Here is a 115,343-nt window from a genome sequence, read left to right as displayed (position 1 = left end):
TAGAAAGTACTTCATCTGCTTTGGAGAATCCTGCTTTGAAACCTAAGTTTCCGTAAACTTCTCTTAGTTTGTCGTTATTGATTACAATGAGCGAATCTACATGCGAACGTAGTTTTTCCACTCCAATGCGTGCTTGCGTATTACGCATTTTCCCTTCAAAATTGAAAGGAATCGTAACAATACCAACCGTTAATATGTCTTTATCCTTGGCAAGTTTTGCAATCACCGGAGCTGCTCCTGTTCCTGTTCCACCGCCCATTCCAGCCGTGATAAATACCATTTTTGTATTGGTATCTAGCATCGTGCTAATTTCTTCAATACTTTCCAATGCTGCTTTTTCTCCAACTTCCGGATTCGCGCCTGCGCCCAATCCTTCCGTCAGTGAAACTCCTAATTGAATTTTATTAGGCACTGTACTGTTTTGTAAAGCTTGTGAATCTGTATTACAGATGACAAAATCTACTCCTTTTATTCCTTGCTGGAACATGTGGTTGATAGCGTTACTTCCGCCACCGCCTACACCGATCACTTTAATTACATTTGATTGGTTTTTTGGTAAATCAAATGAAATGTTTCCGAATTCTGTGTTGCTACTCATAATTCTTTAACTGTTTTTTTATTCTGCGTTATCTAAAAAATCTTTCAACTTATCGGCCCATTTTTCAAAGATCGATTTTCGTTCTTTTTTGGGTTCCGATTGTATTGGAGCATTGGTATGTTCTGCGTCGTCTTCGAGTGACGTTTCTGCGTCTGAAATTGTTTCTGTAGGTTGTTCCACAACTTCTTCTTCAACGACAACTTTTGATTGGTTTTCTACTGCATTCATTACAAGTCCGACAGCTGTTGCATATAATGGACTCGCCATTTCTGCATCTGAATCGCCTGCCAAATGTTCGTTTGGATAACCGATTCGTGTGTCCATTCCTGTAATGTATTCTACTAATTGTTTCAAGTGATTCAACTGACTTCCGCCACCTGTCAACACAATTCCTGCAATTAGTTTTTTCTTTTGTTCTTCATGTCCGTAGTTCTTAATTTCTAAGTACGCTTGTTCTATGATTTCCACCACACGAGCATGAATGATTTTTGAGAGATTTTTTAATGTAATCTCTTTTGGTTCTCTTCCACGTAATCCAGGAATCGAGACAATTTCGTTGTCTTTATTTTCTCCTGGCCAAGCAGATCCAAATTTTATTTTGAGTAATTCTGCTTGTTTTTCTATAATAGAGCAACCTTCTTTAATATCTTCTGTGATGACATTTCCACCAAATGGAATTACTGCCGTATGGCGAATGATTCCGTCTTTAAAAATTGCCAAATCTGTCGTTCCACCTCCAATATCAATTAAAGCAACTCCTGCTTCTTTTTCTTCTTGACTTAATACTGCATTCGCAGATGCTAAAGGTTCCAAGGTAATTCCGGCTAAGTCTAACCCTGAACTTTTTACACATCTTCCAATGTTTCTAATCGATGATACTTGTCCAACTACGACATGAAAATTTGCTTCCAGTCGTCCGCCGTACATTCCTATGGGTTCTTTTATTTCGGCTTGTCCGTCCACTTTATATTCTTGTGGAAGCACGTGAATAATTTCTTCGCCAGGAAGCATCACTAATTTGTATACTTGATTGATGAGTAAGTCAATATCTTCTTCATCTATTACTTCATCTGCATTGCTACGCGTTATATAATCGCTATGCTGTAAACTACGAATGTGCTGTCCAGCAATTCCAACTACTACTTCTGTTATTTTATTGTCAGCATCACTTTCTGCTTCTTGTACTGCTTGTTGTATGGATTGAATTGTTTGTGTAATATTATTTACCACACCACGATGCACACCCAAACTCTTGGATTTTCCAACTCCAAGAATTTCGAGCTTCCCGTATTCATTTTTTCGCCCAACCATTGCCACGATTTTCGTGGTTCCTATATCTAATCCTACTGCGATATTATTGTTTTCCATGACTTATTTTTTGGTGCAAACTACTTGATTGGTAAATTTTAAATCAACTTTCGCATAATCATTCAACGTTTTGTCTTTTACAGCTTTCTTATAAAACGCTTTCAAATTACTCACCTTCTTTTCAATATTTTCAATGTTACCAAATAGTACTATAAAATCATTCGTTCTTAATTTTAGATTGAATGTTTTATTTTCGTTTTGTACGATGGTGATAACGTTCTTTTTTAGAAAATCATCTTCAGCGATATATTTTGACAATACATATATACTTTCTAACGCTTTTTTATCCACTTTTCCTTCTACAAAAGGAACACGAGCAGCAGAAACTTTAGATAAAGGCATCGCCTTTCCTTCAGAATCTACATAATAAGAGTCTTTAGTTGCAATCCGAGCAATTGGTGTTCGCTGCTTAATTTTTGCACCAAGAGTCCCATTTACAGACAGATACACTTCTGCATCTTGAATCATTTCGTTCGCGCGTAAACGCTCCTCTAGAACATCCAAATCTAACTGATCTTTTCGTATGTTCGTAACACTATCATTATTTTGTATTAACAATTTATTAACCATCGTGCGCGTGATGAAATATTGTGCTCCATCGTGGTATTTCACATCCGGATTTCCAATCACACGCGTGGCGTTTCTGTTCGCCGAAAAAGCATACAGAAAGATCAAAACTGACGCGATTATTATTCCTTTTATGAGATTCCAATTAATTTTCAACGGTAAATAAATTTTTAATTTTTAATACTTCTGCTCCAATATCGCCCGCACCAACAGTGAGTAAAACATCTGTGTTGATGGTGCTGATATGATTGATTAAATTTTCTTTTGTTAGTAACTGTTTTTGATCGTTTTTTATTTTGCTTAATAACCAACTTGATGTAATTCCTTCGATTGGTTTTTCCCTTGCGGGATAAATCTCTAAGAGAATAATTTCATCAAATTTTGCCAAACTTTCTGCAAATTCATCTGCAAAATCTTTTGTTCTACTAAATAGATGCGGCTGAAATATTGCCGTAACTTTTTTATCCGGATACATTTCACGAACTGCTTGATACAACGCATTTATCTCTGTTGGATGATGCGCATAATCATCAATAAACACAAAATCTTCGTTTCGTATTTGATATGAAAATCTTCGTTTCACACCTTTAAATGTTCCCAAAGCTTTGGCGAGGCGGTCGGTTGGGGTTCCTATTTTGTCCGCCATCGCGAAAGCTACTAGACCGTTTAACAAGTTGTGTCGTCCTGGCAAATGAAATTGAATGGCTATTACAATTGCGGTAGGCGTGACTATGTCAAACACATAAGATCCATCTTGAATCTTGATGTTTTTTATGTGATAATCAGATGTTTCTTTGAATCCGTAAGTGATTCCATCTAACTCAATATCTTCTTGTATAAATAGTGTTCCGTTTGGCTTAATGCGCTTTGTAAATTCTAGAAACGAATCGTGCAATGCTTCTTTTTTACCATAGATATCTAAATGATCCGCATCGGTTGATGTAATGCAAGCAATATCTGGCGAAAGCTGTAAAAACGAACGATCAAATTCATCGGCTTCTACAACGGTAATTTCGTTTCCTTTTAGGATTAAATTTGAATTGTAATTTTCAGCTATTCCGCCTAAAAAAGCCGTCACATCAACTTCTGACTCCGCTAATAAATGTCCCAAAATACTTGAAGTGGTGGTTTTTCCGTGCGTTCCTGCAACTGCCAAACAATACGTGTCTTTCGTAATTAAACCTAAAACTTCAGCTCTTTTGTAAATATTAAAATCATTTTCTTTGAAATACGTCAATTCCGAATGTGAGCTTGGAATTGCTGGCGTATAGATAATAATGGTATTTTCTTTGTTGAGATATGCTTCAGGAATCTCCGCTACATTGTCATTCGTTGAAACCTGAATTCCAAGTGCTACTAAAGCATCAGTGATTTCAGTTTTCGTTTTGTCATAACCTGCTACATTTTTTTGGTTGAATTTGAAATAGCGCGCCAACGCAGACATGCCGATTCCGCCAATGCCTACAAAATAAACGTTATGTATACTATTCAAATTCATTACTCAATAATTGAGATTTATTTCTTTAATAATTTTTCTACTTCATCAACAATTCTCGCTGTTGCATCTGGTAATGCTAGTTTTTTGATTTCCTTTCCGAAATCAGCTTGCATTTCTTCTGATGTTACCAATTCCGAAAAACGGGCTTCAAAATGTTCCTCGAGTTCGTTTTCACGAATCAATATTCCTGCGCCTTTTTCTGTGATTGACAACGCATTTTTGGTTTGATGATCTTCTGCAACATTTGGTGACGGAATGAAGATGACAGGTTTCCCTACAATACATAATTCCGAAACCGAACTTGCGCCAGCGCGTGAGATGATAACATCTGCCACAGCATACGCCAAGTCCATTTTGTTTACAAATTGATGCACTTGCACATGCGCCAATTCGTTGTGTTTTTTATATTCTTCGTAATAGAACTTTCCACATTGCCAAACGAGTTGTACGTTTTGTTCTTTGAAGAAATCAAGTTCTTTTTCAATGAGTTGATTGATTCTTCTCGCGCCTAAACTTCCACCAATGATTAAGATCGTTTTTACACCTTCTTGCAATTGAAAGAACGCTTTTGCTTCTGCTCTTTTACTTTTTATTTCTAATAAATCTTGTCGCACAGGGTTTCCTGTTTTTACAATTTTCCCTTTCGGGAAGAACCGTTCCATGTTGTCATACGCGACACATATTTTTTGAACTTGCTTACTTAAGAGTTTGTTCGTAATTCCTGCATACGAATTTTGCTCTTGAATCAACGCAGGTACTTTTCTACCAGAAGCTACTTTTAGTAAGGGTCCGCTGGCAAATCCGCCAGTTCCGATCACCACATCTGGCTTAAATTTTTTGACAATTTTTCGCGATTTCCACAAACTACTGATCAGTTTGAACGGAAACATCATGTTTTTTAATGTTAAACTTCGCTGAAACCCTGAAATCCACAAACCTTCAATTTTATAACCTGCTTGCGGCACTTTTTCCATCTCCATTCGATCTTGCGCGCCTACAAATAGAAACTCCGATTCGGGATAACGTTTTTTTAATTCGTTCGCAATCGCAATCGCAGGATAGATATGTCCTCCTGTTCCGCCACCAGATAGTATGATTTTGTACGCTTTCATTTTTTGCTTCTAGCTTCTAGCTTCTTGCCTCTGTTAATTTGTTTGTTCATCATGCTGAACTTGATTCAGCATCTCTCTATTTTCTATTTTCTAAAATCGTATATCACAATGCTTCACTCAAAACCGCTAACGGATTTTCTTCTTTTTCTTGTTGTTCTACAATTTCTTCTCGTTTCGCGCTTACGCTCAATACAATTCCTATTGCCAAACACGTCATCCATATAGAGGTTCCTCCACTACTGATAAGTGGCAAGGTTTGTCCTGTTACTGGAAATAATTCTACCGCAACCGCCATATTTATTAATGCCTGAAATATGATCGGCAATCCAACGCCAACAGCAAGTAGTTTACCAAATATGGTATCTGCCTTGTGGGCGACAATAACTAGTCGAAATAGCAATAAGAGGTATAGAAAGAGTAATGACAATGCACCTACCAAACCATATTCTTCTACTATAATTGCATAGATAAAATCTGATGAACTTTGCGGTAATAAGTTTTTCATCACGCTTTTTCCTGCGCCAACACCTACTATTCCACCACTAGCAATCGCAATTTTTGCACGTTCCGATTGATAGTTTGCTTCTTTGTTGCTTTTATCATCATTCCAATAGTTCGTAACACGGTTTTCCCATGTTTGTATTTTGACTTGAATTGGTCCCGGAATGGCTCTTCCTATGGCAATGAATAAGATTAATCCTACTATTCCTGAGCCAATGATCATGAGTAAATATTTCCACGGATAACCTCCTAAGAAACATAACATTAATACCATTGAAAAGATGATTGCTGTGGTAGAAAAGTTAGCCGGTAATATTAATCCAACTACTAAAAACACAGGAACCCACAAGGGTAAAATGGTTTCTTTGAAGGTGACTACTTTGTCTTTGATTCGCGATAGATATCGTGCTACATAAATCATTAAAACTACATTTGCCAATGTTGATGTCTGGAATCGAATTCCAACAAAAGGAATTCGCATCCAACGACTTGCATTTGCACCTCCGATAGTCGTTCCTTGCGCTAGCGTGTAGACTAAAAACAGTAATACAATTGGCAACATAATGAGCGATAAGCCTTTGAAATAGTGATACGGCATTTTGTGTACACCGTAAATAATAGCAAATCCGAGGAATAAGTGTGAAGCGTGTTTTATAAGAAATTTTAATGTACTTCCATCTCCGTACATATACGCCAAGTTGCTACTTGCGCTGTATACTGGCAAAAACGAGAACAGCGCTAGTAAGGCAACAACTGCCCAAAGTGCTCTATCTCCTTTTATGTTTTTAAAGATGGTGTTCATTGTTTACTATTCACTTTTTGTTATTCGTTATTTGTTTTTTCGCCATGCTGAACTTGATTCAGCATCTTATTTATTTACTCTTATAGGTTTTTTACTGCTGCTTTGAATTGCTTTCCACGCTCTTCATAGTTTTCAAATAAATCAAAACTTGCACATGCTGGCGACAATAATACGTTATCTCCTTTATCGGCAATTTTGTGTGACATTTTTACCGCCTCATCCATAGAAGTAGTTTCTACCATTAAATCCACAACTCTTCCAAAAGATTCAATGATTTTTGAGTTGTCAACTCCTAAACATATAATTGCTTTTACTTTTTCGTGTACTAGCGGCAATAAGTCTGTGTAGTCATTTCCTTTGTCAACACCTCCAACAATCCAAACCGTTTGTGTTGTCATGCTTTCTAATGCATAATACGTTGCGTTGATGTTTGTTGCTTTGGAATCGTTGATGTATTGTACATTTTGGATTTTTAATACTTTTTCCAAACGATGTTCTACACCTTGAAATCCAGACATACTTTCGCGTATGGTTTGTTTTCGGATGTTTAGTAATTGTGCAACTGCTGATGCAGCCATGGCATTTTTTGTATTGTGTTGTCCTTCTAGTGCTAGCGAATCCGTTGGCATAGTAATTGTCGTATTTTGTATCGTTAGTATTATGTTTTTATCTTCTATGTATGCGCCATTTTCAAGTTTTTTTGTTAATGAAAATGGTATTAATTTTGATTGAACAGGATGCTTTTTTAACCTGTCTGCAATGACTTCATCATCTGCATCATAGATGAGATAGTCTTCTTTTGTTTGATTCATCGCAACTCGAAATTTGGATGCGATATAGTTTTCAAACTTGTAATCATACCGATCTAAATGATCTGGTGTAATGTTTGTAATAATGGCAATATGCGGTTTGAAATCTACAATTCCATCTAATTGAAAACTGCTTAATTCCAACACATAGACATCATAATTTTGTTCCGCAACTTGCTTCGCAAAACTGTCGCCCATATTTCCTGCAACACCCACATTGAGCTCACCTTGCTTTAACACATGATGCGTTAACATTGTGGTGGTTGTTTTTCCGTTACTTCCTGTAATTCCCACAATCGTTGCATCAGTATATTGCACTGCGAATTCAATTTCAGAAATCACTGAAATTCTTTTTTCGATTAATGCTTTTACAAGCGGAATCGTTTCTGGAATCCCTGGGCTTTTCATCACAACATCCGCATTGAATATTTTAGCTTCTGTGTGTTGTTTTTCTTCCCATTCAATTTCAAGCTGATTCAGAACGTTTTTGTAATGCTGTTTGATTGCTCCTTTGTCTGAAACAAATACTTCATAGCCTTTTTGCTTCCCTAAGATTGCCGTTCCGACACCACTTTCTCCGCCTCCTAATATGACTAATCGTTGTTTTTGCACTACTTTATTTTTATGCTTTTAGCTACTGGCTTTTGGCTGTTAGCTTTTTTGTTTATTCTGTTGTTTGTTCTTTGTTTTACATCTCGACTGCGCTCGATGTGGCATTTCTAAAAGTCTAATTATCTAACAAATCCAACTTATCTCAACTTCAACGTTACAATCGTTAGAATTGCTAATAGAATTCCAACAATCCAAAATCGGGTTACAATTTTACTTTCATGATATCCTAATTTTTGATAGTGATGATGCAATGGTGACATTAGAAATATTCTTTTTCCTTCTCCAAATTTCTTTCGTGTGTATTTAAAGTAACTTACTTGCATAATCACCGATAGATTTTCTGCTACGAAAATTCCACAAAGAATTGGGATTAACCATTCTTTACGAATCGCAATTGCAATAACAGCAATGATTCCTCCAATTGTGAGACTTCCTGTATCGCCCATAAATACTTGTGCCGGATAGGTATTATACCAAAGAAATCCAATTAATGCTCCGACAAATGCAGCAATGTATATCGTGATTTCTCCCGCTCTTGGAATGTACATGACATTGAGATATTCGGAAAAGATTAAGTTCCCAGAAATCCACGCAAATATTCCTAAGGTCAAAACGATTATGACCGAAGTTCCTGCGGCGAGTCCGTCAATTCCATCGGTGAGATTTGCTCCATTTGAAACGCCTGTTACAATAACTATCGTAATAAGAATAAAAATCACCCATGCGTATTTTTCTAGATTAGGATTAATCCATGTAATTAAATCTGCATAATCGAACTCATTGTCTTTTACAAAAGGAATCGTGGTTTTCGTTGAACGTTTTTCTTCGCCAAATTTCTTTGTTGGCGCATCATTACTAGCGACCAATTCTTGTTGTTGAGTTACAGGTAATTCCTCACGAATAGTCACATCTTGATGAAAAAACAACGTTGCACCCACAATAATTCCTAATCCTACTTGCCCTAATACTTTGAATTTTCCTTTGAGTCCATCTTTGTCATTTTTAAACTTTTTGATGTAATCATCGATAAACCCAATAATTCCCATCCAAATTGTGGTGACTAAGAGTAGTATGATGTATATATTTTCGAGCTTCGCAAATAATAATACCGGAACTAATGTTGCCAAAATGATGATAACTCCACCCATTGTTGGCGTTCCTGCTTTTTCTTTTTGTCCATCCAATCCTAAATCGCGAACCGTTTCTCCAATTTGTTTTGTACGCAAGTAACTGATGATTCTTTTTCCATAAATCGTAGAGATTAACAACGAAAGAATTACAGCCATCGCAGCTCTAAAACTCAGGTATCCAAATAAGGATGCACCTGGAAACTGGTATTGCTTTTCGAGATATTCAAATAAGTAGTATAACATATTTTCTTTTGTTGTTATGCTTGTTTAAACTTGTTATTCGTTGAGATTGTCTAGTATTTCTTTGGCAATTTTGTAATCATCAAAATCGGTTCTTTTACCTTTTACTTCTTGATAGGTTTCATGCCCTTTTCCCGCAATGAGAATGATGTCATTTTCACTAGCAAGTTGACACGCCGTTTTTATAGCTTGCTTTCGATCCGTGATCGAGAGTGTTTTTTTATAATTCTGTGGTTCTACACCTTTTTCAATCGCTTCAATAATAGTATCAGGATCTTCACTTCGTGGATTGTCTGATGTAAAGATTGCTTTTGTACTGAGCGTTGACGCGATGTTCCCCATTTTTGGGCGTTTTGTTACATCTCTATCGCCGCCACAACCAACAACCGTAATAAGTTGTTCGTTTCCTGTTCGGATACTGTTGATGGTTTCCAGTACATTCTTTAAAGCATCTGGCGTATGCGCATAATCAACAATTGCTGTGATTTTATTTTTTGTGATGAAATATTCAAAGCGACCACTTACACTTTCGAGTTCACTGATCAATCGTAATATTTCTAGCTCTTCTAAGCCTAATAATTCCGCTGTAGCGTAAATTGACAATAGATTGTACGCATTGAAACTTCCAATTAACTTCGTCCAAACTTCATTGTCGTTGATTTTTAATAGTAAACCTGCCAATCTGTTTTCCAAGATTTGCGCTCGATAATCTGCATACGTTTTTAGTGCGTACGTATATTTTTTGGCTTTGGTGTTTTGCAACATGATCAAGCCATTTTTATCGTCCATATTTACCAATGCAAATGCTTCTTTTGGCAATTCATCAAAAAACTGCTTTTTTACATCTCTGTATTCAGCAAACGTATCATGATAGTCTAAATGATCGTGCGATAAGTTTGTAAAGATTCCACCTTGAAACGTGAGTCCTTCAGTTCTTTTTTGATGAATTCCGTGTGACGAAACTTCCATGAAACAATATTCTACACCTTCATGATTCATTTCTTGCAAATACCTGTTAATCGTTAAGGAATCTGGTGTGGTATGTGTTGCATTATATTCAGTTTCATCTACCAAAACTTTTACCGTAGATAGTAAACCAACCTTATACCCTGCTTTTTTAAAGAGTTGATATAATAAGGTTGCAACCGTTGTTTTTCCGTTGGTTCCTGTAACTCCGATCAGTTTCAAGTTTTCTGAAGGATTTTCGTAATAGTTTGATGCCATGATTGCCAACGCACTATTTCCATTCGCAACTTGTATGTATGTAATTCCGTTAACGATATTTTCTGGAATTTCTTCACAAATCACAGCTATTGCACCTGCTTTTATCGCCTTGCTGATGTAACTATGTCCATCTACTTCATATCCTTTGATTGCGATAAAGACATCATTTAGTTGCACTTTTCGAGAATCAAATACGAGTTCGCGTACGGAAATTGCCGTATCGCCCGTAACTGCTTCGAGTGGAACCTTGTATAATATGTCTTTTAATATCTTCACGATAAGTCTAGTACAATCTTTTTTTGTGATCCTATTTTTTTTCCTGCTTCTAGCGATTGCTTGGTTACTTTTCCGCTTCCGCTGATTTCAACATCCAATCCTAAATTTTCGAGTAACGGAATGGCATCCATTGCTGGCATTCCAATTACATCTGGGACGATGGTTTTATATTTTATCGATTTCTCACGATATTTCTCATAATCCGTTGAAACCGTTCCCGACACACTATGAATACTTTCTACTTCATCAAAAATTGGTGTGTCAGTATATATTTTGTGTGCAATTTTCTTAAATACTGGTCCCGAAACATCCGCTCCGTAATACCCAATAGTTCTGTCTGGCTCATGAATGACAACAATACACGAGTATTTTGGATTTTCCACTGGGAAAAAGCCTGAAAATGTTGAGATGTATTCTTTGTTTTCTTTTATGATGTAATTCTTCTGACACGTTCCTGTTTTTCCTGCCATCGAGAAATCTGGAGAATACAAACTGTTTCCAGTTCCGTGTTTTTTCTCCACTACATTTTGCATCATCTTTTTTACTTTCTCCACTGTTTCTTTGGAACAGATTGACGGAATGATGACTTCTTTTTCAAATACTTTTTCGCTTGCATACCAGTTTTCACGCACTGCTTTTACAAATCGTGGACGCACCATTTCACCATCATTCGCAATGGCGTTGTAAAAAGTAAGCGTTTGTAATGGCGTTAAGGAAACTCCGTATCCGAAAGCCATCCATGGTAATGAAATTCCACTCCAACCTTTGTCATTCGGATGTGGAATAATTGGAACTCCTTCTCCAGTAATTGGCAAGTCTAGTTTTTTATTTAAACCCATATTATAGAGTCGATCCACAAATTTTTCAGGATTTTTACCGTAGAAATCTTGAATTATTTTTACGATTCCTGTGTTTGATGATACTTCAAAAGCTTCCGAAGCTGAAATTTTTCCGTAACCTCTATTGTTTGAATCTCGTACCGTTTTCCCGTAATAAGTGAGTTTTCCATCTCCAGTGTCCACAACATAACTGCTATCGATTACTTTGTCTTCCAACGCTGCAACTATTGCCATCAACTTGAAGGTTGAACCTGGCTCGTGCGATTCGCCAACTGCATAGTTTAAGCGTTCGTAATATTTTCCTTTTTTGTTTCTTCCTAAGTTTGAAATGGCTTTGATTTCTCCTGTTGCCACTTCCATCACCACCACACAACCGTGATCGGCTTTGTACTTTTCTAATTGTTCCAACAACGCATGATGCGCAATGTCTTGAATGTTTACGTTTACCGTAGATATGATATCAAAACCATCTTGCGGCTCTAATTCGTTATCGCCCGAAACAGGTTTCCATTGTCCTTTCGCAATTTTTTGCTCAAGTCGTCTTCCTGCTTTTCCACGCAAGTATTCGCCAAAAGCACCTTCGAGTCCAACGCGTGTGTAATATCCTTTATCATCTTTACGTTCGTAACCAACCGTGCGTTCTGCAATTCTACCAATTGGATGTTCGCGAACCGTTTTTACTTTGTCAATAAATCCGCCTTTGTTCGCTCCTAATTTGAATATTGGAAATTTTTTGATTCGAATGTATTCTGAGTAACTAAGCTTACGTGCAATTCGCAAGTATTGATTTTTGTTCTTACGAGCCGTTTTTAACATTTTTTCGTAATGACCAGAAGACTTTCCAAACATTGTGGCTAGTGAGTCAGATAATGATTTTACATTTTTATCTGTAAACACATTCGATTTTACCGTTTTTGTATCGAAGTAGATATCGTATTTAGGCACTGAAGTTGCCAATAAACTTCCATCATCGGCGTATACATTTCCGCGACTTGGAGCAATGGTAGCATTTCTGAATGTTTGCTCTAGCGCCATTTCTTTGTATTTGTCACCTTCTACAAATTGAATGTTAGCCAATTGCACAACAATCGCTATCGCGAAAAGAAACATAGCTCCTGCGATAAAATATAAACGATTTAATATGTTCTTGTCGGTTACTGGCATTAGTGTTTATTGTTGTGACTTTACTCTAATTTTTTTTGGTGGATTTTCAGAAGGTTTGATTCCTCTTTCAGCTACTTTTTCCGTGATATACGACTCTAATTTTAGTTGTTGCAAGCTCGTTCGCGCGTCTACAAATTCACTTTTTAGTTCTTTTACTTGATCGTTTAGTTTTGCTATTTTGTGAACTTTTTCGTCTGCCCAATGTGAACTTGCAATCATAATCAACGCTAGAAACGAAGCAAATACAATGAAACGCCAGTTTTTGATGGCGTCGTCATTAATAAGGAACTTCCCTTTTAGTATGTCATATATGTTTTGCTTCATAGTTACAAACGTTCTGCTATTCTTAGTTTTGCGCTACGCGCTCTGTTGTTTGTTTTTATTTCTTCTTTCGACGGAACAATTAAGCCGCCAACTTTTTTGAATGGCACTTCAAACCTTCCATAGAAATCTTTTTCTGGTTCGCCTTCAAATAATCCGTTTCGGATGAATCGTTTTACCAATCGGTCTTCTAACGAGTGATAACTGATTAAACTAATTCTTCCGCCTGTGTCTAACAATTCAGTAGTCTCTAATAGAAATTCTTTTAAAACTTCTATTTCTTGATTGACTTCAATTCGAATCGCTTGATAGATTTGTGCCAATATTTTATGTTCTTTATAATTTGGCAAAAAGCGCTTCAATGCAACTCGCAACTCTTCTGTTGTTTTGATTGGCTGTTCTTCTCGCACTTCTACAATCTGAGCTGCAATGGCTTTTGCCCCTCGAACTTCTCCATACTGAGATAGAATTGATACTAACTCTTTTTCCGAGTATTCGTTGACAACGTTATACGCCGAAATGTCTCCTTCTTGATCCATTCGCATATCCAAATCCGCTTCAAACCGTAATGAAAAACCGCGTTCTGCCACATCAAATTGATGAGATGAAACACCAAAATCTCCTAAGATTCCGTCCACTTTTTTGATTCCATAAAAACGTAAGAACTTTTTTATATGTCTAAAATTCTGACTGATCAACTTAAATCGCGGATCGTCAATTGCATTGTCTAGCGCATCTTGATCTTGATCAAAGGCAAATAGTTTTCCGTTTTCGCCTAAGCGACTCAAAATTTCTTTTGAGTGTCCGCCACCGCCAAAAGTTACATCTACATACACTCCATCTTCCTTGATATTGAGTCCATCAACCGTTTCTTTGAGCAATACTGGATTATGATATTCCATTTCCGTCTCCATTGCCATTTCCCATTACTTTTTCAGCTAAATCGCCAATATCTACCGTAGCATCATCCGTTGCAGCTTCATATTTTTCCTTGTCCCAGATTTCAATGATATTGATTGCTGACGACAGTACTATTTCTTTTTTTATTCCTGCAAAAACCACTAAGTCTTTCGGAATCAATAATCGTCCTGCAGAATCAATTTCTACGATTCGAACACCTTTGTTAAATCTTCGAATGAAATCGACATTTTCTCTGTCAAAACGACTAAGTTTGTTAAGTGTTTGTGTGACCGTGTTCCATTCACTCATTGGATGCAATTCTAAACACGAACCAAATAAACCTTGTTTTATGATGAAACCATCTTGCAACACTGGAGACAACTGCTTTTTTACAGCAGACGGCACAAGCATTCGCCCTTTCGCGTCTACTTTGCATTCGTATGTTCCAATTAAATTTATCACGTGAGAATATGGTTTACCTATAATAAGATTCAAATATATTGAAAATATTACCACATTTTACCACTTTCTACCACTTTGTTGATAAGTTTTTCACTTTTCGACCTTAAAAACCTATAAATACACTGAAAAACAGAAGTTTGATGCGTGCTAATTCCAAATCAGAATGAAGCATTTTTGCGATATTTATGGTGTGTTTTGATAATTTTTGAGACATTTAAAAAAAAGCATTTTAATAATTTCGAAATGCCTATATTTGTCTCTTGTAAAAAAACTGATAGGCATTAATGAAAGAAAGCTTTAAAAAGGAAGGTAAATTCAATTATCTCGAATTGGGAGAAGGGACACCTATCGTTATTCTGCATGGCTTAATGGGCGGTTTGAGTAATTTCGAAGCCGTTTCCGAAAATTTCTCAGCACAAGGATATAAGATTTTAATCCCTGAGTTGCCTATTTACACGATGCCACTTCTAAAGACAAACGTGAAGAATTTCGCGAAATATGTCCGAGATTTTATACTCCACAAAAAACTTGATAAAGTTATTTTATTAGGAAATTCTTTAGGTGGACATATTGGGCTTTTACATACTAAGTTATATCCTGAATTGGTGAAAGGTTTAGTGATTACGGGAAGTTCTGGTTTGTATGAAAATGCTATGGGTGATGGATATCCTAAACGTGGTGATTACGAGTTTATTAAGAAGAAAAGTGAAGATGTTTTTTACGATCCTGCAGTGGCTACTAAGGAGATTGTCGACGAAGTTTTCGCTACTGTTAATAATCGTAGTAAACTGGTAAAAACACTGTCGATTGCAAAAAGTGCAATTCGTCATAATATGGGAAAAGATTTACCTAAAATGAACATTCCTGTGGGAATTATTTGGGGAAAGAACGATACCGTAACACCTCCAAATGTTGCTGAAGAGTTTCATGATTTATTACCCGATTCAGATTTGTACTGGATTGATAAGTGCGGACACGCGCCAATGATGGAACATCCAAAAGAATTCAATAATCATCTACAAGATTGGTTGACAAAACGTAATTTTTAATCAAATCTATTATGAAAATAAAGTCTGCCGAATTCGTCATGAGCAATTCGGATGTTGCGAAATGTCCAAAAAACCCAATTCCTGAATACGCTTTTATTGGTCGCTCTAATGTTGGGAAGTCTTCATTGATTAATATGTTGACACAACGTAAAAGCTTAGCTAAGACTTCTGGAAGACCTGGAAAAACACAGTTAATTAATCATTTTAAGATTAATGACGAATGGTTTTTAGTCGATTTACCAGGATACGGTTACGCAAAAACGTCTAAGACTACCAAGCGTGTTTTTCAAAAGTTTATTACCGAATATTTCAGCAAGCGCACACAATTAGTTTGTGGTTTTGTGTTGGTTGATATTAGACACGAACCGCAAAAAGTAGATTTGGAATTTATGCAATGGCTTGGCGAAAATCAGATTCCTTTTTGTATTATTTTCACCAAAGCTGATAAATTGCGTCCTTCACAAATAGACAAACATGTGGAAGCGTATCGTGAAAAATTACTGGAAGATGTTTGGGAAGAAATGCCGCAACACTTTATTACTTCTTCATCAAAAGCAATTGGTCGTGATGAAGTGATTAAATTTATCGGACAGATTAATAAAGATTTGAAAAACTCTTAGTTTTCGATTGTATCAACTGAATTAACTCCTGCGTAGTTTCTATTTTTTCTATTTCCCTTTTCGGGATCCATTCCGTTAATTTTTGATGTTCTTCCAAAAAAACTACAGGATATTTTGTGTCTATCGTTGCATATTTTGCTTCAAATTCATCACTGTGTAAAAATTCTAGTGGAAGCGAAAAATTCTTTCTAAATTCTTTCCATTGTTCATTTTCTGAAAATGCATTGTGCGTAACAGAACACAATTTACATTGATAAGTTTTGGGGCTGATGAGTTTGTGAGCCACATCGAGCAAGCCATTTATTTTTCCTGATTTCGCGTTGTAAACGAAGATGATTTTTTTCATTAGTTTTTTTTATTATTAATGTGAGTTTGATACAACTTCAACAAAATAAAAATTAAGTGTTTATTGAAAATTTCGAACTAAGTATTTCATTTTTAATTATTTTACTTTCTTTTACTTTGCTCGCACAAAGAAAAGAAACAAAAGAAAATGCGCTTTTTCCAGAGGTGTTTTTAGCTTTCTCTTCGGAAAGCTAAAACCGCACTCATTTTACTAAATTTTCTCCAAGGCTTCGAAAATTCTTAACGTAAAATGATTGCTACACTGCGGAAAAAGAGTCTGTCGCATATAATTTTATATCGAACTCAGGTTTATTATGTTCGTTTTAGTTCGCGTATTTTCTTCTCTCTTCTCTCTTCTCTCTTCTCTCTTCTCACTTCTCTCTTCTCTATTTTCCATCATCTTAATACTAAGTACTCACTTCTCATAACTCAATACTACTATAAGTCGTAATTGTGCTCGTTTCCTTTTCAACCTTGGAAGATTTTCATACTTTTAGTTGACCAAAACTCAAAAGCATGCAAGCTACAACCATTGACGAAGTGATTTCTTTTTTAGACGCTATTATTGAAGAAAATAAGCAAATTCCAAGTACAATGGGCTATTTCGCGGCGTTGTATCAAAAGGTAACTTGCAAAGTAAAGGAAGGCATTGAGAATCATTTTTTTGATGATAATCCGCGTATGGAACGTTTGGACGTTATTTTTGCCAATAGATATCTACAAGCATATACAGATTTTAAAAATGGCGCTACGCCAAGTAAATCGTGGGTAGCTGCCTTTGACGAAGCTGATAATTATTGGTTTATTGTGTTGCAACATTTATTGTTGGGCATGAACGCGCATATTAATTTGGATTTAGGAATTGCCGCTGCCGAAGTGATGAAAGGAAAAAATATTGAAGACCTGAAAGATGATTTTGATAAGATTAATGTGATTTTGGGCGAATTGGTTCACGATGTAGAAAAAGAATTGTCTATCATTTGGACAACACTTGCGAAAATTATCAAAGTGACAGAAAAATTTGATACGATTTTAATCGATTTTAGCATGAAACTTGCCAGAGATGGCGCTTGGAAATATGCAACATTGTTAGCAAATTCGCCAGAAACAACTTGGCCACAATTAATTACGGAGAGAGACGAAAAAGTTACTAGAAAAGTGCAAATTGTAATCAATCCCGGATTTTTCATTAAGATTCTACTGAAAATTATCCGGCTGGAAGAACGCGGTACTATTAAAACAAGAATTGAGATTTTAGAAAAAGACTAAAATCTCAATTGATATCGTATTAAAAATGCAATCTATAGTTACTTCTGAGTAATCTCTAGTTTTTCTGCAAAATAGTCACAGAAATCTAGCATTGTTGCACTCATTTTTTCATCATTTGTCGCGCGTTGAAATGCTTTTGCCATGGACACTAATGTTTGATGATAAAATACTTTCATTTCATCAACAGGCATGTCTTTTGTCCATAAGTCAATACGTAAGCTTTCTTGCGCTTTGTGATCCCAAACAGACAACATCACTGCTTTTGTAGCTTCATCATTGATTCCGCCATCTTTTGCTGTCCAACTAATTTCTTCTGGAACATTATTTTCATCAACACTTACCGCAATTTTTATTTCCGATTTGAGTTTCTTCGCCATTATTTTTTTGGTTTGTACTTTGAGTTATTAAAAATTTCTTCTGTAGATTTTCCTATTAATTCTTGCAAAGATACATCATTATTTTTCATGTATGCATCCACTATTCGATACCCAATATAGCGCCCAATTCCTCCTGGAGATTCGCTGTCTAATTCTAAGTAAAATTTAGAGAAAGGTGCCAAGTTTAAGAATCTAGCATCTAATTTATTATCAGTACTATACAATAGTTCTTTTTCAATAAAATGCGTCCAGATTTGCGCTTCGTTTTCCGCCGCCCAATTTACTTGTCGTTCCGTATACCCAAATTGCATTGCTGCAGAAGCTTTTGGCACTAATAAGGTTTTTATGTAGTGTGCTTTTCCGTGAAAAATCATTTTGCTTAAAAAAGAACGATCACGTGAAGGACGAATTTGTGCGTATGCAAATTCAGTAGCAATATCTACAGGAATCATTTCTTTTTCAAAATTCTGCACAATGTAGTTTTGAATGCCTTCATAATATCGATGATTTGCGCCTAAATAGGTATTTAAGGCAATTAAAATCATGTCTTGATATAGAATTATTTTTTTACGATAATCTTCGGTCGTTACAGTAACTATCTTTGGCGGATTGTATTCAGGGAAATAAAATTCAAGGTGTTGTAATAGCGATTTGATATCGCGCTGAACAGTTGAAAAATCTGCAAAAGTAATATCTATTTCTTGTTTGAGTTCTTTTTGTAATGGATCACGCATGGTGTACACCCAAGTAGAATCGGGAATTGAACTCGGAAAAAATAGCGGATATACTTCTTTTAGTTTTGGTAAATCTGACGGTGTAGCACTTAAGAATACTTGATCAAATCGAGTGATATTCACATCTATTGGAATGGCAGAAATTTCTTTTTCAAGTGAATTTTCATCAGCACAACCAACAACAATTAACACGCACAGAAAGAATAATTTTTTCATAGTAATTTCAATCTTTATAGTCTTGAAACGAAACATATCTTTATAAATTTTATTACACTACTATATTTGTCTGCAAATTTACTTTTTTTATCTTGTAAAAAAATTGAAACAGATGAAAACTGAAAAGGTAATCGATCATATTGTAGCATGGCTAAAGGAGTATGCAACCAACGCAAAAGTGAATGGTTTTGTAATTGGAGTTTCTGGGGGAATTGATTCCGCAGTGACTTCCACCTTGTGTGCAAAAACAGGATTCCCTGTATTGTGCATAGAAATGCCAATACATCAAGCGGCAAGTCATGTAACACGTGCTCAGGAACACATTAAGCAATTGAAAGAACGTTTTGATAATGTGAGTGATGTTCGCGCTGATTTGACACCAGTTTTTGAAGAATTTAAAACCGAAGTTTCTTTGGAAGGCGCACAAGCTACCGTTGATATGGCTTTAGCAAATACCAGAGCGCGTTTGCGAATGACCACTTTATATTATTATGCGGGTTTATTAGGACGATTGGTTGCTGGAACAGGAAACAAAGTAGAAGATTTTGGTGTAGGTTTTTATACGAAATATGGCGATGGTGGTGTTGATTTAAGTCCAATTGCTGACTTAATGAAAAGCGAAGTTTACCTACTAGGAAAAGCGCTTGAAGTTCCTAAATCTATTATGAATGCAGCACCTTCTGATGGCTTATTTGGTGATGCTCGAAGTGATGAAGACCAGATTGGTGCTAGCTACGATGAACTTGAGTGGGCTATGCGTATGTATGATGAAGGAAAAACCGCAGAAGACTTTACAGGCAGACAACAAGAAGCTTTCAAAATTTACAAACGGTTCAATTCTTCTAACCGACATAAAATGATTCCAATTCCAGTCTGTAAAATACCGCAAAATCTTACATAAAATTTTATGTTTTTTAATCGATATTATAAAAATTTGTTTAAATTTGTTGTTACAGACCCCCTAAACCTGAAATAAAAATTGATTCGTATTTATGTTTGCATGACATAACGAGCCTTTCTTTATGTGATGGTCTGATTTAATAATAACTTTAAAAACTAAATTATGGTTAAAGTATTAATTGCAGACAATCATCCCATTGTTCGAAAAGGAATTAAATCCTTGTTTAAGAACTCTACAGAGATTGATGTAGTAGGTAAAGCTTCTACAACATCAGAGCTTTTTGACTTTATTAGTCAAGAGCAAGTAGACGTTGTTTTACTTGAGATGGATATTCCCGAAGTCAATGGTATTACTGCATTGCGAAGACTTAAAAAAGACTTTGCTGAAGTAAAAGTAATTATGTTTAGCTCTCACTCAGAGGATGTTTACGCAGTAAGCACACTGAGAGCTGGAGCTTCTGGTTACTTATCGAAATCCGTAGCTACAAATGTTATTAAGGACGCTATTGTTAAAGTTGCAAATGGAGGCATCTATATCAGCAACGAATTAGCACAGCGCTTAGCATTTGATGAAAGCACAAACAAACCCCGCAGATTTTTTAGACGTTTGTCTACGAGAGAAGTAGAAGTGTTAAAACTTCTAGCTTCTGGTAAACGTAACAAACATGTCGCTGAAGAGTTAAATCTGAACGAAAAAACTGTGAGCACGTACAAAGCTCGCCTAATGCGAAAGTTGAATGTAGACAACTTAGTTGATCTATTACAACAAGCAAAAGCGTTAGAATTACTGTAATTGCATTGTAAAGAGTTTACTCTTTACTACAGTTAAGATTTTTATGATGATATGTATAGTTCTCTTTAGAATTTGTACGTATCATCATTTTTATTATAACACTCTTTTGAGTTGTTCGGAAAGTGATTTTTTGAGAAATATGTAGTCTTTTATTTCTTCTAATACATTTTGAAGTTCTTCTAGCCCAGTATCTTCTTGCATTCCTTGCTTGAGTTCTTCAATTTTAAGATTGATTAAGTAGCAACGCAAACTAAGTATGGTTTCGCTTGTCAATTGCGCAATCTTTTCTTCTTTTGGCTTTACAAAGATGTTTTGCGCTTCCCAATTGTGCAATTCGTAACGCTCTTCACGCATGAGAATGTCTGTAATTTCATTGGCGATTTCTGGATCGATTTCGTTTACAAATGCATCTAGTTCTAATGTTCCAGTTGTGTTTAATTTTTCAATAGCGCTGTAATAGATGGTTTTGAATTTTTCATTTGCCAAATCAATTTCATCTTGTTGCAAATCGAGATAGAGTTTTTCAAAGACTTTTGCTTCAAAGAGTTCATGCTCCATTTTTAATTCGCCTTCGTCATTTTCTTTTAAAATTAAATCTTCAAACGTCGCTTCCATGTTTCCATATAACAATAGTATTTCTATGATTTTTCGTTCTAAGACATATTGTACATCAACGCGTTCCGCTTTTTCTTGCGGTTTTATGACTTCAAAAGCTTTTTTCTCCTGTCTAATTTGTTTGTTCGCTTCCTTAATATCTTTGTTTTGCAATTGTGCCAACGTAGCAAATAACACTTCTTCCGAAATGTCCATGATGCGAGATGTTTCACGCAAATACAATTCTTGCTTGATACGGTCAGAAACTTTTGAGATGCTTGACATCATGTCGTTGATGACTTCTGCCTTTTTAATCGGATCGTTTTTGGTAACTTCCATCAGTAATGAAGCTTTGTAACTGATGAAATCTTTTACGTTTTTCTCAAAGTATTCCAATACATCTTCCAATGCATTGTTTTTGGCAAAACTATCAGGATCTTCTCCTTCAGGAAATGTACATACGCGCACATTCATTCCTTGTTCAAGAATTAAATCAACTCCACGAAGTGACGCGCGAATTCCCGCAGCATCTCCATCGTAAAGAACCGTAATATTTTTTGTTAAACGATTTATGAGACGTATTTGATCCGCTGTTAAAGCAGTTCCAGAAGAAGAAACCACATTGTGAATTCCTGCTTGATGCATCTGAATGACATCCGTATAACCTTCCACTAAATAACAGTTATCTTCTTTTGCAATGGCTTGTTTTGCGTAGTACAAACCGTATAAAACTTTACTTTTATGGTAAATATCACTTTCGGGCGAATTGAGATATTTGGCAGCTTTTTTATCATTTGTTAAGATTCGTCCACCAAAACCAAGTACGCGTCCGCTCATACTGTGAATTGGAAACATGACTCTACCCTTGAAACGATCGAAGCGTTTTTCTTCTTTTACAATGGTTAAACCCGTTTTGGCAAGATAGTTTAGATTGTAACCTTCTTTGAGCGCACTTTTGGTAAATGCTTCCCATTCATCCAACGCATACCCCAATCCAAATTTTTTGATGATATCCGTTGTAAAACCTCTTTCTTTGAAATATGTCAATCCAATGGCTTTTCCTTGCGGCGATTCCCAAAGAATGTCTTGATGGTATTTTTTAGCGTATTCAGAAACCAAATACATGCTTTCCTTTTCGTCGGCTAGCTCTTTTTCTTCATTGGTTTGCTCCGTTTCTTCAACTTCAATTCCGTATTTATTGGCCAAGTATTTTATAGCTTCCGGATAGGTGAAATGTTCATGTTCCATGAGAAAAGCAACTGCGTTTCCTCCTTTTCCTGAACTGAAATCTTTCCAAATTTGCTTTACAGGAGACACCATAAACGATGGCGTACGCTCTTCCGAGAATGGACTCAATCCTTTGAAGTTACTTCCCGATTTTTTGAGTTGTACAAAATCGCCAATGACTTCCTCTACGCGAGCAGCGTCAAATACAGCATCTATAGTCGATCTTGAAATCAAAGTTTACGAAAGTTTAGGAATGAACTTCAAAAATACTAAGTTTTGATCAATATTTGGTTAAAAATAAAAAGTGTCTTTGTACAGTTCGTTTTTAAAAAATTAAAAATAAATATATGACTCGTCCTAAAAAACCGTTATAATTTTTTAGGACGAGTCAATTTAATCGGTCAATTCAATATTAATAGCGATATTATCTTCTCCGGTGGTTCCTATATTCTTAAATTCTTTTGATCTCTTCCAATCGCCACTAAATCGCAACCAAGTATTTTGTGGATACACTATGGTTTCTTGGGAAATTGACGGTTGTATGATATTTTTTTGATATTCATTACTGTATAAATTATCTTTTATATTGATGCGATCAATTACAACAAACACACCTTCTTTTGGAAATAAAATGGGTGATTTTAAGCGCCAGTTTACTTCTCTAACTCCTCTTTTTACATAAAATAATTGAGGTTCTCCGATCAAGATATTGGTAGGATTTCCTTCATTATCAGCTTTAAGTAAATACATTTTAAAATTGACTTTTTCCCGTTTCGAATTCCACACCAAGGTTTTGATTTCCTTTATATATGGATTTTCCTTGTAGTTTCGTTTGTACGGAAAGTATCTAGCAATAGAATAATGTCCATTTGCATAATACTTTTTTAAATCTTTCTTTTTGAAGGTTGTTATTTTTTTAATGCGTTTATAGGTTACTGGTTGCAATACAACTGTATCTAGTTCAACAACCATCGCATTTAACGAAATTTTGTTATCCGCCTTTGCAATAAAGTATTCTTCTTCATAGCCTACACAAGAGACTTTCAGTGTATCACCTATTTTTGCTTTTTCAAAAATAAATGTACCATCTTCGTTTGTCGTTGTTCCTGATTTTGTATCCTGAATCCAAATGTTTGCATATGCTATTGGATTTTTAGTTTTAGTATCAATCACTTCACCTGTTACTTGACAGATTGCTTGTGAGAATGATATTAACAATAATAGTGTTATGATAAAATGTTTCATTCTGCGGTAAAGAGTTAATTTTTTATTTTAAAATAACACGCTTGGCTCAAACTTGAGAGACAAGCGCATCCAAAGATCTTTCTAATTTTTGTATTGATGATACATCTAAGGGTATTTTTATGTGATTAATTTCTTTTTGTAATTCTTACCCATTCGCGCTAAGTGTTATAAATACACAAAAATATGTAGTAACTTTTTCATTGTTTTAGAAAACATCCAATCGCACTCCTAGCGAAATGTTACGCTGCTTTGCATTTGGACTTTTGAATATTGGTGATAAGTCGTATTTACAATACAAACTCAAATCGTCCCAACCGATATATCCTGCCAAACCATACACAAAAGCATTTGTATTAAAGTTTCTTCTGATTTCTTGATCTACCCGATCACCATCTTGAGAATATTTTAGTTTTTGTTTTACAGCGATATTGAATCCTGCAAAGCCACCAATTCCAATTTTAAATTGTTTTCGTGTGTTATATCGAACATAACTTTCTTTGTCAATTTTATTAGAAGGACCAAATTCAAAATAGATTGGCACGACTAAGTTGGTCATTCTAATTTTTGAACGACGTAAGTCATTTGGAAATTCTTCCAGCGTCGTTTCGTTTCCGTTATCTACAAAAACTCTGTTTCCAGTTGGCTTTAAATTATTGTATTGCAATGACAATCCGTATTTGAAACGCACAAAGTTGTGGTTTTTAAAGACACGTGTTCGCCATGTGATTCCAAATTCGAAAAATCGTGAGCCACCAACTCTGTAATCGGAATCGCTTAATGATTTTCCATCTTGAATGGCATTATTTAAACCAAATGCAAATACAAGATCTGAATACGTACGTTTGTCATATTTTAAAGGTCTTTTTTTGATTCTTCGCGTATCAAATACTTCTCCAAATCGTATAAAACTTCCACCTTCTTGAATGTAGTAATCGGTCAACATTTCTCGTTTGGTTTTTGCCATACGATATTCAATATTCGCAGCAGCTAACATCGCCGCTTTTTTCTTTTGCCTTTCCGCTTCTTCTTTGCTAATCTTTCCTTTCTCTAATTTTTTATTAATTTGCTCTATCTCGTATTTCAAGAGTCTTTTTTCATCGGCTTCAATGATTCGTAATCGCCCTTCTAAATACCGTTTGTTTTGCTCTTTCTTAAGTTGAATTGAGTCTTTTTCTTGCCCTTGCATCGTAAAATTTACGCATAAGAATACCAGGCATAAATACATTGTAATTGTTTTCATGTTCGTTTTTTTTAAATGATGATTGACTTCACCTATCGATATGGTGTGTGATTTTTAATCGCGATCAGCAATAACTGTTCGGTTTTTTTGGATATTATTCTTGATGAGTTCGTATACTTTTCGCTTGAATGACTTGTCTAGTTCGAGCTCTACTTCTTCTAGTAGTTCATCGGCAGTAGCAAACGCAGTAATATCTACGTCTTTTTGTACATCTAGTTTTTTCAGTGATTGTTGTGCTTCTTTGAGTAATTGATCTATTTCTTCATCCGTAATTGTCACTTTTTCAGAAGCTGATAATGCAGCGATAGAAGCTTTTAATGCTGCATTTGAATCAACCACAACTTCTTTTTGCGCAATGAAAGTTTCGATTCCTTTTGGATGTATTTCTCTTTTAACAATCACAACCGCGTTTTGAACTTCTTTGTGCAATTCGGTTTCTAGTTGTTCTTTTTGTTTAGAATGCAACTGATCCTTTACAACTTTGTATTCAATCACTTTTGGAGTTGATTCTTGCGCTGCAATTTCATTATTTTTTGTAATTATTTTTTCTGTTACGGTTGGAATTGTTTCTTGCTTCTGATCAACTTTCGGAATCGTATTGTTTGATTTTATTTCCGTTTTCACGATTGTTTCTGTTCCAACTGTCGTTTCCGTTTTCAGTATCATAAATACAATGAAACTTACCAATAATGCGATACAAGCTGCATACGGATAAAAACGTGTGCGCTTTTTCTTTTGATCGTTCGCGTCTAGCTGACTTGCGAGTGTTTCCCAAGAATTCTCGGACACTTCCATCCTACGCTCTTCTAATATATTTTTCATCTTATGCGATTTCATTCGTTCTGTTTTTTTTTGATCGAAGTTGTGTTTGAAGCACTTTTTTCGCTTTGAATAATTGTGTTTTTGAGGTGCTTACGGAAATATTGAGCATTTCAGCAATTTCTTGATGCTTGTAGCCTTCTATTTCATATAGATTGAATACAATTCTATATCCGTCTGGCAAAGCGTCTATTGCTTTTTGAATGGCTGCTACGCCCGCTTGCACATCCATTTCGCAAGCAACTGCTTCCGTATAGACTTCTATTTCTTCTACAGCTATTAGTGGATTCTTTTTTCTTAGAAAAGAGATTGATTCCCGAATCATGATTCTGCGAATCCAACCTTCAAAACTTCCTTCATTTTTATACGTCTTGATATGTGTAAATACCTTGAAAAATCCGGAAAGCATCGTTGCTTCTGCATCGTGAACATTAGATATATAGTACCTACAAACGCTTAACATTTTCGGAGCATATTGCGCATAAAGTGCTTGCTGCGCTTTACGATCATTTTGCTTCGCTCTTTTTATAAGCTTTGATTCTTGTAGATGTAATTGAATAACTTTCACTATACAGGTTGCTTTCTATTGACATAGACGCAATTTTCATGCAAATGGTTGTCTGCGTTTGAAAAAAAATTATTTTTTTCTATCAATTACGTAGTTGACCATTAATTCTAAGGAGTCTTTATATGGCGATTGCGGATAGGTTTCTAGTAGTGTGAGCGCTTTTTCTTGGTATGATTTCATTTGTTCAACAGCATATTCCAATCCGCCCGTTTTTTTTACAAACGCAATGACTTCGTTGACTCTTTTTTTGTCTTTGTTATGATTTTTCACAGAATTGATCACCCATTTTTTCTCTTCTTTCGTGCAATGGTTTAATGCATAAATTAACGGAAGCGTCATTTTTTGCTCTTTAATATCGATTCCTGTGGGTTTTCCTATTTGTGTGTTTCCATAATCAAACAAGTCATCTTTTATTTGAAATGCCATACCTATATGTTGACCAAATAAACGCATGTTTTCTACTTCTTCATCGGAAGCGTTTACAGATTTTGCGCCCATCGCACAGCAAGCAGCTATTAAAGTTGCCGTTTTTTGTCGAATGATTTCATAGTATATATCTTCTGTGATGTCTAGTCTACGTGCTTTTTCAATCTGTAACAATTCGCCCTCGCTCATTTCGCGCACAGCGACAGAAATAATTTTTAGCAAGTCAAAATCGCCATTATCAATAGAGAGTAACAATCCTTTTGAGAGTAAAAAATCGCCAACTAAGACCGCAATTTTGTTTTTCCATAATGCATTTATGGAGAAAAAGCCACGTCTTCGATTGGAGTCGTCAACAACATCATCATGCACTAAAGTTGCGGTATGAATGAGTTCTATGACCGAAGCACCGCGATAAGTTCGTTCGTTCACAATTCCGTCTGATGTCATTTTGGAAACCAAAAAGATAAACATCGGACGCATTTGCTTTCCTTTACGATTGACGATGTAGTGTGTGATTCTGTTGAGTAGCGCGACTTTGGAAGTCATGGAATTGGAAAACTTCTTTTCAAAAAGTTCCATTTCTTTTTCAATCGGTTGTTTTATCTGCGCAACTACTTTCATTCGATTGCAAAGATATTAACTAATTCAATGACTTGCATCGTTTTTAACAAGATTCAAACAGATCTACGTACAATTCATCGTTTTATTTTCACCATTCTGAATCTGGTTTTAGGAAGTTTAGCATGTATTTGGCAAAAAATAGATTGTTTTTGACTTTTAGGTTTTCTTTAAGGAATTGAGAAAATTCATCATCTTATTTTATATGATTTATAAAAAACACTCTTGTACACAATAAAAATAAAGGCAATATACTAGAGTTCTATATTTTTTTGTAGCTTTAGAGTTACTAATATTAAAACACTCGATATGAAAAAAATTACTTTATTACTTTTTTGTTTTTTAATCTTTACTTACACAGGAGTCGCTCAAGACACATGTGCAGGTGCAACACCAATTACTGCTGGGACACATAATGTAGTCGCTGTAAACGGAACGGAAGGCACTACACTTATTTGCTCTGGAGGTACTACTACCGCTGCTGCCGCTGAATGGTATACATATACACCATTAGCCTCTGGGTCAGCAACTGTATCTTCAAATATTTTACCGGCTAATACAAACGGAGATACAAGAATTCAAATTTATGAAGGAACTTGTGGAGCACTGGTTTGCGTTTCAGGAAACGACGATGTAGATTACCCTGGTGGAAATTATTTATCGGAAGTTACCTTCAACACTGTTGCAAATACGACGTATTATATTGTTTGGGATAACAGATGGAGTTCTTTCGGTTTTGAATTTACGCTAACGGAAGCTGCTGCCGTATGTATAGATCCGTCTGCATTTGTAGGTAATGGCGCTACTTCAACTACTTTTGATTTAGGTTGGACAGATACAAATACGGGTACTCCAACTTGGGAAATAGAATGGGGAGCAGATGCCTTTACACAAGGAACTGGAACATTAGTTTCTAATATTGCAACACCAAATTATGTATTTATGGGATTGACTCCAAATACAAATTATGACTTTTTCATTCGCACCAATTGTGGTGGTTCTAATGGAGATAGTGGCTGGGTTGGTCCTATTGGGTTCAGATCTGAAAGAGATTGTTCTGCTTCTGCAACATTTCCATTTTCTCAAAGTTTTGTGGATGGAACTATCCTAGACTGTTGGGAAACTGAAGATGCAGATATGATGAGTCCTGTATGGTCATATAATACGGATACCAATGATTTAGATGGCGATGGAACAAATGATAGTTTTATGGTTGTTTTTCCACAAGCTGTGACTGAGGTTGCAAAAGATGATTGGATATTTTCAAAAAAGATGGATATGACAACTGCGAATACGTATGGAATAGATGTACTTTACAATGCATTCGATTTGAACACGGTTTCTGATGAAAGCTTTGAACTGTATATCACTGACGGTCAATCATCCACAGCAATATATCAATCCTTATTAGGAACCTATACTGGAATTACACAAGCTGGTGTTTTTGGTGATACTGGCGGGAATGACTTGATTACGCAAGCATATACTGCTTCTGAAACATTTACACCACCTTCAGATGGCACTTATTATGTAGCACTTCGTGCAACTGCTACGAATTCACCGAATCTTTTCATGTTTTTAAATCTAAGTGTTTCTGAAACGTTAGGCGTTGAAGAGTTTAATGCGGATAATTTTAGACACTTCATTAATTATGATACTAAAGTCATGACAATGGAAGCTTCTGAAAATATGTCTAATTTTATATTATTTAATAGTTTAGGACAACAGATTTTGAATTCTAAGTTAACGACACAAACTCACGAAGTTGATCTTACTACGATTAATGCAGGCATATATTTTGCTAAAGTAAGTATTGGAAATAAAACCAAGACTTTTAAGATACTTATGAAGTAGCCTTAGAATAATCTTGAAAGTATAAGAGTATAATTCTGATTTTCACATTAAATTTTACAATGTGTTTCAGAATTATACTTTTTAAAATAGTTACCAAATATAATTATGAAAAAAATTCTAGTAACACTACTCGTGTCATTTTGCATAGTATGTGTGTTCAGCTGTAAAGATGACGACTCCATTGCACCTACTACACCAATTGAACTAAACGATAATATAGTTGTGTATGAGGAAGGTGCCATTTCTGATGCGTACACGCTACTTTCTCCTTTGGGTTCAACCGATACGTTTCTTATCAACAACGAAGGTTTTGTAGTTCATAAATGGGAAGCTGAGACTAGTGCATTGGTTACATATTTAACAAATGAAGGAAACTTAATTAGAACTCTGCGACAGAATGATTCTGAATTTACTGGAGGCGGCGCTACAGGAGCTATAGAAATTTTAAACTTTGAAGGTGATCCAGTTTGGTTTTGGCAATATAACACACCCGATTATATATTGCATCATGATTTAGCTTTACTGCCAAACGGTAATATATTAGCATTAGTCTGGGAATATAAATCTGTAGATGATGCCATTGCAAAAGGAAGAAATCCAACGTTACTTTTTGACAATAAAGTATGGCCGTGTAAAATTATAGAAATCAAACCGCTCGCCAACAATCAAGCGGAAATTGTTTGGGAATGGTCTGTTTGGGATCATTTAATTCAAGAGCACGATGCCACAAAAGAAAATTTTGGAGTCGTTTCTAATCATCCAGAATTAATTAATATTAATTTTTCAGGTGGTGATGCAAATTTTAATCATTTGAATTCTATTGTTTACATTGAAGAATTTGATCAAATTGCAGTGAGTTCAAGAGTTTTTAATGAATTTTGGGTGATAGATCATAGTACTTCTACCGCGGAAGCTGCATCGCATTCAGGAGGAAATAGCAATAAAGGTGGCGATTTATTATACCGCTGGGGAAATCCGCAAGCATACAACTCGGGCACTTCTGATAATCAACGCTTATTTGGTCAACATGATGTAACCTGGATTGGAAACACTCAAAATAACGGTGGAAACTTCTTAGTTTTTAATAATAATAAATTTTCTGATAAATCTTCTGTTGATGAAATTTTGATTCCACAACTTCCAAATGGAAATTACGAATTAGCACCAAACACAATCAATCTTCCAGAAAATTCTATTTGGTCTTATGATAGCGAGCTCATTTTTTCTTCTCGACTTTCCGGAGCCAAACGATTGTCTAATGGCAATACTTTAATTACTGTTGGAAGAGATGGAACACTCGTTGAAATCAATGAATCGGGAACAATTATATGGCAATATCAAAATCCTATAGAAACAAATCCGGCTATTTTTAAAGTAGATAAATACGAAAAAAATCATCCTGCATTTGATGGAAGAACATTGACTCCTTTGTCTATCGACATTGAGTAATTGCCTTTGAATGATTAGCTGTTAGTTTTTTTACTTAAATAACGTGAGTTCGATATAACTTATTTTTTAATATACTGTTTATCATATATTTAACTCCAATGTCAAATCGAGCATTATTGAAATCAAAATGTATTTTGATTGAAGATACCTAGCGTAGCTATCGAGATTCAATAAAATGATAGTACTTTTTAAGCTTCTCGACTGCGCTCGAAGTGACAAAATGCTAATTTTATTGCGTTTGGCAGTTTATATTGACGATTTCTTATGTCGAACTCACGTTAAATATTATTTTATGAAAGATATTTTCAAATTGAAACATCTTCAAATTTTCAAATTAAAACTATTCTTTATTCGCCAATTGTCCGCAAGCTGCATCAATGTCTTTTCCGCGTGAACGTCTTACCGTAACCGTGATTCCATTTTGTTCTAACGAATCTACATATCTGTCGATGGCTTTGTCACTTGCTTGTTGAAATTGCCCATCATCAATAGGATTATATTCAATTAGATTGACTTTACTCGGCACATCTTTACAGAATTTCACCAATGCATTGATATCTTTTTGCTGATCGTTAATTCCGTCCCAAACTACATATTCGTAGGTAATTTGGTTTTTAGTTTTGTCATACCAATACGCCAACGCTTCTTTTAAGTCTTTAAGTGGAAAGTGTTCGTTAAACGGCATAATTTCCGTACGTACTTCGTCAATTGCAGAATGTAGTGACACTGCCAATTTGAATTTGACTTCATCATCCGCCATTTTCTTGATCATTTTCGGAACACCCGATGTCGAAACAATAATTCGTTTCGGTGACATTCCCAAACCTTCTTCAGACGTGATTTTATCAATTGCTTTGATAACATTGTTATAATTCATTAATGGTTCGCCCATTCCCATGAATACAATGTTTGATAATGGTCTGTTGTGATATAATCTGCTTTGGCGATCAATTGCAATTACCTGATCGTAGATTTCATCAGGATTTAGATTTCGCATACGTTTTAATCGTGATGTAGCGCAAAATTTACAATCTAAACTACAACCAACCTGACTCGATACACAAGCCGTAGTTCGTGTGCTTGTTGGAATTAAAACCGATTCCACAGTTAAACCATCATGCAAACGCACCGCATTTTTGATCGTACCATCATTACTACGCTGCATTTTATCCACACGAATGTGATTGATCACAAAGTTTTCTTCGAGCATTTGACGTGTTTCTTTCGAAAGATTTGTCATGTCTTCAAAGTTATGCGCACCTTTTTGCCACAACCATTCATACACTTGATTTCCACGAAATGTTTTGTCGCCTTCGCTTTCGAAGAAATCACGAAGTTGTTCTTTGCTTAACGCTCGAATGTCTTTTTTAACTGCTTGCATGGTGCAAAAATAGGTAGAATTTGTGAGTTTATAGTTGTTAGCTGACCTGTAAAATTTAAGATTCTGGCTACCAAAAACGATCTCGCAGCTACATATTACCTACTTTTGATTTCAATCTCTAATTCAAAATCACCTTCCGTCAAACCTTCTGCACCTACAACACCAATGACTATTTTATATGGACGATTTATAGCGTTCACTCTAACTTTTCGAGTATGGTCTTGTGTTTTTCCACGCCATTTCCGATCCCATTTAAAGTCAGCTTCACAGGTAATACAACTATTCAGATTTGGTGGGAGTTCCTCATTCGTTAAACCAACTTGATACGCATACAAGCTAAAATTATCCTTTTTATTCTTTGGAATAACTTTGATAAACATTTCAGAATACTTCGGAATCGTTGTTGCATATAAAACGTGATTTCCAGAGAATTTCTGATTTCGAATCGATGGAAAACAAGCTACACTACTATCCGCAGCCCATGATAAATCTGTAATTAAACCGCCTGTTTCAAGGTTTCCATTCGTTGTCGTAACTGAACCTTTTGTCTCTATTTTAGTAACTTCAACTTTGGTCATCATTTGAGGTATTTCTTCACCTCCGATTAGTTTTATTTCTAGGGTAAAATCACTTTCTGTCAAACCTTCTGCACCTACAACACCAATCACTACTTTATAAGGATTATTAATGGCATTCAATCGAACGTTTCGAGTGTGGTCTTGGGTTTTTCCGCGCCATTTACGATCCCATTTATAGTCAGCTTCACAAGTGACACAACTACTCAGATTTGGCGGCAGTTGCTCATTGGTTAAACCAACTTCATACGCATACAAGCTAAGGTTGTGCTTTTTATTCTTTGGAATCACTTTGATAAACATTTCAGAACGTTTCGGAATCGTTGTTGCATATAAAACATGATTCCCAGTGAATTTTTGATTTTGAGTAGCAGGAAAACACGCAACACTACTATTGGCAGCCCATGATAAGTCAGAAATTTTTTCTCCATCAGCTAAATTTCCTTGATAAGAAACGGTACTATTCGCTTTGACTGTTACTACTGAAATCTTTTTATTTCCATCTTGTGCAATGCTATAGTTTACCATCGGCAAACAAAAGCATAAGAATAGCAGCTGTTTTTTCATTTTTATCCTATTTATGATTCGATATTATGATTATGATTGATTTTTAAGAATGCACACAACATCATGTATCATATCGAGTTGCAAACTTAAGGTCTCAATTTAGCAAAAAACAATCCTAATAGAAATTTACATGTGTTCTTGGTTAGTAATCCTGTATACATAACCAATTATAGATGTGACAAGTCGCGAAAAAAAGTGATAATCGATTCATATACTACCAAAAAAAATCCTGCCAAAGACAGGATTTTTGATACTACTATATTTTTTTCTTTCTTAGATAATCAACATGGCATCTCCGTAGGTATAGAATTGGTATCCTTCTTTGATTGCTTCTTCATAAGCTTTAAAGAGAAAATCATGACCTGCAAACGCTGAAACCATCATTAATAATGTTGATTTTGGCGTATGGAAATTCGTAATCATGCAGTTTGCGATGCTAAATTCATACGGAGGAAAGATAAATTTGTTTGTCCAACCTTCATATTCGTTTAGTGTAAGATCAGAAGAAACTGAACTTTCCAATCCGCGCATTACGGTTGTTCCAACGGCGCATACTCGTTTTTTCTTAACTTTTGCAGCATTGACTACTTCTACCGCTTTTGGTAAAATTTTTAATTCTTCTGAATCCATTTTATGCTTCGATAAATCTTCTACTTCCACAGGATTGAACGTTCCTAAACCTACGTGCAACGTGATTTCAGAGAAATCGATTCCTTTAATTTCTAAACGCTTTAATAAGTGTTTTGAGAAGTGCAAACCAGCTGTTGGTGCTGCCACAGCGCCTTCTTCTTTTGCATAAATTGTTTGGTAACGCTCTTCATCTTCTGGCTCCACATCTCTTTTGATGTATTTTGGAAGTGGCGTTTGCCCAAGTTCACTTAGTTTCGTTCTGAATTCTTCGTACGAACCATCATATAAGAAACGTAATGTACGACCTCTTGAAGTTGTATTGTCAATAACCTCAGCAACTAAGCTTTCGTCTTCTCCAAAGTATAATTTATTTCCAATTCTAATTTTTCGTGCTGGATCTACTAAAACATCCCAAAGACGTTGCTCCTCATTTAATTCTCTTAATAAAAAGACTTCGATTCTTGCGCCTGTTTTTTCTTTGTTTCCAAATAATCTTGCAGGAAATACTTTCGTATTGTTTAACACCATTACATCGCCTTCATCAAAATAGTCTACTATATCTTTGAATTGCTTGTGTTCAATCGTTTTCTTTTCACGATTCAACACCATTAAGCGTGCTTCATCTCTGTTTTCTGAAGGATATTCAGCTAATAATTCTTCGGGAAGATCAAAACTGAAATGCGATAGCTTTTTTGCCATAAGTCTTTTGAGTTATTTTTAAGAACGGCAAATATACAATCTCAAGATAGGCGTTGTCAAGTATTTAAGGAGTTTTTTTAGATATACTTTTAATTAAGCTGTATTTCTGCTATCCATTTTGGATTCTTTAGCTACATAACATTTCAATTGTGCCCAATTTTACACGGTTTTTATACCAATATTTTGTAAATCTTTCCAAAAGTCTGGGAAGGATTTAGAAACGACATCTGCTTTTTCAATTTCCAATGGAACACGCAATGCTAATGGTGCAAAAGCCATTGCCATTCGGTGATCTTTATAGGTTTCGATGATGATATTTTCATTAATTTGAGTCGCTTCATGCAAGTGTAATGATGCGTCCGTGATATCAACGGAAGCGCCCAATTTTTCCAGTTCAGTTTTTAAAGCAACCAAACGATCTGTTTCTTTTATTTTTAGCGTGTGCAATCCGATCATGTTGCAAGATAATTTCAATCCGAATGCTGTAACAGCAATTGTTTGCGCAATATCTGGTGCATTTTTCAAGTCGAGCTTGATGGCTTCCTGGGTTGCTTCCCATTTTTTGGAAAGTGTAATTGTATTTTCAGCAAAAACAGTTTCCACTCCAAATTCCTTATAGATTTCTGCCAAACATGAATCGCCTTGCAAACTGTTTTCTTTGTAAGATGAAAGTTCAATGGTGGTTCCGATTTCGCTTAGCGCGATTAAACTATAAAAATACGAAGCCGAACTCCAATCAGATTCTACCGTGAATGCTTTTACATTTTCAGTGGCTTCAAATCGTTGTACAGTGATTGTATTTCCTTCAAAATGGGTTTTCACACCAAGGTCATTCAACAAAGAAAGTGTCATGTTGATATACGGAACTGACGTTATTTTTCCATTCAACGAAAGCGTTAAACCATTTTCCAAGGTTGGTGCAATAAGTAGTAACGCAGAAATGTATTGACTGCTGATATTCGCGTCAAGCGTAACTTTATTTCCTTGTAATTTTTGTCCTTTTATCTGTAATGGCGGATACCCTTCATTGTTTGTGTACTGAATGTCTGCGCCTAATTGTCGTAACGCTTCTACTAATATTTTTATGGGACGTTCTTGCATTCTCGCAGAACCTGTTAAGGTGATTTCTTGTCTGTTTTGTGTTGCGTAATAGGCTGTTAAAAAGCGCATTGCTGTTCCTGCGTGATGAATGTCTTTTATAGTATCTGAAGATTTTAGTGCTTTTTGCATTAATACCGCATCATCCGAATTGGAGATGTTTGCAATGGTAATGTTTGGATATAAAGCTTGCAATAGCAACAACCGATTCGATTCACTTTTGGAACCTGTTATCGCAATGTTTGATTGTTTGTGAAGTGTTGATTTTTGAAGCTTTATGTTCATAGCGTGATTTCTAGGTAATCTATGTTTTCAGTTGCATCTCGACTGCGCTCGATGTGACAAAGTAAGATTAAAAGATATTTTTTAGATTATTTTAACTTTTCATTATTGTGATGACGATCGTGATCGCGTTTGGTTTTCTTGTCCATTTTTTTGTCAAACGCTTCTTGCAAGTTAATACCTGTCTGATTTGCCAAACAGAGTACAACAAAAACCACATCGGCTAATTCTTCGCCTAAGTCTTTGTCTTTGTCACTTTCTTTTTCGCTTTGTTCTCCGTAGCGTCTTGCAATGATGCGCGCTACTTCGCCAACTTCTTCTGTGAGTTGCGCCATGTTTGTCAATTCATTGAAATAGCGAACACCGTGTTCTTTAATCCATGTATCTACGTTGAGTTGTGCTGCTTTTATGTCCATGAGACTGCGTTTTTTAAGCGAAAGCTTGTTTGTAAAAAGTATTCAAAAGTGAGATCCCGCAATTCTGCGGGATTAGTTCAACTTACAATTTTAAATGCGTCTTTCAGGCTTTTTAAAATTGAGTTTCACTAAAAAAAGTGACTTTATAAACGTGTTATAAAGTCACTTGTAAAAATATAGTTTTTTGGTGAATTATTTTGTGTGATTGTACAAAAACCGCTGAACTTTTTGCAGTACTTATATTTTCTTCAATACTACTTTTTCTTTTTCTTTTTCCACCAACATTTTATAGAATTCACGTAATGCAGCGTATTTGTCTGGTGTAATGACAGACGAATTGATTTCTTTTGACATGACTACGCTGATTCCATTTGGTGTTTTAGAGATATTGAATGAATACGCTCCTAAGTTATCTGGCAATCGAACTGCTGCAGCTTCTGGCAATGATTCTACTTCATAACCTGCTGGCAATTGAATGTTCATCATAATTTTTCGTTTCCACGGATATCCAAAATCAACTGGATAGACTCTTTCTTCGGTCTTGAAAACATTTTCTGAAGTGGCCAAAAAGAATAATGGCGAAAAGTAGAGTTTATCTCCAATAACTTCCGCTTGTGATTCTTTTGTGAATGCGTATGATTCTAATACAGGCTTTCCAATTTTCTTCAAGTTTTTTACAGCATGTTCGTCAATTTCGATGTCTCCAATTGCATTTTCAAGTTTTTCAAGATAGTCGTCTTTGTCAGCTTTTGTATAGATTTCTCTAAATTCTAACGCATTGTGTGATGTGAATTGTGTACGTTGCTTTCCTGCTAAATCTCCGTTTTCATCTAATGTTACACTTAAACTTGTTGCACGCAATGCAGCTTGGTTCGGCATTAAACTGATTTGACTCCAACTTCCATCTTTACGAATGAGTCTTCCTGACCAGTTTAGCGCACGCAACGGCAATACATTTGGCTCACCATAGTAGTTTGTGGCATCTAATAGGATTACAGCATCTTCTACTTCTATCGCAGCAATTACATAGTTGAATCCATTTAAGGTTGGAAACATTTTGATTCCATGTCGTCGTGTGCTTAAGATTACAGGGTTTGCATTGATGCCTGCATAACGTAACATTGCTGTTAGCATTAGGTTCATGTCTGATACGTTTCCTAAGTTTTCTTTGTATGCTTTACGAACACCTACATCGGTATATTTTCCGTAGTTTCCATTCCACTTTACTTTGTTTCGAACGTAGTTATAGATTAGCGACGCTTTTTTCATATCGCCCGCAACACCTTCTATTAATCCGTCGATATCATCTTTGAAGTATGATTTTTTTTCTAATTCTCCTCCAAAGGCTTGACTTCTATAAATCGTTTTTACGACATCATCCCATGATTTTGATAAGTATTTTGGGATATCGTTCGGATATTGTATTTGTGATAATTCAAATTTTACAGCACTGCGATAGTTTTCAATGTTGCTCACAAAACTTTCATCTTTTAATGCTGGCACATCTTTTAGGTTGAATTTTGTGATGTTGTAGTTGAATTCAACATCATCTCTACTAAAAGTTGTTTTCGTAGTTGCGAAAGTACTATTTCCACCACTTCTTGAACTTCCAGTTAGCGTTATTGTACCTGGACGATTTGCTTCAATAGGTTTTAGTAAAAAGTATCCTTTGTAATGCTTTTTGTACGTGAAGTATTCAGGTGCTTCAAATACGACTTCGATATGATTTACAGGAATATTATATTGAAGATCTATTTCGTTGATGTTTCCATAATACGGGGAAGTTATTTTGTATTTATATTCTACAACCGAACCTTCTTTTACATTAGGCATGGTTAGTTTTTCTACTTCAACATATTCTGACCGTTTTTCTTTGAAGATTCCGTCATTTCGGAGTTTGGTATCTTCTATTTTTCCGTTTTCTAAGTTGTAGGTATAGGCTTTTAAACCTAAAACTTTTTCACGTTCGCCACTTCCTTTGTAGAGCGGAATGTAATGGTTCGCCATTTCAAAACCATCTTTTTTGTATATTTTGATCCGTTTGTGAACGTTCGTTTCTACGTAAAAACCTTGTCCTTGTATGTACCGAAATGTAACGTACAATTTTTCATAAAGTATGGCTGCCGAAGCTTCTGGATCTTTTGGATGTTCTTTTTCTTCTAGTTCTGCTTTGGAAATTTTTCCAAATTTAACTTCTTGTGCATTTAATGCTGCAAAACATACAAACGCAAAAGTTAGTAAGATGTATTTTTTCATCTGTGTATATTTGTTAATATTGAATAGGGTGTTTATTTTTTGATAAGTACAATTTTAGAACCATCGTATTTGACAATTTTTTTCATGAAATTTCGATAGTTTTTATACTCTTCTTTTGGGTATAAACCATCATTTATTTTGATCTCTCTTTTGTATTGTAGTGTTTGATCGTCTTTTTTTGTAATTGTAAAAGAGTAACTTCCAAATTTGGTTTCGTACGTTACATTGTCGGGAATCGCTTCTATTTCGTAATCGCTTGGCAATTTGATTTCATAATCGTCCGTATCGTAATAACCTCTTTGAATTTCTAATGGAAATTTACGATTTCGATAGCGATCAGGAATGTTGGTTTGTCTGTTTAGAGCATTTGGTGCAAATAACATCCGATTGCCCGTAACGACTCCATACGCATCCGCATTGAATTTTACTTTTTCAGAGAACGCAATGGTTTCTTTGTCATTTTCAAGCGCAATTCCATCAACATTGATATTATTTATCGTTCTAAAGTATTTTTTGTAGTGTTTGTCTTTTTCAATGTCAGACCAATCTTTTAGGTAATACCGGTTATCATACTGAATTCCTTCTGTTTTTATCGAAACATCCGCCGTTAAGTTTCCTTCATTGTTTAGCGTGTATGAACCTGTTGTTTCTTGTAAACTTTCTTCCGCAGTGTATTTTTTGGTGCGTTTTATTTTTCCACCTTCAGGAGTAATCACCAATACATTTCTGTTATCGGTAAAGTCGCCAATGTGTCCAAAAGGCACTTTTTGACTTGTACATTCAAGCCAAATATCATCGCCGCCATTTGGAATGTTTAGGATAACATGGTTTCCTTGTGCTAGCGACGCAAAGTCATCATAGAAACCTACTATTTCATTCCCAGCTTCTACATGTGTGTAATGAGATTCTACATCTACAATTTTTAATAAAGCCATCATGTAGTTCGTCAATCCTTTACAATCGCCATAACCAACTTTGTCTACTTCTTCTGCTGGAATCGGTTGAAAACCTCCAATACCAACTTGCACACTGATGTAGCGTGTTTTGTTTTGCATGAATTCGTAAATGATTTTTGCTTTTTCGCGATCGGAAGTTACGCCAGCCACTAATTTTTGAATGGTTGCTTTTGTTTCTGCATCGACAGTTGTACGACCAAGGAGTAGACTTTGATGCATCCATGAACCAAATTCTTCCCAATTGTTGATTTCGGCGGTAACGCCATCATAGCTAAATTTATTCAACGCAAAGAATACTTTGGGTTCTATTTCAGATTCTGATGGACTTAATGATTCAGGTTTTATGCTTGATATATTTTCGATGATGTAGACAAGTTTCCCTTCTTTTTCTTCTTTTATGACACCAAATTCCTCTAAGTTGAGTTCTTTTTTGTGTAGTGTAAATGATGGTGGATAGGTTATTTTGTAACGACTTTTTTGAATTCCGACATAGTATCCAAGCGGATTGAAACTTGGAATGTTTGCCGTATTTTTTGTTTGTACAACACAGGTAAATACTGCCGTAAACGGATATGCAATTGGCATGTAATCTATGTATTTTACACGCGAATCAGAATACATGGTGCCGCCATCTACCGCACTTACATCTACAAAATCGCGTTGACGAAATTTCTTGATTTGTTTCCCTAATTTGTCATAGATTCTAACTTCTGCCTCTTTTACTTTGATGTCATTGTCATAACCGACAACTGCTCCAATTTTGTAAATTCCGCTTTCGTTTAAAACAGTAACAATTCGTTTTTGCGAAATTTCTAAATCATTGATTGCTTTTACCGCAACAATTGTTTCATCGAGACGGACGACAGCATTCGCATTGTCTTTTAATTCTTGAGGAAGTGTTAAATAACTTTTGAGATCGTCCTGTGAGAATACTAAATTTACATTTAATAATAAAAAGACAATCCATACTAACTTAATGCGCATACATATTATGTTTTATTCGATATCGTGGGGAAACATTCTACGAATATAAGAAAAGAAATGGTTTCTAACGTTGAAATTTCGCAAGTGTAAGAAAAAGTTACTAAACGTAGTTATTCTTTGTTTTTAGAATCTATGATGATTGTTACAGGACCATCATTTAGCAAAGCAACTTTCATATCGGCACCAAAAATGCCAGTTTGCACTTTTTTTTGAAGATCTTGCTCTAATTGTCCTACAAATGCTTCGTATAGCGGAACAGAAGTTTCTGGTTTTGCTGCTTTGATATAACTCGGACGATTTCCTTTTTTAGTACTTGCATGCAATGTAAATTGACTTACTACAATTGCGTCGCCGTTGGTGTCAATTAGTGAAGTATTCATCACGTCGTTTTCATCATTGAAGATTCTGAGTTTGGCTATTTTGGCAGAAAGCCAAGCAATATCTTCTGGTGTGTCTTCGTGTTCAATTCCAAGGAGAATGAGCATTCCATGACCGATTTCAGCTATCTTTTTAGCTTCTACGGTTACGCTTGCTTCTGAAACTCTTTGGATTACGGCTTTCATTTATAATTAATATAGTTTTATTCTTTTGATCAAAATTATAATTTTCTAAATAACTTATTATTCAAGCAAGTATATTTTTCGTTTTTCATTTTCATTTTCTTTGCTCGCACAAAGAATACTGAATCAAGTTCAGCACTGGCATCAACAAAAGAAAGTGCGCTTTTTAGTTCATGCGTTTCTATTTCAAACTAAAGTATTCATGAATCTTCGATTTCCAGAGGTGTTTTTGACTGAAAAAGTCAAAACCGTATCCATTTTTCTAAATTTTCTCCAAGGCTTCAAAAATTCTTAACGAAAAATGTATACTACACTGCGGAAAAAGAATTGTATTGTCTATAAATTATTCATCTTTGAATTCGTCAACACGGTAATTGTTGTCATCGCCTTCTATGATTTGCACGTAGCTTTTGTAGCGCGACCACGCAATTTCACCTTCATCTACAGCGTCTTTGATGGCGCATTTTGGCTCTTCAATGTGAATGCAGTTGTTGAATTTACATTTGTTTTTTAGTGCTAGAAATTCTGGGAAATAGTTGTCTATTTCTTCTTTTTCCATGTCTACAATTCCGAATCCTTTGATTCCTGGTGTATCAATTATTTTTGCGCCAAATTCTAAATCGAACATTTCAGCAAAGGTTGTTGTATGTTGTCCTTGCTTGTGTTGTTCCGAAATTTCTTTTGTTTTTAGGTTTAATGTTGGATCAATTGCATTGACTAAAGTAGATTTCCCAACTCCTGAATGTCCTGCAAACATACTTACCGTTCCTTTCATTCGCGCTTTGATAGCATCAATGTTTTTGTTTTCCTTGGCGGAAATCTCTATACATTCATATCCAATATTCTCGTAGATATCTCTGAGATACATCACTTCCGCACGTTTTTCAATTTCTGTGTAGGTATCCATTTTGTTGAATGTTAATACACATGGAATTTGATACGCTTCTGCGGTAACTAATAAACGATCTATGAAACTTGGAAATGTTGGTGGATTGTCAATCGTAATTAATAGAAATACCTGATCAATGTTGGAAGCAATGATATGCGTTTGCTTGGATAGGTTGACCGATTTACGAATGATATAGTTTTTTCGCTCAAAAATTTCATCAATAATTCCTGTTTCGGTATTATTTTTTGCTTCTAGCGTAAAGTTCACTTTGTCACCAACCGCAATCGGATTGGTACTTTTGATTCCTTTGAGTCTAAATTTCCCTTTAATTCTACATTCATACGCTGTTCCATCTTCAGTTTTCACCAAATACCAACTTCCCGTAGATTTATAAACAGTTCCTATCATTACTGCAAAGATCAAGATTATTCTTATAACTAACAAAAGGTTTGTACTTTCATACAAACCTTTTTATTTATGTGTGTTTTAAATTAGTTTTGAATTTGCATTCTCCCTAATTTGTCTTTCGATCTTCTTGATGCGTAAATGATGTAATCATTGGCTCCTTTTCTGTAATAGACTCCTGGTCTGATGACTAATTGTCCGTCTTGATATTCTTCTGGATCAATTCTGGTAATTTCTCCTTTATCATCAAATACAAATGCAGTTGGAATTGCTTTGTTATAGTTTCCTAATCTTTTAATTTTTTCAATATCAGTAACACCAATATTTTTTTTATTATCATTAAAAACAACCGTTAATTGTCCGTTTTCATAGATAGGAATGGCGCTTAAGTATTCTGGACCTCTACCTGCAACTGCAATTGGAATTGCGATTCCAACACCAACCGAAAAGTTATTTCCACTTGCAAAACCAAAGATTCCCAATGAGAATACAGTAAAAGCAGCCTTCTGCTCTTTTGGAATTACATTTGTCCAAGCTACAGTTCCATCAGCATTTAAAGAGGTTACTATAATTTCGTTATTGATGTATATAATTGGTTGTACTGCTACAGGACCAATTCCTTGTGCTCTCCCTACAACTATTTGCTGATATTCAGATAGTAAAAATAATCCGCCGTCTTCTTTTTCTATCAAACTATGCGTTCTGTATAAAGGCTTGATGTCTTTGTCTTTTTTAGCTCTTCGTTCTCCAATGAGTTTTACTTTTGTTTCATAATCAAACTTATTGAATTTCAGATTGGTTACTTCATTCGTCTTTGCATTAATAGTTGCAGCATATACACCTCTTAATTTTTTGTTTGCTTTTCCATTTTTACGCACACTTGAGTAGAATCCCACTAAATGCAACACATCATTATTTGTTGCTAGTAATTCACAGTTGATAACTTCTCTGTTTATAAAATCGATATTAATGATTTCTTTTGCGTAACCACTTTCTTTTTTGAATGCGTGTACTTCAAATTTTTCAATGTTTTTTTTCGCTTTACGATCTCTGTAACTTTCGTTGATGACAATGAAAATATCATCGTATACATTTACATCAAAATCAGCAATGTTGAATTCTAAGTCTCTTCTGTCTTCAAAAGGAACAGTTTCTAAGTTTGTCATTACAGCTTGAAGATTTTCATCAAATAATTTTACTTCGTACTGTACTTCTTCTTTTTTATCAAAGAATGCTGCGTGCATAATTAGCAAACGATCGCCTGTTGGTGATTCTTTGAAGTAGAAAGCACCTCTTTCTCGCTTCTTGGTTACCTTTGTATTGAATAGTATTTGTCCATTTTTTGACAATTTTCCATCTGCCGAAATAGGAAATCCTACTAAATGGTTTTCTTTTGCTTTCCGATCGTACAAGCTTCCAAATGCATATAGGTTGTTTCCAATGACAATGATTTCTTCAAACGTGAGATCTTTTCCTTTGTATTCTGTAAATTCAATTTGCTGCGTACCGAGTATTTCCATTTTGTCTGCACCAAACATTTTTAGGAAATATTTCTTTTTCCCTTTGCGTGCTAACGTGTAGATTTTTCCATTGAGTTCTCCGGCAATTCGAACAATTTTTTCTTTGTCTTCTTTGATTTCTTCTCCATAAGAAATTGTAATAGGACCTAATTTTCCTTGCGCATTTACGTTCAATACAAAAAGAAATAGCAATACGTGTACAATGTGTTTCATCTGTGTTTTTAAAGTTTTAGGGTGATTTTTGTTTGCAATAATTTGTGGGAGTTGGCAAATGTATAGATAAATTTTAGTTATCAAAATAAAATTGATAAGTGCTTCGTTTTTGACAAAAATTTAGTGTTGCGTTTTCATAAACCATCAACAATCTACTTATCACGTTTACAACGCTTTATTGCGAATTTATAAACCGTCAATAGTGTTTCTTTTTTTGATGAAAAATTATTTCTTCTTTTGATTCATATTAATTTAAAACTAAAAATTATGAAAAAACGAAATTTAAAAAGTCTAGCATTAAACAAAACATCTGTGTCAAATCTTACAGGAGGTGGAGAAACTGTAGACACTGGAACCCTTACGGGACCAACTGTGACTGTTCCAAACTCAAATTTTATTGGTTGTTGGTCAGATGGTGTAAATTCTTGCCTAAGTGAGTATCGTACAGCTTGCGAACAAACTATGGAAGAAACATGCGGTATTGAATGTGAAAGTATTCAGAATCCATTTTAATCATCATTTTTAAAATCTTGAAGTTATGAAAAAACGAAATTTAAAAAATTTAGTATTAAATAAAACATCCGTATCTAATCTTAATGGAGGTGGAGAAACTTTAGACACTGGCACCTTTACAGGACCAACTGATACTGCGCCAAACTCAAATTTTATTGGTTGCTGGTCAGATGGTGTAAATTCATGTCCAACTGAAGCACCTACCTGCGGACAGGAATCAGTACTATTTGAAACATGTGGTATTGAGTGTGAAAGTATTCAGAATCCATTTTAATCATCATTTTTAAAATCTTAAAATTATGAAAAAACAAAATTTGAAGAGTTTAGCACTTCATAAGAAGTCAATTGCTAGTTTTAGTATTAAAGGTGGTGATAATCCAATTGATACTTCTGGCGGAAGTGAAGAAAATCCGAATTCAATGGATATTTTAAAGTGTTCGCCAGAAACGCTCATTGCAAATACAGATTGTACGTGTGCATAGTTTTTTGTAGCATTGCTGAACATAAAAAGCGAGCCAATTGGCTCGCTTTTCTGTATTTATCTTATTAGTTATTCACTATTTTCTCTTGATGATTGATCGATTCTTGGTGAATGGCTTTGAAGATTTTAAGGATAAATTCTTCACTTAGTTTATTCTCTTCACCTTCTAAGATCATCTTCCCTAAGATTTCATTCCAACGTTTGGCTTGTAAGATGGCAACGTTTTTCTCTTTTTTCAACGCACCAATTTTATCTGCAACTTTCATACGTTTTCCTAACATTTCAATGATTTGATGGTCAATAACATCAATTTGTGTACGGAACGTGTTTAATGCATTTCGGTATTCAGCTTCGGTATCAGTAGCCTTTCTGATTTTTAAATCTTCCATGACTTCTACTAGTCTGGTTGGCGTGATTTGTTGTTTGGCATCACTCCAAGCATTGTCTGGATCAAAATGTGTTTCTACCATTAAACCATCAAAGTTTAAGTCTAAACCTGTTTGGCAAATGTCAAAAATGATATCTCTTCTTCCTGCAATGTGCGATGGATCTAAGATTAATGGTAAATCTGGAAAACGGTTTTGCAATTCAATCGGAATTTGCCATTCAGGATTGTTTCTGTAACGCGTTTTTTCATAGGTTGAAAATCCTCTGTGAATGACACCTAATTTTTTAATATCTGCCGAATATAAACGTTCCACAGCACCAAGCCATAATGGTAAATCAGGATTTACTGGATTTTTGACTAATACAATTTTGTCTGTTCCATTTAATGCATCTGCAATTTCTTGTACAATGAATGGGCTTACCGTTGAACGTGCACCAATCCATAATACATCAACATCATGTTCTAATGCTAAACGCACGTGTGTTGCGTTGGCTACTTCCGTAGCTATCATCATTCCGGTTTCTTGTTTGGCTTTTTGCAACCATTTGAGTCCGAGTGCGCCCACACCTTCAAAGTTTCCTGGACGCGTACGCGGCTTCCAAATTCCTGCGCGCAATACAGTTGCGTCCGTATCTTTGAGCTCATGTGCTATTTTTAATACTTGTTCTTCTGTTTCTGCACTGCATGGTCCTGCGATTACTAATGGATGTTCTAATCCGAAAGCATCTAACCAGTTTCTAAGTTCTTTTTTGTTTTCCATGGTTTTTCTTTTTTTTACTTTTTGCGTTATCCTTCGATCAGCTCAAGACACGCATATTATTCATTATTATATTGGTTCTTTGGGATTTCCACTTTCGTGGGAACTTCCGCGTTAGGGATAGCAGCGGCATCCTCCCGATTTTCTCGGGAGATACAGCGGATAGCCCGACCAAGAGGCACACTGAGGTTTTCTCGAAGTGTGCTTCTTGGAAACGCCCTAATTATTGTTATTTGATTCCGTTTAATATTTTTTTAATGTGATTCGTATTTTCCATTTCTTTATAGATTCCCTCAAAATTATCTTGTACCATCAATGCTTTGAATTCTTGCAAATTGGCAATGTATTCGTCTAATGTTTCAATGACGTTTGTTTTGTTTTGCTCAAATATTGGTGTCCACATCGCTGGCGAACTTTTTGCCAAACGCACTGTGGAAGCAAATCCACTGCCTGCCAAATCGAAAATATCACGTTCGTTTTTTTCTTTTTCAATGACTGTTTTTCCTAACATAAATGCACTTATGTGCGATAGATGTGATACGTATGCAATGTGTTTGTCATGCGATTTCGGATCCATATATCGAATGCGCATGCCTAAGTGTTTGAATAGTTCTAATGCTTTTTCTTGCAGTGTAAATGCTGTTTTTTCAACTTCGCATATAATATTCGTTTTGCCTGCAAATAAACCATTGATCGCTGCTTTGGGTCCAGAAAATTCAGTTCCTGCAATTGGATGCGCTGCCAAAAAGTTTCTTCGCTTTGGATGCGTTTCTATGCTTTTACATATTTTTTCTTTGGTTGAACCAGCATCAATAACCAACGTATCGTCACTAATTGTATTTAAAACTTCCGTAATAATATCAATTGATACGTGTACCGGAATCGTGATGATGACAATATCAGCATTTTGCATGCTCGAAACGGTTGCTTTTTTATGAATGAGCTGTCTTTGCAGTGCTTCTTCTAAATGTGCATCGTTTGTGTCAATTCCGTACATCACAGCTGCTGGATATTTTTCTTGAATATCTAACGACATGCTTCCGCCAATGAGTCCGATTCCTATGATGTATACGTTCATGTTAACTAATATCTATGATTTTACTTATTTTTTGATCTTTAAAAGAGAAGACACTTTTACCATTCAATGTAATTTCCGCTCCTTTTTTTATTTCTTCAGACAGGTCTACTGCTACTATGCCTTGATAGTTAATAGCAACAACAACTTCTTTTTCATTTTTTGAAATATCAACAATTCGCTGCATTCTGGATTCAAATAGTAATGCTGCTTTTTTAGCTTGCGCTTCAAATTCTTCAATTCCTTGGGTTGCGAGTGTCAATGTTTCTGATGCATAGTTTTCAAAAACAATATCTGCATGCAAATCTTTCAACATTCCTGAAATATCAAATGCATTGTACGCATTAATGTACGCGTGTATGATTTCTATTTTTTGCTTCATATTACATTCTATTGATGACTTCTTTTATTTTTGCTTCGGTTACACATAATGAAAAACGTACATAACCTTCTCCTTGTGTCCCAAATATGCTTCCTGGCGTGATGAATACATCTTTTTCATAGAGTAATTTGTCTATGAATTCTTCTGAGGTTAGTTCATTGGTTGCAGGTAGTTTTGCCCACACAAACATTCCTGCCGTTTCCTCATCATATACACAATTCAATTTTGTCGCCAATTCCCAAACAAGTTTACGGCGTTTTTCATATATTTTATTGAGCGTTGCAAACCATTCTTTGGAACTTGCCAATGCTTGGATTGCGCCTTTTTGGATTCCGTAAAACATGCCCGAATCCATATTACTTTTTACTTTTAATACGTGTTGAATGTGTTCCGCTTTTCCCATCACCATTCCTGTACGCCAACCTGCCATATTGAACGATTTACTGAGTGAATTTAATTCTAAAGCCACATCTTTTGCACCATCAATTGCTAGAATACTCAACGGTTCCTCGTTGAGAATGAAACTGTATGGATTGTCATTGATAATCAGGATTTGATGCTTTTTTGCAAAAACAATCAAGTTTTCAAAGAACGCTTTCGTTGCTTTTGCGCCTGTTGGCATGTGCGGATAGTTGACCCACATCAGTTTTACTTTGCTTAAGTCTTGCTGTTCTAATTGTGCCAAATCGGGCAACCAATTGTTCGCTGCTTTTAGGTTGTAATATTTTGGAATTGCGCCTAATAGTTTCGTTACCGAAGTGTAGGTTGGATAACTCGGATTTGCAATTAATACCTCATCGCCTTCATCTAAATATACCATGGAAATGTGCATGATTCCTTCTTTGCTTCCCATTAATGGTAAGACTTCATCATTCGCGTTTAACGCAACATTGTAATTTTTCTGATAGAAATCTGCAATGGCATTTCTCAGCTCAGGAATTCCCTGGTAGCTTTGGTATTTGTGTGCTGTATCGTCGTGTAAACTTGCTTCTAAAGCGTCTACTACAACTGTTGGCGGTTGCAAATCGGGGCTTCCGATTCCGAGATTGATGATCGGTTTTCCAGCCGCTATTAATCCGCGTACTTCTCGTAATTTTTTAGAGAAATAGTATTCTTCAACCGTATGTATGCGTTTTGCAGGAATCATGAGTTTCGTTGGTTTTTGTAGGTTCCTAACACTTTTAAACTTGTCGTCATTATTTCCAATATGGAGATTGCTTTGGTATAGTTTTCATACGATTCAAACGTAACATCTACGAAAAAGGCATATTTCCAAGGTGTTTCTATAATTGGTAAGGATTGTATTTTGGTTAGGTTGAGTTTGCAATCGCTCATAACATTGAGTATGGTTGCTAAACTTCCTCTTTTGTGATCTAATTCAAATCGTAAGGATGCTTTGTCTATTTGATCAATTCCGTTCGTTGGCTTTTCTTTTTGTAGAATTACAAAACGTGTCGCATTGGTTTTGATCGTTTGAATTTCTCCTGAAAGAATTTCTAAATTGAAGAGTTCCGCTGCAGTTTTTGTAGCAATTGCCGCAATTCCTTTTAGTTGTTGTTGTTCTATTTTTTGTGCAACTGCTGCCGTATCTACATCTTCTACCAATTTGATTTGTGGATATTGCTTAAAGAATTCTTTACACTGCAACAACGCCATCGGATGCGAACAAACTTCCGTAATATCTTGAATGGTTTGATTTGGCAACGCCATTAAATGATGATGAATGTTTAGGTAATATTCACCATTGATGTGAATGTTATTTGCATCAATTAATGCATAGTTTGGAATGATAGAACCTGCAATGGTATTTTCCAATGCCATGATTGCGTAGTTGCATTTTCCATGCATCAAGCTATGTACTAACGCATCAAAAGATAGACATTCGTCCAATTGTACTTCGTCTCCGAAATACGCTTGTGCTACTTTGTGATGGTTGGAACCTTGAATTCCTTGTATGGCAATTGTTTTTTTCATTCGTCTATATACTTCACCTTAAAAGGTTTATTTGATATAATTTTTAATCAAAATACTTCTCAAAAAGTATTCAATTTTAGTTTTTTATTTTAGTTCGTGTCATTTCTATTTTAAAATTAAGGAACTTATGAATCTTCAATTTCGTTTTCTTTGCTCGCCCAAAGAAAAGAAACAAAAGAAAAGGCGCTTTTTCCAGAGGTGTTTCTAGTTTTTTCTCTGAAAAACTAGAACCGCAATTATTTTCTAAATTTTTTCCAAGGTTTCAAAAATTCTTAACGAAAAGAATTACTACACTGCGGAAAAAGAAAAACCGTTTAGTTTTTATATAAAATTCACATTACCCTAATTACATATAACATCTCTTTTTTTAATTTTTATCCAAAAAAAAAGTTCCGAATATATTTCGGAACTTACTTTGATATGTTTTGAGTTTGTTTACACTAAACTATATAACAAGGAGTTCCAACTTTTTTCTGTAGAAAAAGTAAAAATAACCTTGCCAAAAATAGTTTGCTTTAAACATCGTTGTTTCCATTTATGTTTAGCTAATGTATAGATTAATTTTTGTAATCAAAATCGTTTTCCAATATTTTTTGAAGAAAAACGTTTTTATCAGTAAACCATCGTATTTTTTGTTTTTATTTGATTTAATGATGCAAAATACTGATGAAAATTTATGTAATTTTGAATCTCTAATTCCTGAACATGTCTATTGTAGTAGAAAATATCACTAAAATTTATGGCGAACAAAAAGCATTGAATGCAGTTTCTTTTCGTGTTGCTAAAGGAGAAATTGTTGGTTTTTTAGGCCCAAATGGTGCTGGAAAGTCTACCATGATGAAAATATTGACGACCTATTTGAAGGCGACTTCGGGAAATGCCGTTGTGAACGAGTTTGATACGATTGCTAATGCACGAAATGTACAAAAGAGTGTTGGGTATCTTCCTGAGCACAATCCGTTGTATTTGGATATGCATGTGCGTGAATATTTAGCGTTTAGCGCGAATGTACACAAAGTAGCAAAGTCACGTATTGATGAAGTAATCAAAATGACAGGGCTTTCGCCAGAAGCTCATAAAAAGATTAGTGAATTGTCAAAAGGATATCGTCAGCGTGTTGGTTTGGCAAATGCCTTATTGCACGATCCGGAAGTGTTGATTTTGGATGAACCCACAACAGGTTTAGATCCGAATCAATTGACAGAGATTCGAAATTTGATTACTTCGATTGGAAAAGAGAAAACTATTTTTCTTTCCACACATATTATGCAAGAAGTAGAAGCTATTTGCGATCGCGTGATTATTATTAATAAAGGAGAAATTGTTGCTGATACTACATTAGCAAAACTTCAGAAAGATCAACAACAGGTAATTGAAGTTGAGTTCGATTACCGTATTGAAGATGTTTTACTTGAACAGATTCCGCATGTGACACAAGTTGTGAATACACATGGTTTGGTCTATGAACTTACGTTTGACACGACAAAAGATATGCGTTCGACTGTATTTGATTTTGCGCATGATAATGAATTGAAAGCATTGCAAATTAATCCTAAGAATAAAAATTTAGAGAGTTTGTTTAGAGAGTTGACGGCTTCTTAGATTCGCTATGCTTTTAGACTGCTTTGCTTTTCGATCGCTTCGCTCTTAGATTGTTGGATTACTACTTTTTTGTTGATTTGTTTTTCTGTTTTTTCGTTTTTCTGCTTGTTTGGTTTGTTACGAATTCTCGAATTATTTTCAGAATATCTATACTTTATTGAGTTTTCAACACACGCTATTTAATTGAAGTATTTTTACTATATTTAAAGTGCTATAAAACTTCTTTTAATGGAAAAATATACTTTAATAAACTCAACGAGATCATTTCGTTATGCACAGATTAATGTGGCATTAGTTTGTATTTCCATTCTTTTAATTTTACTTAAACCTGAAGGAGCAAATAGAACTTTTTCATTTTTGTTTGGAGCAATTTTTTGCGCATTCAGTACACTTGGTTTTTCAGGCATGTATTTTTATCACAGAGGAACAACTGAGTTTACGTTTTGGAAAAGGAGATTTTCTTTTTTAGTACATATTTGTATTTGCTTATTGATCCTTTTTTGGTTTTTAACAGCTTGCGCCTATGTTCTAAATGTTATTAAATAACGTGAGTTCGACATAAGAAATCGTCAATATAAACTGCCAAACGCAATAAAATTAGCATTTTGTCACTTCGAGCGCAGTCGAGAAGCTTAAAAAGTACTATAATTTTATTGAATCTCGACTGCGCTCGATTTGACATTGGAGTTAAATATATGATAAACAGTATATTAAAAAATAAGTTATATCGAACTCACGTTAAATAGTAGGTTTCTTTTGGAAATTTATTTTTCTCTCCACGAATTCACGTATGTTTGACTGTATAGAATTGACATTTGAAAGTTCTCACATCTTAATATTCCTTCAAAATATCACATAAAAAAGCGAACCGAAGTTCGCTCTTGTTATTCCTAATTAATAGACATTATTTTTATCCAATACAAAGGCAAAATGTTTCCTCAAGTGAAGTTTGTTTTGTTGTTGGCAATTTTCCTCCATTAATTTTTACGCTATTTACAATGCTTATTGTTTTTTTTCTAAGCAATAAATTTTTTACTTTTTTTTCTCTCATGACATTAAAATTTTAAATTAATAATAGCATGAAAGTAGTATGTTAAAACACCTAAAACAATAAACTTAACCTTTGGTTCTTAAACTGAAGGTAGTAAAAATTAAATTTTACAATCCTTAATAAAACAATTTTCAAAAAGAGATATAATGCTAATAATGAGTCGATTATTCGAAAATAAGCTGCCCTGTGTAATGCGCCGTAAGTGCTATGATTGGCGGACGATTTACCGCAATTACATCACCAGTTCCAAAGATGTCTCCCGAAAGTTCCAACTGTGGATTGATAATGATATCATTACTTCCACGAGAGAAGATAGAAACTGCATTTGCTGCAAAATTTTGGGCTTCTACGCGTGAATTTCCACCAGGAAAATTGATGTCAAAAATATCAGTACTTCCTGAAATGAATAGATTCGATAAGTTATTGAACAAAATATTTAGTTCCTGATTTTGTACTTGTAATGTAAAGTTTCCAGAAGCTGCACTTTCGTTGGTGAAATTTTCAGAAATCAAAGTGAGATTTGGATAGGTTAAAATTCCGTCCGAACGCACTTCAAACTGAGTTTTACTTATAATTTCCGTAATGTTCGGCGAAGTCACATAAATTGTGGTGATTCCGTAATCGCGAACATAATTGCAGTTATTATTGTCAAATAAGAATAGCTTGTCTCCAATAACAGTTGCTTCTACTTCATTGATCAGATTTGCGCCCGATTCTATGATTATTTCTTGACTTGCGCCATCTTTTATCACTAGATTAATTCCTTCATTGACTTCTATTTTAGAGAAATCATTCACGCGAACTTCTTCCGTGATGATACTTCCCGACGCTTGAAAACAATCGTTCGCATCTTCTTTGTCACAAGAAATGAACGTTAGAATTAGTAGTATGAAGTATAGTTTTTTCATTTATTCAGTATTCAGTATTCAGTATTCAGTATTCAGTATTCAGTATTCAGTATTCAGTATTCAGTATTCAAAGTTATTTTTTCAAAATTGGCAAAACCTACTATTCTGTCAAATAAAACATTCAATCTTACAAGCCAAGGAAACCTATTTTTCTCTTTACATCATTTGCTTTCTTATTAAAATTTAGAAAACAGATTGCGGACACCATATACTTACTTACATTCGGCATGTCTTTATTGGTGATTGCCATATTTGCAGCAAACGTCAATTTCCAACTTCCTGAACCAACTCCTATTTCTGGTCGTACGCGCAAGCTATTATTTTTTTCCATATCAAAATACCAAGGCGTACTGATTCCTACATTTAGATATAATAAATTTGCCCAAATAGCTGCTTTTGGCGCAATGATATAATTATGATTTATATAGTGTTCTGTCGAGATTGAATATCCTGCTCCGCCAATGGCAGGTATTTTACCCGTAGTTATTTCTGTCCAATCATAATAAAAATAACCGATTTCAAACATGGTTTCTCTAGCGCCATGAACACCTAAAAGCATCCCTTTTAATTTAGGATGATCTTTTTGTGCTATTTTATTTTTCTTCTCAATATTTTCTTCTGGTGCTATTTGCGCAATTCCTAATTGACAAATAAGCAATACTGCTACTAAACTGTACAAAACTCTTTTTTTCATCTTTTTACATTTTTGATTGCTATTGTAAAGAGTCTGTATTTTTTCGATTGTTACATTTTTTGTTCCTTATAAGCTCAATACACATAACTCAATTCTAACAACTATCAAACTACAATCGAATTCCGACACCAAATTCCGTAGCTTCTGCTTTGGCTCCATGTGATTTGAGCGTCATGACTGCATACCACTTTTTGCCAAAATATCGCTTCATTCCCGCACGAATATACGTTCTACCTTCAAAATCCACAGGATAATACGCGTAATATCCTAGCTGTGTAATAATTGAAAATCTACTGATAAATAATTCGTGTCCCACAAATATACCAACGCGCTTAAAATCTTCATCGCCTTTGACTGCTCCATTAGGAAATGCAATCGATCTGTATCGAATCCATTCATCTAAAAAGTTAGAGAAAAACACTTCTGTTCCGAGTTGTATGGCGCTTCTTCTTCCCAATCGTTTGTCAGCATACGCAGACAGAATTGTAAAACCATACTGCCCACTTCCAATAGCATCACTTTCGTTGATTCCTGCTCGCAAAACAAAGTTAAACTTGATGGGTTCTGAAAACTTCTGAATGCTATCATTCTTTGTAAATTCAATCAGTGAAGTATCGTCTAAGTTATAGTTGACACCAACATTGACAGCCAAAGTATTGATACTTGTGTTTGGTGCTTTTACATTGGCATTGGAATAGTGAACGAACGACAATCCGGCTTGCACACCAAATCGGTCAAATAGATTTTCCTTTTTGTAATTGAGCATTAAATATGTACTGCTCATAAAGCGTGAACCAAAAGCAATATTGCGAAAGTTATCTTTTTTGTCATACGGATTGCTTGTGTAAGCCAATCCTTGACCGATACGAAACATTAAATTTCGTTTTAAAAAGTAAAAATTATAATGTCCATACACGGCAACATTTTCCCCTAAGTATTCATTTTTTAAATTTTGATAGCTGAATGAAACTCCATAATCAGGATAGTTATAAAATTCAGACCAATCGTCATACCCAAATGTTTTTTCGTTGTAACTGATAATAAAACCTTCTGGATGTCCTGTAATCAGGTGCAGAATATCATTATTATGTCGCACAATACTTCCGCCAAAGTAATTGACTTCAATACTTGCCGCTTTCTGCGATTTTTCTTGTGCAAAAGCAATTGTCACACAAAAGAATAAGAGGAAAACTATTTTTTTCATTGCGTTGACAAATGTAGTTTTTATTTTAAAAAAATAGTTTTTTCAGTCGTATTTATTGGTAAAAAGCTGATTCATGAGGTAAAAAGACATTTCTAATCTCCTTATATATGTTAACTACTGCATCCACTTACTACTTGTAATGCAAAACCTCAGCGCATAACTATTTCATTTGTATATATTTAGACTTAACCAAAAAACTTAATATTATGAAAAAAAAATCAATTGGAAAGTTGAAGTTAAAGAAAGCTTCTATTTCTGCGCTGAATGCTAATGCCGTAAGTGGAGGAACTATTGGAGGCACCTTATTTTGTCAATCCGTAAATATCTGTGAAACGATCGATTTTACACGTTGTAACGGTGAGCTAAATTGTCAATTTTATGATCGGAATGCCAATTAATCAATAGAATTAAATTTTAAAAAACTTAAAACCATGAAAAAAAAATCAATTCAAAAATTAAGATTAAAGAAAACAGCAGTTTCTAAGCTAAATGCAAATGCAATCTCTGGAGGAACCTTTGGAAATACAGAAATTTGTTTGTCTGTAAACTTCTGTGAAACGATCGATTATACTGCGTGTATCGTAGCAGGCGGTCTTTGTGAAATTTATACTAGCCCGCAAAGATAATTTCGAATGTCATTTTACAACAAGTAAGGGTTTACTTATTATAAATCAAACACTTACAGCAATCACGTAGTGAAAGTAGTGTAAAACCCGCACGAATATCTATTGCTTTGCTATAGATTTGACCTAACCAAATTACTTTAACCGTGAATTATAAGTTGATGACCATATACTGAAAGGGGAAAGCAAATAGAATGTGTCAATTCGTTTGTGATTCAGTATACTTTTTGTTTCACTTTATATCACGGAAAATAAGTTGTCAATGTATTGACAACACCCACAAAACTGATTTTTAAAAATAATCAATTTGATGTTTAGTTAAAAGAGGAATCTAAGGCATTCCTCTTTTTTTATGCCCTATTGTGAATTATGTTAAATATAGCGAACACGTAATTCTAGTAATGCAAAACCACTGCGCATACCTATTTTGTTATCATATATTTAAGCTTAACTAAAAACTTAAATTATGAAAAAAAAATCAATTAAAAGGTTGAAACTTCAGAAAGCTTCTATTTCTAAGTTAAACCAAAATGAGCTGACAGGAGGAAATTACACGAATACATTATTGTGTGAAACGGTCTTCTGTGAAACTATTGATTACACTAGATGTAAAGGAGAATATCAATGTCAAATTTATCCATATCCTGTAAATCAAACTTTTTAGTCAACTTTCATTTTAATCTAAAAAAACTTATATCATGAAGAAAAAATCAATTCAAAAGTTAAAACTTAAAAAAGATTCCATTTCAACACTGAATGCGCAAAGTATCACAGGTGGATTTGGAGATTCTGTATACATCTGTGAATCCATAGATGTTTGCCGAACAGTTGATGTAACTAGATGTTACGGAAATCTTAATTGCGGTTTGTTTGACGCAAACACGCTTGGATGTTAAACTACTAATTTTAGTAGTATCTAAAAAGGTCATTTGGAGAAGTATTCTTTTCAAATGACCTTTTTTTAGTTAAAATATCTTTTTTGCAATGGCTTCAATATTGCTCGATCTTCCCATAGAGTAGTAATGCAAAATCGGCACACCTGCTTCAATAAGTTCTTTACTTTGTTGCGTACACCATTCAACTCCTACTTGCCGAACGGCTTTGTTATCTTTACAACGAACAATTGCCATAATGAGATCATCCGGTAAATCTACATTGAAACGATGCGGAATTAAGTTCAACTGCTTTCGTGTTGCAATCGGTTTCAATCCCGGAATGATAGGAACCGTAATGCCTTCTTTGCGACACTTTTTTTCAAACTCGAAGAATTTTTGATTATCAAAAAACATCTGCGTTACAATGTATTCCGCGCCCGCTTTTATCTTTTTCTTTAAAAAATGAATATCCGAATCCAAACTTGGCGCTTCCATGTGTTTTTCAGGGTACCCCGCAACACCCACACAAAAATCAGTTTTGGAAGAGTTTTGCAATTCTTCATCTAAATATTTTCCGTTGTTTAAGTCTTGTATCTGACTTACCAATTCGGAAGCGTATGTATGTCCGTCACTTTCAGGTTTAAAATAGGTTTCACTTTTCACCGCATCACCACGTAAGGCAACCACATTGTCAATTCCTAAGAAATCTAAATCGATCAAGAAGTTTTCTGTGTCTTCCTTCGTAAATCCACCACATAAAATATGCGGAATAGCATCTACTTGATATTTATTCTGAATCGCGGCACAAATTCCAACCGTTCCTGGACGTTTTTTTACCACTTGTTTTTTCAACAATCCATTCCCCAATTCTTTAAACGTATACTCTTCTCTGTGATACGTTACGTCAATAAATGGTGGTTTGTATTCCATTAACGGATCAATATTATCGAATATCGATTTAATATCTTGTCCCTTTAATGGCGGTAATATTTCAAAGGTAAACAATGTTTTTCCCTCGGCATTTGTGATATGTTCTGTTACTTTCATCTGTTATTTTTTTCATTCCCGTGTAGACGGGAATCTCATTCTTTTTCTCTCAATCTTTTTTTTGGGCGTTCCCACAAAAGCTTATTTCTCATTTCCGCTCCGCTCAATGTTCAAAAACCTTTTATGGTCGTGCTATCCGCTGTATCTCCCGAGAAAATCGGGAGGATGCCGCTCCTATCACTAACGCGGGTTAATCCGCCAAGTTTGGGTGCAACCATTTTTGTGCTTTTTCTATGCTAATTCCTTTTCTATTCGCAAAATCTTCAACCTGATCGTTTGTAATTTTCCCCAACCCAAAATACTTTGCTTCTTGGTTTCCGAAATAATATCCAGAAACGGCTGCAGCTGGCCACATGGCTAAACTTTCCGTAAGTGTAACACCTATGACTTCTTCAACGCCAAGCAATTCCCAGATGGTTTCTTTTTCCAAATGATCGGGGCATGCCGGATATCCTGGCGCTGGACGAATTCCTTTGTAACTTTCCTTAATTAAATCTTCATTGGTTAAATTTTCACTCACATCGTAGCCCCAATGTTTGGTTCGGACTTGTTTGTGTAAGTATTCAGCAAATGCTTCTGCAAATCTATCTGCAATGGCTTGCGCCATAATTGCGTTGTAATCGTCTTGCTTTTCTTTGTAACTATCTGCCAATTCTTGCACACCAAATATCGCTACACAAAATGTTCCCATATAATCTTGCTTGCCTGTTTCTTTTGGTGCTATAAAGTCTGACAAAGCAATGTTTGGAACTTCGGCACGTTTTTCCAATTGTTGACGCAGTGTTCTAAAAACAGCAACTTCTTTTCCGTTTTTCTGAATGGAAATATCATCATGATTAATTGTGTTTGCTTCAAACAATCCAAAAATTCCTTTTGCTTTTAGCGATTGATTCGCAATGATTTCTTTGATCATTTCTTGTGCATCCGCAAATAATTGTGTTGCTTGTTCACCAACCACGTTATCCGTTAAAATCGCTGGATAATGTCCGTGTAAATCCCACGATCTAAAGAATGGACTCCAATCGATAAACGGAACTAATTCTTTCAAACTTAATTGTGTAAGTTTCTGGATTCCGAGTTCATTTGGTTTTACGATGTTGCTCGTTTCCCAATCGATTTTATATTTTTTTCGTCGCGCTGCTGATAATGGAATGTATTTTTTTGTTTTTCTACGTTTTAAGAACTTTTCGCGGAATATATCATAGTCTTCCTTTAGCTTTTTGCGATAGATTTTTGATTTTTTCTTATTTAACAAATCACCCACAACCGTCACTGCTCTTGATGCATCATTGACATGTACGACCGCATTTTTGTATTCTGGATCAATTTTTACAGCTGTATGTGCTTTGGAAGTCGTTGCGCCACCAATCAATAAAGGAATGCTAAAGTTTTGACGTTCCATTTCTTTGGCTAAATACACCATTTCGTCTAGCGAAGGCGTAATTAAACCAGATAATCCTATGACATCTACATTTTCCGCTTTGGCTGCTGCAATGATTTTTTCGGGTGCAACCATCACACCCAAATCTACAATTTCGTAATTGTTACAACCGAGTACGACACTTACAATGTTTTTTCCAATATCGTGCACATCACCTTTTACGGTTGCCATTAATATTTTTCCTACTGCCCCGCTTTCATCTTTCGATGATTTGGTAGCATTTTTCTTTTTTTCTTCTTCAATATAAGGGTTTAGATAAGCAACCGCTTTTTTCATTACACGTGCCGATTTTACCACTTGCGGTAAGAACATTTTTCCTGAACCGAATAAATCGCCCACGACATTCATACCAATCATGAGGTTTCCTTCGATGACTTCTAACGGTTTTTCTGCTTTTTGGCGTGCTTCTTCTATGTCCTCTAAAATATATTTATCAATTCCTTTTACGAGTGAATGTGTGATACGTTCTTGCAATTCGAAACCGCGCCATTCTTGAATGGTTTCTGCACTTGCTTTTTTTGTTCCTTTGAAAGCTTCCGCCAGATCCAATAAACGTTCCGTTGCATCTTCTCTCCTATCAAACATTACATCTTCTACATGTTCTAACAAGTCTTTTGGAATGTCATCATATATTTCTAACATTGCAGGGTTTACGATTCCCATGTTCATTCCAGCTTGAATGGCATGATATAAGAATACTGAGTGCATCGCTTCACGCACAACATTGTTTCCTCTAAACGAAAACGATACATTACTCACACCGCCACTGACACTTACATTCGGATAGGTTTGACGCGTCCAACGTGTTGCTTCAATGAAATCAATAGCATTTTTGCGGTGTTCGTCCATTCCGGTTGCTACGGGAAATATGTTTAAATCAAAGATGATATCTTCTTCAGGAAACCCTACTTTGTTGACTAATACATCGTACGAACGCGCCACAATTTCTAAACGTCTTTCGTAGTTGTCTGCTTGTCCAACTTCATCGAAAGCCATGACAATGACTGCCGCTCCGTACCGTTTGATTTGTGTTGCTTCCCAGATAAATTTTTCTTCACCTTCTTTTAGTGAGATAGAGTTTACCACCGACTTCCCTTGTACCACTTGCAATCCGGCTTCTATGATTTCCCACTTGGAGCTGTCAATCATGATGGGCACGCGACAGATATCTGGTTCGGCAGCAATGAGGTTTAGAAACTTTACCATGGCTTCTTTTCCGTCAATTAAACCATCGTCCATGTTGATATCGATGATTTGCGCGCCACCATCTACTTGATGTCTGGCAATTGCCAACGCTTCATCAAATTTTTCGTCTTTGATGAGTCGCAAGAATTTACGCGAGCCTGCTACATTGGTTCGTTCTCCTACATTTATAAAGTTGCTATTTTCGTTTAGAACTAGTGGTTCTAAACCTGAAAGTCGCATATATTTAGTTTGCTTTATTTTCATAATTTGTAATACTCGTATTAACTATTATCTTTTATTGATTTACAGAGATTTCAATTGTATCTCGACTGCGCTCGATATGACATTCATCAATAAAAGTTATTCTGCGTAAAAGGCTGAAATTCGTATTCATTTTAAATTTTATTTACCAACAACAAATAACTAACAACTAACAACTACCTGACGTGGTTTGTATTTCGCAGCTACCTCAGCGATTGCGGTGATATGATCGGGCGTTGTTCCGCAACATCCACCGATAATATTTATTAGATTTTTTTTGAGGTATTCTTCTATTTGAGCAGCCATTTCTTCTGGTGATTCTTCGTATTCCCCAAAAGCGTTTGGCAATCCTGCGTTTGGATGCGCTGAGATTGCAAAGTCCGTTTTGTTCGCAATGGCTTCTAAATGTGGTTGTAATAGGTTTGCGCCTAACGCACAGTTAAATCCGACGGATAGTAACGGAATGTGTGATACGGAGATTAGAAATGCTTCTGCGGTTTGCCCAGATAGTGTACGTCCGCTTGCATCAGTAATGGTTCCGCTCAACATGATTGGAATTGTAATATCGCGTTCTGTTTTTACTTCTTCGATGGCAAATAGTGCCGCTTTTGCATTGAGCGTGTCAAATACTGTTTCGACTAATAATACATCAACGCCACCATCTAGTAAAGCTTCTACTTGTTGTTTGTACGCTATACGCAATTCGTCAAATGTTACGGCGCGATAACCTGGATCATTTACGTCGGGTGACATGCTTGCTGTTCGGTTTGTTGGACCAATGGAACCTGCTACAAAACGTGGTTTGTGCGGTTCTTTGGCTGTGAATTCGTCAGCCACTTCTTTGGCAATTTTTGCCGATTCGAAGTTGAGTTCGTATACCAAGTCTTCCATTTGATAATCAGCCATCGCGATGGTAGTTCCGGAGAATGTATTGGTTTCTACAATGTCTGCACCCGCTGCAAAGTATTTTGCATGTACTTCTTTGATGGCGTGTGGTTGTGTGATGGATAGCAAGTCATTGTTTCCTTGCAATGGTGTTGGGTAATCCTTGAAGCGTTCGCCACGGAAATCAGCTTCCACAAATTTGTAGGCTTGCAACATGGTTCCCATAGCGCCATCGAGGACAAGGATTCGTTTTTCTATTTCGTTCCAGATGTTTTTCATTTTTTTTTGTTCTTCGTTCTTTCGTTAATTCGTTCTTTCGTTCTTTCGTTTCATAGTCGCTTCGACTCCGCTCAGCGTCCTTTGTTTTGTTTTCATGACAACCTTAGTGCTTTGTTTAGCACAGGCTTTCCTTGGCTTTTCTATCTGCGTTAAGGATAGTAGCATTGTCGGAGCTCTTTTTGTGCTGTGATTTCTGCGAAAGCAGGAATGACAGTACAAAAAAGCGACTGCGAATAGCCTGACCCGCTAGGGTAACGCCCTAATTATAAGTTGTATCAAAAAAGTGTGAGGAAATGAAGTGAATTTCTCTTTTGTTATCTATCCGCTTGCGCAGTAGAATGTAGCACCTTCTTTATGTGTAAAGGGTTGCTAAGGCTTCAACGGGTCTAATCCCTCGGCCTTTCTTGATAACGACAGTATGTATATGAACTATTTATTTACACAAATTAACGGCTTCCAAAAGGAAGATGCAAATATTTTTTAGTGATTTTTATACGATAACGTTTTCGCTTGCTACTTATAGCTTAGTTTTAGCTCTACGGACGGTTTGAGTTGATAGAAAAAGTAGACTTCGCTGAATGTTAGCGGATATTCAATTTCCATTTCGAGTGGAATGCTGAGTGATGATTCGTTTCGGGCAAGCCAAATATCGTCGTAGATATGTACTTGTGTGTCTACAATCATGGATTGATAGTTACTGTCTTTTGGGATGTTTATGGTAGCTGTTGGAAGTCTTTCGGGTAATGGTGAATTTCCTTTGTTTGCTTTAACAACTTCACGTACATTTATGATGATTCCGCCTTCGTCTTCTTTCCGAACCGTTTCTTCTTCTTGTAGTGGAATGGTCAGTCCTGCTTTTACAATGACATTGTTTGGAATGACCGCGCAGTTTTCCGAGAGTTGTGGCAACATGTTCCATAGAATTGGCATGTATGATTCGCGGTATAGTAAAGCATCTAGGGTTTCACTGAATAGGATATGGTATTTTTTAGCATCTGGAATTTGAAAGGTGACAGCATCTGCCGTATGATATTCCGTTACGTAGTCGGCAAGTTGTAATTCTGCGATGAGTTTTTCTGCCATTTTGATGGAAGCCGCGTTGATTTCTAAGAGTGTGAATTGCACTTCTTTTGGATCGAATAATGGTGCTACTATGGTTACAAATGGTGCATACGGACCGCAGCCTGCATAGAATATATTGATGGTTTCGTTTGGATGTTGTTGTTGCTTTGCGCGAATGAGTTCAACCATTCCTTTTAAAAATTTGGTTGTTCTTCTGTAATCTATTAAACACGCTGCTGCATGATTGAGTGATAATGCCATTCCGCTTGCCGTTGGCACTGCTGCTATGTTTTGCAATTCTTTCCCTAAGTCCAGAATTTCTGTGATTTCTAGAAAATGCTTATGAATTTCATCAATGGCATTTTTAGATACAGTAATGTCTGATTGATTGTTGAGTATTGTTGTTGAAAGTTCTTTGATCGTATTGCTAAGCATGTGTGTTCAGATTTTGCATAAAAATAAGTGAACATTTTTGATTTAGCAACCCGTATTTCTATGTGTTTTGTTTTTGTGGTATTTGCTGACAATGTTCTGTTTTACTGCTTCGTCTCTGTTGGGAAGCTTGTCGCACGCTTGCGAGAAGCTTTTGTTTGTGTTTGAAAGCCTCTCGCAGCTCTGCAGGAAGCTTTCGTTGGTGTCGGAAAGCATCTCGCAGCTCTGCAGGAAGCTTTTGTTGGCGTTTGAAAACGTCTCGCAGGTCTGCGGGAAGCTTTTGTTTGCGTTGGAAACCTTGTCGCATTGCTGCGAGAGGGTTTCGGGCGTGTTTTTATTGCGAATTTTTTAACGAAATTATCAAAATTTAATGATTTGTTACGAATACCTCAATATCAACGCTTTTTCCTACTTTTAGTACGTTTGTGATATTACGGCTTTCCCGTAAACCGCATGTAATTCAATTGTTTATCTTGGTGTTTATTAACTTTTTAAAAAAAATAGTATGAAAAAAAGAAATTTAAAATCGTTGAGACTGAACAAGAAACTTATCTCAGATTTACGTGAAGAAGTGATTAAAGGAGGAATTTCTTCTCCTCGAGGATGTAGTGGTTCTCAGAATGATTCACAGTGTGGATTATCATGTGGTATTTGTCCACCACCTAAACAATAAATCTTGGACCTGAATTATTAGTTACAATATTAATTGTATTGAAACGTAAAAGCACGCTATATAAAATGATATACAGCGTGCTTTTTATTGTTGATCGTTTTCTTTTTTATTTTCTTCAGTAGAAACGCATCAATCTTCGGTTTCTCCAAGGTTTGGTTCAAATTCCTTTATAGACATTCGTTCTAAATGTAAACATCTAATTTTCTGTAGTATCACTTTTTAGCAAGCTAAGAATAAAACCTTGTTAAAAGGGTGAAAATCAGCCAGTAAAAGGTGTTTTACCTATTTTAAAACGCAGCCATACACTTTACTTTTGTTGTAATTATTTCTAAGGTTGCTGCATTATAATCCTAAGAAATAAGATTGGAATTACAAGAAATACGAATCAACTAAAAAGTAAAAAAGATGAAAAAATTTACTCACGTATCTAAAGGATTAAAATATTGTTTAGTATTTATGATTGCTTTCACAGCAATTAATATCGCAAAAGCGCAAACGATATCTTCTGTTATGTCTTCTTATAGCGGATACGATATGGACTCTGATGGCATCAATGAGATCAATCAACTAAGTTATTTGCCATTTGAGCAAAGGTATGAGACCGTTAATTCCAACAGTAAGTTAGTGTTGGTATTGGTTGAAGACAGGATTTTGAATACAATAGCAGGAAGTTCTTATTCAACAAATGATTTGTTAAATAGACTCCAACAGTTTAAAGATGATTTGAAAGCAGAAGGATATACCACAAAATTTATAAAGGCTGATATTTATGACGGTCTACAACATCAAGATGGACAAACCCTTTTGGCACTAAGATCATTTTTAAAAGAAGTTAAGCGAACCAAAAATTTACAAGGCGTTGTTTTAGTAGGTTCATTCCCAGAAGCTATGTTACTCAGAAGATGGCTTTGGAAGAAAAAGACTGGGAATATGACCATTGGTGGCACAAACTACACATATAGTAATAAAACGGATTTTTTGAGAATCGTGCCCGAAATTGTTGCGCATAGAGCAGATATTGTATTGGCAGATTTAGATGGAAAATGGGAAGATATTTATAGGAAAGGGCCAACCAACGTAGCATCTATTGAAGCCATACCAACGACTGGCACTGCAAGTAATTGGCCAGTTGATAATATGACATTTGTTTCTACAAAGTATAATGATAATCAAGTTTCTTTTCAGGATTTTTTCTGGATAAGAGATGATAATTTCCAGCGACTTACTTCGTCAAGTGGAACTTTAAGATTGAGACTTCGTACTGCGCAAAGGCATCCAGAAATTAGCACTGCAGATCGTAGCAAGTCAAACCCAATTTCGAGACCTGAGATATTGGTTTCGAGAATTAATGCAAGAAATATAGCTGTTACTCCTGATCCAAATTTTTTAGATTCAAACAATAGAGGTTTGTTAGATAGAAGCGGTCGCCCTCGCACACTAGAAACCACTCGAAATGCTGACCCAAGAACCTTTTTAAGGAAAGATCCAGCGACAGAGCGTGAACTGCTTATAAATTATTTTGACAGGAATCATAGCTTCCGATCTGGAGGCAATCCATTGGGTAGCCATAGAACTGGAGCTGCAAACTTTGGAAGTGGCTTAATTAATGCTTCAAACCTTAATAATTATTTAAAAAAAGCATCCCCAAGCTTTAGCAATTCCGTTGCTTATAATGATGCAAGTTTACTTAATTATGTGAATTTTTTAAAAACTCCTGCTACCTTAAAAGGTATGTCATCACATTCTGATCCTTGGGGAAGTATTTATGGTGATTCTTATAATTTGAATACCTTAGAAAACTTAGTTGGAGGCCGTCCTTGGCGTTGGAAAAAGGAACAAATTGGAAGTCTGTTTCGCTACACACCTTCTTTATTTGGGCAAAATGGTAAAGCTGATGCGTACGTACATAGAACAATTTATGAAAATAATATTCTATCCGGAACCGGAGGAAACCTTTTTATCCATAATGGATGCGAGGTGAATAGTCCAGGAGGCGCATCTAGTGTTCCTTACAATCATAATAGCTATGGCACATCAACTGGATTGCAAAATGCAGAAAGCATATTGTTTTTCCTTAATGGAGTCGCACTCGCTTCAAGAGCAAAAGTATTTTATGATAAACCCGAAGGCTTTACCGAAGAAATAGGAAAGAGTGAAAAAAAACATTTTGGTGATGGTTGGCGCGCTTATTTTACAAAAGAATCAAATGACTCACAGTTGTCTAAAGATGTTGCTGGTAATAAACGAACGTATACCTGGAGTATTATTGGCGATTGGACCGTTAGAATGAAGTATGAGAATGGACTTAGTATATTAAAACTTAATGGAAGTAATTTAAACAACTATGCAATACATGCGAATAAAGCTTGGTTTGAAGGATGGAATTTTGATTCAAATCTTAATAAAATTTTAGGTAAAGGTGATTTTAATGGAGACGGAATTGATGATATTTTAATAAGCAGTTCGTGGGGAATTGGCGTTTTATCTCGCATAAATAATCAATGGAAAAGTATTGTTGTGAAACCAAAAGATACTTGGTTTGGACAATGGAGATATAATCCAAATGATAAGATTGAGGCAATTGCAGATTTTGACAATGATGGAAAAGATGAAATTTTAATTACAAGTCCCTGGGGAATAGGAATGTTGGAACTTCAAGGGAATACATTCAAATCCGTCATCACAAAACCAAATGGTACTCGTTTTGGAGTATGGACCTATAATACCAACACAGTCAGAGATAATAAAATTGAAGGAGTTGGTGATTTTAATGGCGATGGAAAAGCAGATATTTTGGTGTCTAAACCGTATGGAATTGCGCTGTTGACATTATCTGGCAATACATTAAGTAGTATAGTTGTGAAACGCAAAGATACTTGGTTTGGACAATGGAGATATAATGCTTCTGTAAATAGCGGAAGTGACAAGATTGAGGCAATTGCAGATTTTAATGGAGATGGAAAAGATGATATTTTAATTACAAGCCGTTGGGGCATCGGAATTTTGAAACTTCAAGGCAATACATTCAATTCCGTACTCACAAAACCAAACGGCACTCGTTTCGGAATATGGACCTATAATACTAGCACCGTTCGTGATAATAAAATTGAAGGAGTTGGCGATTTTAATGGAGATGGAAAAGCAGATATTTTAGTGTCTAAACCATATGGAATTGCACTGTTAACTTTATCGGGCAATACTTTAAATAGCATTGTTGTAAAGCCTGTGGGCACTCGTTTTGGAAGATGGACTTATAATACTAGGACGGTTAGAGATAATAAGATTTTAAAAATTGGAGATTTTAATGCGGATGGCAAAGCAGATATTTTGGTATCTAAACCTTACGGGATTGGACTGTTAACGCTTTCTGGAAATACATTTAATAGTTTGTACATTAAACGCAATAATACAAAAATTGGAAACTGGCATTTAAAGACCGCTAATCGCTTTCCTGTGATTGGAAATTTTGATGGAATCCTTGGAGAAGAAATCATTATTTATAATTAGATAAAAAGGCAAACAACTATGGTAAAGATTTCTGGGTAATTATTCTGTTTTATTTAAAAGATAGATATTCATGGATGGATGTATTTTTTTATATCTAAATCAGATTAATTACGGTTTTCCCATAAAAATTATGCAATTTATTTACTTAACTTGTTTGCTTATTAATTTAAAAAAAATAGCATGAAAAAAAGAAATTTAAAATCGTTGAGATTAAACAAAAAACTTATCTCAGATTTACGTGAAGAAGTGATTAAAGGAGGAATTTCTTCTCCTCAAGGATGTAGTGGTTCTCAGAATGATTCACAGTGTGGATTATCATGTGGTATTTGTCCACCTCCTAAAAAGGATGAAGCTTAATCAATATTTACAACAATATTAGTTATATTGAAACATAAAAGCACGCTATATAAAATGATATACAGCGTGCTTTTTTGTTGTTGAATTTTTTCTTGTTTAGTAAATGACCTTTTGTATTTTTTGCTTACCGTTTCGCAAGGTAACTTTTATGATAAGCGCACTGTTTGTTTGACGTAAGTTTGTGATATCATATATATCTTGATTGATATTTTTACGATCAATTAAACGTTTTCCAAGGATATTATATACTATTATGTCTTCAATTTGACTGTTGTATGAATGTACTTTTATTTGATTGTTGTTTGTAGAGATGACAACTCCTGTATTTGATTCAAATTCGTTCGTATCTAAAGTGCTGTTCGGTGCATATTTTAATATAAAACGATCGTTAAAGATTCCATCATCTGAATAAAAACTGTATGGCATTGCACGTAAATCATGCTCAGTATTTGTATATAAATCTTCTAGGTAGATTGCCTGATTTGTAGTATCAAATAGTCCGTCAACTGCATTAATAGCAACGGTATAAGTTCCACTTTGTCCAACTTTTACACCTAATGGTACAATATCTGTGTCTTGAAATGGTAATGCTCTTCCTTGAATTGCCATTTTTTCGTCACCAATAAGTGAGTATAAATGTGTAGCTGCGTCGCTTAAGTTATCTCCATCGTAAAGTCTGTCTTTATTGTTAGAAGCTCCTGTGAGATATCCAACAAGTATAGATGCCGCCGTATTGTCTGAAGCGATAATGTCTAACCAAATTCTGTGTCTTTCAATCGGATTGTTGGTTGTATTGTTTTCATTGTTTTCAATTTGACCAATATCATCTTCATTCGATCTGTAAAATTGATTGTTCCCGTATGAAGCATCTCGCATTGAGTTATTGAATTCTATGGTAGTGGTTGCTGGTGCTGCATCATCCATTAGTACAAAGAATGCTTGCCCAGCTGCGATGTTCCCATTAAATCCAATAGGATTTGATCCAGTACTATTGTATTGAATGTAATCATCCGCATTGTAATTGTACGCAAAGTTACTATAAAACTGATCTACATACGCATCACTAGGTGCGCTCAGATGTCTCCAAAGATATACGGTTCCTGTGATGGTTCCCGGATTGGTATCATCTGTAATAACAGAAGCATTTGTCGTAATAAATGCATCCGCTGATATTGCTGACGGATATGGATTTCCTACTAAGTTCCAGTTATCATCTAACTCCGTTGCATTGGTACTTCCAGCGCCCGGATAGTCTACACCTGTATACGTTCCTCTAGTAACCGTAGTGTTTATGATTCCATTATTTGGTCGTCCCACAAAGTCTGCGGTATTGGCTGCACTTGTTCCCGAAATTCCACGGATAATATATCCATTTCCAACTGCCATTGTTCCCGAAGCTGCTTGCCATTCTCCATAGTCTCCCACTCCATTTCCACTTACCGTTGGTGCCCATTGATAGATATACCATGGTTGTGTTCCTGGTGATATGTTTGCCACATCAAAACCTTCTACTGCTGTAGACCAAAATATATAGTCAGTTCCCGTGACTCCTGAAACCGTACGATGCATATTGATGTCTCCTGTATTGTTATTGGAGGTAACATCCGTTACTTGAACTAAGTTTGCACTATCATTTATGTTGATGGTTCCACCAGATTCTACTGTAATCCAATCCGTAACTGTTAGTGAAGATAACGATGCCATTTCTAGATGCGCTCCATTTTTCACGGTTAGGTTTTTAGCCAATGCTGTTCCCGATACTTTGGTATCAAAAGTGAGTCCGTTGTCTTTTATGATAACACAATCATCCGACGTAGGCACAATGTTTTGTGACCAATTGGAAGCTACGCCCCAAGCATCTACACTACTATCAAATATTCGTGTTCTGTTGGTGATATTAAAATCGAAACTCGCTGCGCCACATCCGTTGGCAAGGTTTGCATCAATGGTAAATGAATAGGTAGCTTCTTCTAATTGTGCTAATGTTGGCATTGCATATACCGTTTCTGCGCTACTTCCTGAAGTGTATGGTGTGTCGCCTATTCCATCACTATCAGTATCAATATATAAATCTACAATCCCATAAGGTGTTGTTGTCCAATCGACCGCTGTAATATCTTTGTCTCCAAATAGTTTTATATTGTCTACCGCAACACCATCTACCCATACTCCATAATAGCGAATACGAACACTCAACGTTGGTTCGTTAATGTACGTAGTTAGATCATACGAAAGGGTTTCAAACCTTGTTCCAATTCCAACATCTGCTACAATATTTGGTGTAATGGCTGTCCAGTTGGTACCATCCGTAGAAGCTTCTATTGCTATATAATCGGTTGTAGCATCAACACCATCTGCTAAATAATGTGAGTAGTAACAATCTAGACTTAGTGTAAGGTTTACATAGTTAGTTGTATCATACGAAGTGGTTGATTGTAACGCATTGTCCGTTATATATGAGGTTCCTGATCCATCTGCACCAACATCTGAATTACTGATCACAAATTGATCACTTCCAAACCCTGATGAAATTGCTGGAAACCATACTTGTTCGGCAGGAATGAAGGTACTTGTTTGGTTTTGCCATGCAGTAAGACCATTTATAGTAGCACCGTTGTCATTGAGAATCACATTTGTGAATGCCCCTAGAGTCCCTGATTCAAAATCTTCATCTATTAAGAATACATCATCAACATCACCTGCAGCTGATATTTCTAACATATCATTTTCCCCACATACTACTCTATCAGGAACATCAGGAGTTACTACAAGTACTGGTACAGGATTAAATTGTGCGACTATTGCCTCACGCTCCCATGATTCACAAGTTCCATTAAACGCAGTTACATAATAGGTGGTGGTAGTTGAAATGGATGGTGTTGTCCAGTTACCATTATTTGTTTCTGCTAACATCGTACCTCCTGTTTCTGCATCATACCATCTATATTTAGTAAGACCTACAATATTAGAGGCAACTGATAAATCTACAGTACCTGTCCCACAGGTTTCTCCATCAGTTACGCTTGTAATTAGGGAATCACAATAAGGTTCTACGGTAAATAAATAATCTTCAGCTTCTCCAATTTGGTCTGAAGGAAGTCCATCTACAAAGTTTTCACAAGGCGTAAAATCATAGTTATGATTATCACTTACAGTGTTATATATTCGAACTCGAATTTTGTAATCTCCTACGGCAGTTCCTAATGGAATCACAAAGCCAAAGGTCACGGTTGTCGTTGCTACGCCTCCAGAGTCATAGACTTCTTCTGTTGTAACGTCAAAAATATTGTCCGTATTCCAATCGACCCAAGCTTTGATTCGTCCTCTAGCGTTAGCTTCTACATAGACATTCACTCCTTCTCCTTCTACTTGTCTGGAAAGTGTGGTAAGTCCTGTGAAATCTTGATAACCAGTACTAAAACCTGTTCCTGCATTTGTAACATCCTCCAAAGTACCTATAAAACTTATGGTATCAATATAGCGTCCGCCTGGAGAATCTGTTGTAGGCATGCAATTGACTAATGATGGCGTAGTGACACAAATATCAAATGTACCTTCATCTGATGCTGCATCATAACTGTATACTCTTATATAGTATGTAGTTCCTATCGATAAACTCGTTGCATTGATTACTTCAGCTGAACTTCCTGTTGTTGTATCAGCACAGTCTATATTGCTTCCATCACAGGCTCCAGATCGTAAATCTACGACTGCATCTATAAGTGTTCCTGGTGTTACTGTAATATCATGCTCTGTAGAAGTTGCTGTAAAACTATACCAAACATCATCATCGGCAGCTCCTGTAAAGCTATTACAACTGATAGCGCCAATAGTTTGTGTTGCTCCACTGGTTGTTCCTGAAGTACTCGTTGTACATGTAGATCCTGAATTTACGGTTAATGAAATCGCAGTAGTACAATCATCATTAGCAGGTACAGCACCAGGAATTGCTACTAGCGTAACTACAATATCTCCGTTTAAATTATTTGTTGTGGCACAATTGTATCTGTTGAGATGTATTCTGTAATCGCCTGTAGTTGCTGGCACAAAATCAATAGAAGCAGCAGTTCCTGCACATGCAGGGCCATTGTCATCGTTGAATGCTACAGCAGTTCCACCAGCATCTCTGATAGTCATTTGTGTATCAAAACCAGAACCACAATTGGAAACTCTGTACGTGTAACCAGCAATCATGTTGGTCACATTAAAATTCCGTCGTCCACCTTGATTTGCAGGTGGTGTACACGTGATACTATTACTAATTACTGTCGGTGCAGCTGTAGAACATGCATTGGTACTTATTCCGGCACATTGACCAAAAGTTTCTGTACTGAAAAAACATATCAACATAAAAGGTAGCAATGTGGATATTCGCATAGTTTGGGGATTAGGTAGTTCATGCTATATTAGACCCTAAAAGTAGTTAATATATCTTTTCAATCAACCTTAGATAACTGCATTTCAACCCTTTTATTCAACACTTCATCGAAAATGAAATCGTTTTTCCTGATGAACACACATACATGCACACTACTAATTTAAAGATGTTTACGGTTTTCCGTAAAAAATAGGCGCGCTTTTTAAGTTTTCTCGACAAACGCTTATTTCTATGGCTTTTCAGCAATACTTCACACCTTATAAAACAACGAATAAAATCGTAGTTTTAATTAGTTTATTGTACAAAAAAAGCGAACCGAAGTTCGCTTGCCTTTATACATTATAATGTTGATTTTACACACAATTTCTACATGTTAGAAATTCTGTTGGTGGGAGACACGTGATCAGAACACTTGCACAACCTTTTTGCGTTTGAAGACATTCAACTGATTGAAGACAGGTATTTACACCATCTGGGTTAGGCACTGTAAATACACAGAGTACTGTTCCACCAGCTCCACCTCTATTACTTGACGCGTCAAAATTAGAGATCGTTTTTCTGTTAAGCGATAAGCTTTTTAGATTCTTTTTTTTCATGATTTTACTATTTTTGATTCTTAGTTACAATCTCTACATGTAGGGAATTCCGTTTGTGTAATACATGTTTGAAAAATACTGACACAACCGTCTGTCTGAAGACATTTAACCGACCGAAGACAGATATTTCCGCCATTAATATCATCTATTGTTAATATACATAGTACTGTTGGAGCGACTCCACCTTTGCTGTTTGTTGCATCAAGATTGGAGATTGTTTTTCTGTTAAGCGCTAAGCTTTTTAGGTTCTTTTTTTTCATATTTACAATATTTTAAGTTAATACATGAAAAGATACTAAATATTTTAAAGGATGAATTACGGGAATACCGTACTTAGCAATTCGCTTCGATTCTGCTCAATGTGAACGCTTTGGATCTGTTAGACTTATTGGATTGTTGGAAAGAAATACTTTTACGATTAGTAGTTACAAAGATTTCTCGACCGCGCTCAAAATGACATTTTCATATGTAAAAGAAAAAGGTCTCAATTGAATCTTTATAATTACAATCAAAACCTTTTCTGTCATATACATGAAAAAAAAGAATTTTATATTAGGTTGCAAGTGCTTGTTGTACATCTTGCATAATGTCGTTTACATTTTCCAATCCTACGGAAATACGAATGAGTCCATCTGTAATACTCGTTTCCAAACGATCTTCCACAGAAAGCTTACTATGTGTGGTTGATGCTGGATGCGTTACAATACTTCGCGTGTCACCTAAGTTTGCAGACAACGAACACATTTTTATAGTATTCAAAAATTTTCGCCCAGCTTCAATCCCGCCTTTCACTTCAAAAGCAACTACGTTTCCGCCTAGTTTCATTTGTTTTTTGGCAATTTCGTATTGCGGATGCGATTTTAGAAACGGATATTTTACCCAATTTACCTCTGGATGATTCTCTAAAAATTCTGCAATCTTCAATGCATTTTCGCAATGTCGATCGACATGCACCACCAAGGTTTCTAAACTTTTAGATAAAATCCACGCATTAAAAGGCGACAATGCAGGACCTGTATTTCTTGAAAATAGGTAGATTTCCCGAATTAAATCTTCTCGCCCAACAGTAACGCCACCCAATACACGACCTTGTCCGTCAATCAATTTTGTTGCAGAATGAATGACTAAATCTGCGCCAAATTTAATAGGTTGCTGCAAATACGGCGTTGCAAAGCAATTGTCAATAATTAAGATAAGATTGTGCTTTTTGGCAATTTTACCTAAAACTTCTAAATCTAAAATGTCAACGGCTGGATTTGTTGGCGATTCTGCATAAAGGACTTTAGTATTTGGTTTGATTAATGATTCAATTTTATCTATCTCGTTTACTTTGAAATAACTGGTTTCTATATTCCATTTTGGTAAAAACTTCGTAAATAAACTATGCGTTGAGCCAAATATTGAACGTGATGATACAATATGATCGCCGCTATTTAACAATGCTGCAAAGGTTGAAAATACCGCAGACATTCCTGTAGCAAATGCATGACCGTCAGTTGCGCCTTCCATTTTACAGATTTTAGATACGAATTCAGACGTGTTCGGATTGGTAAATCGACTGTAAATGTTTCGTTTTTTTTCTTCCGCAAAGGAAGCGCGCATATCTTCCGCATCTTCAAAAACAAAACTTGATGTTAGATATAACGGATTGGAATGTTCTAAGAAAGACGAGCGTTCTAGTTGTGTCCGAATGGCTTGTGTTTCTATATAATTTGAATTCATTGTTCGTTGAGACTTTATTAGACTTGTTAGTTTTTTGGATTGTTAGACTTTTTTTAGTCGCTTTGCTCCTTTGTCGATTTGTTTTTCTGTTAATTCGTTTTTTATAAACTAGTAAACTTATCAACTCATAAACTTTTATTTTTGTTGATTTGTTGATTTGTTGATTGTTTTTCTTTCGATTCGCTTCTTTTATAGTCTAAACTTATAAACCTCTAAATTTCAAACGTAGACTGAACGGAGTCGAAGTCTACAATTTCTCCGTTAAACGTAATATATCTCCAAAAACACCTCTTGCCGTAACCGCCGCGCCAGCTCCGGCACCTTGAATGACTAATGGTTGTGCTGCGTACGCTTCTGTGTAAATCTCGAAAATAGAATCCGAGCCTTTTATTTGTCCCAAGGCACTATTGCTCGGCACAGAAATTAACTTTACTTCCAAAATTCCTGTTTCTGTAGATAAATCGCCAACATACCGTAATACATGATGTTCCTTTTGATTTGCTTTGATGAGTGTATATGTTTGATCTAAATCTGTGATACTTTTTTTGAATAGTTGCAGATTGATTGCTTGTAAATGTGCTGGTAATAAATTTTGAATCGTGATGTCTGATAATTCATGTTTTAAGTCCAATTCTCTGGCAAGAATTAATAACTTTCGAGCCACATCATTTCCCGATAAATCTTCACGTGCATCCGGTTCGGTAAACCCTTTTTCTTCGGCTTGTTTCAATACCATACTAAACGGAATATCTTCCACTGAATACGTATTAAACAGATAACTTAATGAACCCGAAAATACACCGCGAATTTTTTTAATTTTTTCACCCGATTTATGCAATAATTTAATCGTGTCTATCAATGGCAATCCAGCCCCAACATTGGTTTCGTACAAATAATTTTTTTGATACTTTTGAAGCTGCGTTCTCAATTCTTGATAGAACGAATATTCAACTGTATTTGCAATTTTATTTGCCGAAACCAAATCAAAGCCATTTTTAACTAAACTTATATAATCATGAATAAAATCTTTACTCGCCGTTGTGTCAACCGCAATGAGGTTTTCTAAATGGTGCGCTTTCGCGTAATCTATAATTTGTTGTAATGTATATGCCGTTTTTTGTTGTTGAAATTCAAATTTCCAATCGTCTGCAATGCCGTTTTTGTCTAAATACACATGTTGTGAATCTGCAATAGCGAATACATTTAGCTTGATGTTATTTTTATCTAAAATAGCTGTTTTACTGTGTACAATTTGATCGAGCAATGTGCCACCGACCAATCCTTTTCCAAAAACAGCAATGTTTATTTTTTTAGAAATTCCGAAGATTTGGCCGTGAATCACGTTGATAGCTTTGTGTAATTGTGACTTCTTCACGACCAAACTCACGTTTTTACCTGAAACCGTATTATTAAACAAAATCGGAACAATTTGATTCTTTATCAATGCGTTATACGGCTTGTGAAATTCGCTCAAATCTTGACCAACAATCGAAATGACAGCAACATCATCTATAACTGATATTTTATTGACATCTTTTGTATAGAAATCATTTTCAAACTCTTTTTCTAAACTAACAATAGCTTTGGAAGCTTTGTCTGCATCAATTACCAAACCAATACCACGTTCCGATGAACCTTGCGAAATAATACTCACATTGATCTCATTTTCGCCTAAGGTTCTAAAAATTCGTGCATCCACACCAACTCTACCGAGCAAACCTCTACCTTCTAAATTGATCAACGCAACAGTGTCTAATACCGAAATCGATTTGATGCCTTTTGTGTTTGTTTTTTGCGTAATCACCGTTCCATTATCGGAACTATTGAACGTATTCAAAATTCGCAATGGAATGTTTTTTTCAATCAACGGAACAATCGTTTTTGCATGTAAAATGTGCGCGCCAAACGTTGCCAATTCATTTGCTTCATTAAAAGATAATTCAGCAATTTTTCTGGCGTCAGCCACTAAATCAGGATTTGCGGTGAAAATTCCATCGACATGTGTATAATTTTGTAATTCTTCAGCATCTAAAAAATTCGCTAACAAAGCTGCTGTATAATTACTTCCGTTTCTCCCCAATGTTGTCGTTTCATTGTTTTGATTCGATCCTATAAAACCTGTCACAATATTAACCGTTGTTCCGTTGTACGATTTAAAATGATTGATCACATTTCTTCTCGAAATTACATCCAAAGGTCTCGCATTTCCGAAAACATCATCCGTTTTTATCAGCTTTCGGGTATCTGTATAATGTGCATTTACACCTTCTTTCTTTAATAAATTAGTGACCAATTTCGCTGAGATAATTTCGCCTTGCGATGCAACTTGATCTTTTATTTTTTCAGAATAATCGCCCAATAAAGAAACTCCTTGAAATAGATTTTCCAAGGTTGTAAACTCTTCCGAAAAATCGAGCGATCTATCTGTTTGACTTTGATATGCTTTAAACGCCGTCAATTGTTCATGGTACGTTTCTTTGCGAGCAGCTTTTTCCAGCATTTCCAACAATTCATCCGTAGCATTTCCGCGCGCCGATAGTACAACTGCAATATTTCCTTCCTGCTGCGCTTTATCTTTTATAATCTGAATTGCCGTTTTAATTCCTTTTCCGTTCGCAAGTGATTTTCCACCAAATTTCAATATCTTCATAGCTTATTTTTTTTATATCAAATTGATGATTTTTGTACTTGAAATATGTTTCTGAGCAAATGACTTAATTGTCTGTATTCCATTAAAAAAGCGTCGTGCCCATGAATGGATTGTATTTCATCATGATACACATTTGCCTTCACGCGCTTGAGTCTTCTGTAGGTTTCTATATCTTCGTCAGGCGAAAAAAAGATGTCACTATTAATACTAATAATGTGAATGTTTCCCGCAATCGGCGCTGCAACTTTTTCCAACGATTCGCGACCTCTGGTAATGTCAATTGTTTTTAAGAGTTGATTCATCAGTTTGTATGCGGATAATTGAAAACGCTGTTGTAATTTTTCTCCGTGATGGAGCAACCAACTTTCCGTATTAAAAATATTTTTTTCTTTATGTAGCGTCCGCTGAAATTTTACTTTGAGTGAAAATGGCGTTCGGTAACACAACATGGCATGAATGCGTGCATCTTCAATCGGATTGCTCGAATTTTCTAGAATGCGTTCTTGCAAGAAGCAATTCGCAATCAACCAATCGGTCGATTTCCAATCGGAAGCAATCGGGATTAAATTTTGAATCAAATTTGGTTCTAAAACCGCCATTTCCCAAACAATTCCACCGCCTAACGATCCGCCAATAGCCGCAAATAATGTATTGATTTTTAAATGTTCCAATCCTCTGATAAAAATCTTCGCAATATCTCTCGCAACAAAATCTTTATACTGTTTGATGAGTGCTGCTTCGCGCAAAAAACCATTGCCTGGAATGTCAAAACTTAAAACTTTAAAATGATTTGTATCAATACATTTTCCATCGCCAATGAGTGATTTCCACCAACCATTTTCGCCTGTGACTTCGGAGTTCCCCGTTAAAGCATGATTGACCAACACAATCGGCGCATCTGCGTTATCCGAACCCGCAAGCTGATAACTCAACTTTAGGTTCGGATAATACGCGCCACTTTCTGTGAAAAAATCGGTAATAGATATATGTGCTATTTTCTCTCTCAAAATATATGGTTTAGGATGCTGGAATTCCTGCGGTTATCTTTTCGAATACAGTTTGTAAATCTGCTTTCAAATCTTCTACATCTTCCAAACCAACCGATAAACGAATTAAATCTTGTGTCACACCAGTAGAAGCTTGTTGTTCCGTGTTTAATTGTTGGTGTGTGGTACTTGCTGGATGAATGATGAGTGATTTTGTATCGCCAATATTTGCTAAGAGCGAGAACACTTGTGTTTCGTCTGCAATGCGTTTTGCTGCTTCAAATCCTGCTTTGATTCCAAACGTTACAATTCCGCTTTGTCCTTCTGGCAAGTATTTTTTGGCTAAAGCCAGATAGTTGCTCGTTTCCAACCCTGGATAGTTTACCCAAGCAACGGCTTCTTGCGTTTGCAACCAGGTTGCCAATTCGAGTGCGTTTTGACTGTGCTGCTTGATGCGAATTGGTAAGGTTTCCAATCCTTGTATAATTTGAAACGCGTTGAATGGACTTAATGCTGAACCAAAATCTCGCAATCCTTCAATACGAACTTTCGCGATAAATGCCGCTTCTTTTAGTGCTTCGCTGTATACTAAACCGTGATAACCCGCAGAAGGTTCTGTGAATTCTGGGAATTTTCCGTTCGTCCAATCAAAGGTTCCTGCGTCAATAATGGCACCACCTAAGGCAGTTCCGTTTCCGTTGATGTATTTGGTAAGTGAGTGAATGACAATGTTTGCGCCGTATTTGATAGGATTCAGTAAGTATGGAGTGGCAATCGTATTGTCGACGATTAAAGGAATTTTGTTTGCTTTGGCTTGCGCCGAAATTTTCTCAAGGTCTAAAACATCTAGTTTCGGATTCCCTAAAGATTCAATGAAAACAGCTCTTGTATTTTCTTGAACTGCGTCGCTGAAACTGTTTTCATCATCTGGATCTACAAAAGTTGTCGTAATTCCCAATCGCGGAAGCGTCACATTGAGTAGATTATAGGTTCCGCCATATAAACTGTTGGAAGCTACAATGTGATCGCCTGCTCTGAGTAATGTGAGTAATGTTGTGGCAATCGCCGCCGTTCCTGAAGCTGTCACTACTGCTGCAATTCCACCTTCTAAAGCGGCTAATCGTTGTTCGAGAATATCATTCGTTGGATTGTTTATTCTGGTGTAAATGTTTCCAGGTTCTGCTAACGCGAATAAGTTAGATGCATGATCCGAATTGTTGAATACATACGCTGTTGACTGGTAAATTGGAACGGCTCGTGTTCCTCCATTTTTTGTAGTGTCGTGTCCTGAATGTAATGCTTTTGTTGCGAATTTTTGTGTGCTCATGTTTTCTTGTTTTTGTATGTGTGTATTTGTTCGTTTATTCGTTTTTCTGTTTGTTCGTTTGTTTTTTTGTTCTTTGTTTTTCTGTGTATTTGTGTGTTTGTTTGTTTTTCTAATGCATCTCAACTGTGCTCGATGTGACACTTAGCGTGTTTGAATTTTAACCAAAAAAAAGTCCTTTTGGAAGTATATTACCAAAAGGACCTTTTTTATAGATGCGATAAACTTGTTAGAGCTTATCAGGAACTTTTCGATAATAGCGGAGTTGGTTACAGCATACCATGCACATAACCATCATACAACAACACATCATTGCTGTGCTTGTAATTGTAAATTCTGCTAGTTGAAAAATTGTCATCATTGGTTTTTGAAAAAAAATTAACTTAAAATATAATCATGAAAAAAGCCTCTGCGTTTGCAGAGGCTTATATTATTGATGGATGCTTTTTTAAAGTTATCGTACAATGGTGTCCTCCGCGGCATTTCTGCTACACATCATACAACACATTGTATTTGAAACTTTATTTTGCATTTTTCGTCTTTGTTTGCTACAAAGGTAAAGTCATTATTTTTTAATATCCAAATATTTTTTCAAAAAAAAGTGTTTTTAACAGTTTTTAAGTGAAATCTAAATTTATATTTTTTTGTTGTTTGTATGTAACTAGATTTTCATACATTTGCACCTGATTTTGAGGAAAAATTTGAACTGATTGCAACCTCTTGTGCTGAACTTGTTTCAGTACCTAGTTTATGATTTATAGACTAGATCCTGAAATAAATTCAGGATAACAAAAAATGCTAAAGCAGTAATTTCTACTTCTTTAGCCGACTAAGCAATCACTTTTAGTTTTTCCATATTAATATAATTTTTTAAAGAAAGATTTATTATGTCATATTTTTTTACCTCTGAATCAGTTTCAGAAGGACATCCAGACAAAGTAGCAGATCAAATTTCTGATGCTTTAATTGATAATTTTTTAGCATTCGATCCAGAATCAAAAGTAGCTTGTGAAACGTTGGTAACAACAGGACAAGTTTTTCTTGCTGGAGAAGTAAAGTCGAACACGTATTTAGATGTACAAAAGATTGCTAGAGAAGTCGTTAACAAGATTGGATATACCAAAAGTGAATACATGTTTGATGGAAATTCTTGTGGAGTTTTATCTGCAATTCATGAGCAATCTGATGATATTAACAGAGGTGTTGATAGAGCAACAAAAGAAGAGCAAGGTGCTGGAGATCAAGGAATGATGTTTGGATATGCGACGAAAGAAACTTCTAATTTAATGCCTTTAGCATTGGATTTATCACATTTAATGTTGATCGAATTGGCGGCTTTGCGTAGAGAGCATAAAGACATCACCTATTTACGTCCTGATGCGAAAAGTCAGGTAACGATTGAGTATGATGATAACAATGTGCCTTCACGCGTGGAAGCAATTGTAGTTTCTACACAACACGATGATTTTGATGAAGATGAAGTAATGTTAGCGAAAATCCGTAAGGATATTAAGGAGATTTTAATTCCAAGAGTGAAGTCAAAATTAACTCCTGAGATTCAAGCATTGTTTGGGAATGATATTAAGTATCATATCAACCCAACTGGAAAATTCGTAATCGGTGGACCACACGGAGACACAGGTTTGACAGGAAGAAAAATTATTGTTGATACTTACGGTGGAAAAGGTGCGCACGGTGGTGGAGCTTTTTCAGGAAAAGATCCAAGTAAAGTAGATAGAAGTGCGGCGTATGCAACACGTCACGCAGCGAAAAATTTAGTAGCAGCTGGTGTTGCTGACGAGATTTTAGTACAAGTTTCGTATGCAATTGGTGTTGTTGAACCAATGGGAATTTTTGTTGATACGTATGGAACTTCAAAAGTAAACATGACTGATGGAGAGATTGCAAAAATCGTTACCAACGTATTTGATTTCCGTCCTGCATCAATTGAAAGTCGTTTAAAGTTACGTACACCAATGTACAGCGAAACTGCAGCTTACGGACACATGGGACGTAAAAACGAAACGGTTTCTAAAACATTCACAACTCCGTACGGAGAAAGTAAAACCATGGATGTTGAGTTATTTACTTGGGAAAAATTAGATTACGTAGACAACGTAAAAACAGCTTTTGGATTGTAAGAAATTCTTAGCTTAACTATATATTTTAGAAAACCGCTTTCATAAACTGAAAGCGGTTTTTTTGTGGGTAATCTAGAAGTTTTACCCATCAAAACCAGAGTAAATTTCAATTGAAAACTTAGATACGTTTTGGGGATATCTTTAATTATAACAATGTCTTTTAAAAAAATTCTAAAGTTTCGTTAATAACAAAAAACATCCTAATCATCTATATTAATTAAAACTTAGTAGTCATTTATAATGAGAAAAAAAGCGTCATTAATTGGTATCTTTTTCTAAAAAACATTGTCGTTATTTCAGAATAAAAAACTTGTGTTAGATAATAGTAAAATCTAAATACATTCTGACTTGATATTAAAATGTAGACTTTAAAAATAAAACTTTATGAAACAAGCTAAATTTATAAATGAAAACCCACTTGCAAAAGTTGAGCATTTGATACATATGTTGTGTCAAGAAACTCTTTTAAAAAATAAAATAGACGAAATTTATAAACTTTTACAAAATGAAATTCCTTTGTCTGATAAAAAATTACTTGAAATAGAGGTGGCTCGTTTTGATTACCAATATCCTTTTTACTGTGAAATTGATTCTAATAAAGATATAAAGGAATCGACTCTAATTAAAAAAGATACTCTAATTAATCATATCAAAAGAGAAGTTAGATTTAATAATCTAAAAGATCATTATCTTACAATACAGAATTATTCTTTTCATGAAGAACATCTTAATTCAAAAAAAGATAATTTTCATGGATTAGGAAACTTAGCTTTTAATGGTTGCGGCTACGTCCTACTACCCTATGGAGCTATAGCAATTATGATAATTATATTCTTAGATGGTCTTTTTATTAAAGATGGAAATAGTTTAATTTGGACAATAATATTTATATTGATCGGTATATTTTTAATTTCTATAATATTTTATATTGCTGAATCTAAAGTTGAAACAAAACTAGATAAATTAAAAGAATTAAGACAAAAAGAAATAGAGCTTTTAAAGTTTAAAATTAATGGGCATCATAAAAATAGATAGAATATTATTATCTAAAACAATGGATGTTGAGTTATTTACTTGGGAAAAATTAGATTACGTAGACAACGTAAAAACAGCTTTTGGATTGTAAGAGATTCTTAGCTTCGTTATATATTTTAGAAAACCGCTTTCAGTTATGGAAGCGGTTTTTTTGTGGGTTACTGACAACAATAATTCAAGTGTAAGATTCGTTTATAATTCCCTAAATTTGAACATATTCAACACAAAACAACATGCACAAAAAAATACATTGGGGAATTATCGGTTTGGGGAATATTGCCCACAAATTCGCTGCCGATTTACAACTTTCTGACAATGTAATGCTGCAAGGAGTTGCTTCTCGGAATCTAGAAAAAGCAACCGAATTCGCTTCAACATATAATGCGGTTACTGCGTATGATTCTTATGAAAAACTCGCGAATGATCCAAAAATTGATGTCATTTATATTGCAACACCACATACGTTTCATTTTGAAAATACGATGTTATGTTTGCAAAACGGAAAAGCTGTTTTGTGTGAAAAACCAATGGGAATCAATTCCACGCAAGTGAAAACCATGATTCAAGAAGCAAAATCACGGAAATTGTTTTTGATGGAAGCCGTTTGGACACGATTTATGCCTGCAATTGAAAAAATGATCTCATTACTTGACGAAGAAACCATTGGCGATATTATACAGATTCGTGCTGATTTTGGCTTTAAAGCTGAACTCAATTTAGAAAGCAGATTGTTCAATAAAAAATTGGGCGGCGGTTCTTTGTTAGATATTGGCATTTATCCTATTTTCCTGAGTTTGTTAGTTTCGGGAATTCCCACAGATATTAAAACAATGGCAAGAATGACCGAAACAGACGTAGATAGTTTTTGCGCGCTATTGTTCGATTATTCAACGAATGCAAAAGCGGTTTTAGAGTCTACTTTTGAAGCAAATACGCCAACAGAAGCGTATATTCACGGAACGAAAGGTGCTATAAAATTACACCGCAGATTTCATCAACCAACTACAATTACACTTTTTAAAGATGATTCCGAAACTGTTTTTGAACTTCCATATACAGGAAACGGATATATTCATGAGATTGAAGAAGTGAATTCGTGTTTGCGAAATGGTCAAACGGAAAGTTCAAAATTACCGTTAGAATTCAGTCAAAATTTAATCACAATTATCGATACCATAAAAACTCAGATTGGTTTGAATTATATAGCTGACGCAGAATAAGCGCTAATTTTGAAACAAATCATACATTCGTTCGTCTTGTTAGTACCAACTAATTTTATTTTCACTTTTAATGAAGACCAATCAGCTTGCTAACATTTTTCTCGTGATACTGCTTATCGCGATCAGCATTGCAACGTTCACGTCCTATTCGTTGGAAAATGATAAACGAGTGTTCAAAGCGGACGTTATTGAACTTTCGGATATTAAGTACGGAATGTTTAATGTAGATGCTTGGGAAGATCAATTTGCGACCATTATTACCAAAAAATTAGAAGAATTAAAACTTACAGGAAACGATCGAAAAGAAGCTCGAAATAAAATTCAAACGTTTTTATACGAATCAATTGATAAGTTTGAAACGACCTATAAAGCAGAAAACAATCGAAAAGCAAACTATGGTTTTTCACTCCGAAATTTTGGCGCCGATTATTTTAAAATCTTTGGCGAATTAAAAGAGCATGTTCCAACAATTACGGAAGATATTCTCGATTTTCTTGAAAATGAAGAAAATAGAAACAACATTAAAAAGTATATTCTAGCGCAAATAAACGCGTATACAGATGGCACTTTCCAAAAGATTGATTATACGACATATAGCAACATTATCGCAAAATACAATGCTGAAACTGGCATAGATTGCAAAGAGATTATCACTGCAAAACTGGAAACCATCAACGGAAAACAAAACATCGTAAACTCCATATTACTTTTTACTTTTATTTGTGTTTTATTGATCATTGTGATAGAAAAAAATCATTCCAAGTTTAAAATTATACTGTACATTTTGGCTGCGTTGCATTTGTTAGTATTGGGCGTTTTTCTTCCGATGATTGCGATTGATGCGCGCATTTCTTCGATGGATTTACAACTCATGGGCGAATCGATTACGTTTACAGATCAAGTGTTGTATTATAAAAGTAAAAGCATCATGGAAGTTTCGAGCGTGATGTTGTCACAAGGAAAAATGAAAGTACTATTCGTGGGAATATTGATTGTTTTGTTTAGCGTAATTTTTCCCGTATCGAAATTGATTTCAAGTGTATTGTTAGTTTTTAAACAATCGTTAAAAGACAATAAAATCATTCGGTTTTTAGTATTTAAAAGTGGAAAATGGTCAATGGCAGATGTAATGGTTGTCGCAATTTTTATGGCGTATATTGGTTTTACAGGAATCATTTCGAGTCAACTCGGACAATTAGAAAATAGCTTTCAAGACCTCGAAATTTTAACCACGAATAAGTCTGAATTGCAAAACGGATTCTTCTTTTTTATGGGATTTGTGATTTTGAGTATTTTTATTTCGCAAACGATTTTGAAGTTGGTGGAGAAGTCTAAAACTACCTGAGTTCAATATAAAATTCAATAGCGGTTTTTCTTCTTTTCCGCAGTATAGCAGGGATTTTTCGTTAAGAATTTTTGAAACCTTGGAGAAAATTTAGAAAAATTCATGCGGTTTTAATTTTTCCCTAAAAGAAAAATTAAAAATACCTCTGGAAATGTTTACATTCATGAATACCTTAATTTAAAATAGAAATGAATGAACTAAAAGCGCACTTTCTTTTGTTGAAGCCTATGCTGAACTTGATTCAGTATTCTTTGTGCGAGCAAAGAAAACGAAAGTAAGTACCTAATTTCCATAACTTTAAATCTTATAAGGTAAATGTTCGCGAAATTTTATTTGAATGAAACTTATATCGAACTCACGTTAAATCACAATCAACTTTTCTTTGATAGCTTTTATCAACAATCCTGCGGTATTTTTCACGCCGAGTTTGCTAATTAAGTTTTTGCGATGACCTTCAATTGTTCGGACACTTAGAAATAGTTTTTCTGCCATTTCAGCAGTTGTAAATTCTTTTGCGATGAGTTCTAATACTTCTATTTCGCGTGAAGTTAAATGGTAATCTTTCCCGATAGTTAACGGTTTTCCCGATTTGTTTTTTAATCCTTTCAGTAATGCTTGCGATACAAATTCGTTGAAGTAAAATCCTTTTTTATACACAGTTTTGATGGCTTCTTCCAATTCTTCGCGTGTGGTATCTTTTAGTAAATAACCATTCGCGCCAATTTCCATCAAATACGAAATCATGCGCTCTTCTTTGTGCATGGTTAGGATTAAAATTTTCACTTCTGGATATGCTTCTTGGAGTTTCAAAGTAGCATCAACTCCGTTCATTTCTTCCATTTCTAAATCTAACAAAATCACGTCGGGAACTTCGTTTTTCAACTTTGTAAATAGGTCTTTTCCGTTGACCGCTTCCAACACCAAATTGACATCCGTAATTTTATCCAATAATGATTTGATGCCTTCACGGAACAAATTGTGATCGTCTACTAAGCCTAATTGTATGATTTCGTTGCTCATATTAGATAGGTATTTTAAGCGTTGCTTTCATTCCCGATTTTTGGGCATTGAAATGAATTGTTCCAGATACTACAGACAATCTACTTTCTATATTTCTGAGTCCAATTCCTTTTTGGTTTAAGTATTCTTGCTGCAAGCCAATGCCATCATCTTCATATATAATTTCTAGTGCGTTTCCTTCATTGTTAAACGTGATCGTTATGTTGGATGCCATCGCATGTTTCAAGGTATTATTGATCAATTCTTGAATGATTCTATATACATTTAATTCATCTGCTTTCGCGATAGAACGTGTGCTGTTATTCACAAAAACAGCTTTCAGTTTACTAGAATCGTTTACCGTTTGCACTAAATTTTCTATGGCTTCAATCAATCCTAATTTTTCTAAAATGACAGGTCGCAAATCTTGTGAAATATTCCGTACACTTTGAATCATGGTGTCAAATAGTGAGCGCATTTTTTCGGAAGTAGCTGTCAATTCTTCCGCAGAAAGTTCTGGTGAAATTTGACTTAGATATAATTTCGTTGTCGTCAATAAAGCGCCCACATCATCGTGCAATTCTTTTCCAATGCGCGTGCGTTCTTTTTCCTGACTTTCAATAGCAACGCCCAACAGTTCTCTTTGATAATCGGCGGCAACTTGTTGATGCTTTTTCTGTTGCGCCAACAATCGCTTTTGATAGATAATAAAAAATAAAATCACCGCCAACGCCAATACAAATATCATGACCATTCCGATAATGATAATTTTTAAGTTTACTGCTGTTTCGGATTCAAGCATATAGAAATCGTGTAAAAAAAGGTTAGTACTATATTGACAATGGCGTGTAATCCCCAAACTAAACGACTGGATTCATCTGCTGTTGCAAACATACTGTTGTTGATAAAAAACAGGATTAAGTTACTCGAAAAATAAATTAAAAACCCTGCATTTATCCAAAACATCGGATTTTGTTCTAAGGAACTGTATTTCACTTCTTTCAACAAGGCATAAAAGTAACTGAGTGAGAGAAAAATGACCAAAAACCCTAATAATGTTGTTACATTGGAATTGAACGTCGTCAGATTCTGGAAGTAACACATGTTTACAATTGAAAATATAGTAAATACCGCAATTAATAGGTAAAAAAAACGCTTTGGAAATAGTTTTTTCAATTCATCTTTATAGATATTTACGATCAAAATAAATTCAATGATCGAATAAAAATGATAGACTGGCAGATTGTTTATTTTCTGATACCACAATACATTCGAAATTGATTCTACCACTAAAATCGTGATCAAAAGATAGACTAATTTGCGTTGCACTTTATCCAAACGATGATACTTCCACACTGCAATTAGCAACGGAAGTATCACCGCAAAAGATGAAATTAATCGTAAAATCCCAAAGAGTTCTTTACTCATTATTTTTTATTTAACATGTTGGTGGACATGGGCTTGAATATTCAACAAATGCTTCTTTCCCATCCAGAAACTCTAATACACCTTTAAGTCCTAATGTTTCTTTATTTTCATTTCTTTCTTTATACTTAAAACCTAAAACCGGCGTGAAAGAAATGAGTTCTTTATTTGGGAATTTGTTCATGTCAACTCCAGAATATAAGGTAATTCCATGAATTCCTTTAAGTTTTTGTATAACAGTTTCTATCATTGTATCATTTACTTTATAGTGTAAAACTCTCACTGTAGATTCTACTTTTTTACCATTTACTTCTTCTTTTTTCCGAGCTGTAAATAAATCGTCTATCAAATGAACATCTATTTCGTCCCAATTTTTACAAATCATTTCTTTGAACACATCTGGGACTTCTGCTGTAGACCTATCTCTTTCTTCAAGATTTTCAATAGGATCTAGTTTAAAATAGTCTTCACGACCTTCTTTACCTATTACCTTTAAGATTGGGAAAAAGGTTTGTTTCTTCTTATCTCTCTTTTTCAATCCTAAATGAATTTCAATATGAGCGATATTATTTTTCATTTTATCAAATTTTTCTACACCATCTTTACTCATTCTAAATTCGCTCGTTCTTGTATATTGTTCGCCGCTAGTCGTTATTTTATGAAAATGATGCGATAGTTGTAAGATATCTTCTCGTTGCCATCTTCTTCTATGTTTCGAATAATCTTCTTGTTTTTCTTTCTTTTTTTGATTTTTCATTGGTGAATAGTTTATGTGATTATTAATAATTGGCAGGCTTTTCTTTTTTTAATCTGATATAAAACTAATCAAAAAACTGCTCCTATTTAACTTACAAACCGATAACCGCGTATAAACCACCACAAATCACGGGAATCTACGGAAGCGTATTTACAGTACTTACAGTCTATTTTTTCTTACTCATAATGATGAATTTTGAAATATCAAATTAGTTAAACACAGGACGAAGCCGAAAATCCTTTTATAGAGTAGGCATTTTTAAAGATTATATATCATGGAAAAAGCAACAAAACATCAAACGGCAGAAAAAACGTACACATGGAAATTGACCACTTTTGAAAAACGCGGAACATTATGGATAGAATGGAGTACAAATGCGCCTTTTAGAGCTCAGAAAGATAAAATTGAAGTCTATGAAAAAGGATGGCCTTCAAATCCAGATTCAAATGCGAAAAAATGGACATGGGCAGACGCAAAAAATAGTCCATGGGATACAGGATTATTATACGGAGCAGATTGGTATTGTGCGCGTATTGCTCAGTCAGCTCCAGATGGACCGTATGTTTATGTAGAACAAATTATCACGAAAGGATAATTCTAATTCTTTTAAAAAAATATTGCTTAAAAACACCGAATGAAACAAAAACTGTTTTGCTCGGTGTTTTTTAGTACTCATCAAATAACGACTTAGAAAAGAAATTTTCTCAAGTATTGACGCAACCTTTTTGAGGTTTTGTTATCTAATTAAAAGAATCGAAAACATTTTGCTACGTTGTAGCGTACTTATAAAAATATTGCGGTTTTTTAATTATTTTCTTAAAAAGGAAGCCTTTCTGAGTAACATCAGAAAGGCTTTTGATTTTTAAATATCGTTTTTTTGGTTCCTGCCTTCGCAGGAATGAAAACAATGTCTATTACAAATTATACTTCAAACTCAATATAACATACCGCGGCTGAATGAAATATTCGCTGGTACTTGTTAAGAAGTCATTTGAATTGTCTTGATTCAACGATTTTGTATTTAATAAGTTGGTTCCACTTACGGTATATTCCCATTTGCTATCTTTCTTTTGATATGATAATTCCGCTTTTAAGAAACTATAACTGTTAATGGTTCGTTCTTCGCTTTTATAGTTATTATACGAATAATCTGCTGTAAAGATGAAACTCTTCAAGAAATATGCATCTACATTTACAAACGGACTGTTGGTAATGAATCGGTTTGTATTATTTCCCTGATCGTACTCGTTGATCGTTAAATTGTAACCAACTTCAATGTTTGGTGCGTCTCTAAAGTTTGTGCTAAATCGGGTTCGATATGATTGTGTAAAGGATTCATTCACACTTTTATTTCCGTTAATTTCTTGTGTAAATTTCGATACCGCGAAGTTTCCACCAATGGAAGCTTTTAGTTTTCCAAACGTACGTTCAAATCGTCCGTTTGCCGAGAAGGTTTCATCTGCAAAGTTAGAGTTGAAAGGTGACGAAACACTGTTTGTACTCAACACATCTGGATCACCTGGATTTGCGCCTGGAATCGTTAAGAATTGTGAACGATTTCGGATTGGATCTACACGTTTGTTGTAATTTAAGAAGGCAAATATGTTTGTATAATTAAACAAATTAAAACTAAAATAACTCAAGTTTAAGTTGTGCGACAGTGCGTTTTCAAGTGTTCTGTTTCCCGCGAATAAGGAATTATAGTTATTAAAAACAACACCTTCTGCCAGTCGATTTACATCTGTAAAATCTGTTTGCATTTGATAATTAAAGTTGATATTTTCAGAATTTTTCAATTGTAGCCGAACGTTTAAATCTGGTAAGAAACGCGTGAATGTTTCTTGAAATTCTGAACCAAATTGTACATTCTTGGTACTGTATGCATGCGCTGTAATTCCGGGTGTAAAGGTGAATTTTCCAGATTTTAATTTATAGTGTACTCCTAAATAGGTATCGCTAAAATTATATTTTACATCATTGATCACGTCTCCTTGCGGATTGATCAATGGCAACTTGCTTCCACTATCTAAAAATTGATAGATTTCAGAATCAAACTGCTGTGTACTTAAGGTCGTTCCAGCAGTAATGTTGATGTTACTTTTTTGATTCAACACGTACCAATAATCCAATCGTGCATCAAACTTATAGGTTTTTACACGTTTGTCTTGTGCAATGTCTAAAAACGATTGTGATGTGTTTAATCCTAAAACATCTGTAAAGCGAAATTGATCACTTTGCGTCAATTTTGCATTGTAAAAAGGATCTTCATCTTGTAATAAATGTTGTGCTTCAAAAGCAAAAATATTGTTATCGTTTAAGGTATAATAATAGTTGAAATTCTGATTGATACTATACGGATTCTGAGACTGATTTTCGTCAATATCACCTAATAAGGAAGAAAAGAAATCTTGTCGTTCGCTTTGTTTCGATATTTTAGCGAAGAAATCATAATCCATTTGATTGTTGGAATTTGGCTTGTAACTTGTGCTTAGTTTGAACAATCCTAAATCGCTTTTCTGCTTTGTATTTGTCTCCGTGATTTCATCAGGTGTGCTTTCATCAATATAATTATTAATGTTATTTTGCTGTAATTCTGTTCGTGAACCTGAATAGATTGCAAAACCGCTAATGTCCCATGTTTTCTTTGGTGAATAACTGAAGTTTGCGGCTCCAAATTTAGAATCGATTGATTTTGCTCTGTTGTTTTGCAAGGTTAAAAATCCTATATCACTGGAAGCTACATTGAAGTTTGTTCCTGTATTTCTGGATGTATTTCTGAATCCGCCCGAAAATTTAAAATAATCACGTCGTGTAAACGGAATTGCGCCAATATTGTTAAAATCTGTAATGATATTGATGCTGTATTCTGGACTGTAATAGAATAATCGTGGATTGGCAATGTAACGTTCATCTGGACCTAATCCGGCGGTAATTTCTCCAAACCAAAAGTTTTTCTTTCCTTCTTTCAGTTTAATGTTAATCATCACATTATCCTGATCGTTTCCAAGTCCTCTGAGTTGTCCTACTTCGTTGCTGTTTTTTAAGACTTCAACTTTATCAACGGCATCAGCGGGAATATTTTTAGTGGCTAATTTACTATCGCCATCAAAAAATTCTTTTCCTTCCACCATTACTTTGGTCACGTTCTTTCCTTCTACCGTTATTTCTCCTTCATCATCGACTTCTACACCGGGCAATTTTTTTAAAACATCACCCAACTTTTTTTCGGAACCATTTTTAAAGGAATCCGCATTGTAGATAATTGTATCGCCTTTTATGGTTACGGGCATTTCGTATGTAAGTTGTACAGCATCTAGTTTATTGTCCGCTTTCATTGCAAAGTTTTTTGTAATGTCAGCTTCTTTTGTTGTCAATGAATCATTAATCGTTGCCAATCCGATGTAACTTACTTTTAATAAATAGGTCGTGTTTTTTTTGAGCGAAAGCCTAAAACGTCCTTCATTATTGGTAATCCCGTAAGATTCTAATGTATTGGTTGCTTTGTTCAATGCAATCACATTGGCAAGTTCCAAAGGCTTTCCGAGTGTATCTTTTACAACACCTTCCAGTTTAATTTGGGCAGTAGTTGCCTGTGCTATGAAACATAGCAGCACAAATAGTATATTTTTCATTGGTTTTTTTTCTTCTGATTAGTTGCTGGTGAGGCGAAGATTTATCCTCTTCCGCCTCGTCCTCCACGACCGCCGCGTCCACGATACATGTCGCGCATTTCTTGCATTTTCGTTTTTACAATTTCGTTGTATTCTTTACGTGTAACTTCTTGTCCTTTTGTTGGTTCCTCAATTGGGTCCTTTTCTTCTGGATTCATTACAATTTTAGAACATAAAATCGTTGTTTTATATGCGTTTACTTCTAAAATTAATCCTGGCAATCCCCAATATTCTCCTGGACCTTGATTTACAGGAATGTCTAAAGTATACCAAGCTGTTACTAAGATTTCCTTTGGAATTTCAACTTGACTAAACGGATCTTTTGCAGCTTTTATAGAATCTTGTTTTTTCTCTTCAGCCGTTTTGTCTTCATCTTTTTTACGATCTCTTCGACGCATACTCGTGAAATCTAGTTCGTCTACTTTTTTTAGTGCCGTTGCTTTAAAACAAAGGTATTTTCCAATTTGCTTGGTTTCGCCTTCCATTTTCCACTCTAGTTTTGGCAAACTGTCTTTGATTAAGAATTTTTTTCCAAAGAATTCTTTCGATTCCATGAGCACACCTTTTTGAACATCTTTGTATTGTCGTCCTTGTGTAAAGCTTCCCATCATCATTCTACCAAATCCACCGCCTCCGCCTTGTCCTGGCGCTGAAATTTTTTCTTCTTCTTTATATACAGAAGCAGTTCTTCCAAAATCTAATATGTATACTTTTTCTAAGAAGCCTTTCATGCGTTCTTTAATTCGCTTTTTCTGTTCTTCTGATAGTTCTCTACCGCCCCAATTCGTCTCCATGGTCGTTTTAGATTGGTAGTAAGCTTTTCCTTGAAAATTTTGAGCGAATACATTAACTGTACATAAAAGTAAGCTCCAAAGTAAAATACGTTTCATTTATTAGGTCTTTATGTGTTTTTATAATTCTTGTCATGTTAGTACATAACAGGGTAAAAAGTTACACTTTTAACTTTATTTAGACCTTTGTTTTCTCTTTAAGTTTAACTCTATTTTGTTAAGGTTTTCTTAAAATGACAGCTAAATGAGTCGTTTCAAGAAAATTATGACGGTTTTCACTTCGCCTTTTTCATCTTTTAGTTTGAGTTTCACACTTGTATCTTTCTGCTTTAACAATTCACGACACTTGCGTGTATCATTCACTACAACTTCATCAATTTCAAGCAATTGATCGCCTTCTCGAATTCCTTTTTGGTATGCTTCAGATACTTTTACGACATTTGAAATTTTGATTTTATCCGCTTCTTTTTCTATCGAAATGCCACTTCGTGGAAACTCAAATTCGTTTGCGTAACTTTTGTTGGGTTTTAGATAGATTTTTTGATTTTTATAATCTAAAATAATATGAAATCGTTGAATGATTTTTACACCCAAAATTCCTGCGTACGCTTCCGAAGCCATCACACCCGATGTACTGTTTGATAAATCGATTGGCATTTCACCAAATTTAAAATCTCCCAATTGTACATTTGTTACGTTTCCAATTTTAAAACTTGAAGAAGTCGTTAAGCTTTCCGCTTTATTTTCAATTGTTTTTCCAATGAGCGTTTCTATATTGTTCGCTTTTACAAAAGGCGTATTGAGTAAAAAGGTCATATTTGCGCCAGAATCGAATAGAAAACTTCCTTTAAATTTTTTGTTATTTTTTAGTGTAAATTCAAGTTCAACTTGCGGAATAGACGCATAACCTAATGATACAGGCAACATTTTATATGCATCCACAGCTGCGATATCATCCACATTTTTATACAGTTTTATTTCTTGCTGATCATAATCAATGTGAGTTACATAGTGTTGCATAATGTTATAGCCAATGATTCCATCAATTCTTTGATTGCCGCGTTTCGACAATCGATCTAAATCGACTAATACTACATGCGCATCTGCTAACGTAATATCTTGAATGTGCAATTTTTGAGACAAAGCAATGTTATACATTTCGGTTCCTGCGGCGCCTGCTGCTGGTTGTTGATAGTCAGCAGTTATGCCAATTTCCTTCGCTACTTTTTCATCCAATACGGCTGTAGACGCGCCAGTATCAAAAACGAAATTCAGTGGTTCTGCATGATCATTCACTTTTACTTTGATGTACATTAATCCATCACTCTCAAAAGGAATCGTAGCTACTTGTGCTTGTAGTGCTGCTGTAAATCCTAACAAATAGCTTACAAATAGTACGCAATGATATTTTAGGTGAATTTTCATATTTTTATCCTCTAATTTCAATTCTCATACCATCTTCACCATCTCTGCGATTGCCACGGTAACGTTCCATCATTTCTTTTGACTTTTTCTCCATGATTTTTTCAAACGCAGCCTGATTCACTTTTTTACCTTTTGTTGGTTCTTTGATCGTGATTTTATCTTTCGGGTTTAATACAATTTTACTGCAAACAATTGTTTCTGTTCCATCGTTTACTTCCAGTATCAATCCTGGCAATCCCCAATACATTCCTGGACCTGTATTCACTGGAATGTCAAGTGTATACCAGGCTGTAATGGTAATGGTCTCTTTGGTTCTTTTTGGTTCGTCATCAACAGTATCATTGATAGAAGTTGATGTCATTCTTTCAATTTCCGTCGTACGCGTTGCCTTGTAACATGTGTATTGCCCAATAAATTTTGTTTCGCTTTCTAGTTTCCAATCTTTCTTCTCTAAAGAATCTTGAATTAAAAATACCTTTCCCATGATATCTTCTTTGTTCGCATAGCGCTTTTCCTTGGTGTTTTTGTATAACGCTTTCGATTCACTATCGCCCATTACCATAATCATCATTCCGTCATTTCCAGGTGCTGGCGCCGCCAATTTCCCTTCTTGTTTATAAATAGATTCTGAAGCATTGAATGTAAGTTTGTATTCTTTTTGAAATTGCTTTTGCAACATTGCATTTAGCTTTTTTTGCATGTCTTCATTAATTCCTTGACTTTGCGCCATGCTATCAATTTTAATGTCCATTTTACGACTTGTTTTATAGGTTGCAACACCTTGAAAATCTTGTGCGTTGAGAAAAGCATTTACAAGCATAAAAACGAATAAAATGACCGTTTGTAAATAGTTGTTTTTCATAATTTTTGTTTTCTAATTTGATGATACAAATATGATCTAGAAAAATTTAGCTAATAGTTAATGAACGTTAACGAGTGTTAAACACAAAAAAAAGTCTTCACAAATAACTGTAAAGACTTTATAAATGTATGTGTTTATTTTTTATTCTAAAAGATTCTGAATAACATTTCGGGTATTTGTTAGCACAATTTTTTTATCAGTTTCCATATCGCCCAAGTAGCGAATCGTATCATTTTTTATGATTAATAAATGTGGAAAACCATTGATTCCTAAACTATCGCGAATCATTTCAAACTTTTCAGCAAATAGGGTTTCGTAATCATAATTCAATCGCTTGATCGTTGCCAATGTTTTTTCGCGTGTATCATTTTTTAACGGCACATTTGCGCTATAAAATTGGATTTTGTCATTTCCTTCAAACTCTTGTTTGAGTTTTTCAAATTCAGGAAATTTACGAAAACAAACTGCACAAGATGTTGACCATAAGTCTATAATCGTTACTTCATTAGTAAAATTTACTTTTTCTTCGTTTAATGTATAGAATGATATTTTTGGCAACTTTGTATTAAGGTCTGCATAAAAGTTTCTTAAATAGTGTCCTGTATTTGGCTTAATTAGAAAAGTTAGAAAGAATAAACTTATTGCTAGATATAAGAATTGTATTTTTTGTTTTCGAGCCCAACTTCCCATAAAAACAAATAGTGGCATGAAAATTAAATAAAAAATGATAGATGTTACTTTTGCGTTTTCAATACCTAAAATTAAAACTGAAAGTAAGCATAACTCCATCAAAAATATAAAGCTAATATTTCTAACTGTTGATTGATTTTTTTTAGCAAATACAAAACCCAAAATAAACAATGATATACTAAATAAAGGAAATGTATAGCTGAATCTACCATTACACAAAGTAGCAATCAAGATATATATAGTTAATCCTAAAATAGAATTCAGAAAGTATTTTAGATATTTTTTCTTTTTATTTGTCATTATTTTTTTATCCTAAATCTGGTCTACAAAGGCTGACACATTCATAAAAAAATAGAAAACCACAACCCGTTTCTGTTTTATCACAAGCACCATCTCTCCCATCACAAGGTCCATCTAAACAACCTAATCCCCAATCACAGTCACAATCTGGTTTTGGATCGGGATCTGTAAAAACTGGATCACCATCACCATCTCTTGCAACGATGATTCCACTTCGGTCAATGTTTTCTAAATAACCAAATGCGCTTACAACAAAGCGTTGTGTCCAACCGAATTTTTGTATTCCTGTTTCACGCAAACTATTCAGATAACCTGTTTCCTTATGTGTGATAGGGCTTGAAAAATCTTTTTTGTTCACAAATTCTTGAAACTTATTCATCAATGCACGCTCACCATCACTCAAATCTAAGGAATTTATTTGCACGAATTTATCTTGCCAAATTTCTTTTTTCTTGTCAGCCGATAAAGCTCTGTATATTCCACGCTGTTTTTCTTTAGAATAGTTAATAATGTCTGCACGATTCATCAGTTGAATCGCTTTTAAATTTTCTTTTACGAAAGCATCGACGCTTTCATCGCAACTGTAACAAACTTCTTCTTGGTTGCAACCAATTAAGAAAAATTGCGCTACTAAAATCAGTAAAATTGTTCTTTTCATTCTTAATTATTTTTAATAATATTATTTTTTCCAGCATCAATATATAAAAATAAACATATTTTTCCTACTTTACTAAATTATTTTTCTGTCATAAAATCGTCATTTCTAAAAAATAGTTTTTTTGTTAACGAGTGTTAAGCGATTGTTGTAATTATAAATAACTCCTTACTTTTGAATTGTAATTACAATAGTATGCAGCAAAAACAATCTTCTTGGGTTTTATACGGAATCATCGCTACGATAGCGATTACGATTGCTGTACAAGTATATTGGAATTACAAAAATTATCAAGTCAACAAACAACAGTTTATCAATCAGGTTCAGATTAGCCTGGATAATGCTGTAGAAGCGTATTATGCAGATTTTGCCAAGAATGAAAAAGTGATGATTTTCAGTAGTGGTGATTCTATGGAACATTCTGAAGTGATTCGTAATATAAAGTTTGATTCGATATTTAAACGTTTTGGACTTGATATTGAGAATTATCGCGATTCTGCAACTATTATTATTGATGATAGAATGCAAAGGCACAATGGAGGTTTTGATGGAGATTCACTGGTTGTTTCTGGAAAAGCCAAGATTATCAATAGATTTCCACGTTCATTTGGATCACAAAAAAGAGATAGCATTCGTTTGTTTGATGAAATTTCATCCTTATATATTTCTATTACTGCAGATTCATTAGATTTTAAAAAACTACAATCTTTTTTAGCGACTGAGTTTGATCGAAAACAAATTACGGTTCCATATCGCTTGAATCAATATGTTGCCAAAACGGTTATTCATACCGTTAGTAATGAGCAACTTCCGAAAAAATTCTTAAAAACAAATGCGAAATCAGCATACTTGAGACCTGGCGAAAAGCTAGAGTTGCAATACGCTAATATTTCTAATACAGTATGGAAAAAAAGCATGTTTGGAATTTTACTTTCAACCTTACTTTCATTGGCAATTATTACGTCTTTGCTGTATTTATTGCGCGTGATTCGACGACAAAAGCAATTGGCGGAAATAAAGAATGATTTGATAAGCAATATTACACACGAATTTAAAACGCCAATTACCACAATTTCAACTGCTTTGGAAGCTATTCAACATTTTGACGCTTTAAAAAACCCTGAAAAGGCACAAAAATATTTAGCGATTTCGGACAAGCAATTGAAAAAATTACACCTTATGGTGGAAAAGTTATTGGAAACTGCCACATTGGATAGTGAAAACTTATTATTACAAAAAGAAACGGTAGATATTGTTGATTTTGTTCAAAAAATTACTGAAAAACAACAAGCACTAACCACAGAAAAAACGATTCGTTTTAGCAGCAATACAGAACATTTTTCCACAGATGTAGATCTTTTTCACTTTGAGAATGCTATTAACAATTTAATCGATAATGCGCTGAAATATGGCGGCGATCAAATTGAAGTGAATGTTACCAAAATACTTGAAACTGTTGAAATTACCATTACAGACAATGGCGAAACGATTGACAAATCACAGCGCGAAAAGATTTTTGATCAATTTTATCGAATTCCAAAAGGAAACACACACGATGTAAAAGGGTTTGGAATTGGACTCTATTACACAAAAAAGATTGTAGATAAACACAACGGAACCATTCAGTTAGTGCCAGCTACAAAACATACTATTTTTAAAATTACACTGCTCGGATGAAAACAGCTAAGATAAAACTGCTCTTGGCAGAAGACGAACCCGCGTTGGGACAGATTGTAAAAGAAAGCTTAGAATCGCGCGATTTTGAAGTGTTTTTGTGTGAAAATGGCGAAATAGCGTATGAAATCTATCAAAAGGAACAACCCGAAATTTTAGTATTAGATGTGATGATGCCCAAGAAAGATGGTTTCACGCTTGCGCAAGAAATTCGACAGGAAAATCCAACGATTCCGATTATTTTTTTAACTGCAAAATCACAAGTAAAAGATGTGGTTGAAGGTTTTCAACACGGTGGAAATGATTATTTGAAGAAACCATTTAGCATGGAAGAATTAATCGTTCGGATTCATGCGTTGTTGGATAGAATTCACATAAAACAAGATCATACGCAAATTCCGATTGGAAAGTACATTTTCAATCATACGCAACAACAATTAATTTGGGATGAAACGTCTGTACAATTGACACATCGCGAAGCAGAATTATTATTTTATTTATCCGAAAAACGAAATGATGTCTTGGACAGAACCTTCATTTTAAACAAACTTTGGGGCGATGATGACTTTTTCAACGCACGAAGTATGGACGTTTTTATTTCAAAACTTCGCAAGAAACTGAAAAGCGATCCTGAAATTCAGATTGTAAATGTGCGCGGTTTTGGGTATAAGTTGATTTGTTGAATGTGAAATTAAATGATTCAACAATTGAAAACGAACTACATTTTCGAATTACCAAATTAATTTTAGTTCATCATTTTTTTGTTGTAATAATGATGACACCATTTATTGCTCTAATTCCATATATTGTATAAGCAGCTTGTTTTTTCAGTATGCTTATGCTTTTAATTTCACTTTTTTTAACCTGATTTATTTTTGAGGAAATTTCATTTCCACGAAGTGGAATTCCATCTAAAACAAGTATTGGATTTGCATTAACTTGTCCAGATTTTAATAAAGAGTTAATCGTGTTAGTGATTAATTCATTATTAATATTAGCGTAATGTTTTAAACCGAGTGATTCATCTTTAAAAGGAATAAGTTGTATAACCTTTTGATTGATATTAGAATTTATATTTTTTTTTGCTGCTAACTTATTTAGTACTTTAATTGATGTAAAATCTTTAGTATCAACGATATTTAGAAATGTTAAATCTTCCATTGAAATTTTTAGAGTATCAAGATAAATTGGTGTTTTATGACTCGCATTTCCAGATTTAATTTCTTTGTTAATAATACTTACTAAAGATCCTTCACCATTAAAGTTTGGAATTAATTTTCTTGAACAAGAGATCAATAATAATGTCGTAAAAAAAATAAACAGGTTCTTTTTCATAATATATTTTAAAATTTCTTTTTTGAATTATAAAGGTCTTTAGGTGGTTTAGATTTTATGACGACTCCCACTTTTTTATCAATGATTCCATATTTTCGACTAAGTTTAGTACTATCAATAATCTTTATGCTTTTTAATAATGTTTCATCAATAAAAGATAATGTTCCTTCAAAATCTTCTTTTAGAATCTTTTTGTTCAAAATATATTGAATTTCACTGTCTTTATACATATCAATCATTTCATTATATTCGTCTGAAAGAGCCTTAAATGTAGATTGAAACTTATTTATGGCATACGTTTTTGTTTGAACCGTAATTACGCCGTCTTTGCCGTTTTCATTGAATAAATCAGTTGCTTCTTTACCATAAATAATTGATAAGGTTGATATGTCAGCTTTATTCAGTGATACAAAAGTCTTTTGATCGACAGGTTCTCCATTGACAACAAAATATGGATTTGGACCAAGTTCTTTAACGGCTTGATTAGTAGTTTCTTTTAATGATAGCGTCTGTGATTTACAGCCAACTATTAATAACAAAAGAATACATGAAAAAAAATTACGAATAGAGTTCGGCATATTTATATTAAGATCAGGGTTTTTTACTTGTTTTTTTGATAATAACCGAAACTACTTGTTTTTTAACGAACTTCAAAGCCATTGTGAGAATTTTTAAATTATTATGTTGAGACATTGATAAGCTTTTCTAAACTATTCTCGATACAATTTTTTTATCTATCTCGACTGCGCTCGATATGACAAAAAAATCACTCGAATTGACGTTTGGGCATTACATTTTCAAATCAGCGCATTTTCAAATTATCACATTGCGTAATTTTCAAATTGACACATTAAAAAATTGTTACACCAACTATGGCGCATTTTTTGTAATTTGTCAACCATGAAAAGTTTCATCCTTTATATTTTCTTGTGTTGTTCTACGATACTGTTCGCACAGAAAACAATTACGGCAACTTTGCAACAGCAAGATAGTTTGTTAGTTGACCGATTTATTGAAGTGGATAATTTTGGTGCTTCGTATGTAATTAAAGATAATATCTTAATCAAGCGAAAAGACACAAAATCATGGCAATACAATAACTTTCAGTTAGGCGATATTACTTCCGTAGATATTTTAAATCCGCTGAAAATCACATTGTTTTATGAAGATTTTAATACCGTAATTGTACTCGACAATACACTGAATGAAATTAGACGCATAGATTTTAATGTAATTGGCGAATTCAAAAACCTGGCAGCAGCCACTACCGCAAACGATCGAAATTTGTGGATTTTTGACACGAATACGCAACAATTGGAAGTGTTTAATTACGTTCAACAGAAAACGCATGTTAAAAATCTTCCGATCTCAGAGAAAATGATCACGCTGAAAAGCAATTATAATTTTTGCAGAGTACTAACAGAAACTACCTTATACACCTATAATATTTATGGAAGTTTGTTATCGCAACAAGAATTGACAGGCGTCACAGATTTTTCCATGACCAACACAGAAGTTATTTTTTTAAAGGATGAACAGCTTTATTTTACCAATAGTGAAGACGTTTATCTTATAAATGTACCGTCTGACAGAATTGCTATAAAACAGTTTTCGCTTCACGATGATATCTTGTATATTTACGACGGAATTGTATTGTATCAGTTTCAACTAAAAAAACCAACAAAAGAATAGATAGAACGAATATTTTTAGAATATAGCTCAAAATCCAGTAGTTGTATTGTAAAGCGAACACCTAATCACAGAATCACATGCACGTTGCAATTGCAGGAAACATTGGCGCAGGAAAAACAACTTTAACAAAACTATTAGCAAAACATTACCGTTGGGAACCACATTTTGAAGATGTCGTAGACAATCCGTATTTGGATGATTTTTACACACAGATGGAACGTTGGAGTTTTAATCTTCAAATTTATTTCTTAAACAGTCGTTTTAGACAAGTATTGCAAATTCGCGAAAGCGGAAAAAAAATCATTCAAGATCGTACGATTTATGAAGATGCAAATATTTTTGCACCAAATCTTCACGCCATGGGTTTGATGACGAATCGCGATTATGAAAATTATCAATCCCTTTTTGAATTGATGCAAAAATTGGTAGATCCGCCCGATTTATTGATTTATTTACGTGCCGATATTTCTACGTTGGTTGCGCAAATTCACAAACGTGGACGCGATTATGAGAATTCAATTAGTATTGATTATTTGAGCAGATTGAACGAACGTTATGAAGCTTGGATTTCAAAATATGATCAAGGAAAATTATTAGTTGTTGACGTTGATAATTTGGATTTTGTAGATAATCCGGAAGATTTAGGAAGCGTAATCAACAAAATTGATGCAGAAATACACGGATTGTTTTAGCACAATTTCAACATAAAACACAAAAGCCATTCTGTACAGAATGGCTTTTTTTTTACTTTCCTAGCAAGCATCATGACAGGTTCTGCAATGAATTGGATCACTCACAGGATGATTATTTGTGATGCAATATCCGCAGGTTTGTCCACTACAATTATTGGTATACGTTCCACCGCCGCCGCTTCCGCCGCCGCCATCATCAGTTGTATCATCGTATGGAGGTATATATCCTCCATTTACTTTTGATAAGTCCGAAACTTTGTTTTTCCCTAAAGCTAACTTCGCGATTAATTTCTTTTTTTTCATGATTAAATTGTTTTGTTTGTTAATAATTGACTTCAAGTTACAATCTTATCAGCCTGACAATAAGCATTTAACCATACCATTTATACGCGTATACACGAAAAAACAGCAGTTCTGCTAAAAATTGTTTATTTTTCTATTCTCAAAAGTTATTTCTGTAGATATATGCTCAACTTTTTTAAAGGTTCAAAAGATAAAGACGAAAAAACCATTGCTAAACTGTATGTTTCCGATGGTTTTTCGGTTCACGATTTAAAAATTCCTTTGGTTACTTTTTTTGAAACAACATCAAAAACGGAGCTAGCTGTTAAGAAAATTACGAATGGTTTTACAGTTGACACAGATGTTACTACGGATGAAAAAAAAGGCATTATTGCAACTACACGATTGCAATGCATCCAGAATTCAACCATTATTTATGTCATTGCGGAACAGGTAGAAATTGACCTTTCTTCTTATAAAGAAACAAAGAAAGCGGCAGATTTCGATTTGAAGAAACAAGCGTTTTTTATACACTTACAAACCTTTTTACTGAAGCTGCAAGATGATCATTTGTATGCGCTCAAAAACGAAGAAGTCATTTCATATGTACAAGTACTCGATTTAGAAACGCAGAATTTTATTTTTCATCAGTTGCAACTGAAAGAATATGTTTTGAGTATTTTGGGAATTAGCGAAGTAACGCTTCAAGATGCAGAAAAGGAACTTCCAAAACATACTTCTTGGCATTTTGTACTGACTTCCAAACGAACGTTTCTCCTTGGAAAAATACCAGATTATAATATGCTATTGCTTGACATTTCTAGCGAAAGTTTTACACTTGAAGATAAAACAGGGAAAGATTTAATTACAACAGATTCACTGTCTTTTTACACCGAATTCATGAACGATACGTTGTATCATGAAATTTTACCTGTGCTTGAAAATACAGGAAATCGCTTGGGGATTTTTGGAGATATTTTAGTTAAAAAATACAATAAGAAAGAAGCACATTTACAGCTAGCTTCACGCTTGTTTCAACTGCAAAGTACAACGACAGATTTGTTGTTGAATGAATTGAAAGCAGATTTAATTCCGCTGTTAAAGCGATTAAAAGTAGATGCAGAAAAGCCAGAAAAACTATTGGAAGTTTTTACAAAACACGCAAATGCACATGAAACTTTTGGCGAGAATTTAATTATGATTGTGAACGATTGGAAACTTTCATACTACGAACAAAAGAAAGTATTAGCGATTTTACAACCACTTCAAAAAAAGACAACTGCCAAACATACGATTGCTTTTCATGAGCATTTTTACCAATTGTTTATTGAGAAAGAAAAGAAAGCTGAAATTGTGTTTGAGTTCAATCTGAATTATGCAAAACACTTGAATAATTCAGAACGATTTACAGCAGCTATTTCTTTATATAGAACAATTTACGAATCGCTTCCGGATGATAGTATTGTAGATTTGTTACCGACAAACACGACCAATCTTTTGGAAGGCGAAGGTGGGCAACAGTTGAAAATTACGATTTTGGAAGCTATGTTGAATATTCAAAAAGAACTCAATGAAGATGTTTCTGAAACCATTCACAAACTTGCGGTATTACAACCATTATTACATGCGCGAATTGACGCATTAGCCTTACATGAAAAACATCAACAGAAAGCAAAAACAATCCAAGAAATATTAAGCGCGAAAGATTTAGTAACGCATAAAACGGAAGTTACAAACGATTATCAACGGCTGGAAAAGAAAGAAGTACTGAAAGAAGTTGTGCCAAGTTGTTTTCAAAATGCCAAAGGTTTTTTTGACTCGTTGAACAATTTTATTGCCGCGTTGAATCCGCCAGATTATGAAGCGGTGATTTCTTTTTCAGATCGATTAAACGCTCATAATCACCCAGAAATTATAGAACGCATTACGGCAATTTGTTTCGCGTTGCAGATAAACGTTCCTGAATGTTATATTGGTCGCGGAACATATTCTACTTCTGTAATTGGTGTAGAAGGAAAACCATCTTTTTTGATGATTGGAATTGACTTTTTAGACCCAAAAAGCCTTCGACATTTAGAAGTGAATGCCTTGACGTTTTTAGTCGCAATTGAATTGGCGCATATTTATTTTGAACATTCAAAAATTACCTCAACAGATGTTTGGCGTGGTGCTGCCAATAAAGGATTTACCGTTGTAAATATGTTGTTAACCGTATTGCCTTTTGTGGGGAATATTGGCGCTATTTTTGGAAACATTGCGAATATTGAAAAGTATGGGAAAATCATCAATCGTGTGGAACAAGTTGCCAATGTTGCTGAGAAAGGACAAGGAATTATGGAAGTAACTGAAAAGTTTAATTTGAATCCTTTTAGCAAAGACAAATCGCAAGCAAATGATTCACAAAATTTACTGATTACTTCGAGATTGATGGAAATTGTGGCAGATAAAGTTGCGCTGCTCTTCGCTGATGACTTAAAAGCTGCTGTTAAAGGTTTGTTGGCAGGAATGACTACTTTTGAACAAGATCATCCTATTATTTCACAATATGGCGTAGAAGCCTTTTTAGCACGCACCAACGAAACAGGCGAGTTTGTACATCAAGAATTAATTATCCGATTGAAAAGCATGTGCGCTTTTTACTTGTCGGATACATTCGAAACCTTAAAAAAACAATTATATACTAGTTAAATTTATATGAGTTCACCAACCATTTTTACGTCATTAGGCGAACCTTACGAGCTAACGCCAGACGAAGTAGTGTTAGAAAAATTACGTCTTTTAGATTTGAAAGATGGAGAACTCCTTTTTGATTTAGGTTGCGGCGACGCTCGAAGTTTGATTGCAGCTTCAAAAATGGCAAAGGTAACCTGTGTTGGTTATGAAATTTTGCCTGTTGCATTGAAAGCTGCTGCTGAAAATTTAAAAAAAGAAGGAAATTTAGATTCCATAGAAATTAGAGCGGAAGATTTTTTCAACGCCGATATTTCAAAAGTGGATGCACTTATTTTATACTTAACCCGAAATATGTTAGGAAAAATTTCATTGAAGTTGGAAAACGAATTGCCTGTTGGTGCACGTATTGTGACACATGATTTTGATATTCCTGCTTGGGAAGCGGAGAAAGTGGTTAATTTTATATCGCGTAAAGCAACGCCTTTTACATTGTATTTGTATCGGAAAAAGTGATGAGATCTCGCTTTTCAGCGAGATTATTTCAATACACTTTTTAATAGTGTATTGAAAAACAAAAAGGCTGTAATTTTTCAATTACAGCCTTTTGAATATATACGTTTGAATTTTTTATAAATTCTCTTCTTTCATTGTAATCACGTTCAATGCGACATCAGTTTTTGCAGCTTCTTCAACATTTACTTGAATTACGTTTTTGTTTACTTCTTCTGCTGTTTGCGTTTCTTCAGCGTGCCCTCCTAAGATTGGTGCAATTACCAATCCAATTAAACATGTTAATTTGATTAAGATGTTCATTGATGGACCAGACGTATCTTTGAAAGGATCTCCAACAGTATCTCCAGTTACAGCTGCTTTGTGTGCCTCAGAACCTTTGTATGTCATTTCTCCGTTGATTTCAACACCAGCTTCAAATGATTTCTTAGCGTTGTCCCAAGCTCCACCAGCGTTGTTTTGGAAGATTGCCCAAAGTACACCACTTACGGTAACTCCTGCCATATATCCACCTAACATTTCCGCGATTGCTAAATTGTCCATTCCAAAAATCATTGGAATAAAAGCAATTGCTAATGGGAAACCGATTGTTAATAATCCTGGTAACATCATTTCTTTTAAAGATGCTTTCGTAGAGATTGCTACACATTTGTCGTATTCTGGTTTTCCAGTTCCTTCCATAATTCCTGGAATTTCTTTGAACTGACGACGTACTTCTTCTACCATTTCCATCGCTGCTTTTCCTACTGCATTCATTGCTAATGCAGAGAATACTACTGGAATCATTCCTCCAACAAATAACATTGCTAGTACTGGCGCTTTGAAAATGTTGATTCCGTCAATTCCAGTAAAGGTTACATACGCTGCAAATAAGGCTAATGATGTTAAAGCTGCAGAAGCAATAGCGAAACCTTTTCCTGTGGCTGCTGTTGTATTTCCTACTGCATCTAAGATATCAGTACGTTCACGTACGATTGGTTCTTGTTCACTCATTTCAGCAATTCCACCCGCGTTATCCGCAATAGGTCCGAAAGCATCAATTGCTAACTGCATTGCTGTTGTTGCCATCATTGCTGAAGCTGCTAAAGCAACTCCGTAGAATCCTGCTAATGCGTATGACGACCAAATTGCACCTGCAAATAATAATACTGATGGGAATGTAGAAATCATACCTGTTGCTAAACCTGCAATAATATTTGTTCCTGCTCCGGTAGATGATTGTTGTACAATTTTTAAGATTGGGCTTTTACCTAATCCTGTATAATATTCTGTGATTGATGATATAACTCCACCAACAAATAAACCAACTAAGGTTGCATAGAATACACGCATAGAGTCTATAACTACTGGTACAGCCTTTCCTGCATCATCTAAGTTTTCACCGAAGAATTTCATTGAGATTGTATCTGGTAACATATATTTTATTAATCCGAAACAAGCTAATGCTACAAGTGCAATAGATACCCAGTTTCCAATATTTAATGCGCCCATTACTTGTTTTTCTTTGGCATCATTACTTTTTATTTTCACCAACATGGTTCCGATCAAAGAAATAATAATTCCAACACCAGCAATTGACATTGGTAATAATACAGGTCCAATTCCGTCAAAACCTTTGTCAACAATATTTCCGCCCATATCACGAATGATATAGTTTCCTAATACCATTGCTGCTAATACAGTGGCTACATACGAACCAAATAAATCGGCTCCCATTCCTGCTACATCTCCTACATTGTCTCCAACATTATCAGCAATTGTTGCTGGGTTTCTTGGATCATCTTCAGGAATTCCTGCTTCTACTTTTCCAACTAAATCAGCTCCTACATCGGCAGCTTTTGTATAGATTCCACCACCAACACGTGCAAATAATGCAATTGATTCCGCTCCAAGAGAGAATCCTGCTAGTGTTTCTAGTACAATTGTCATGTCGCCAGTTGACGTCCATATTCCTCCCATAAAGTATTGGTAGAATATGATAAAGAATCCTGTGAGTCCTAAAACTGCTAAACCAGCAACTCCAAGTCCCATAACTGTTCCACCACCAAATGATACTTTTAAAGCATTTGGTAAGCTTGTACGTGCTGCTTGCGTAGTTCGCACATTAGTTTTGGTTGCTATTTTCATTCCGATGTTTCCTGCATACGCAGAGAATACAGCTCCAAATATAAATGCGATTACTATTAACCAGTGTGTTGTTTCCACAAAGACAGATACAGCAAATAAAGCGATACTTACTATTACTACAAATATTGCTAGTAAACGATATTCTGCATTTAGGAAAGCCAACGCTCCTTCATATATATAATCAGATATCTCTTTCATTTTTCCGTCGCCGGCATCTTGCTTCATTACCCAAGATTTTTTGATAAGCATGTAGACTAAGCCTAATGCAGCCAATGCTATTGGCATGTAAATCATCATTGATTCCATATTTTTGTTTGATTTGTTATTTAGCGGCGTAAATGTAACAAAATCAAGCATAAAAAAAAACCTTCTAAATAGCTTTAGAAGGTTTTTTTTTAATTTACGGTGTAATCTTTTTTTTATATTGAGAAGTCTCCCTTTATTTTGTGCTCGCTAGACTCGTATCGTTCAATGCATTTATCAACGATATCATAGGCTTCATGGGCATTTCCCCATCCGCCAACATCTACTTTCTTTTTTTCTAAATCTTTATATACTTGAAAGAAGTGTGTAATTTCTTTTATTCTGTGCGGATTCAAATCATCAATATCATTGTAGCTATTCCAAATTGGATCACTTACAGGTACACATACTATTTTTTCATCGGGTCCTTTTTCGTCAGCCATGTGGAAAACTCCAATTGGTTTTACTTCCATCACACACATTGGAAATGTAGGTTCTGTTCCTAATACTAATACATCTAATGGATCACCGTCAAGTGCTAGTGTTTCAGGAATAAAGCCATAATCGCCAGGATACATCATTGATGAGAATAACATTCTGTCGAATCGAATTTTCTTTAATTCAAAGTCATATTCATATTTGTTTCTACTTCCTTTTGGAATTTCAATCAGTGCATCAAATGTTCTTTTCTCTTTCGCTGTCATATCTTCAATTTTTACGCTTCTTTTCAAATCGGGTGCAAATTTATGTAAAACACTTTGACTGACCAATGTGTACGGATTATATTTTTATTAGATTTGTATGATTCTTAGCTGAATTTATAACTTTTTCTATTGTTAGTAGCACTTAGTACCTTCAATCGAATATTCATACTTTATATTTTTACTTTTTATGCGCTTTATAATTCCTCCAACTTATTTAAGGCTATTGCTGCTTTTTTGCATATATACCTCAACTCAAACATTTTATGCCCAAGAACAAGAAGTTGATTCCTTGGCGAAGTATTCATACAAAGAACTTAATAAGTTTTATTTAAAATATTTATATAACGAGTCTAACAAAGCAAAGATATATGCAGATAAGCTTTTTGAAAATGCACAGAAGAAAAATGATTCATTAAAATTATTTTACGCCTACAGGCGCTATGCAGTTTTAGAGAATAACAAAGGAAACCATGATCAGGCAGTTGAATATATTGAAACAGCAAGAGACATTGCCACAACACAATTAAAAGACCGCAACCTAGAAGTTCTGTCCATATTCCTAAAAGGAAAAATTTTATATGATTACGGCAAATATGAAGAAGCTTTTGAAAACTATAGTATTGCTTATAGTTTTTATAAAGATTCGAATCCTCGTATGACATATATGGTTTCTCATAATATCGCATTAGTAGAAAATATTTTAGGAGATCAGGAGGCTGCTTTAAAAATTCTGCTGAAAAATTACAACTATTACAATTCATTCTCCGAAGAAGAACGAAAATCTAATTCTTATTCCTATTCGTACTTAAGTACATTAATAGCACTAACAGACACTTATGTAAAATATGCTGCAAATGAAGAAGATTTAAAAAAAAGTTTATTAGACTCTGCTGAAATCTACAATGAAATAGGCTTAAAAGAATCACTACGTGTTGATAATGTTTCTCGATATATTTATTTTTTAACCGAATATGGAATTATAAATCATGAAAAAGGGGAGTATCAAAAAGCTATTTCTGAATTAAATATTGCAGAAAGAAAAGCAATTCAACAAGGTGAAAAAGTCTTACTTACAAGTATATATTATTACATTGGAGTCAGTTATAAAAAACTTGGACAAGAAGAAAAAGCAATTGACTTTTTAAGAAAAACTGATTCTGTATCCCAAAAAAATGTTGCCAATTATATACTTCTAGACAGAACATATTATACACTAACAGATTTTTATAGTAAAAAGGGTGACGGAAAAAACACTCTTAAATATTGGGAATTATATAAAGAGAACAGGAAAATTAATGAGCACGTTAGCAAAAGTGTAAAAAGCGCTATTCGAGATCATGACATGGAAAAATTAGAGGATCAAATAAAAAGATTAATAGCAGATCAAGAAGAAAAAGAAAATAACTATACTGTAGCTCTGATCATAATTATCGTTCTTATTTTCCTTTTCTTACTATTTCTAGTATACAGTAAAGGTAAACAACGTCAAAATGAAGCTAAGTTTCAGAATCTCTTAAAGGAGTTGAAGACAAAGAAAGAAATTGTTCCTGTAAAAAAAGAAAAGTCAAAACCTACCTTAACTATTGACGAAGAAAAAATACAACAAATTCTTACTGCTTTAGACAAGTTTGAACAAAAGAAACTTTTTCTAGATGTGAATTGCGATTTAGCATTTGTCGCAAAAAAAGTAAAAACAAACAAAGCGTATTTATCAAAAGTAATTCATTCGGAAAAACAACAGAAATTTATCCAATACATTACAAATTTGCGAATTACTTTTGCCTTAGAAAAATTAAAAGAAGACAAGCTTTTTCGTTCGTATGATATTAAGTCTATTGCTTCAGAATTAGGTTTTAAATCACCAGATTCGTTCTCTAGAGCTTTCAAGAGTAAAACAGGCATATATCCTTCTTATTATATTAAAAACATCAATAAAATCAACACCTCAGAAGACATTCAAGAACCTTTAATTCGATAATTACAGGGTGTTTTGTTTTGTTTTTACACTTAACACAACTACTTTCGAGCTCACTAAAACATATTGTCATGAAGAAACAAAAAAAATTAAATTTAGGAAAGATTAAAATTGCAGGAGTTAACATTATTAACTCTTTAGTTGGTGGAGTCACTACGCATTGTCCAACAGGTGATCAACCTCATGAACCTACCTGTACATGCGCTAACTCATTTGAATGTGATACTTATAAATATTGCCCTACTACAATTAAAACAGTATCAGAAAGCGATGTTTGTGGTGGAGACGGAGAAACTCGAGACCATGCAATATGCTAAAGTATTTTAACTCCTAGTATTGTAAAAACAAAAATGCATCAAATATATGTTGCATTTTTGGTCTAGTTTTTGACACGGTATAGCTTACTAATTAATTTCAAAACAAAATGAAAACAAAACACTAAATTTAAAAAAAATAGAGTTTCTAATTTTCAAATATTGAAAATAGTTGGAGGGACTTTACAAACAATAGCAGAAACGGATCGTTGCACTGACACAAGAGGTCCAAATCAAAAATTAAGTTTTCCCTTAAATAAAACACACAAAAGCGCATGAAGAAATTTATGCGCTTTTTTTATTACCAAAATGAATTCCGAAGTGAAACTGAAAAACATAGATTGTTGTACTAAATATTAATAAGATAAGACCGCTTTTAGTTGCTTGCATTTTTAGTATTTTAGCTTTCTGACTTTATTCTATACTTTTTATAATTATGTATAGAATGCCATTCTCTTGTTTCATGATAAAAAACATATTTTTTCTACTCTTTTCACTATTTATCTTTCAAACAATTGCAGCACAACAAACAGATGATTCTTTAATAGATGTATCATACGATTCTTTAAAGAGTTTATATAAACAATATCGTTTTTCAGATTTAGAGAAAGCTAAAAAAGTAACTATTGCATATTATAAGAAAGCTGTTTTAGAAAAAAATGATCATGAAACATCACGCGGAAGTTTTTTAAACGCCATTGTTTATGACGCTTTAGGTCAGCAAGATAGTGCTCATTATTTTATAGATATTTATATTTCAAGATCCACTGACGCTAATAGTTATGTAAACGGAATTTATAAAAAAGGTGTTATTTATCATAATGCCAAAGCGTATAAAGAAGCCATAGAATACTACTCAAAAGCGTATGATTTGCTTAAGAATACAGACGAAAAAGTCAAATTAGCAAAAATATCAAACAGTGTTGCTATTTTAAAAAGCGATCTTGGTTATAGAAAACAAGCGTTGGAATATTTTAAAGAGAATTTAACTTTTTATGAAACGTCCTCGGAAAGCAATCCATATAAGTTATCATATTTCAATACGCTTTTAGGACTTAGTGATACGTACGCGAAGCTTTCCGAAGATTTTCCAGCACTTCGCAATGTGTATTTAGATTCGGCAGAAATTGCAAATACTAGAGGTTTAAAAGAAAGCTTGGAGGCAAATGATCTTGAAGTTTACAATTTATTTTTAACGCTCAAAGGAATTATTCATCAAAAGCGAGGAAATTTGATTGACGCTCTTACACATCTAGATAGTGCAGAGCAATATGCCAAAAAATTATCATTCCATAAACAATTGCCTGTTTTATACTTGTATAAAGGGAAAAACTTCTTTTTAAAAGAGCATTACAAAAATGCAGTAACGTATTTATTGAAAGCGGATAGCACTTATCAAAAAGAAGCAAAAATTTCTCCTTTTTTTGAAGAAACCTATATTCTTCTGGCAAAATCTTATGACGCTCTGAATGATCAAAAAAATGCAGTAAAGTATTATCGTCGTTTTGAGGAAAAAGACAAAGAAAATGACCAAAGAGTTCGGGAAGCATCTGAAAATGTTTATACGCAATATGATATTCCATCTTTTAAGAATAAAATTAATCAACTTGAAAATCAATCAAATAAACAAGAACAATTATCACAAACATTGATATATATAAGTTTGGGATTGCTGGCATTACTCGCCTTAGGTTTTGTGTTTTATAGAAATAAAGTACAGAAATATAAAAAGAGTTTCAACGCTATTTTGGCAACACTCAACACAACAGAAAAGACTGCTCCCGAAGAAGATAGTTCACAATCTTATACGATAAAAGATGAAAATATTGCCAAGATTTTACAAGGTTTGGCAAAGTTTGAAGAGAAGAAATTGTTTCTGCATAAAAATTGCACTATTAATTTTGTAGCAAAGAAAATTCACACGAATAAAACGTATTTATCTAGAACATTACAATCGCACAAGCAAAAAAAGTTTGTACAGTATATTACCGATTTACGGATTGATTATGCATTGTCTCAATTAAAAAATGACGCAACTTTTAGAAAGTATGATATTAAATCCATTGCAGCTGAATTAGGTTTTAACACGTCTGAATCCTTCTCGAAAGCCTTTAAAAAACGCACTGGAATTTATCCTTCTTTTTATATCAAAAACTTAAATAAATTAAAGGAATAATTACTTGCTTAACAAGTCGTATTTGCGCAAATACGATAGCTTCTTCTTTGCGTTTACGCTATTTTACCTTTAGTTTAGAACGCATTAATCATTCATACAAAATCTCATGAAGAAGTATAAAAAACTAGCACTTAAAAAATTTAAAATTGCCAAATTAGCACACACACTAAACATAAAAGGTGGCGCTTTAACAAATACTAATTGCGGAGAAATTTCAGGCGAAACCATTGGAGTCACGTCTTGTCTCAACGATGTTTGTAATAATGAAACACACGAATTTGACACTTGTCATACTCAAGGTACTATAAATACGCGTACGAGTGATTCATTAGGAGATTATTCTATCAATATTATGTAAAATAAAGAAACTGAATCTGAGTTGAAGAAATACATTTCAAGCATTAGATTCAGTCTCTTTTATCTTCTTATTTAGTTCCTATTGACAAAATACACATGTTTCCCCACAAGTAATTTTCTGAGATTCTCCACATTGTCCATTCGGGTCAGAAGGACATATATTACTTGCGCCTCCACATTCTACATCACAGGATTGTGAACCACCATCACAGTTAGTATCATTGGTTCCTGGACAGAAATACGAAAACCAACCACCAGTTACTTCATTAGAGTTTAAGTTAGAAACCATTTTTTTGTTTAAGGCTAATACATTCACTTTTCTTTTTTTCATGATATAAGTTTTATACGATTAATAATGATTCAAATGTATTGTTCAGCTTGAAGGTTTCCAACAAGAGAATGTCGTGTTTGCGCAAATTCGACTTCTATTTTAACAATTAAAGTATTGATATTCAATTAATTAAAAATTTATCGCTTCATTTATAAAGGAAAACAGCTCTTCGTTTTATTTTTTTTGAAAAATTATTTTAGTTGAAGTAATAACAAACAAAAACGGTCATAATTTTACAATTATGACCGTTTATTTATTTTATAAGAAGTGTCTTTTAGAAGTGAAATCCAAATGCGCCTGTGACTCCAAATTGTCGTGCGTCAATATTGTTTTTGTAGTTTCCTCTAAAGTTAAAATCGATTCTAAAGACTTTAAAGATGTTTCCAATTCCGAGTGAATATTCCCAATAGATTTCTTTATTCGGCGCAATACCTTCGGGTGTAATGCTACTAAACGGCAAGCTTTGAAATGCTGGAACATTCATGGCTACGTTTTCATCTGAAATTTGTCCCCAAACTCCACGAATTCCTATGATTTCTCTTAAATTTAATTTTCGTAAAAACGGAATTCTTGAAAAAATTCGTCCATTAAAGTTGTGTTCTATGTGTAAAGAAGCATACGTATCGGTTACAAATTCATAAAAATTCAATTGTGAGAATGTGTTATGAATAGAGAAGTACGCTTGATTTCCTGGTACTACGTTTAGTAAACTTAACGGAACAGTTCCAAACGTTTTCCCTGCTTCTAATGTAGTGAATGTACGTCCAAAACCTCCTAATTGAAATGGTTGTCTGTAAAATAATTGAACTCTTGAATAGTTAAAATCACTATTAAATAATCCTTCCACACCTCTACTATAATTTAGATAAATTCGTGGAAAATTATCATTCACTACTTTTCGTTCTACACCATGACGAATGGTTCTTCTTCCAGGTGTCATGTCGATAGAAAAGTTTACTTCCGATTGTACCAATCGATCATTAATTCCATTTGGTGCTTGTGGATCAAGGTAAGACAGACTAAATGTTGTTGGCGATGCAGAACGCATCGTTTTGTATGAACTTCCCAAACGCATGGTAATATTTTTCCATGGCTCCATTTGTACAGCAAACGTTGATAAATTAATATTTGTCAATCGGTCACTATTTCCACTTGCAAATAATGCAGATGAAGCAAAACTTCTTCCTAAAACATTATCATTTACGGTTAAACTCACACCTGTTTGTTCCACATCTCGACGATTTCCTGCTGAAATAATCAATCTGTTTCTTGGGTTTAATAACCATTTTCCTGAGATTCCATATTTGAATCTGTTGTCTTTAAAACCATACGCGCCATATCCTTCAACTCTCCACTTGTCGTTTGGTCCAAAATAGGTTCTTCCTCCTGCACGCAACCTAATTCCTTCTACATCATTGAATCCGAACGTTGAG

The 115,343-nt window shown here is 34.7% G+C and carries 101 protein-coding genes and 1 riboswitch (2 of these 102 running past the window's edge); of the genes, 32 read left to right on the top strand and 69 right to left on the bottom strand.

Annotated elements, in window-relative coordinates:
* The 13 genes from ftsZ to H2O64_RS01480 all read right to left on the bottom strand — a co-directional run.
* Window positions 1-598 carry the 5' end (the start) of a cell division protein FtsZ gene (gene ftsZ, locus H2O64_RS01540; protein ID WP_187560372.1) on the bottom strand. Its footprint begins 1,343 nt before the window's first position, so 598 of the gene's 1,941 nt are visible here — the first part of the coding sequence; the start codon lies at window positions 596-598; its stop codon lies off the left edge, out of view.
* An 18-nt stretch (window positions 599-616) separates the two neighbouring features.
* On the bottom strand, window positions 617-1,966 hold the full coding sequence (gene ftsA / locus H2O64_RS01535; RefSeq protein WP_187560371.1) for a cell division protein FtsA: 1,350 nt from the start codon (window positions 1,964-1,966) through the stop codon (window positions 617-619).
* Between the two features lie 3 nt (window positions 1,967-1,969).
* On the bottom strand, window positions 1,970-2,689 hold the full coding sequence (locus H2O64_RS01530; protein ID WP_187560370.1) for a cell division protein FtsQ/DivIB: 720 nt from the start codon (window positions 2,687-2,689) through the stop codon (window positions 1,970-1,972).
* Window positions 2,679-4,031: a UDP-N-acetylmuramate--L-alanine ligase gene (gene murC / locus H2O64_RS01525; protein ID WP_187560369.1), complete on the bottom strand. Its 1,353-nt coding sequence runs from the start codon at window positions 4,029-4,031 to the stop codon at window positions 2,679-2,681. The genes H2O64_RS01530 and murC overlap by 11 nt, the downstream gene beginning before the upstream one ends.
* Window positions 4,032-4,048: 17 nt before the next feature.
* The gene (gene murG, locus H2O64_RS01520; RefSeq protein ID WP_187560368.1) at window positions 4,049-5,143 is read right to left on the bottom strand and encodes an undecaprenyldiphospho-muramoylpentapeptide beta-N-acetylglucosaminyltransferase; all 1,095 of its coding nucleotides are present in this window, start codon (window positions 5,141-5,143) and stop codon (window positions 4,049-4,051) included.
* Window positions 5,144-5,246: 103 nt separating this feature from the next.
* Window positions 5,247-6,446 carry an FtsW/RodA/SpoVE family cell cycle protein gene (locus H2O64_RS01515; protein WP_187560367.1) on the bottom strand — a complete coding sequence of 400 codons (1,200 nt, stop codon included), beginning with the start codon at window positions 6,444-6,446 and terminating at the stop codon, window positions 5,247-5,249.
* An 80-nt stretch (window positions 6,447-6,526) separates the two neighbouring features.
* Window positions 6,527-7,867: a UDP-N-acetylmuramoyl-L-alanine--D-glutamate ligase gene (gene murD / locus H2O64_RS01510; protein ID WP_187560366.1), complete on the bottom strand. Its 1,341-nt coding sequence runs from the start codon at window positions 7,865-7,867 to the stop codon at window positions 6,527-6,529.
* A gap of 137 nt (window positions 7,868-8,004) precedes the next feature.
* Complete coding sequence (gene mraY, locus H2O64_RS01505) at window positions 8,005-9,240, bottom strand: phospho-N-acetylmuramoyl-pentapeptide-transferase (RefSeq protein WP_187560365.1); 1,236 nt, start codon at window positions 9,238-9,240, stop codon at window positions 8,005-8,007.
* A gap of 33 nt (window positions 9,241-9,273) precedes the next feature.
* Window positions 9,274-10,737 (bottom strand): UDP-N-acetylmuramoyl-L-alanyl-D-glutamate--2,6-diaminopimelate ligase, encoded by a 1,464-nt coding sequence (locus H2O64_RS01500; RefSeq protein ID WP_187560364.1) that lies wholly within the window; start codon window positions 10,735-10,737, stop codon window positions 9,274-9,276.
* Window positions 10,734-12,740 (bottom strand): penicillin-binding protein, encoded by a 2,007-nt coding sequence (locus tag H2O64_RS01495; protein ID WP_187560363.1) that lies wholly within the window; start codon window positions 12,738-12,740, stop codon window positions 10,734-10,736. The genes H2O64_RS01500 and H2O64_RS01495 overlap by 4 nt, the downstream gene beginning before the upstream one ends.
* A gap of 6 nt (window positions 12,741-12,746) precedes the next feature.
* On the bottom strand, window positions 12,747-13,064 hold the full coding sequence (locus tag H2O64_RS01490) for an FtsL-like putative cell division protein (protein WP_187560362.1): 318 nt from the start codon (window positions 13,062-13,064) through the stop codon (window positions 12,747-12,749).
* A 2-nt stretch (window positions 13,065-13,066) separates the two neighbouring features.
* Complete coding sequence (rsmH, locus tag H2O64_RS01485) at window positions 13,067-13,963, bottom strand: 16S rRNA (cytosine(1402)-N(4))-methyltransferase RsmH (protein WP_187560702.1); 897 nt, start codon at window positions 13,961-13,963, stop codon at window positions 13,067-13,069.
* A complete protein-coding gene (locus tag H2O64_RS01480) occupies window positions 13,950-14,423 on the bottom strand; it encodes a division/cell wall cluster transcriptional repressor MraZ (protein ID WP_187560361.1) in 474 nt (157 codons plus the stop codon). The genes rsmH and H2O64_RS01480 overlap by 14 nt, the downstream gene beginning before the upstream one ends.
* Window positions 14,424-14,707: 284 nt before the next feature.
* Between H2O64_RS01480 and H2O64_RS01475 the strand changes: the two genes are divergently transcribed.
* Both H2O64_RS01475 and yihA read left to right on the top strand, forming a co-directional pair.
* Window positions 14,708-15,472, top strand: coding sequence for an alpha/beta fold hydrolase (locus H2O64_RS01475; protein ID WP_187560360.1), 765 nt, complete (start codon window positions 14,708-14,710; stop codon window positions 15,470-15,472).
* A gap of 11 nt (window positions 15,473-15,483) precedes the next feature.
* Entirely contained in the window at window positions 15,484-16,092 is a 609-nt protein-coding gene (gene yihA, locus H2O64_RS01470) for a ribosome biogenesis GTP-binding protein YihA/YsxC (protein ID WP_187560359.1), read from the top strand.
* On the opposite strand, the gene H2O64_RS01465 is transcribed toward yihA, so the two are convergent.
* A complete protein-coding gene (locus tag H2O64_RS01465) occupies window positions 16,067-16,438 on the bottom strand; it encodes a GTPase (protein WP_187560358.1) in 372 nt (123 codons plus the stop codon). The genes yihA and H2O64_RS01465 overlap by 26 nt on opposite strands.
* Window positions 16,439-16,953: 515 nt before the next feature.
* On the opposite strand from H2O64_RS01465, the gene H2O64_RS01460 reads away from it, so the two are divergent.
* Window positions 16,954-17,706: a DUF5995 family protein gene (locus tag H2O64_RS01460; protein ID WP_187560357.1), complete on the top strand. Its 753-nt coding sequence runs from the start codon at window positions 16,954-16,956 to the stop codon at window positions 17,704-17,706.
* A 38-nt stretch (window positions 17,707-17,744) separates the two neighbouring features.
* Here H2O64_RS01460 and gldC read toward each other — a convergent pair whose 3' ends face one another.
* Together gldC and gldB are read right to left on the bottom strand one after the other, a co-directional pair.
* Entirely contained in the window at window positions 17,745-18,083 is a 339-nt protein-coding gene (gldC, locus tag H2O64_RS01455; RefSeq protein ID WP_187560356.1) for a gliding motility protein GldC, read from the bottom strand.
* Window positions 18,083-19,033 (bottom strand): gliding motility lipoprotein GldB, encoded by a 951-nt coding sequence (gldB, locus tag H2O64_RS01450; RefSeq protein ID WP_187560355.1) that lies wholly within the window; start codon window positions 19,031-19,033, stop codon window positions 18,083-18,085. Before gldB ends, gldC begins: the two co-directional genes overlap by 1 nt.
* A gap of 112 nt (window positions 19,034-19,145) precedes the next feature.
* Between gldB and nadE the strand changes: the two genes are divergently transcribed.
* Both nadE and H2O64_RS01440 read left to right on the top strand, forming a co-directional pair.
* Window positions 19,146-19,934, top strand: coding sequence for an NAD(+) synthase (gene nadE / locus H2O64_RS01445; RefSeq protein ID WP_187560354.1), 789 nt, complete (start codon window positions 19,146-19,148; stop codon window positions 19,932-19,934).
* A 162-nt stretch (window positions 19,935-20,096) separates the two neighbouring features.
* The gene (locus tag H2O64_RS01440) at window positions 20,097-20,726 is read left to right on the top strand and encodes a response regulator (RefSeq protein WP_187560353.1); all 630 of its coding nucleotides are present in this window, start codon (window positions 20,097-20,099) and stop codon (window positions 20,724-20,726) included.
* Between the two features lie 93 nt (window positions 20,727-20,819).
* Here H2O64_RS01440 and dnaG read toward each other — a convergent pair whose 3' ends face one another.
* From dnaG to H2O64_RS01410, 6 genes are all read right to left on the bottom strand, one after another.
* A complete protein-coding gene (dnaG, locus tag H2O64_RS01435) occupies window positions 20,820-22,781 on the bottom strand; it encodes a DNA primase (protein ID WP_187560352.1) in 1,962 nt (653 codons plus the stop codon).
* Window positions 22,782-22,940: 159 nt separating this feature from the next.
* Window positions 22,941-23,792: a carboxypeptidase-like regulatory domain-containing protein gene (locus H2O64_RS01430; protein ID WP_187560351.1), complete on the bottom strand. Its 852-nt coding sequence runs from the start codon at window positions 23,790-23,792 to the stop codon at window positions 22,941-22,943.
* Between the two features lie 205 nt (window positions 23,793-23,997).
* Window positions 23,998-25,032: a porin family protein gene (locus H2O64_RS01425; protein ID WP_187560350.1), complete on the bottom strand. Its 1,035-nt coding sequence runs from the start codon at window positions 25,030-25,032 to the stop codon at window positions 23,998-24,000.
* 54 nt (window positions 25,033-25,086) lie between these two features.
* Complete coding sequence (locus tag H2O64_RS01420) at window positions 25,087-25,854, bottom strand: hypothetical protein (protein ID WP_187560349.1); 768 nt, start codon at window positions 25,852-25,854, stop codon at window positions 25,087-25,089.
* Window position 25,855: 1 nt separating this feature from the next.
* The gene (locus H2O64_RS01415) at window positions 25,856-26,419 is read right to left on the bottom strand and encodes an RNA polymerase sigma factor (RefSeq protein ID WP_187560348.1); all 564 of its coding nucleotides are present in this window, start codon (window positions 26,417-26,419) and stop codon (window positions 25,856-25,858) included.
* A 69-nt stretch (window positions 26,420-26,488) separates the two neighbouring features.
* Window positions 26,489-27,466 (bottom strand): polyprenyl synthetase family protein, encoded by a 978-nt coding sequence (locus H2O64_RS01410; RefSeq protein ID WP_187560347.1) that lies wholly within the window; start codon window positions 27,464-27,466, stop codon window positions 26,489-26,491.
* A gap of 306 nt (window positions 27,467-27,772) precedes the next feature.
* Here H2O64_RS01410 and H2O64_RS01405 point away from each other — a divergent pair, with 306 nt between their 5' ends.
* Window positions 27,773-29,317: a T9SS type A sorting domain-containing protein gene (locus H2O64_RS01405; RefSeq protein ID WP_187560346.1), complete on the top strand. Its 1,545-nt coding sequence runs from the start codon at window positions 27,773-27,775 to the stop codon at window positions 29,315-29,317.
* 105 nt (window positions 29,318-29,422) lie between these two features.
* Window positions 29,423-30,766, top strand: a complete 1,344-nt coding sequence (locus H2O64_RS01400) for an aryl-sulfate sulfotransferase (RefSeq protein ID WP_187560345.1) — start codon at window positions 29,423-29,425, stop codon at window positions 30,764-30,766.
* Window positions 30,767-31,106: 340 nt separating this feature from the next.
* Here the strand turns inward: H2O64_RS01400 and rlmN are convergent, their stop codons facing one another.
* The 10 genes from rlmN to H2O64_RS01350 all read right to left on the bottom strand — a co-directional run bounded on the left by rlmN (window position 31,107) and on the right by H2O64_RS01350 (window position 44,197).
* On the bottom strand, window positions 31,107-32,147 hold the full coding sequence (rlmN, locus tag H2O64_RS01395; protein ID WP_187560344.1) for a 23S rRNA (adenine(2503)-C(2))-methyltransferase RlmN: 1,041 nt from the start codon (window positions 32,145-32,147) through the stop codon (window positions 31,107-31,109).
* 95 nt (window positions 32,148-32,242) lie between these two features.
* Complete coding sequence (locus H2O64_RS01390; protein WP_187560343.1) at window positions 32,243-33,289, bottom strand: hypothetical protein; 1,047 nt, start codon at window positions 33,287-33,289, stop codon at window positions 32,243-32,245.
* Window positions 33,290-33,562: 273 nt separating this feature from the next.
* The gene (gene queA / locus H2O64_RS01385) at window positions 33,563-34,618 is read right to left on the bottom strand and encodes a tRNA preQ1(34) S-adenosylmethionine ribosyltransferase-isomerase QueA (RefSeq protein ID WP_187560342.1); all 1,056 of its coding nucleotides are present in this window, start codon (window positions 34,616-34,618) and stop codon (window positions 33,563-33,565) included.
* 159 nt (window positions 34,619-34,777) lie between these two features.
* Window positions 34,778-36,001 (bottom strand): 3-phosphoshikimate 1-carboxyvinyltransferase, encoded by a 1,224-nt coding sequence (locus tag H2O64_RS01380; protein ID WP_187560341.1) that lies wholly within the window; start codon window positions 35,999-36,001, stop codon window positions 34,778-34,780.
* Window positions 36,002-36,087: 86 nt separating this feature from the next.
* Window positions 36,088-36,414, bottom strand: coding sequence for a nucleotide pyrophosphohydrolase (locus H2O64_RS01375; RefSeq protein ID WP_187560340.1), 327 nt, complete (start codon window positions 36,412-36,414; stop codon window positions 36,088-36,090).
* Window positions 36,415-36,651: 237 nt separating this feature from the next.
* The gene (locus H2O64_RS01370; protein ID WP_187560339.1) at window positions 36,652-38,670 is read right to left on the bottom strand and encodes a DUF3857 domain-containing protein; all 2,019 of its coding nucleotides are present in this window, start codon (window positions 38,668-38,670) and stop codon (window positions 36,652-36,654) included.
* Between the two features lie 32 nt (window positions 38,671-38,702).
* Window positions 38,703-40,610, bottom strand: a complete 1,908-nt coding sequence (locus tag H2O64_RS01365) for a DUF3857 domain-containing protein (RefSeq protein WP_187560338.1) — start codon at window positions 40,608-40,610, stop codon at window positions 38,703-38,705.
* Between the two features lie 110 nt (window positions 40,611-40,720).
* Entirely contained in the window at window positions 40,721-41,173 is a 453-nt protein-coding gene (dtd, locus tag H2O64_RS01360; RefSeq protein ID WP_187560337.1) for a D-aminoacyl-tRNA deacylase, read from the bottom strand.
* A gap of 340 nt (window positions 41,174-41,513) precedes the next feature.
* Window positions 41,514-42,467, bottom strand: a complete 954-nt coding sequence (gene rsgA / locus H2O64_RS01355; RefSeq protein ID WP_187560336.1) for a ribosome small subunit-dependent GTPase A — start codon at window positions 42,465-42,467, stop codon at window positions 41,514-41,516.
* 83 nt (window positions 42,468-42,550) lie between these two features.
* Entirely contained in the window at window positions 42,551-44,197 is a 1,647-nt protein-coding gene (locus tag H2O64_RS01350) for a hypothetical protein (RefSeq protein ID WP_187560335.1), read from the bottom strand.
* Window positions 44,198-44,464: 267 nt separating this feature from the next.
* Here H2O64_RS01350 and H2O64_RS01345 point away from each other — a divergent pair, with 267 nt between their 5' ends.
* The 3 genes from H2O64_RS01345 to H2O64_RS01335 are packed head-to-tail and all read left to right on the top strand — an operon-like array spanning window position 44,465 to window position 45,192.
* Window positions 44,465-44,710, top strand: coding sequence for a hypothetical protein (locus H2O64_RS01345; protein ID WP_187560334.1), 246 nt, complete (start codon window positions 44,465-44,467; stop codon window positions 44,708-44,710).
* Window positions 44,711-44,735: 25 nt separating this feature from the next.
* Window positions 44,736-44,984, top strand: coding sequence for a hypothetical protein (locus tag H2O64_RS01340; RefSeq protein WP_187560333.1), 249 nt, complete (start codon window positions 44,736-44,738; stop codon window positions 44,982-44,984).
* 25 nt (window positions 44,985-45,009) lie between these two features.
* Window positions 45,010-45,192 carry a hypothetical protein gene (locus H2O64_RS01335; RefSeq protein ID WP_187560332.1) on the top strand — a complete coding sequence of 61 codons (183 nt, stop codon included), beginning with the start codon at window positions 45,010-45,012 and terminating at the stop codon, window positions 45,190-45,192.
* A 64-nt stretch (window positions 45,193-45,256) separates the two neighbouring features.
* On the opposite strand, the gene H2O64_RS01330 is transcribed toward H2O64_RS01335, so the two are convergent.
* The 5 genes from H2O64_RS01330 to H2O64_RS01310 form a co-directional block, all read right to left on the bottom strand.
* The gene (locus H2O64_RS01330; RefSeq protein ID WP_187560331.1) at window positions 45,257-46,339 is read right to left on the bottom strand and encodes a bifunctional 3-deoxy-7-phosphoheptulonate synthase/chorismate mutase type II; all 1,083 of its coding nucleotides are present in this window, start codon (window positions 46,337-46,339) and stop codon (window positions 45,257-45,259) included.
* 226 nt (window positions 46,340-46,565) lie between these two features.
* On the bottom strand, window positions 46,566-47,414 hold the full coding sequence (locus H2O64_RS01325; protein ID WP_187560330.1) for a prephenate dehydrogenase: 849 nt from the start codon (window positions 47,412-47,414) through the stop codon (window positions 46,566-46,568).
* A 1-nt stretch (window position 47,415) separates the two neighbouring features.
* Complete coding sequence (locus H2O64_RS01320; RefSeq protein ID WP_187560329.1) at window positions 47,416-47,793, bottom strand: nuclear transport factor 2 family protein; 378 nt, start codon at window positions 47,791-47,793, stop codon at window positions 47,416-47,418.
* Between the two features lies 1 nt (window position 47,794).
* A complete protein-coding gene (locus H2O64_RS01315; RefSeq protein ID WP_187560328.1) occupies window positions 47,795-48,940 on the bottom strand; it encodes a pyridoxal phosphate-dependent aminotransferase in 1,146 nt (381 codons plus the stop codon).
* Window positions 48,937-49,767: a prephenate dehydratase gene (locus tag H2O64_RS01310; protein ID WP_187560327.1), complete on the bottom strand. Its 831-nt coding sequence runs from the start codon at window positions 49,765-49,767 to the stop codon at window positions 48,937-48,939. The genes H2O64_RS01315 and H2O64_RS01310 overlap by 4 nt, the downstream gene beginning before the upstream one ends.
* Before the next feature lie 705 nt (window positions 49,768-50,472).
* Here H2O64_RS01310 and gldA point away from each other — a divergent pair.
* On the top strand, window positions 50,473-51,369 hold the full coding sequence (gldA, locus tag H2O64_RS01305; RefSeq protein WP_187560326.1) for a gliding motility-associated ABC transporter ATP-binding subunit GldA: 897 nt from the start codon (window positions 50,473-50,475) through the stop codon (window positions 51,367-51,369).
* A gap of 269 nt (window positions 51,370-51,638) precedes the next feature.
* On the opposite strand, the gene H2O64_RS01300 is transcribed toward gldA, so the two are convergent.
* The 5 genes from H2O64_RS01300 to H2O64_RS01280 form a co-directional block, all read right to left on the bottom strand.
* Window positions 51,639-51,776 carry a hypothetical protein gene (locus H2O64_RS01300; RefSeq protein WP_187560325.1) on the bottom strand — a complete coding sequence of 46 codons (138 nt, stop codon included), beginning with the start codon at window positions 51,774-51,776 and terminating at the stop codon, window positions 51,639-51,641.
* A gap of 503 nt (window positions 51,777-52,279) precedes the next feature.
* A complete protein-coding gene (locus tag H2O64_RS01295; protein WP_187560324.1) occupies window positions 52,280-52,420 on the bottom strand; it encodes a hypothetical protein in 141 nt (46 codons plus the stop codon).
* A gap of 164 nt (window positions 52,421-52,584) precedes the next feature.
* On the bottom strand, window positions 52,585-53,328 hold the full coding sequence (locus tag H2O64_RS01290) for a head GIN domain-containing protein (protein ID WP_187560323.1): 744 nt from the start codon (window positions 53,326-53,328) through the stop codon (window positions 52,585-52,587).
* 127 nt (window positions 53,329-53,455) lie between these two features.
* The gene (locus H2O64_RS01285; protein WP_187560322.1) at window positions 53,456-54,022 is read right to left on the bottom strand and encodes a hypothetical protein; all 567 of its coding nucleotides are present in this window, start codon (window positions 54,020-54,022) and stop codon (window positions 53,456-53,458) included.
* Window positions 54,023-54,131: 109 nt separating this feature from the next.
* Complete coding sequence (locus H2O64_RS01280) at window positions 54,132-55,226, bottom strand: acyloxyacyl hydrolase (RefSeq protein ID WP_187560321.1); 1,095 nt, start codon at window positions 55,224-55,226, stop codon at window positions 54,132-54,134.
* 206 nt (window positions 55,227-55,432) lie between these two features.
* Here H2O64_RS01280 and H2O64_RS01275 point away from each other — a divergent pair, with 206 nt between their 5' ends.
* From H2O64_RS01275 to H2O64_RS01265, 3 genes are all read left to right on the top strand, one after another.
* Window positions 55,433-55,624: a class I lanthipeptide gene (locus H2O64_RS01275; protein WP_187560320.1), complete on the top strand. Its 192-nt coding sequence runs from the start codon at window positions 55,433-55,435 to the stop codon at window positions 55,622-55,624.
* Between the two features lie 33 nt (window positions 55,625-55,657).
* Window positions 55,658-55,852, top strand: coding sequence for a hypothetical protein (locus H2O64_RS01270; RefSeq protein ID WP_187560319.1), 195 nt, complete (start codon window positions 55,658-55,660; stop codon window positions 55,850-55,852).
* A 695-nt stretch (window positions 55,853-56,547) separates the two neighbouring features.
* Window positions 56,548-56,745, top strand: coding sequence for a hypothetical protein (locus H2O64_RS01265; RefSeq protein WP_187560318.1), 198 nt, complete (start codon window positions 56,548-56,550; stop codon window positions 56,743-56,745).
* A 69-nt stretch (window positions 56,746-56,814) separates the two neighbouring features.
* On the opposite strand, the gene metF is transcribed toward H2O64_RS01265, so the two are convergent.
* The 4 genes from metF to H2O64_RS01245 all read right to left on the bottom strand — a co-directional run bounded on the left by metF (window position 56,815) and on the right by H2O64_RS01245 (window position 63,319).
* Window positions 56,815-57,771 (bottom strand): methylenetetrahydrofolate reductase [NAD(P)H], encoded by a 957-nt coding sequence (metF, locus tag H2O64_RS01260; protein WP_187560317.1) that lies wholly within the window; start codon window positions 57,769-57,771, stop codon window positions 56,815-56,817.
* 190 nt (window positions 57,772-57,961) lie between these two features.
* Window positions 57,962-60,661, bottom strand: a complete 2,700-nt coding sequence (gene metH, locus H2O64_RS01255; RefSeq protein ID WP_187560316.1) for a methionine synthase — start codon at window positions 60,659-60,661, stop codon at window positions 57,962-57,964.
* A gap of 159 nt (window positions 60,662-60,820) precedes the next feature.
* Window positions 60,821-61,822, bottom strand: a complete 1,002-nt coding sequence (locus H2O64_RS01250; RefSeq protein ID WP_187560315.1) for a homocysteine S-methyltransferase family protein — start codon at window positions 61,820-61,822, stop codon at window positions 60,821-60,823.
* Window positions 61,823-62,133: 311 nt separating this feature from the next.
* A riboswitch (SAM riboswitch) is annotated at window positions 62,134-62,236 on the bottom strand.
* A gap of 99 nt (window positions 62,237-62,335) precedes the next feature.
* Window positions 62,336-63,319 carry an SAM-dependent methyltransferase gene (locus H2O64_RS01245; protein ID WP_187560314.1) on the bottom strand — a complete coding sequence of 328 codons (984 nt, stop codon included), beginning with the start codon at window positions 63,317-63,319 and terminating at the stop codon, window positions 62,336-62,338.
* Window positions 63,320-63,821: 502 nt separating this feature from the next.
* Here H2O64_RS01245 and H2O64_RS01240 point away from each other — a divergent pair.
* The 3 genes from H2O64_RS01240 (at window position 63,822) to H2O64_RS01230 (ending at window position 67,853) form a co-directional block, all read left to right on the top strand.
* The gene (locus H2O64_RS01240; protein WP_187560313.1) at window positions 63,822-63,989 is read left to right on the top strand and encodes a hypothetical protein; all 168 of its coding nucleotides are present in this window, start codon (window positions 63,822-63,824) and stop codon (window positions 63,987-63,989) included.
* A gap of 405 nt (window positions 63,990-64,394) precedes the next feature.
* The gene (locus H2O64_RS01235; RefSeq protein ID WP_187560312.1) at window positions 64,395-67,496 is read left to right on the top strand and encodes an FG-GAP repeat domain-containing protein; all 3,102 of its coding nucleotides are present in this window, start codon (window positions 64,395-64,397) and stop codon (window positions 67,494-67,496) included.
* A gap of 180 nt (window positions 67,497-67,676) precedes the next feature.
* Complete coding sequence (locus H2O64_RS01230; protein ID WP_187560311.1) at window positions 67,677-67,853, top strand: hypothetical protein; 177 nt, start codon at window positions 67,677-67,679, stop codon at window positions 67,851-67,853.
* Window positions 67,854-67,949: 96 nt separating this feature from the next.
* Here the strand turns inward: H2O64_RS01230 and H2O64_RS01225 are convergent, their stop codons facing one another.
* The 6 genes from H2O64_RS01225 to H2O64_RS01200 form a co-directional block, all read right to left on the bottom strand.
* Window positions 67,950-72,230, bottom strand: coding sequence for a GEVED domain-containing protein (locus H2O64_RS01225; protein WP_187560310.1), 4,281 nt, complete (start codon window positions 72,228-72,230; stop codon window positions 67,950-67,952).
* 354 nt (window positions 72,231-72,584) lie between these two features.
* A complete protein-coding gene (locus H2O64_RS01220) occupies window positions 72,585-72,827 on the bottom strand; it encodes a hypothetical protein (RefSeq protein ID WP_187560309.1) in 243 nt (80 codons plus the stop codon).
* Between the two features lie 552 nt (window positions 72,828-73,379).
* Entirely contained in the window at window positions 73,380-74,549 is a 1,170-nt protein-coding gene (locus H2O64_RS01215; RefSeq protein WP_187560308.1) for a trans-sulfuration enzyme family protein, read from the bottom strand.
* A 247-nt stretch (window positions 74,550-74,796) separates the two neighbouring features.
* Window positions 74,797-77,199: a bifunctional aspartate kinase/homoserine dehydrogenase I gene (gene thrA, locus H2O64_RS01210; RefSeq protein WP_187560307.1), complete on the bottom strand. Its 2,403-nt coding sequence runs from the start codon at window positions 77,197-77,199 to the stop codon at window positions 74,797-74,799.
* A 17-nt stretch (window positions 77,200-77,216) separates the two neighbouring features.
* Window positions 77,217-78,206: an alpha/beta fold hydrolase gene (locus H2O64_RS01205; protein WP_187560306.1), complete on the bottom strand. Its 990-nt coding sequence runs from the start codon at window positions 78,204-78,206 to the stop codon at window positions 77,217-77,219.
* Window positions 78,207-78,216: 10 nt separating this feature from the next.
* Window positions 78,217-79,512 carry an O-acetylhomoserine aminocarboxypropyltransferase/cysteine synthase family protein gene (locus H2O64_RS01200; protein ID WP_187560305.1) on the bottom strand — a complete coding sequence of 432 codons (1,296 nt, stop codon included), beginning with the start codon at window positions 79,510-79,512 and terminating at the stop codon, window positions 78,217-78,219.
* Window positions 79,513-80,396: 884 nt separating this feature from the next.
* Here H2O64_RS01200 and metK point away from each other — a divergent pair.
* From metK to H2O64_RS01180, 4 genes are all read left to right on the top strand, one after another.
* Window positions 80,397-81,650 (top strand): methionine adenosyltransferase, encoded by a 1,254-nt coding sequence (gene metK, locus H2O64_RS01195; protein WP_187560304.1) that lies wholly within the window; start codon window positions 80,397-80,399, stop codon window positions 81,648-81,650.
* Window positions 81,651-82,034: 384 nt separating this feature from the next.
* The gene (locus tag H2O64_RS01190) at window positions 82,035-82,685 is read left to right on the top strand and encodes a hypothetical protein (protein ID WP_187560303.1); all 651 of its coding nucleotides are present in this window, start codon (window positions 82,035-82,037) and stop codon (window positions 82,683-82,685) included.
* 233 nt (window positions 82,686-82,918) lie between these two features.
* Window positions 82,919-83,905, top strand: coding sequence for a Gfo/Idh/MocA family protein (locus H2O64_RS01185; protein ID WP_187560302.1), 987 nt, complete (start codon window positions 82,919-82,921; stop codon window positions 83,903-83,905).
* A 103-nt stretch (window positions 83,906-84,008) separates the two neighbouring features.
* Window positions 84,009-85,250, top strand: a complete 1,242-nt coding sequence (locus tag H2O64_RS01180; RefSeq protein ID WP_187560301.1) for a paraquat-inducible protein A — start codon at window positions 84,009-84,011, stop codon at window positions 85,248-85,250.
* A gap of 360 nt (window positions 85,251-85,610) precedes the next feature.
* On the opposite strand, the gene H2O64_RS01175 is transcribed toward H2O64_RS01180, so the two are convergent.
* From H2O64_RS01175 to H2O64_RS01160, 4 genes are read right to left on the bottom strand one after another with little or no spacing between them, the layout of a single operon-like run.
* Window positions 85,611-86,270, bottom strand: a complete 660-nt coding sequence (locus tag H2O64_RS01175) for a response regulator transcription factor (protein ID WP_187560300.1) — start codon at window positions 86,268-86,270, stop codon at window positions 85,611-85,613.
* Window position 86,271: 1 nt separating this feature from the next.
* A complete protein-coding gene (locus H2O64_RS01170; RefSeq protein ID WP_187560299.1) occupies window positions 86,272-87,051 on the bottom strand; it encodes a sensor histidine kinase in 780 nt (259 codons plus the stop codon).
* Entirely contained in the window at window positions 87,027-87,677 is a 651-nt protein-coding gene (locus H2O64_RS01165) for a hypothetical protein (protein WP_187560298.1), read from the bottom strand. The genes H2O64_RS01170 and H2O64_RS01165 overlap by 25 nt, the downstream gene beginning before the upstream one ends.
* A gap of 10 nt (window positions 87,678-87,687) precedes the next feature.
* The gene (locus H2O64_RS01160; RefSeq protein ID WP_187560297.1) at window positions 87,688-88,431 is read right to left on the bottom strand and encodes a hypothetical protein; all 744 of its coding nucleotides are present in this window, start codon (window positions 88,429-88,431) and stop codon (window positions 87,688-87,690) included.
* Window positions 88,432-88,705: 274 nt separating this feature from the next.
* On the opposite strand from H2O64_RS01160, the gene H2O64_RS01155 reads away from it, so the two are divergent.
* Window positions 88,706-89,026 carry a hypothetical protein gene (locus H2O64_RS01155; RefSeq protein ID WP_187560296.1) on the top strand — a complete coding sequence of 107 codons (321 nt, stop codon included), beginning with the start codon at window positions 88,706-88,708 and terminating at the stop codon, window positions 89,024-89,026.
* Window positions 89,027-89,345: 319 nt separating this feature from the next.
* Here the strand turns inward: H2O64_RS01155 and H2O64_RS01150 are convergent, their stop codons facing one another.
* The 6 genes from H2O64_RS01150 to H2O64_RS01125 all read right to left on the bottom strand — a co-directional run bounded on the left by H2O64_RS01150 (window position 89,346) and on the right by H2O64_RS01125 (window position 96,828).
* On the bottom strand, window positions 89,346-92,063 hold the full coding sequence (locus H2O64_RS01150; protein ID WP_187560295.1) for a carboxypeptidase-like regulatory domain-containing protein: 2,718 nt from the start codon (window positions 92,061-92,063) through the stop codon (window positions 89,346-89,348).
* A 41-nt stretch (window positions 92,064-92,104) separates the two neighbouring features.
* Window positions 92,105-92,992 (bottom strand): GLPGLI family protein, encoded by an 888-nt coding sequence (locus H2O64_RS01145; RefSeq protein ID WP_187560294.1) that lies wholly within the window; start codon window positions 92,990-92,992, stop codon window positions 92,105-92,107.
* A 141-nt stretch (window positions 92,993-93,133) separates the two neighbouring features.
* On the bottom strand, window positions 93,134-94,318 hold the full coding sequence (locus H2O64_RS01140; RefSeq protein WP_187560293.1) for an aspartyl protease family protein: 1,185 nt from the start codon (window positions 94,316-94,318) through the stop codon (window positions 93,134-93,136).
* Window positions 94,319-94,322: 4 nt separating this feature from the next.
* A complete protein-coding gene (locus H2O64_RS01135) occupies window positions 94,323-95,180 on the bottom strand; it encodes a GLPGLI family protein (protein WP_187560292.1) in 858 nt (285 codons plus the stop codon).
* Between the two features lie 141 nt (window positions 95,181-95,321).
* Window positions 95,322-95,888 carry a TlpA family protein disulfide reductase gene (locus tag H2O64_RS01130; RefSeq protein ID WP_187560291.1) on the bottom strand — a complete coding sequence of 189 codons (567 nt, stop codon included), beginning with the start codon at window positions 95,886-95,888 and terminating at the stop codon, window positions 95,322-95,324.
* 289 nt (window positions 95,889-96,177) lie between these two features.
* Window positions 96,178-96,828, bottom strand: coding sequence for a bacteriocin fulvocin C-related protein (locus H2O64_RS01125; protein ID WP_187560290.1), 651 nt, complete (start codon window positions 96,826-96,828; stop codon window positions 96,178-96,180).
* A 192-nt stretch (window positions 96,829-97,020) separates the two neighbouring features.
* On the opposite strand from H2O64_RS01125, the gene H2O64_RS01120 reads away from it, so the two are divergent.
* A complete protein-coding gene (locus H2O64_RS01120; RefSeq protein WP_187560289.1) occupies window positions 97,021-98,502 on the top strand; it encodes a sensor histidine kinase in 1,482 nt (493 codons plus the stop codon).
* Window positions 98,499-99,182: a response regulator transcription factor gene (locus H2O64_RS01115; RefSeq protein ID WP_187560288.1), complete on the top strand. Its 684-nt coding sequence runs from the start codon at window positions 98,499-98,501 to the stop codon at window positions 99,180-99,182. The genes H2O64_RS01120 and H2O64_RS01115 overlap by 4 nt, the downstream gene beginning before the upstream one ends.
* Window positions 99,183-99,252: 70 nt before the next feature.
* On the opposite strand, the gene H2O64_RS01110 is transcribed toward H2O64_RS01115, so the two are convergent.
* Both H2O64_RS01110 and H2O64_RS01105 read right to left on the bottom strand, forming a co-directional pair.
* On the bottom strand, window positions 99,253-99,834 hold the full coding sequence (locus H2O64_RS01110) for a hypothetical protein (protein ID WP_187560287.1): 582 nt from the start codon (window positions 99,832-99,834) through the stop codon (window positions 99,253-99,255).
* 8 nt (window positions 99,835-99,842) lie between these two features.
* Window positions 99,843-100,412: a hypothetical protein gene (locus H2O64_RS01105; RefSeq protein ID WP_187560286.1), complete on the bottom strand. Its 570-nt coding sequence runs from the start codon at window positions 100,410-100,412 to the stop codon at window positions 99,843-99,845.
* 322 nt (window positions 100,413-100,734) lie between these two features.
* Here H2O64_RS01105 and H2O64_RS01100 point away from each other — a divergent pair, with 322 nt between their 5' ends.
* Window positions 100,735-101,526, top strand: a complete 792-nt coding sequence (locus tag H2O64_RS01100; RefSeq protein WP_187560285.1) for a hypothetical protein — start codon at window positions 100,735-100,737, stop codon at window positions 101,524-101,526.
* A gap of 77 nt (window positions 101,527-101,603) precedes the next feature.
* Entirely contained in the window at window positions 101,604-102,218 is a 615-nt protein-coding gene (locus H2O64_RS01095) for a deoxynucleoside kinase (RefSeq protein WP_187560284.1), read from the top strand.
* 60 nt (window positions 102,219-102,278) lie between these two features.
* On the opposite strand, the gene H2O64_RS01090 is transcribed toward H2O64_RS01095, so the two are convergent.
* The gene (locus tag H2O64_RS01090) at window positions 102,279-102,521 is read right to left on the bottom strand and encodes a hypothetical protein (RefSeq protein ID WP_187560283.1); all 243 of its coding nucleotides are present in this window, start codon (window positions 102,519-102,521) and stop codon (window positions 102,279-102,281) included.
* A gap of 162 nt (window positions 102,522-102,683) precedes the next feature.
* On the opposite strand from H2O64_RS01090, the gene H2O64_RS01085 reads away from it, so the two are divergent.
* Entirely contained in the window at window positions 102,684-105,188 is a 2,505-nt protein-coding gene (locus H2O64_RS01085; RefSeq protein ID WP_187560282.1) for a M48 family metalloprotease, read from the top strand.
* A 6-nt stretch (window positions 105,189-105,194) separates the two neighbouring features.
* A complete protein-coding gene (locus H2O64_RS01080) occupies window positions 105,195-105,686 on the top strand; it encodes an SAM-dependent methyltransferase (RefSeq protein ID WP_187560281.1) in 492 nt (163 codons plus the stop codon).
* 114 nt (window positions 105,687-105,800) lie between these two features.
* Here the strand turns inward: H2O64_RS01080 and H2O64_RS01075 are convergent, their stop codons facing one another.
* Window positions 105,801-108,116, bottom strand: coding sequence for a sodium-translocating pyrophosphatase (locus H2O64_RS01075; protein ID WP_187560701.1), 2,316 nt, complete (start codon window positions 108,114-108,116; stop codon window positions 105,801-105,803).
* Between the two features lie 113 nt (window positions 108,117-108,229).
* A complete protein-coding gene (locus H2O64_RS01070) occupies window positions 108,230-108,757 on the bottom strand; it encodes an inorganic diphosphatase (protein ID WP_187560280.1) in 528 nt (175 codons plus the stop codon).
* Between the two features lie 289 nt (window positions 108,758-109,046).
* Here H2O64_RS01070 and H2O64_RS01065 point away from each other — a divergent pair, with 289 nt between their 5' ends.
* The 4 genes from H2O64_RS01065 to H2O64_RS01050 all read left to right on the top strand — a co-directional run bounded on the left by H2O64_RS01065 (window position 109,047) and on the right by H2O64_RS01050 (window position 113,580).
* Complete coding sequence (locus tag H2O64_RS01065) at window positions 109,047-110,735, top strand: helix-turn-helix domain-containing protein (RefSeq protein ID WP_187560279.1); 1,689 nt, start codon at window positions 109,047-109,049, stop codon at window positions 110,733-110,735.
* 68 nt (window positions 110,736-110,803) lie between these two features.
* The gene (locus tag H2O64_RS01060) at window positions 110,804-111,049 is read left to right on the top strand and encodes a hypothetical protein (protein WP_187560278.1); all 246 of its coding nucleotides are present in this window, start codon (window positions 110,804-110,806) and stop codon (window positions 111,047-111,049) included.
* Between the two features lie 460 nt (window positions 111,050-111,509).
* Window positions 111,510-113,222: a response regulator transcription factor gene (locus H2O64_RS01055; protein ID WP_187560277.1), complete on the top strand. Its 1,713-nt coding sequence runs from the start codon at window positions 111,510-111,512 to the stop codon at window positions 113,220-113,222.
* Between the two features lie 106 nt (window positions 113,223-113,328).
* On the top strand, window positions 113,329-113,580 hold the full coding sequence (locus tag H2O64_RS01050) for a hypothetical protein (RefSeq protein ID WP_187560276.1): 252 nt from the start codon (window positions 113,329-113,331) through the stop codon (window positions 113,578-113,580).
* Window positions 113,581-113,658: 78 nt separating this feature from the next.
* Here the strand turns inward: H2O64_RS01050 and H2O64_RS01045 are convergent, their stop codons facing one another.
* Entirely contained in the window at window positions 113,659-113,910 is a 252-nt protein-coding gene (locus H2O64_RS01045) for a hypothetical protein (RefSeq protein ID WP_187560275.1), read from the bottom strand.
* A 274-nt stretch (window positions 113,911-114,184) separates the two neighbouring features.
* Window positions 114,185-115,343, bottom strand: the 3' end of a protein-coding gene (locus tag H2O64_RS01040; protein ID WP_187560274.1) for a DUF5686 family protein. 1,364 nt of this gene lie beyond the right edge of the window; only the last 1,159 of its 2,523 coding nucleotides appear in the window; the start codon falls outside the window, past its right edge; the stop codon is at window positions 114,185-114,187.

The organism is Kordia aestuariivivens (assembly GCF_014397005.1).
Classification (GTDB): Bacteria; Bacteroidota; Bacteroidia; order Flavobacteriales; family Flavobacteriaceae; genus Kordia; species Kordia aestuariivivens.
Note: the sequence above shows the minus strand (reverse complement) of the source record. Positions and strands in the feature narration are given on the sequence as shown.

Bases quoted from the DNA above. Each gene is read 5' to 3' on its own strand.
- ftsA (WP_187560371.1), bottom strand. From the start codon at position 1,966: ATGGAAAACAATAATATCGCAGTAGGATTAGATATAGGAACCACGAAA.
- murC (WP_187560369.1), bottom strand. From the start codon at position 4,031: ATGAATTTGAATAGTATACATAACGTTTATTTTGTAGGCATTGGCGGA.
- murG (WP_187560368.1), bottom strand. From the start codon at position 5,143: ATGAAAGCGTACAAAATCATACTATCTGGTGGCGGAACAGGAGGACAT.
- H2O64_RS01515 (WP_187560367.1), bottom strand. From the start codon at position 6,446: ATGAACACCATCTTTAAAAACATAAAAGGAGATAGAGCACTTTGGGCA.
- mraY (WP_187560365.1), bottom strand. From the start codon at position 9,240: ATGTTATACTACTTATTTGAATATCTCGAAAAGCAATACCAGTTTCCA.
- H2O64_RS01495 (WP_187560363.1), bottom strand. From the start codon at position 12,740: ATGCCAGTAACCGACAAGAACATATTAAATCGTTTATATTTTATCGCA.
- H2O64_RS01490 (WP_187560362.1), bottom strand. From the start codon at position 13,064: ATGAAGCAAAACATATATGACATACTAAAAGGGAAGTTCCTTATTAAT.
- rsmH (WP_187560702.1), bottom strand. From the start codon at position 13,963: ATGGAATATCATAATCCAGTATTGCTCAAAGAAACGGTTGATGGACTC.
- H2O64_RS01475 (WP_187560360.1), top strand. From the start codon at position 14,708: ATGAAAGAAAGCTTTAAAAAGGAAGGTAAATTCAATTATCTCGAATTG.
- yihA (WP_187560359.1), top strand. From the start codon at position 15,484: ATGAAAATAAAGTCTGCCGAATTCGTCATGAGCAATTCGGATGTTGCG.
- H2O64_RS01465 (WP_187560358.1), bottom strand. From the start codon at position 16,438: ATGAAAAAAATCATCTTCGTTTACAACGCGAAATCAGGAAAAATAAAT.
- H2O64_RS01460 (WP_187560357.1), top strand. From the start codon at position 16,954: ATGCAAGCTACAACCATTGACGAAGTGATTTCTTTTTTAGACGCTATT.
- gldC (WP_187560356.1), bottom strand. From the start codon at position 18,083: ATGGCGAAGAAACTCAAATCGGAAATAAAAATTGCGGTAAGTGTTGAT.
- gldB (WP_187560355.1), bottom strand. From the start codon at position 19,033: ATGAAAAAATTATTCTTTCTGTGCGTGTTAATTGTTGTTGGTTGTGCT.
- nadE (WP_187560354.1), top strand. From the start codon at position 19,146: ATGAAAACTGAAAAGGTAATCGATCATATTGTAGCATGGCTAAAGGAG.
- H2O64_RS01440 (WP_187560353.1), top strand. From the start codon at position 20,097: ATGGTTAAAGTATTAATTGCAGACAATCATCCCATTGTTCGAAAAGGA.
- H2O64_RS01430 (WP_187560351.1), bottom strand. From the start codon at position 23,792: ATGAAACATTTTATCATAACACTATTATTGTTAATATCATTCTCACAA.
- H2O64_RS01425 (WP_187560350.1), bottom strand. From the start codon at position 25,032: ATGAAAACAATTACAATGTATTTATGCCTGGTATTCTTATGCGTAAAT.
- H2O64_RS01420 (WP_187560349.1), bottom strand. From the start codon at position 25,854: ATGAAAAATATATTAGAAGAGCGTAGGATGGAAGTGTCCGAGAATTCT.
- H2O64_RS01410 (WP_187560347.1), bottom strand. From the start codon at position 27,466: ATGAAAGTAGTTGCGCAGATAAAACAACCGATTGAAAAAGAAATGGAA.
- H2O64_RS01405 (WP_187560346.1), top strand. From the start codon at position 27,773: ATGAAAAAAATTACTTTATTACTTTTTTGTTTTTTAATCTTTACTTAC.
- H2O64_RS01400 (WP_187560345.1), top strand. From the start codon at position 29,423: ATGAAAAAAATTCTAGTAACACTACTCGTGTCATTTTGCATAGTATGT.
- rlmN (WP_187560344.1), bottom strand. From the start codon at position 32,147: ATGCAAGCAGTTAAAAAAGACATTCGAGCGTTAAGCAAAGAACAACTT.
- H2O64_RS01390 (WP_187560343.1), bottom strand. From the start codon at position 33,289: ATGAAAAAACAGCTGCTATTCTTATGCTTTTGTTTGCCGATGGTAAAC.
- queA (WP_187560342.1), bottom strand. From the start codon at position 34,618: ATGGCAAAAAAGCTATCGCATTTCAGTTTTGATCTTCCCGAAGAATTA.
- H2O64_RS01380 (WP_187560341.1), bottom strand. From the start codon at position 36,001: ATGAACATAAAGCTTCAAAAATCAACACTTCACAAACAATCAAACATT.
- H2O64_RS01375 (WP_187560340.1), bottom strand. From the start codon at position 36,414: ATGGACATAAAAGCAGCACAACTCAACGTAGATACATGGATTAAAGAA.
- H2O64_RS01370 (WP_187560339.1), bottom strand. From the start codon at position 38,670: ATGAAAAAATACATCTTACTAACTTTTGCGTTTGTATGTTTTGCAGCA.
- H2O64_RS01365 (WP_187560338.1), bottom strand. From the start codon at position 40,610: ATGCGCATTAAGTTAGTATGGATTGTCTTTTTATTATTAAATGTAAAT.
- dtd (WP_187560337.1), bottom strand. From the start codon at position 41,173: ATGAAAGCCGTAATCCAAAGAGTTTCAGAAGCAAGCGTAACCGTAGAA.
- rsgA (WP_187560336.1), bottom strand. From the start codon at position 42,467: ATGATAGGAACTGTTTATAAATCTACGGGAAGTTGGTATTTGGTGAAA.
- H2O64_RS01350 (WP_187560335.1), bottom strand. From the start codon at position 44,197: ATGAAACACATTGTACACGTATTGCTATTTCTTTTTGTATTGAACGTA.
- H2O64_RS01345 (WP_187560334.1), top strand. From the start codon at position 44,465: ATGAAAAAACGAAATTTAAAAAGTCTAGCATTAAACAAAACATCTGTG.
- H2O64_RS01340 (WP_187560333.1), top strand. From the start codon at position 44,736: ATGAAAAAACGAAATTTAAAAAATTTAGTATTAAATAAAACATCCGTA.
- H2O64_RS01335 (WP_187560332.1), top strand. From the start codon at position 45,010: ATGAAAAAACAAAATTTGAAGAGTTTAGCACTTCATAAGAAGTCAATT.
- H2O64_RS01330 (WP_187560331.1), bottom strand. From the start codon at position 46,339: ATGGAAAACAAAAAAGAACTTAGAAACTGGTTAGATGCTTTCGGATTA.
- H2O64_RS01325 (WP_187560330.1), bottom strand. From the start codon at position 47,414: ATGAACGTATACATCATAGGAATCGGACTCATTGGCGGAAGCATGTCG.
- H2O64_RS01320 (WP_187560329.1), bottom strand. From the start codon at position 47,793: ATGAAGCAAAAAATAGAAATCATACACGCGTACATTAATGCGTACAAT.
- H2O64_RS01315 (WP_187560328.1), bottom strand. From the start codon at position 48,940: ATGATTCCTGCAAAACGCATACATACGGTTGAAGAATACTATTTCTCT.
- H2O64_RS01310 (WP_187560327.1), bottom strand. From the start codon at position 49,767: ATGAAAAAAACAATTGCCATACAAGGAATTCAAGGTTCCAACCATCAC.
- gldA (WP_187560326.1), top strand. From the start codon at position 50,473: ATGTCTATTGTAGTAGAAAATATCACTAAAATTTATGGCGAACAAAAA.
- H2O64_RS01300 (WP_187560325.1), bottom strand. From the start codon at position 51,776: ATGCCTGAAAAACCAAGTGTACTGAATGCGCAAAAAATTGCTCCAAAC.
- H2O64_RS01295 (WP_187560324.1), bottom strand. From the start codon at position 52,420: ATGAGAGAAAAAAAAGTAAAAAATTTATTGCTTAGAAAAAAAACAATA.
- H2O64_RS01290 (WP_187560323.1), bottom strand. From the start codon at position 53,328: ATGAAAAAACTATACTTCATACTACTAATTCTAACGTTCATTTCTTGT.
- H2O64_RS01285 (WP_187560322.1), bottom strand. From the start codon at position 54,022: ATGAAAAAAAGAGTTTTGTACAGTTTAGTAGCAGTATTGCTTATTTGT.
- H2O64_RS01280 (WP_187560321.1), bottom strand. From the start codon at position 55,226: ATGAAAAAAATAGTTTTCCTCTTATTCTTTTGTGTGACAATTGCTTTT.
- H2O64_RS01275 (WP_187560320.1), top strand. From the start codon at position 55,433: ATGAAAAAAAAATCAATTGGAAAGTTGAAGTTAAAGAAAGCTTCTATT.
- H2O64_RS01270 (WP_187560319.1), top strand. From the start codon at position 55,658: ATGAAAAAAAAATCAATTCAAAAATTAAGATTAAAGAAAACAGCAGTT.
- H2O64_RS01265 (WP_187560318.1), top strand. From the start codon at position 56,548: ATGAAGAAAAAATCAATTCAAAAGTTAAAACTTAAAAAAGATTCCATT.
- metF (WP_187560317.1), bottom strand. From the start codon at position 57,771: ATGAAAGTAACAGAACATATCACAAATGCCGAGGGAAAAACATTGTTT.
- metH (WP_187560316.1), bottom strand. From the start codon at position 60,661: ATGAAAATAAAGCAAACTAAATATATGCGACTTTCAGGTTTAGAACCA.
- H2O64_RS01250 (WP_187560315.1), bottom strand. From the start codon at position 61,822: ATGAAAAACATCTGGAACGAAATAGAAAAACGAATCCTTGTCCTCGAT.
- H2O64_RS01245 (WP_187560314.1), bottom strand. From the start codon at position 63,319: ATGCTTAGCAATACGATCAAAGAACTTTCAACAACAATACTCAACAAT.
- H2O64_RS01240 (WP_187560313.1), top strand. From the start codon at position 63,822: ATGAAAAAAAGAAATTTAAAATCGTTGAGACTGAACAAGAAACTTATC.
- H2O64_RS01235 (WP_187560312.1), top strand. From the start codon at position 64,395: ATGAAAAAATTTACTCACGTATCTAAAGGATTAAAATATTGTTTAGTA.
- H2O64_RS01230 (WP_187560311.1), top strand. From the start codon at position 67,677: ATGAAAAAAAGAAATTTAAAATCGTTGAGATTAAACAAAAAACTTATC.
- H2O64_RS01225 (WP_187560310.1), bottom strand. From the start codon at position 72,230: ATGCGAATATCCACATTGCTACCTTTTATGTTGATATGTTTTTTCAGT.
- H2O64_RS01220 (WP_187560309.1), bottom strand. From the start codon at position 72,827: ATGAAAAAAAAGAATCTAAAAAGCTTATCGCTTAACAGAAAAACGATC.
- H2O64_RS01215 (WP_187560308.1), bottom strand. From the start codon at position 74,549: ATGAATTCAAATTATATAGAAACACAAGCCATTCGGACACAACTAGAA.
- thrA (WP_187560307.1), bottom strand. From the start codon at position 77,199: ATGAAGATATTGAAATTTGGTGGAAAATCACTTGCGAACGGAAAAGGA.
- H2O64_RS01200 (WP_187560305.1), bottom strand. From the start codon at position 79,512: ATGAGCACACAAAAATTCGCAACAAAAGCATTACATTCAGGACACGAC.
- metK (WP_187560304.1), top strand. From the start codon at position 80,397: ATGTCATATTTTTTTACCTCTGAATCAGTTTCAGAAGGACATCCAGAC.
- H2O64_RS01190 (WP_187560303.1), top strand. From the start codon at position 82,035: ATGAAACAAGCTAAATTTATAAATGAAAACCCACTTGCAAAAGTTGAG.
- H2O64_RS01185 (WP_187560302.1), top strand. From the start codon at position 82,919: ATGCACAAAAAAATACATTGGGGAATTATCGGTTTGGGGAATATTGCC.
- H2O64_RS01175 (WP_187560300.1), bottom strand. From the start codon at position 86,270: ATGAGCAACGAAATCATACAATTAGGCTTAGTAGACGATCACAATTTG.
- H2O64_RS01170 (WP_187560299.1), bottom strand. From the start codon at position 87,051: ATGCTTGAATCCGAAACAGCAGTAAACTTAAAAATTATCATTATCGGA.
- H2O64_RS01165 (WP_187560298.1), bottom strand. From the start codon at position 87,677: ATGAGTAAAGAACTCTTTGGGATTTTACGATTAATTTCATCTTTTGCG.
- H2O64_RS01160 (WP_187560297.1), bottom strand. From the start codon at position 88,431: ATGAAAAATCAAAAAAAGAAAGAAAAACAAGAAGATTATTCGAAACAT.
- H2O64_RS01155 (WP_187560296.1), top strand. From the start codon at position 88,706: ATGGAAAAAGCAACAAAACATCAAACGGCAGAAAAAACGTACACATGG.
- H2O64_RS01150 (WP_187560295.1), bottom strand. From the start codon at position 92,063: ATGAAAAATATACTATTTGTGCTGCTATGTTTCATAGCACAGGCAACT.
- H2O64_RS01145 (WP_187560294.1), bottom strand. From the start codon at position 92,992: ATGAAACGTATTTTACTTTGGAGCTTACTTTTATGTACAGTTAATGTA.
- H2O64_RS01140 (WP_187560293.1), bottom strand. From the start codon at position 94,318: ATGAAAATTCACCTAAAATATCATTGCGTACTATTTGTAAGCTATTTG.
- H2O64_RS01135 (WP_187560292.1), bottom strand. From the start codon at position 95,180: ATGAAAAACAACTATTTACAAACGGTCATTTTATTCGTTTTTATGCTT.
- H2O64_RS01130 (WP_187560291.1), bottom strand. From the start codon at position 95,888: ATGCCACTATTTGTTTTTATGGGAAGTTGGGCTCGAAAACAAAAAATA.
- H2O64_RS01125 (WP_187560290.1), bottom strand. From the start codon at position 96,828: ATGAAAAGAACAATTTTACTGATTTTAGTAGCGCAATTTTTCTTAATT.
- H2O64_RS01120 (WP_187560289.1), top strand. From the start codon at position 97,021: ATGCAGCAAAAACAATCTTCTTGGGTTTTATACGGAATCATCGCTACG.
- H2O64_RS01115 (WP_187560288.1), top strand. From the start codon at position 98,499: ATGAAAACAGCTAAGATAAAACTGCTCTTGGCAGAAGACGAACCCGCG.
- H2O64_RS01110 (WP_187560287.1), bottom strand. From the start codon at position 99,834: ATGAAAAAGAACCTGTTTATTTTTTTTACGACATTATTATTGATCTCT.
- H2O64_RS01105 (WP_187560286.1), bottom strand. From the start codon at position 100,412: ATGCCGAACTCTATTCGTAATTTTTTTTCATGTATTCTTTTGTTATTA.
- H2O64_RS01100 (WP_187560285.1), top strand. From the start codon at position 100,735: ATGAAAAGTTTCATCCTTTATATTTTCTTGTGTTGTTCTACGATACTG.
- H2O64_RS01095 (WP_187560284.1), top strand. From the start codon at position 101,604: ATGCACGTTGCAATTGCAGGAAACATTGGCGCAGGAAAAACAACTTTA.
- H2O64_RS01090 (WP_187560283.1), bottom strand. From the start codon at position 102,521: ATGAAAAAAAAGAAATTAATCGCGAAGTTAGCTTTAGGGAAAAACAAA.
- H2O64_RS01085 (WP_187560282.1), top strand. From the start codon at position 102,684: ATGCTCAACTTTTTTAAAGGTTCAAAAGATAAAGACGAAAAAACCATT.
- H2O64_RS01080 (WP_187560281.1), top strand. From the start codon at position 105,195: ATGAGTTCACCAACCATTTTTACGTCATTAGGCGAACCTTACGAGCTA.
- H2O64_RS01075 (WP_187560701.1), bottom strand. From the start codon at position 108,116: ATGGAATCAATGATGATTTACATGCCAATAGCATTGGCTGCATTAGGC.
- H2O64_RS01070 (WP_187560280.1), bottom strand. From the start codon at position 108,757: ATGACAGCGAAAGAGAAAAGAACATTTGATGCACTGATTGAAATTCCA.
- H2O64_RS01060 (WP_187560278.1), top strand. From the start codon at position 110,804: ATGAAGAAACAAAAAAAATTAAATTTAGGAAAGATTAAAATTGCAGGA.
- H2O64_RS01055 (WP_187560277.1), top strand. From the start codon at position 111,510: ATGATAAAAAACATATTTTTTCTACTCTTTTCACTATTTATCTTTCAA.
- H2O64_RS01050 (WP_187560276.1), top strand. From the start codon at position 113,329: ATGAAGAAGTATAAAAAACTAGCACTTAAAAAATTTAAAATTGCCAAA.
- H2O64_RS01045 (WP_187560275.1), bottom strand. From the start codon at position 113,910: ATGAAAAAAAGAAAAGTGAATGTATTAGCCTTAAACAAAAAAATGGTT.